The organism is Rhizobium cauense (genome assembly GCF_019511525.1).
Classification (GTDB): domain Bacteria; phylum Pseudomonadota; class Alphaproteobacteria; order Rhizobiales; family Rhizobiaceae; genus Rhizobium; species Rhizobium cauense.
In genome coordinates this window covers 115,343-229,023 of record NZ_JAEUAT010000003.1, presented here as the reverse complement: position 1 = coordinate 229,023, position 113,681 = coordinate 115,343, and the positions used below count along the sequence as shown (strand labels likewise).

Genomic DNA, 113,681 nt, shown 5'->3' with positions numbered 1-113,681 from the left:
ACGATCGCCGATCGCAAGTACAGCGCGATCTGACGCCATGTCGAGGACGTGCCGTACAACATTTGTCTTCGTGACGCCCGTCGCGACGATGTCGACGGAATGACTGGACCTCGTGACGATCGCGTCCCTGCATCCCGTCCTCAGGATGATCTGATGAGTAAGGTCCCAGAGCCTGTTCTCCGCCATATAATGGCGTGGCTCAAGCGTGATCTGATATCGTCTGTTGGTCTGATCGGCGGATCCTGCCAGTTCTTCGCTTTCAGCAAGCGCCGCAGCGAGATCCTTAAGCTCGGGACAGACTTCATCGGTACCGTCCGGCCAGGCGTCATCATCAAGTGACGCTATCATCGAGCCATTATAATAGCCGACGACGACTCGCGACCACAGCCGCTCTGGAAGCACTTTCCGCAGATCTTTCCTGACGGAAACACCACGACCGGTCGCAAACGCGAGAACAGCGTCGCTCTCTGCGACCCGGACCAGTTCCGCCGCCATGTCAGGCCTTGCTGGCTGGAACCTATGGCGCGTGTCGACAACTGTCCCATCGTAATCCAGAATGACTCCGCCGAATGCCGTTGCCTCCAGCCGGTCTGCAAATCGAGAATATGCCTCCTGCCATTGAGTGAGTGTTCCGCGTCGTTCGAGACGCAAGACGCTTTCCCCGGTCTTGCGCTCTATGGCGGAAATCGCTCTCGTGCTCATGTTCTTGGCCGGCCTTAGGCGCGGCCGGACAGGAAGGCTCAGGTGATAGAGCTTCCTCCCGAAATCCGGCACACCCGGTTGCCCGGGATCGATCCCGCGTGCGGACCCTATCCAACCCGTGACATGCAACGCAGCAAGGAGCGACCCAATTTGAGACGTGATCCCACGACCAGGAATCTTCAGTCGAGCCGTCGGCACGCCAGGTGGTATCAACGCGAGCGTGCGGTCAGCAATTGCCTCGTCCTCGTCGCCGACAAGGGCGAGCACGGACGACTCCTCGCCGCGTTTGGCAAGCCAGTGATGCCGTCCGTGGGCAAAATTTCGGTAGTCCGCGATCTGCGCGACACCTAACGCTGCTTCAGTGAACTTCGATTCAATGTCGATCGCACCGACTTTGGTGGACGGCCCGTACAGGACAATCGTTGTCGACCTCGCCCACAGCCCGTTTGTGTCGGCCCTCCATTGCTGGACGGTTTCGGTATCCGCGTTGAGCATCGGCGCAATGCGATCTTGGACATCCGTCCAATCCGCTCGGGGATCGAATATCCCCTGATAGGCCCGGGCAAGAAGCGCGGTGAACGCAAGCAGTGAATTTGTTGCCAGAAAGCCATCCTTGCCCGCCGGCGGTGAGAACATCAGCAAGTCAACAAATGGATGGCGATCACAAAGTTCGGTGACCGGACTTCCCGGTCGACCGCACATGACAGCAACCTGGCGATGCTCCCGTTCAATCAGATACTTTGCCGCAGCGTTGATATCGACATTGCTTCCGCCCGCCGTCAGCAGCCACTGTGCGACGTTCGCGTCAAGGATGGCGTCGACGGCCTCGAGCGGGGTATTCACAACCGCGGGCTTGCCGCCAAAGGATTGATGCAGCCACACGAGGGCGTGCGCTGCAGTCAACGATCCGCCGGAGCCGATAGCGGCCAACGGCGAAAGGCTGGCCGTCTTCACCGCTCTCTTCAATGGGTCGATGTCGACACTGCATGCCCAGTGAAAAGTCTCTTCTAGCCTTTCGAGCTCGTTCGCGTAAGGTTTTGCCATCGAAATCCCCTTGGTTCCTTATGGAACGTAAAGGGAACAGAGTCCTTTTTCCATAGCAAACATCTCGTGATTTAATACGAAAAGCCTTGATGCGGGAGTCCGGCGCTAGCGTGAATTCACATCGAAGCCTAATTTATCAACAGTTGTATTTTCGTCACCTCGTGGGTCACTCATCAGATCACTGGAGTGCGCGCTGTCAGACTGTAAGGGACCCAGTTTGGTTTGTGTCCGGATAAGGCGAAAATGCCTCGGGTTCTTCACCCTTGCTGCCACTGTTAGACCGAAGAGCCGCCACCGGCCGGACCGATTTTTTGCCCGCAGTCAGGTCACTACTGTCCCGGATGGGCTCCCCGGGCTCAAACCACTTCAAGGCGACCGCTCCCTGCGATTCGCCTAGTCGCGTCGCTTTGAGTGTTCTATTCATCAATTTCTTCTTGGGGATCTCTTATCTGTTACCCTGCGCACCTGATGATATTGTCGTGGGATGAAACCGATTCATTTATTCTACTCTTGGCAGAGTGATCGCGACAGCAAGGTGTGTCGGAATTTCGTCCGCCACGCGCTAGAGACAGCCATCGAGAACCTGAAGAATTCCTACGGCATCGAGATGTATCTTGACTCGGATACGGCCGATGTACCGGGCACTCCTCACGTTAGCGAGACGATTCTGCGTAAGATCCGGGAATGTGACATCTTCGTCGCGGATGTCACGTTTGTCGGAAGCACTTCAAATGGGAAGCAACTTCCCAATCCGAATGTGATGATCGAGTTTGGCTATGCACGAGCAATTCTGCCAGATCGGCAGATACTGCTGTCGATGAACACTGCTTTTGGCCAACCTGGGGACCTTCCCTTCGACCTCTCCCATCTTCGCCATCCGACGCAGTATGCCGTACCCGAGGAAATGAGTGATACCCAACGCCGCGACCAACGCGCGAAGCTAAGTGTAACTCTAACATCGCATCTGAAAGCGATCGCCGGCGAAGTCCTTTCGGTGAGGGCATCTCAGAAGCCGAGCGCCGACATAATTGCCCCGGCCCATGCCATTGTGACCAACCTGGTCCAGATGAGCAGCCGTGGAGAGACGCCGGCGATCATCCCAGGGATCGTGTCCACTGTAGTGGTGTAGCTGGACGGCTATGGTCCCATGCTCTCCGGCGTGAGCCGGACTGATCAACGTGCCACTGCCGGCAAGCTGATCATAGGATCATCGCTCATCTGGCCGATAGTTTCTAGGGTCATATAGCGTGCCCGCTGCACGGCCCATTTGATGGCATGGACCGCTCCCTTTTCCTCAGCGAATATGGCGCTGTCTTTTTAGCTCAGAGGAGCCATCCCATGCCTGTTGTTACCATTGGTCTTGATCTTGCAAAGACAGTCTTTCAAGCTCATGGCGTCGATGCTGCCGGCCAAACTGTTCTTCGCCGTCGCCTTGCACGCAATGAACTGTTGGCATTTTTTGCCAAGCTGCCGCCATGTTCGATTGCGATGGAAGCATGCTCAAGCGCTCATCACTGGGCTCGGGAGCTCGTCATTCTAGGTCATGACGTTCGGCTCATTCCGCCGCAATATGTTAAACCCTACGTTAAACGGAACAAGACTGACGCGGCAGACGCTGAGGCGATATGTGAGGCTGCGGGTCGGCCTAACATGCGCTTTGTCCCGATCAAGACTCGAGATCAGCAGGCAGTACTCGTTCTGCATCGGTCTCGTTCCTTGCTGGTGCGCCAACGAACGGCATCGATCAACGCTGTAAGGGGATTGGTTGGTGAGTTTGGGCTTATCGCATCGAAAGGCCGCTACCGCATGTCAGAATTGCGGCAGCGCATGAATGCAATGACGCCAGAGCAGCTGCCATCGGTCGCCTGCCAAGCTATCAATACCCTGTTTGATCATATCGATGTACTTGAAGACCAAATTGCTGCTGTCGAACGGCAAATTGTCGAGTGGCATAAAAGCAACGAAGACAGCCTGCGGCTGGCGACCGCGCCGGGCATTGGCCCTATCACGGCGAGCGCGATCGTTGCAGCTGTGGGGAATGGTCGTCAGTTCCAGTCGGCGCGGCATTTTGCGGCCTGGCTCGGATTGACACCAAGGATGCATGCAAGCGGGAAGAAAGAGCGGATCGGAAGGATCAGTAAAGGAGGGGACCGATATCTGCGGGCGCTTCTAATCCATGGCGCGAGAGCGATCGTCGGCACGTTGTTCCGCAAAAACGTAACGCCTCGACCTTGGCTGCTTGCACTGGCGGCACGCAGACCGACCAACGTCACAGCTGTCGCCGTCGCCCACAAAACAGCGCGTGCGTTGTGGGCAATGCTGACACGTGAAGAAAAGTACCGCAAACCAATTGCCGCAGCACCGTCTGTAGCATAATAGCTCCAGCACTGTTCCCACGACCAGTGCTGGCTTGCGAGGGTAAGCGAATGTGATGGCAAACCGGTATGATCCGGGTTCGGCAAAGGCCCATGAAATGATGCGAGCCATATGAGCTCGTCCATTTGTCTGGCCGCCGATCCGCGAATACCATCAAGGCCAGCGGCCGAGCGGCTCGCACAGATAGGCCGGATACACGACCGCAAGCACCGTGTCTGCCGTGACGTTCAAATTATCCTTGCAAACCGGGAGCGGTCCATACACGTCATTCTGTTCGAGCAGCAACGCGCCGACGAGTCTGACGATAGCCTCATCGTTGGGGAAGATGCCGACGACCTCTGTGCGTCGCTTGATTTCGCCGTTGAGCCTCTCAAGGGAATTGATCGAATGGAGCTTGACGCGATGCTCTTTGGGAAAGCTCATATAGGCGAGGACGTCGTGTTCGGCCTCATCCATGATGGCGGCGAGCTTTGGTACCTTCGGACGGATCTGGTCAGCGACGGCGCGCCACTGCAGGCTTGCAGCCTCTGCCGTCTCCTGGGCGAAGGCAGTGGCGATGAATGCCGACACGACCCGGCGGCCACTCTTTCCGGCATGCGCCAGCACGTTACGGGCAAAATGAACCCTGCAGCGCTGCCAGGTCGCGCTGAGAACCTTCGAGGTTGCCGCCTTGATCCCTTCGTGTGCATCGGAGACGACGAGCCTGACGCCGCGCAGGCCGCGCCGGGTCAGTTTGCGTAGGAACTCCGTCCAGATTGGCTCCGCTTCGGAGGTGCCGACCTCCATGCCCAGAACCTCGCGCCGACCATCGGTGTTGACGCCGACGGCGATGATGACGGCAACGGATACGATCCGGCCGCCACGACGCACCTTGAGGTAAGTCGCGTCGACCCAGAGGTATGGCCAGTCGCCTTCGATCGGTCGATCGAGGAAGGCCTTCACTTTGCCGTCGATCTCCTCGCAGAGCCGACTGACCTGGCTCTTGGAGACACCACTCATCCCCATTGCCTTCACCAGGTCGTCGACCGAGCGGGTCGAGATGCCCTGGATGTAAGCCTCCTGAATGACGGCTGTCAGCGCCTTCTCGGCCATGCGCCGTGGCTCAAGGAACGACGGGTAGTAGGTGCCCTTCCTGAGCTTGGGGATACGCAGCTCGACGGTGCCGGCGCGCGTCTCCCAGTCCCGGTCGCGATAGCCGTTGCGCTGAGCCATGCGCAACGGGTTCTTCTCGCCATACGCGGCACCGGTGGAGGCCCCAACCTCCATCTCCATTAGGCGTTCAGCGGCAAAACCGATCATCTCACGCAAAATATCGGCGTCGGGGGTCTTCTCTACGAGCGTGCGCAGGTTCATCATGACATCGGTCATCGGTGGTTCCTTCCAATCAGGTTGGTGTGAGCAACCCGACTTTACCGGAGAACTTCGATGACCGCCGCTTCGCCGCTCGCTCGCTACGGCGCGATTGAGAACGCGCTCACGAGCGGCTTCGCTACCGCCGACCTACACCACTCGGCGGGACACGACCATCCCAGGCCCACGCTTGGTTATGAAGCTCGTTACCGCAGAGGCTGCGACTGTGGGATCGGTAGTTCCCAGTCGCATCAATTCAATCCGCCCCAGATTTATTCCGACTGCTTACCGAGAGAGCGTCGCGGAGACCAACACGACGGAGTGGTCTGAATTCGATCCGCCGCGCGTCATTCAAGGCCGGCCTAATCCGGAGTCGCGATGGTATTTTCGCGTTTTGCGTTCTGGTGCGATTGATGCTGCAATTATGGTCGGGGCCCGCATCGATGACGACAGAGACATTTTGGTCGATATCGAACCACTCGAAGCGCGAATTGTCGAGATGGCCGAGCGAATGGGGGAGATAGCCTCTAAAATCGGGTCTGGAGGCCCGTTGGTCATCCATGCTGGCCTTGAGGGATTGGACGACGTGCGTTTGGTCGGTCGACATAAGGCCAAGCGATTGCTCGCGCCTTACGTGCATCTCGGCACGATCGACCTGGCGTCAACGGCAGCAATATCGATCGAAAGTCTACAACAGATGCTTGATGCCGTATGGCTTGCAGCTGGCTTTTCCGATGGATCACCGCTCTTTGCCGACGGTCTGATCGGCGAAGAGCGCAGGACAATGCTTGCCGCACCAGAGGCGATCAGCGGTAGAGCTTGACGCTGACGCTAGCTACATGCATTGCAGAGATCAAGTTAGAAATCTGGCACTCCAAAATGCCCGGTATCTTTGGAGGACATAGCTTCATCAGTAACGGTAAATATAACCTGTTGATGTGACCGACGGCACGTTGTCCGTTGCGTCGAACAAACGCTAGTTTCTGCAACATGACGCATGTACCGATCGACCGACGTTTATCCGTCTCCCTCCACGGCGAAACCGTGGTCCTGCCCCTGAGCCAACTCCGGGACAGGCCCTTCGTCGTGCTTCTGGGCGAGCCCGGGATCGGCAAGACGACGGCACTGAAATACGAGGCGGCGCAAGAAGGCGGGCTGGTCGAAACCTGTCGCGAGGTAATGGCCGGAACGAGCAAAATTGTCGGCCAAACGGCATATCTGGACGCGCTCGACGAATTCCGATCCGGTGAAGACGGCAGAAACAAGCTGCTTCAGCTGGCGAAGTCGATCACCGAGGCCTCGATTTCCCGTTGGCGGCTGACCTGCAGGGCCGAAGACTGGCGCGATGTCGCCGATCTGAAAGCCATGCGGAGTGCAGCCGCAGATCACCCTATAACCGTTGCCAACCTCCTGCCTCTCGATACAGACGAAGCGATTGAGATCCTCGTGGGGCTTGGGGCAGATGATCCGGCAGAGATCGTTCGGGAGGCAAACGCCAAGGGTGCGACGGCTTTTCTTGAAAGTCCATTGAGCGTTCGGCTCCTGTATTCAGCGCTGCAGTCGAGTGGAGGTTGGCCGGAGACCCGATATGACCTGTTCGATCAAGCGACCCTTCAGCTGGCCTGGGAGCATGATGACGAAAGGGTCATCGACGATCGTCCTAGTGCCGACGACATCATTTTATCGGCTGAGGAAATGTGCTTCTACCAACTCGCAACGGGAGCAAAAGCGATCTGGCGGGCTAACTCGCTCCCGCCGGGCGGCAGTGTGAACGACTACGTCCCCGTCCAGGGGCTATCCTTCGATCATGCCGTGGCACGTTTTACGCTCGACACGGCTCTGTTTCGCGGAGAGGGGCATGCTTTCGAGCCATTCCACAAGACGATCGCCGAATATCTGGGCGGCCGCTACCTTGCCCGCAGAGTTACCGGAAAGATTGATGGACACCGGTTTCCGCTTCAACGCGCAACAGCCTTGATTTCCAGTCATGACGGCAAGGCTGCGAGCGAAATGCGCGGACTGTTCGCATGGTTCACGGCCCACCTGTCCCGACTTGGCGATCACGGCGGTGCTCTTGCACTCATCGAGCTCGATGCCGCAACCGTGCTCGCCTACGGCGATGCTGCCGTGTTCCGCACTGATGAACGCCGCACCATCCTTCACAACCTCGATCGCGAGGATCCATATTTCCTGTCTTCACGCAACGGATCGACGGTTCTGGGCGGGCTGGCCGGAGAGGATCTCATCCAGGACTTCGTCGAGATACTGGATGCCAACAAGAGTTCCCACCTTCAGATAACCGTCCTTGAAGCGCTTCGCGACGGTACACCCCTGCCTGCCATGCAGACAAAGCTACGCGAGATTATACTCGACGACCGCCGTCCGACCTGGCAACGGGATCGCGCAAGTGATGCCTGGGTGAAGCTGGCTCCCGATCGGTCCGAGCGTCGGCTACAGCTATGTCACGACCTCGAAGCGACCCCCGTTTCTTACGATCAGATCCAGCTGCGGGCTGGTTTGTTAGCGGACCTCTCGACGACTGTCGTCGGCCCAGACACGATCCGCCAGCTTTTGACCGACCTCAACAATCTTCCCGCCAAAGAGAGCGAGACCCATCACATGGGGGCATTGCTCGCCCTTTTGACGGAACTGAAGAAGCGCCCACGAGCGAATTATTTCGACGAGCCGAGCATAGCGCCACCCGGCAAAGACAGGGGCTTAAAGAGTGAGGTGCGCCATTTCCTGCAGCGCACGCTCGCCTCGGCAATTCTGTCCTCCCTGGATATCAGCGCAGAACGCTTGTGGGGATGGCTCCGCGCTATCCGGGAATACGAGTGGGACCGACTTGACGACGACCTCGCGGGTGCGGTCGCCGCCTGGATCGAGAAGGATCCCGATCGGCGTGAACTGGAGCTCTTCGACGCGATTGCGGACAAGGTCGATCCAAGGGACGGTGCCTGGGTCATCAGCAATCATTACATTCCGACCGCGCGCCGTGCCCCATCGCAGAGCCTTCTCGAGGCCCTTTTCAGGCGCGCTCGGTCTGAGCCGGATGAGGCAACGCGGCGGCGGCGTCTTGAGATCGCCGCTTGGGCCGTACGAACCGAGAGCCTCTGGCCAGTTTGGAAAGACAGGATCATCGCGGCGCTGGACGCCGAGGGTGGTATGGAGGAGCTCTCTGCGGCCTTGCTGTCAGACCCCAACGCGAAATGGAAAGAAGACGAACGGCTCCGGAAGGAAGCAGAAGAAGCCGAGGTCGAGGCGACCCGAGTAAACAATGTCAAGGAATTGAGCTCCAAGGTGAACGGCATCGCCGCAGCCAATGCGAGTGAGCACGACATTCTAGGGTGGGCCGCCGTCCATTATCGAGACACCGCCATCTCAGACCGAAAGGCGCCGCTGGCGACAGTCGAAAAATACACCAACGCACAGATCGCCTCGGCGATTGCCGAGGGTTTTGTCCAGTACGCCATCCACGTCGACACGGGATTCACTGTGGCAGATCTTGGCGAGATGGAAGCCAAGAACTCCAGTTACAGGAAGGAATATGTCGTCGCCTCCGGCGTTCACCAGATCATCATGCAAGATCGCGCAAGCGAACTGAATGCATGCCCGTTGGTTACCCCGATCATCGCTCTCCGCCACCGGTATTACGGCGGCCCCGATGACAAAGCGATGGAATCTTGGGCCATGGAGCGGCTCGGCGACGATCCGGCCCGCGGTGCTGAAGCCCTGGTCGCGTTCTGGCTGGCCACGATCGATGCAGGCGGTGCGAGTCTTGACTTCCTCCACTTCCTGCAGGCATCCCCCGACCTCGCATCAAGGGCCGTGAGCGGCCTTCTGCAGGTACGGCCAGACCTGGAAGACCGGCCGCTCGAACGCGCTTTGTCTGTCGCAGCCGCCGTCATGTCCGGTTCGGAGTTGAAGCCCATTGTTGAAAGAGCCCTCGCCTGCGAACTTAGCGAAAAGGCGCGCGCGATCTGGAGCTTTGTCCGGCTGGCATTGAAGCCGGAGGCATTCGAGGCCAGCGACACGGCTGAAGCGCTGGAAGCGACCTTGCTTGCCCCGGATGGCGAGCTTGTTGAGCGGCTCCAGGCACTGTCCGATGCACCGGTGGTGCTGGACGGTCTTCGAATCAGGGTGCTCGGACGGTCTCATCCGGCACACGAGGACGACTGGAACGAGCGCGGCAGTCCGAGCCGCATCGTCAGGGCAGCAATCCAGCGGCTCCAGGTGTCCCTTGACCCAAGGGCCGGTGCATTCTTCAAGGAGCTGCCAACGATTATCGATCCGAGTTGGGCGCCAATCATCGCTCACGCGGCCGCCGAACGGGGACGGCTCCTGCGCGACAAACTCTATGTCGCTCCATCTCTTTCCAAGCTGAAGCAAGCTCTGGCGGGCGGCCCGCCCGCCAATCCGGCCGATCTCGTCGCGATCGTTCGCGAGGAGCTTGATCGATACAAACGGACACTTCGCACAGGAAGCGAGACACCTTGGAAGCGATACTGGAACGCGGACGAAAACGGCGCTGCGACCAAGCCACAGATAGAAAATGAGTGCCGCGACCGCCTGCTGGAACTCTTGCGACCACAATTCGAGCGATACGGGATCGTAGCAAGCGCCCCGGAAGCCAGAATGGGAGAGAACACCAGGGTCGACATTCTCCTATTGTCCTATGCGGGCAAAACGGTTCCGATTGAGGCAAAACGGCACTACAATAAAGAGATCTGGACAGCGCCGGTCGAGCAGCTCGCGGGCTACGCCCAGACCGAAGCTGCGAGTGGCTACGGCGTCTACCTCGTCTTCTGGTTCGGAACCGAGTTCGCTCTGCCGCCTCGGCTGGATGGAACAGAGCGGCCCACGACGGCACTCGCGTTGGAGAAGCAGCTGACCGCGGACTTGCCCGCCACTTTGAAGGACATGTTCACGGTGATCGTGCTGGATGTCTCTCGGCCGGAAGCGATGATCAATGCTACCGCCAAACCGAAAAAGTCCAAGCACAAGCCGAAAGCTGATGGCAATAAAATGTGAATCCTGCCGACTTGGACTTCTTCATTAACGAAGAGCATCTTTCTCATGGCGCGACAGCGAGATTTGAAAACCAAGCTGCTCCTGACAATTCCGGATCTGATTGTTGTGAACCATCCGCTCCCTATTCAATTGCGACGCCTGACTGTCTGTCACACTGACCATCTGGACGATAAGCGTCCACTTTACGACCCTGGATATCAGCGATAGGAGGCTCGTATTTCATCATCAAAGATAGACGAGTGCTAGAGTCCCCAAGCCCGAAACCTCCCCCTCCCCGTCATCTCCCTCAAGCCTAACTCACCAAGGCTACGCCGCGCCGCCTGCGGCGTGACGTTCAGCGTCTCAGCGACCATGCCGGCCGACACCAGCGGTTTTGCGATAACTAACTCGACCAGTTCCGGCAGTTTTGACGAGGCGCGGCGCCCCTCCAGTTTTCGATCCATCATCGTTTTCGCGAGCGCCAGCCGGTCATGCTCCTTTATACCGATCTCGGAGGCCGCCATCAGCCCTTGGGCAACGGCGAGCAGCCGGGTCACGCGATCGCGATGCCGGCGCCGGTCCACGGGAATGGTTTTAAGGCCGAGATTGATGGCAGCGAGATGCGCCGCGGTGGTGATACCGGCCTGGCGGAGGACCGATGCCGCGAGTGGCCGGCCGAGCCAGGGCGCGTGCTGCAGCACCGACAATTCGTTCCAGGCATCGAGGGCGACGATGGCCTGCAGCACCGCCGGCAAGTCTTGCGTCTGTCGCAGCACGCCCTGCCATTCCTCGAGCCGCTCGTCCTCGTCCCAGTCGAGATCGTAAACCAGCGGATCCTTTTCCCTGGCCCGAGCCGGGCCGGGCTTCTTTGCTTGTTCGATGGCAGCCTCCGATCGGGCCAGCACCGCATCGATGGCAGCGAATTCTTCCGCAAGCGGGCCGGTATCATCGTCCTCCTCCCCCTCCCCTTCTCCGACCGTGCCAACATCCGGCGCGACGGCGTCGATCGCGACAGCACCGTCGGCGCCATGCGACGCTGCAGGCGGTGCCTGCCCACGGAGGCTGCGGAGGCCTTCGGGGCTGAGCGCCCAACCGGGTGGCTGCGCCGCCATGCGCCGGCGGGTTTTCAAAACGTCGCGGGCGATGGTCAATTCATGGGTCGGGGTGCGGACATCCTTTGTAGCGTCGTGGAGGACGAGGTCCTCGAGGTGCACGAGCTCGCCGTCGATCCACAGCGAGGCGCAGGCATCTGCGAAATGGGATCGTTCTATCCAGCCCTGCCCGACCGGCGAGCGGGCGATGCGCTCGTCGAGACGCGCCAAAGCGATGCCCGCCCGAAACGCTGGCTCCATCAGGCTGGTCATCGGCAATCTCGCTAGATCGTAAGACATTGAAATCGTGGTAAATGATTTGTTAAACGAACTCTATCTAAATATTAGGGTTCGCCACATCGTATAATTGTGGGTTGGCGTGCTAACCATCGATAATGATCGGTTATCGATGGTCGAGCGAAAATGCCAATCAAGACCGTGGACTTAGCGCGCAATCCCCATAAGCCGCGCTCGATCCGCAAAGCATCGGATAGATCCTTCGATCCGTACCATTCCCTGACGGGTAGCCATGGTTGTCTGCCCCCACCATTTTCGGATGAGTTCAAAGAGCAGAGCGGACCAAACAGATAGCGCCCGCGGGCGATCCAATTCACAGTTCCGATATCGCAGAGGTAAATGACCTACCGGCCGGCTGTGACGGTCGGAGAGGCTTTGTCCGCTACTGCGCGCCCCGGCCTTGCCAATGACCTCGCGATATCAACAATGTCATCGCGCGAGGCAGTTGGATCTTCCTTGTTCCAGGCGACACCTAGCCCGATCCGGAAGTCGATCCCCCTCACCTTCTTCAGTTCGAACGCACGGTTCGGCAGCTCAAGCGTCCATTCCGGCGCAAAGCCGATGCCAAGACCGGCCGAGACCAGTGATACCAGCGACCAGGTGTCATCGCAGGAGTAGGCGATGTTCTTGGTCAGGTCGTATTCCTCGAACTTCTCATTGAAGTACCGTTCCGTGAACGACAGGTTCTGCCGGTTGAAGGCGATGATCTTCTGGTCGCGCAGATCATCGATCGAAATGTCATCGCGCTTTGCCAGCGGATTGGAATGGCCAACGGCCAGATAGTAGCGCTCATGGGCAATCGAAAAGAAGCGCAGCGAGCCGATGTTTTCCACCGGGCGGATGAAGCCGAGATTGATCTGGCCACTCTCCAAATTACGGATGATGTCGCCGGTATTGCCCGACGAGATATGGATGCGGACATCGGGGAACTTGCGGGCGATCTTCGACAGGAATGTCGGCAGCATGCCGATGGTGGCGGGATAGACGGTGCCGATCCTGATCTGGCGGATGCGGCTGCCGCCGGCGGCCCGTGTCAGCTCGGTGCCGAGCTCGACCTCGCTGAGGATGCGGACACAGCGATCGTAGAACGTCTCCCCTGCCCTGGTCAGTTCGACCCGCCTGGTCGAGCGGATGAACAGGGCACAGCCAAGCTCGCGTTCCAGCGACATGACATGATTGCTCAGCGCTGGCTGGGCAATCCGCATCTTGGCTGCCGCCCTGCCGAAATGCAGTTCCTCGGCTACTGCCTTGAAATAGGAAAGTTGGCGTAATTCCATGTAAAACCCTTTATTTGGGAAAAGGACTACAAACGTCACCTCGCTGTTTGCCATTGCTGTAATCGTTGACTATCCTGACACGCGAACGTGCCTTAATAAGACAAGAGTCGTGAGCGGTACGCGCTGCCGGTGTTGTCTTATCGTGTAAATTCCAATGTCCTTTCACAGCGACTTTTAAATGCGGATACCTCGGTTCCATCGATTGATTATGACGCACGGTGCGTCATCCGTACGAGTAGCACACCGTGCGTCATTCGCACAAGCAAAAAATGCGTGATCCGCTATGAGTAGAAACGATCCTCATTTCAGGTTGCGCATACCCGAAAACTTGAAGCGCGAAATTGAAGCTTCCGCGCATGCAAACTCGCGATCTATCACAGCTGAGATAGTTACAAGATTGGAGACATCGCTTGGGATGAGCGGTTCGCATACAACAAGTCTCGTTGCCGAAATTGAACACCTTCGTACGCGGCTTGCTCAACTTCAAAGGGCAATCGTTGAGAAAGACTTGGATCCCACCTGAGATTGAAGAGGCTTGGCTATTCGGGTCCCATCCAAGTCTTGTACCAAATGCACTAAGCTGAGTAGGCAATAGTCGGACCCGATGTACGGCGTGCTATGCAAGCAAAACGAGTAGTGCTGCAGCCTGCTAGAGTTGACGGCGCCGTTACGCCAATGGGCCGTGCGCTAGACAACATTGGCTTCTGACAGTCGAAATGAAACCTGCCTGCTTGTGAAGTGCAATCGCCACCGCCCCCTAGGTACTCCAGGGGAGATGCCGGAGACGCCACACGAGAAATCTAGTAACTGCAGGGCCGGTCGTTGCCAAAGCCACCGGCGCAGGCTGGACGCAATGCAAAGTCAGCGTTGTTACGGCCATAACCGACCGAACCCGTTGTTCGAGGATCAACTGAGCTGGTTGAACACGCCGTTGCGACGCCGGTGACTGCTACGAGCACGCCGACGCACACGATTTTCCGAAGCATTTCCATTTCATCCTCCCAACATCGCCTACCGCAATTGCGACGGAAACTAGTTCTCGGCGCGATTGTGAAAACGGCTGGTGCGATCACTACTTCGTCATCGATGGCAAAAGCTCGCCGTTTCTACTGCCGGGGTGACGTTGGTCGTCTCAGCGCCGGGCTTCCGCCCGTTTGGCACAAAGAATGCATGGTGGTTATCAGGGTTCCTTTTGCTTGGAGGGAAGAATGACCGCTTTGGTTACCGATATCGTCAGCGCCACTGGACAGCTCGAAGCAGCCATCCTCGATGTTACTGCTGCCGTCCCCACTGTCTTCATTAGCTCTAAATCAATGAAAGAAAAAGCAAAATTGCTTCCGCAGGCGTTGGTAGAGCAATATCCGGAGCTTTCCTCGATCGAGCGGGAACTGCGCGGCGTATTCGAAGCCTGCTCGCACGCCATTGATCGCAAATCAGTCAATCCGGTGGTTGCAAAAGCGGCAATCGCTATCGCTGAAGAGTACCGGCAGGTCATTGGAGAGCTGAAACGCAAAAACTAGACGTCAACGTCGGTTCTGCTGACTGCCTAAAGTCGTGTCCAGATCAGCGAAACGCAGATTACCTTCATGGTGCAGCCGCGCATGTGTACCGTGTCGCCACTAACCGTTAGAACACCTCTGAACGTCTTTTTGCTCTCCGGCTCGACGATCGTTCCCGTGAAATTGCCGTTGCGTCCCTGGAACGAGCCAATACGTTTGCCCGCATTGTTGCCCGTCTTCATCGTGATGCAGTAGCCTTGCGCGCACTCGTCAATGGCGGCCGTTGTGCCAACCTGTGTCTTCCAGAACCCGACGACAGGCTCTTGAGCCATAACTCCGAATGCCACGAGCGCCATCGACGCTGTGGTCAACACCAGTCGTTTCATGGCTTTCGCTCCCCTATTTCAAGAGACAGGGTGGCCGCTGGCACGACCTAAAGCGTTTTAGTATACGCCCCGAAAGCGTCCTCCTCCAGCTTTCGTTGCCGAAAGGCGGATGATGAACCCGGGGCTTGCAACCGCAGCCCCGGGGTCTCGAAGCTACCGCGTCAAGCTTCCAGCCACTTTACCTGCTCTGGGGTAAGCTTGATGTCGAGTGCCGAAAGGCTGTCTTCCAGTTCGGCGATCGTGCGCGGCCCGATCAGGGGGATGACCGGGAACGGCTGGGCAATGACGTAAGCGAGCGCGATATGTATCGGGCTGCGGCCGAGCTTGTTTGCAAGCTCGATCGCCCTGTCCCGGCGCTCGAAATTTCGATCCGAATACCAACAACGGACGATTTCTTCGTCGTCATGCTTGTCGCGCCCGGCACGGTCGGTAAAGAAGCCGCGCCCCTGGCTAGACCATGCGAAGTTCGGGACCTGCTTTGCATTCAACCATGTCTTCCAGTCATCGTTGGACGCTGCCACGCATCCAGCCCAGATCGGATCGAGCATCTCGGCGAGCGAGAAGTTGTTGGAAAGCGCTGCCGGTGCGGTCTTGCCGTTTTTCGCGGCGTAGGCAGCGGCTTCGTCCATGCGTTCGCGCGTCCAGTTCGATCCACCGAAGATGCCACGGATGCGACCACGCTTGACCTCGGCGTCCATCGCGTCAACGAACTCGCCAACGGGGATATCAGTGTTGTCCCGGTGCATGAAGTAGATGTCGACGTAGTCGGTCTTCAGCCGGTTCAGCGATTGATCGAGCTGCTTTGCGATGACATCAGGATAGCAAAGCGGCGAATGAACACCCTTGCCGATCAGCACGATCTCTTCTCGGGGCACGTTGCGGCTGGTATGCCAGTCCCCGAATATGCTCTCGGTCTTGCCGCCGCCGTAGACAAAGGCGGTATCGAAGACATTGCCGCCAGCCTCGTAGAAGGCGTCAAGCGTGAGTGATGCGGCAGCAAAGCTCGGGAAGAATTCGAAGCCAAGCGTGACAACCGAAGCAGGTTTGGAGATGCCGGGGATCTGACGTTGCGGAATGCTGTTGCCACGCTTGACGACAGCACCTGCAAGGTTCGTCGTGCGCTTCTGAGCCTTCTCGACTCCATATTCGAGGCCAATCGCGGCACGCCACTGATCGAGAACGCGAAGGTTTCCGATCGAGTCGGCCCAGCTCATGCCGGGCGCGCGGAATTCCTTTTCGCCGGCGCGGATTGCATCTCCGGCAGCATCCACCTCGAAGGAATAGAGCCAGCGGTCTTCCTTGACCTCGATCGTCTGCTGCTCGTTGCCCTTGAATATCTCGATCTTGCCGATACCACCCTTGTGGCCCGACGCGAACCAGAAATCCTTGACCTCCAGGCGCCCTTCGGAACCAATGATGCGCAGCGTATTGTCCTGCTGCGCCATGATCGAGCAAGACACTTCGGCGATGATGCCGTTCGGGAACTTCAGGACGGCGGACGCCCATTCATCGACGCCGGACTGTCCAAGGTGTCCGACACCGGAGACCTTTTCGGGCTCGATGAATGGCTTGCCCTCGGTTGCCCCCGCAATCAATCGCGCCATAGAGACCGGGTAGCCGCCGACATCGAGGATACCGCCACCGGCTGTCTCGTTGGCGAACAGGCGATGGTCGGGCCTGAATGTCCCCATGTTGAAGCCGAAGCTCGAGCGAATGATCCGGACCGTGCCAATGACACCGCTCTTGACCAGTTCGATGATCTTGGCAGTCTGCGGGTGGACGCGATACATGAAGGCTTCGCCTGCGAAGACGCCGGCCTTCTTGGCCTCGTGATAGATTGCGTCGGCGTCAAACGCGGAAAGCGCGATCGGCTTTTCGACGAGGACGTGCTTGCCAGCGCGGATCGCCTTGATCGCCCATTCTGCATGGCCAGTGTGGGGTGTCGCGATATAGATGGCGTCGATCTCTGGATCCGTCAGCAGCGCATCATATCCCTTGACGATGCGGGCGCCAGGAAAGCCCTCGGCAAGCCCTGGCTTTTCGGGGTTGCGCGTGGCAATTGCGACCAGCTTTCCTGTGCGCGAATGCGCAATGCCGTCCGCGAATGTGCGTGCGATGGTGCCTGGGCCAATGATGCCCCAGCGGATCGGTTGGTCTGTGCTCATAAGAATTCCTCTTTCATTGCAAGTCTTGGGAGAAGGTTCTCGGTCAGCGGAGGCGGTTGCCGGCGCTGTCGAACAGGAAGCTGCGATCGGCGCTAAGGCCGACAGTCAGCGTCTCGCGATTGCCGGCCGCGCGAGATTCAGGGCGCTCGATGATGATTTGTTCGCCAGCGACCGTGGTCGCGTAGATATAGCTGGTGTTGCCAAGGTGTTCGGCGACGTCGATCGTGACGGTCAGGTCCGTGCCGCCCTGCCCCGCATCGACGAAGTGCTCCGGGCGCACCCCAAGTGTCACCGACGCACCGGGGTCGAGTGAACCTGTTACCGGCATGGTCAGGCGGACATTCCTGTCGCCTGCAAGCGCAATTGTCACACCAGCAGCGTTTCGCTCCACGACCTCAGCCTTCAGGAAGTTCATTTTCGGGGAGCCGACGAAACCTGCGACGAACTGGTTGGCCGGATCATCATAGAGGTCAAGCGGAGCGCCCACCTGCTCGATGTTGCCTGCCCTTAGAACCACGATCTTGTCGGCGAGCGTCATCGCCTCCGTCTGGTCGTGGGTGACATAGATCATCGTCGTGCCGAGCTGCTTGTGAAGGCGGGAGATCTCGACACGCATTTGGACGCGCAATTCGGCATCGAGGTTCGACAACGGTTCGTCGAAGAGAAAGACCTGTGGCTCGCGTACGATCGCGCGGCCGATCGCGACGCGTTGGCGCTGGCCGCCAGACAGCTGTTTCGGGCGGCGCTGCATCAGTTCGTTGATCTGAAGGATGTTGGCGGCATGCTTGACCCGCTTTTCAGTATCCTCCTTTGGGTTGCCGTTCATGCGCAGACCAAAGCTCAGGTTCTGCTCAACCGTCATGTGCGGATAGAGCGCATAGGACTGGAACACCATCGCAATGCCGCGGTCGGCCGGCTCCACGTCATTGACGACCTTGCCGCCAATGTTGATCTCGCCACCCGTGATATCTTCAAGGCCTGCGATCATGCGAAGCAGTGTCGACTTCCCGCAACCCGACGGGCCGACGAAAACGACAAACTCGCCGTCCTTTACCTCAAGATCCGCGCCATGGATGATTTCCAGCGCGCCGAAGCGCTTGACGACATTTTTCAATGAAAGTTCTGACATCAGGCGTTTCCCAATTATTTGACTGCGCCGGCCGAGATGCCGGCGATGAAGTGGCGCTGAAGGAACACGAAGACGACCAGGATCGGTGCCGTCAGCATCATGGCACCGGCCATAATCCCTCCCCAGGACACCTTGGTCAGGCCGATCAGAGTTCCAAGCGCCACCGGTGCCGTCATCATTCCAGGCCTGGAGTTGATGAGGAGCGGCCAGAGATAGTTGTTCCAGGAATGCAGGAACAGGATGATGGCGAGTGCTGCCATCGTCGGCCTTGCAAGCGGCAAGGCGATGCGAAGGAAAATCTGCCACTCCTTGACGCCCTCGACACGCGCCGCGTCGAAGAGTTCGCCAGGCATCATCGAGAATGCCTGTCGCATGAACAACACGCCGAGCGAGTTGAAGAGCGGTGGAACAATGAGCGCGATCCAGGTGTTCGCGAGCTTGAACTCACGTGCCACCATGATGAACTGCGGAATGACGACGACCGCAAAGGGCAGCGTGATCGTGCCTAGAATGATCCCGATGACAACAGAACGGCCGACGAAGCGATAGCGGGCAAGCGCCCACCCTGCCATCGAGGTCAGTAGCACCGACAGGACGGTATAGATCGCCGCAACGCCAATCGAGATGAACATTGCACGGATGAAGTCGGTATCAGCCTGCAGGTTCTTGAAATTCTCGATGAAGTTCGTCGACGGCCAGAGCACGATTTCGGGGCTGAAGATCCCGAAGTCGGACATCGTGGAAAAGACGAACATCATCCAGAGCGGAAACAGCCAGATAATGGCAAGCGGCGTCAGGACGGCGTGTAGAGCGATCTGCCGTAAGAGCAGCGATTGAGATTTCGATCTCATTTGGGCTCCCTTCCGATCCAGAGGTTAAGGAGCGATATGGCGACCGCAAGCGCTGCCATCGTGTAGGCGACGGCCGAAGCGTACCCGAAATTGAGGGAGCGGAAGCCTTCGCGATAGAGAAGAAGGCCAAGCGTTTCAGTTCCACCGCCCGGACCGCCGCGATTGGTAATCAGGAACGGCTCGGTGAAGAGCTGCATCGTGCCAATAACCGACAAGATGACGCAGAAAAGGATGATCGGCTTCAAGAGCGGCAGAGTAATATGGAAGAACTGCTGTGTCTTGCTGACCTTGTCGAGCGTAGCCGCCTCGTAGACGTCGTCAGGAATAGACTGCAGACCAGCGAGAATGATGATCGCGTTGTAGCCTGCCCAGCGCCATGTCACAGCGATAATGATCAACGTCATCGCAGCATTGGCGTTGTCGAACCAGGACACGGCTGGAAGGCCGACGAAGGTGATGATCTTGTTGACGATCCCGAAATCGAAACTGAACATCAGCCGGAAGACCGCGGAATAAGCGACCTCGCCGACGACGACGGGTGCGAAGAAGGCAAAGCGGTAAAGCGGTCGCGCCTTCAGCAGCGGCGAGTTCAAGAGCACTGCCATTACAGTCGCGAGCGCGATCATGACCGGCACCTGGATGACCAGGATGATCAGCGTGTTGTAGAGCGCGTTGTAAAAGGCCGGATCACCAATGAGGCGACCCCAGTTGATGGAAAGACTGAACTTCCATGGGTTGACGCGGGTGTTCTGAAACGATGTCAGAAACGAACTGATGATTGGCCATATCCAGAAGGTCGCAAAGATCAAGAGATAGGGCGCAAGAAAGGCGTAAGCGTTCCGGTTCCGGATCGGCATTCTATTCTCCTCACAGACGAGACGAGCCACCCCTTGGGATGGGAGTCGGGCGCCGTCTGGCGCCCGACGCTGTTACTCATTTCGCAATGGGAAGACCGGTCGCCGTAGCGATCTGGTTTGCCGCGTCATCAAGCGCAGCCTTCGCGTCCGGATAACCGCCGGCGAAGTATTTGGTCTGGGCAGCGCGGTAGATCGAGTCGGCATCGGTCTGGAATGCCGTGCCGCGGCTCGGTACAATCTTCGGCAGGGTCGAAAGGATATCGGCCCAGACTTTCTGGTCGTGCCAATAGGGCAGCGGCTCGTTGACGAATGGATCCTGCACGGCCGTCAAGAGCGACGGTACAAGGCCGAAGGACTTCAGCATTGTCACCTGGCCCTCATTGGTGCCGAGCGCATAATTGACAAAGGTCCAGGCTGCTTCCTTGTTTTCCGAGTTGGCAGCGATCGCAAGCGACGAGCCACCGAGGTTTGCCGCGTGCGGCCCATCGGCGGTCAGGCTTGGCATCATGTAGACGCCCCACTTGCCCGAAAGGTCGGGCGAGCCGGACCGGATCGTGCCTTCGTACCAGCCACCATACATCTGGCTGGCAACCTTGCCTGCCGTGTTGGCCTGGATCTTTTCGTCCCAGATGGCGGCAGTCAGCGTGCCGGCATCCTTCATCTGCTTGACCTTTTCAAGGGTCGCGACGCAGGCAGGCTGATTGATGGTAATGTTCTGGCCGTCCGTCGAGAAGTAGCCGCAGCCCTGCTCGTTCGAAATCATGCGGAACCATTCGCTATCGCCGTTGAAGTCGGCTTGCGCCATGACGACGCCAGGATTGGCTTCCGAAATCTTCTTGCCGGCAGCGATGAAGTCGTCCCATGTCTTGATGGTCGACGGATCAACGCCTGCCTTTTCGTAGAAGTCGCGGCGATAGAAGACTGCAACCGGACCAGAATCCCACGGCATTGCATAGGCAACATCGCCAACTTCAAGCTCCGTGCGCTTGAATTCCGGGAATTTTGCCTGGATTTCCGGCGTGTAGCCCAAATCCTTCAGGTTTGCGAAGCAGTCGGGAAAACGGCTCCAGAAGATTTCTGCTTCGAAGTTCTCGACGCTGACGATGTCCGGCAGTCCTTCGCCGCCTGCAGCGCAGGCTGCCAGCATCTTGTCGAAGACCTGCTGGTTGCCGAGATCCTCGACCGTAACCTTGATATCGGGGTGTTGCTTGTTGAAACCTTCAAGGGTGGACTTCAGTGCCGATGCGGCAATGTTCCAGCTCCAGATGGTGAGATTGCCCGACTCCTGCGCGAACGCAGAACCTGATGCAAGCAGTGCAACCGCAGCGGTCGCGCTGATAAGTTTGAAGCGCATTGAAAATCCTCCCTTTTCAATTGCCGTCCCTTAGCGAACGCGGCTAGACTATCTGGAAGGGAGCCGCTGTCTCCTAAAAAGGGAACATGGAATTGGCGGAAAGTAAGATCGTAAAGCGGGCTGTCTACCAACCGGGAGCGAGCAGTATCGAAGGGTTGCCGACGGCCCTTCAGATGTTTCACAACCATCCGCCTGTCATGCTGATGCCGCATTGGCATGTGCAGGTTGAAGTCAACTACATCATGCAGGGCAGCGTCCACTATCGTGTGAATGGCTGCGAAATCACCATGCAGTCGGGCGATATGTGCCTGTTTTGGGGTGGGCAGCCGCACCAGATGGTGGATCGGTCAGACGATGCCATCTATGCCGGTGGACACCTTCCGCTTGTCCACTTCTTCCGGATGCGGTTGCCGATCAGCATCTCCAGCCGCCTGATGAACGGCGAGATTCTTTTTACCTCGGCAACCGACGCTGCTGACCGTGAGAATTTTCCACGGTGGGTGCGTTATGCCAAGTCTGGTGATCCGGCCAAGGCCCAGCACGCTGTCGACGAGATGCTGCTGAGGGTGGAGCGAATCGCACTTGAGCCGTATTCGCTGTTGCCGACGCTTGGGCCGACGGATGCTGATGACATCGAGCAATGCTATCCGCAATCATCGCGCAGCGTAGCGCGGATGTGCGACTTCATCGCGGCCAACTTCCTGCAGGAAATTGATTCGGTTGATATTGCTCGCGCAGCCGACCTTCATCCGAAGTACGCCATGAACCTTTTCAAGAAGACGACCGGCATGACGCTCAACAAGTACGTCAACCTGCTGCGACTGTCCCGTGCGCAGGCGATGCTGATGAATGACGAGGCAAATGTGCTGCAGGTCGCCATGGATAGCGGCTTCGGCTCAATCAGTGCCTTCAACAAGTCATTTCGCCATATCGCGGGGATGTCGCCTTCCGATTTCCGCCGAGATGCTCGTATGGTCACGCAATATGCACCCTGAGGCGTTCGAAGGCTGCTCTCGTTACGGACTGCGGGTGGTGGCAAATACGTTATAGAGAAGCTCTGCCGAAGCCGACAGCTCGCGGTCCTTGAGTTTGACGAGGCCGAAGCCCGGAACGGAGATGTCGCCCTCGATTTGCAGCGCCTTGACGAGACCGTGCCGCTGGAGGAGAGCCGCCACCGGTTCAGCAAAGATGCCGAGCCGCTGGCTCTGCAGCATCAGGAGCATCGTGAGCAGGGCATCGGACGTCGATACGACACTCGCCGGTACGATGCCATGCCGCCTTATGAAATCGTCGACCACTTGGCGAAGGAACGATCCATGTGGCTGCAGCACCCAGCTCTGATGCCTCAAGTCATCCTCGGTGACGAGAGGCTTTGTGGACAGGGGGTGATCGGTCGCGACAATGACGCGCAATGTCTCCTGGCCGACCGGCAGGTAGTCGAACCAGAGCGGGTTCATGCCACTGGGGATGCGGCATACGGCAAAGTCGAGCCTCCGGCTCAAAACGTCTTCCAGCAGAACATCGCTGCTGCCAACTGAAATGCTGATGTCGATCGTTGGGTGTGTTTCGAAGATCCTTTTGAGCGCGGGGGCGACATAATCGGCTGCCGGTGTCATGATCGTACCGAATGCAACACTGCCGCCCTGCCCGGCTGCGGCGACCACCATTTCGTATTCTGCGCGTTGCGCTTCTGATATCAGCATCTTTGCATGGCGAACAATGACCTCGCCTTGCGGGGTCGGCGCGAGGCCGCGATTGTGGCGCTCGAAGAGCTGGTGCCCGGACATCTGCTCCAGCTCATTCAGAGTTCTGGAAAGCGCCGGTTGCGAGACGCCAAACATTTCCGCAACCACGCCGAGCTTTCCGTGCTCGCTGAGCGCCACGAGCATCTTCAAGTGTCGCAGCCTGAAACCGTCCAATCCCATAATGCCTCACTCGATATAAGAGATTTGCATATCAAAATGCGAAAGACTGATTATACATTCCTGTATCGATCAGCTAAGTGCATGACAACAACCGCGTCAACGCAAGGAAATCAACCGTGGCAGAGAAGACACCTTCCCCGAATCAGAGCGTAGTTCAAGAGCAGGACGGATCCCGTCAGCTTCGCTCCAAGGCGTGGTTTGACAATCTCGCGAACCCTGACATGACCGCGCTCTACCTCGAGCGGTACATGAACTTTGGTCTCAGCCAGGAAGAACTTCAGTCGGGACGGCCGATCATCGGCATTGCACAGACTGGCTCCGACCTGTCGCCATGCAACCGTCACCATATCGAGCTTGCCAAGCGTGTCCGCGAAGGCATCCGTGACGCCGGCGGTATCGCAATTGAATTCCCCGTCCACCCGATTCAGGAGACCGGCAAGCGCCCGACCGCAGGTCTCGACCGCAACCTGTCGTATCTCGGTCTCGTCGAGGTTCTCTATGGCTATCCGCTGGACGGTGTCGTTCTGACCATCGGTTGCGACAAGACGACGCCAGCCTGTCTGATGGCCGCGGCCACCGTCAACATTCCGGCGATCGCGCTTTCGGTCGGCCCGATGCTGAACGGCTGGTTCCGCGGCGAGCGTACGGGCTCCGGCACGATCGTCTGGAAGGCTCGCGAGATGATGGCCCGCGGCGAAATTGATTATCAGGGCTTCGTGAAGCTCGTCGCCTCTTCCGCTCCGTCGACTGGCTACTGCAACACCATGGGTACGGCCACCACCATGAATTCGCTGGCAGAAGCGCTCGGCATGCAGCTGCCTGGTAGTGCGGCGATTCCGGCACCTTACCGCGACCGTCAGGAAGTTTCCTATGAAACCGGCCTGCGCATCGTCGAGATGGTGCGCGAAGACCTGAAGCCTTCGGACATCCTGACAAAGGAAGCGTTCATCAATGCGATCAAGGTCAACTCCGCGATTGGTGGATCCACCAACGCTCCGATCCATCTCAATGCTCTCGCACGCCATGTCGGCGTCGAGCTGACAGTTGACGACTGGCAGACGTATGGCGAGGAAATCCCGCTGCTCGTCAACCTGCAGCCGGCCGGTGAATACCTCGGCGAGGACTACTACCATGCTGGTGGTGTTCCTGCGGTCATGGGCGAACTGATCAAGCACAACCAGCTCAATACCGGGGCTATGACCGTCAACGGCAAGACCGTCGGCGAGAACTACACCACCGCGACGATCGAGGACGACAAGGTCATCCGCCCATTCGAGCGTCCGCTCAAGGAGCGCGCAGGCTTCCGCGTGCTGCGCGGCAACCTCTTCTCGTCAGCAATCATGAAGACGAGCGTGATCTCGCCAGAATTCCGTCAGCGCTACCTGTCGAACCCGAACGATCCGGAAGCCTTCGTCGGTCGCGCCGTCGTGTTCGATGGCCCGGAAGATTACCATCACCGCATCGACGACCCGTCGCTGGCAATTGACGCTTCGACAGTTCTCTTCATGCGTGGCGCCGGTCCGATCGGCTATCCGGGCGCTGCCGAAGTCGTCAACATGCGCGCGCCTGACTACCTTCTAAAGCAGGGCATCAGCTCGCTTCCCTGCATCGGTGATGGCCGTCAGTCCGGCACGTCGGGCTCGCCGTCGATCCTGAATGCTTCGCCGGAAGCCGCCGCTGGCGGTGGCCTCGCGCTTCTGAAGACCGGTGACCAGGTTCGGGTTGACCTGAAGAAGGGGACTGCCGATATCCTCATCAGCGACGAAGAACTTGCCGAACGCCGCAAGGCGCTGGAGGCAGCCGGTGGTTACGTCTATCCGGAGAGCCAGACGCCCTGGCAGGAAATCCAGCGTACTTACGTTGGCCAGATGGAGACCGGGGCCGTGCTGGAGCCCGCCGTCAAGTATCAGCGCATCGCTCAGACCAAGGGTATTCCGCGCGATAACCACTAAGCGCTTGCGAGCTTGCTTGCTCTGACATCAGGCCCAATGTCCTCTGGCATTGGGCCTGTTCTTTTTTGACAGGACGAGGACTGGATTTCTTCAGGTTCGACCTTGCCGTCCGGCATCTATTGTGATCGATTTTCGCGGCCGCTGGGTTGGAGGGCGGCCGGTTCGTTTTTCATCTTGAGCGCGTCCATCGCTCGCGTGACGGAACATGTCGATGTCTTACACTCTTCTGGATTCTGCCGCCAAGGGCGGTTTGTTTGTCGGTCGCGCCTGGAACCCCGATGTCCAGGGCCCTGCCGTCGTTGTGGTGCGCGATGGCCAGTTGGTCGACATCACATCGAAAGCGGTGCCGACGATGAGCGCGCTTCTTGATGAGGCTGACCCGGCCCTCCTCGCACGCTCTGCGCGCGGTTCCGTGCTTGGCGCGTTGGAGGACGTTGTTGCAGCCGGAATTGGCACACCAGACATGTCGCGTGTACATCTTCTTGCCCCGGCCGACCTTCAGGCCATCAAGGCATGCGGCGTGACCTTTGCACAGTCGATGATCGAGCGGGTGATCGAGGAGAAGGCAGCAGGCAATCCGGATCGGGCTGCGGCAATCCGCGAGCGCGTCAGCACACTGATCGGTGGCAGTCTCAACAATCTGAAGGCAGGCTCGCCGGAGGCCGCAAAGGTCAAGCAGGCCCTCATCGAGGAGGGTATCTGGTCCCAATATCTGGAAGTGGGGATTGGACCTGACGCAGAGGTGTTCACCAAGGCCCCGGTCCTTTCGTCCGTTGGTTGGGGCGCAGACGTCGGCCTGCACCCGATCTCGACTTGGAATAACCCGGAGCCAGAAATTGTCCTCGCGGTCAACAGCCGCGGAGAGATCAAGGGCGCAACGCTTGGCAATGACGTCAATCTGCGCGATGTCGAAGGACGCTCGGCGCTCCTGCTTGGCAAGGCGAAGGACAACAACGCATCCTGCTCGATCGGTCCATTCATTCGCCTGTTCGATGAGAGCTACAGTCTGGATGACGTGCGCCAGGCCGAGCTTGATCTGAAGGTAACGGGCGCGGATGGCTTTGTCCTTCACGGCAAGAGTTCGATGTCGAAGATCAGCCGCGATCCAACGGATCTGGTGCGGCAGACCTGCGGTGCCCATCACCAGTACCCTGACGGTTTCATGCTGTTTCTCGGGACACTCTTTGCTCCCACGCAGGATCGCGACGCGCCGAACCAGGGGTTCAGCCATAAGATCGGCGACGTCGTGGAAATCTCGTCGGCAGGGCTGGGAACACTGGTCAACACCGTTCGCCTCTCAACGGAATGCTCTCCCTGGGTTTTCGGGATCAGAGCTTTGATCGCCAATCTCGCCAAACGGGATTTGGTGTAGCTTTCAGGCCAATCATGCGTGGCGGTCGAGGAAATCTGCCGCCAGCAAATTGACCCACCTGTACTCGTGCCGTCGGTCGCATATATCCATGGATAGCAAAGCCGAGGGCCCGAGTACGCGATGAATAAGGTGGCTGTCGTATTGATCTGTGCACTTGCTCTATTCGGGTGCACCACAAAGGATTTCTCCTCGCCGGGCCTGGATCCTATCCCCGGCAGCATCACCTATGGTGGCCAGCCGCGTACGAAACTGGCAAAGTCGCCACCGGGGTCGACCTTCCCTCACAACTTTATTGACCAATGGGGACACCAGGTCGAGGAGACCTACATGATACAGCCCGACAAGTCCTTGAAGATTGTTCATCGCGAAATCCGGCCCATCCGCTTCAACCGCTAGTTTGCGTCGTCCAATGATGGACGGCCCGTGGTTAAGTGCTGCCTGATGGCGACCTGTTCAGGTTGAAGTCACGTTCTTGTCAGAAAATATTATCTTGCTATGAGGAACTACCAATTGAATTCGGTCGGTAGCTAATACACATTTAAGGGGTGCGATACCGGTAGTTCGGCGAAGTCGCCGCTGGCCAGCACATGGAAACGCTTAAGATGAATGCAAAGACTCCGAATGCCATCGATACCTACGTCGGATCTCGTGTAAGGATGCGTAGGCAGCTCTTAGGTCTCAGCCAGGAACGATTGGCCGATCAGATAGGTGTTACATTCCAGCAGGTTCAAAAATACGAAAAGGGCCTTAACCGGATTGGCGCCAGTCGATTGCAACGCATTGCCGAAGTGCTGAGCACTTCTCCAAGTTTCTTCTTCCAGCAGAATGACTCCGATACACTCCCGCCCGCGATCCTCGATGTTGCCGCGACTGCGGATCCCGTTGCAGAATTCCTGCATTCCAAGGAAGGCCTGGCGCTCAATCGTGCCTTCTTGAAGATCACCGATACGCAACTGCGCGAGAAGATCGTGGCCCTGGTCAAGGCCATGGCACAAGCGCAGGAAGGTCGTGACATAGCAGTTGAGTCCCTCAAACCGGGCGAAACCTTCGTCTGAGCGGCAAGGTCGGAGCTGATCCGCTGGCTGTTGTGCGCCCCTTACGCTCTCTCAGCCCACACTTTTGAGAGCTCTACCAGGGTAGCGACCGCCTTTTCCATGTCCTGACGGCTGATCCATTCGCGAGGCGAGTGGAATGCGTGGCCCCCGGCAAAGATGTTCGGGCATGGCAGCCCCATGAAGGAGAGCCGCGAGCCGTCAGTGCCGCCGCGTATGCTACCGCGGACCGGTGACATTCCGGCGCGACGGATAGCCTCGACTGCGTACTCGACGATCTCCGGATGACGGTCCAGAACGACTTTCATATTGCGGTATTGCTGCTTGACCTTGAATGCGTAGGTGGAGCCTGGATATTCCTTCATCACCTCTTTCACGATCCCTTCAAGGAGCTTCTCCTTGTCGACAAGGCCTGCCTCGTCGAAATCGCGAACTATAAAGCTCAGCGACGCCTTTTCCATCGAACCGGTCAGGTCAGTCGGGTGGAGAAAGCCCTGCCGCCCCTCCGTCGTCTCTGGTGCGAGATCCTTTGGCAGACGGTCGATGATCGTTCCGGCAATCTTGATGGCATTTTCCATCTTGCCCTTGGCAAATCCCGGATGGATGGCAACGCCCTTGATTTGGATCTCCACGCCGTCGGCGGAGAATGTCTCGTCCTCGATGTGGCCGGCAGTCTCACCGTCCATCGTATAGGCAAACTGTGCCCCGAGCTTTTTGAGATCGACCTTGTCGACGCCCCGACCGATCTCCTCGTCCGGCGTGAAAAGCAGCTTGATCGTGCCGTGCTTGATATTTGCGTCCTGCATCAGGATCTGTGCCGCACTCATGATCTCGGCGATACCGGCCTTGTCGTCGGCGCCAAGCAACGTTGTGCCGTCGGTCGTGACAATGTCGTTTCCGATCTGATCGGCGAGCGCGGGGTTTTCGCTGGCTCGAATGACCTGTTTCTTGTCTCCGGTCAGTTGAATGTCACCGCCCTGGTAGTTGCGTACGATCTGTGGCCGAACGTTCGTCCCGGTGAAATCAGGCGCGGTATCCATATGCGAGCAGAAGCAGATGACCGGAACGTCCTTCTCGACGTTCGAGGGAACTGTCGCATAGACGTACCCGTGTTCGTCCAGGTGGGCATCCGAGATACCGATCGCAAGCAATTCCTCGACCAGCACCCGGCCGAGATCCTTCTGCTTCACCGTTGAGGGCTGGGTTGGCGACGCCGGATCCGACTGGGTGTCGATCACGACGTAGCGAAGAAAGCGATCAAGGACGGTATCGGTCATGGCGGTTCCAGTTCGCGGCTCACGTCGCCTTGATACAGATTTTGTTGCCAGGCGTGAATAGTCAGCCTGCGGGTTGAGAACGGTATACGCGTGCTCCGGCGTTTTCGCGTCTCATGAGATCATACCTACGCGCGGTGTGCTAACGATCCAATGTCCGGCGCCCCGATGCGACCTGGTCAGAGGGGCCGTGCTTTTCCTGCACGGATCCTTGTGCGTCCTATATAGGCCAGTGCCACATCGGATATGTCGCTTCGAAATGCAGTTGCCGCGGGTTCGAGGGACAACCGGAGGGTGGAACAAAGATGGAAATCATTCATTTCCCTCCCATCAGAGAGGAGAAAGTGACATGACATACGACCCGAATGACCCCAATCGCGTCCCCAACCTGGACCGTGACCTGAGCACGAAGAACCTGGATCGTGATATGACCACCAGGCCTCTGACGCGCGGTTCGAACGCCTGGATCGGGTGGGTTGCTGCGATTGCAGTAATGCTTGTCGCCGCTTTTGCGATCACCGAATGGTTTGACCGTCCGGGCACCGACCCGAACCCGACAGCCTCCACGACGCAAACTGAACCGATGAAGCCTCCGGTAGAACCAGTCGCTCCGTCGGTAGAGCCGGCAGCGCCAGCACCAGCACCGGCTGCTCCGTCGACCGGTACTACGCCGGCACAGTAAGTGTACCGATGTGAGCTCCCGGCGCTAACATTGCGCCGGTCGCTTAACTCGATCACAGCGCCCTAAGAAGTCAATTTCCGGGTGGTGCGTTTGCACCGCCCGGAAATTCGTTTGTTCCTCAGTCGCTGACAAACCAAACCGTCTCATACGCTGCTCTTGACGAAATGCGATGATTTCAGTTCGATGTCGCCGTCATTGGCGAGAACCTATCATGATGGCACTGGCAACTGGGGGGCTCATCGCAGTGTTGCTGGCATGCGCCACTCTGGTTGGCGTGTGGATCAGCCGGCGTCTTCCAGAACATCACCTTTCCGAGGACTCGAAGGACGCCATCAAGCTCGCGACTGCGGTCGTTGGGACTCTTTCGGCGCTGGCCATCGGCTTCCTTGTTGCATCTGCCAAGACAACTTTTGATGAGGCGGAAACCGAACTCAAGACGTCGGCCGCCCGACTTGTGCTCCTTGACCGTGTGTTGGCCCAGTATGGTCCTGAGACAGCGGATGTGCGAGACCGGCTTGTCAGACTGGTCGGAGGCCGTATCGACCAGGGTTGGAGTGGAGCGACCGGCGATGTCCTTGCGGCCGAGGCGTCAGAGGATGTGGGCGTCGAATCCGTCCAGAGGGTCCTCAGAGCGCTTGTTCCAGTAAGCGAGGTACAAGGCCTCCTCAAGGCGCGCGCATTGGAAGTCAGCGGAGCAATCGCCGAGGCGCATTGGCTGGTCCTCGAAACCGGAAACGAGGGATTGCCGACCGCATTCCTGGTCGTGCTCTCGTCATGGCTCGTCCTGATCTTTTTGACGTTCGGACTGCTATCGCCCTACAACGCCACGGTGATCTCGATCGTCATCGTGTGCGCGCTTTCCGTCGGAGGCGCGGTCTTCATCATCAACGATATGGCCTATCCCTATGGGGGCCTGATCTACGTATCAGACGAACCGCTTCGGATCGCGCTCGCGCGCATGGGGCACGGTTGACCTCCCCTTTGCGGCGGTGGGCGTTGATCAATGCGTCGCTGCGCGCTTCCTTGAGGCCGCGAGAATGTAGTCATCGGCAATATCTGCGATTGCCATTGCGATCTCAGTCGGCGAGAAGTCAGGCAGATTTTCGGCATGAATGATCTGGTATACGGCTTCCTCGATCTTTTCACGGCAGGCGGAAAGTCGGTCGGCGTGACTGATTTCTATCGAACGTAGTTCCATGGCCCTTGTCTCCGGTCGTGCGGCACATAAAGTGCTGAAATGTTGATGTTATTGAGCAAGTGCACGTTTTGGTGACAACCGAGACGTTATCGACCGAAGCCCTACGTATTGCTCAGTCCAACTAAAAAATCCCTGCTCCAACGGCGTTCGCGTGGAACTCGTCGGCGTCAAGGTTCAACATAGCCGTGAAAAGACGATAGGCTCAAAAGTCTGGATGTGCGTGTGAAATCAACGTGACACAACGAAGAGTTGGTTTCACGCGCTGTGCCGCTATCTTTAAGTAGTAGATGTGCCTGATATATAGCGGCAGGATACTTTGAAGAATCGCAACAGATGAGCAATTAGCTTCTTGAAATAATTTACTCTCGGTTGTATTTTGGACCGACGTCGCAATAATACCAGTCTGACACGAGAAAACGGGGCTGCTATGAAAGCCAAAACGCCGAGCGCCATTGATGCCTATGTGGGCGAACGTGTCAGGGTCAGACGGAAGTTACTTGGCATGAGTCAGGTAAGCCTGTCGCAATGTTTGGGCATAACCTTTCAGCAACTCCAGAAGTACGAGAAAGGTGTAAACCGCATCGGCGCTGGCCGGCTACAGCGGATTGCCGAAGTGCTCGGAGTTCCCGTGGGCTTTTTTTTCGATGACGAGCAGCCGCACACGGCGGGCCTGCGTCTAAGCGCCGACACAGATGAAGTCGCGCATTTCATAGCGTCGAAGGAAGGGTTGGCATTGACCCGGGCCTTCATTGCGATCGAAGATCCGAATATCCGCCGAAAGCTGCTCGCACTTGCAAGAAGCCTCGGCAACAATCAATCGGGCACGGATGCACATGAGGGTTGGGAGCATGGGGACGATACACGGGGGTAGGCAAATGCTTCGTCTCGTGGTGTCTAGGCAGGGATGTCTGCCCCCAACCGGACCCGTGCTATGGTCTGAGACGCGGCGTTGAGCAATCTGCGACCTGTTTCAAATTCCGATCGTTTGGTCTCGTCGTCAGAGACCCTGGCTCGCGTTGCACCCGTCCTGGCTGATTTCGGAATAACCCGCGTGGCACGCCACACTGGCCTCGACAGTATCGGCGTCCCCGTATGGTGTGCCTATGTCCCGAACGGGCGATCGATTGCAATTGCCCAGGGTAAGGGTTTGACGGACGACGATGCGCGGGCCTCTGCTGTTATGGAAGCCTTGGAGAGGGTCGTCGCCAGTTGTCCGGCGGTTCGCAAGGTTAGAACGACCGCTCACGAACTGCGGGAACGGGGCCTTCTATTCGACAGGCTTGATTGTCTTGTCGGGCGCGGCGAAATGGATGTTGCCATCGAGGAAGAGATCGACTGGGTGCTTGGGACGGATCTGCTAACAGAGCGAGAAATCTATGTACCCTTCGAAGCGGTACTTCTCGATCGAACGGCCCGTAACCGTTTTTGGATGTCTTCGGACGGCCTTGCCTCCGGCAACACACAGCAGGAAGCCATCCTGCACGCCGTGCTTGAACGTATCGAACGCGATGCATATTGCCTCTGGCAAATTGGCCCTGAGGAGGACCGGCTTGCGCGCTGTGTCGATCCAGTGGCCTTCGGGAGCCCTGAATTGGACGAACTCGTCCGCAAAGTTGAACTGGCCGGACTTGCTATTCGCCTGTTTGACATGACCAGCGACATAGCTGTCCCCTGCATCACCGCGGTACTCGGACCTCGAAAACCGCGCAATGATGGCATCCGCTTCGTAGAGGTGACAGGTGGTAGTGGGGCGCATCTTTCGCCTGTTCGTGCAGCTATCCGCGCCATCACCGAAGCGATCCAGTCCCGGATCACATACATTAGCGGTGCCCGCGACGATCTCACGCCCGAGGCGTTCGACAGACCGGTTCCTGCTTCGACATTGCGTGCGCTTGATGCAGTTCATGTCGTTCGCGACGAGATCCCCGGTGTACCGGAGCACCCTATCAGGGAGCAAATTAATCTGGTTCTTGACGCGCTGCGTCTGCGGCAGATCGCTCCTGTGATTGCCCTACCGCTCAGTGCGCGCGATCTTCCGTTCCAGGTGGTGAAGGTCTTCATTCCTGATCTGGAAAACCCCGAAGGCGCGCGAGCGCGGAGTTTCGGTCCCCGGGCGGTGACAAGGGCGATCTTCTCGTGAAAGTCGTTTTTGTCGGACCAAGCCTCCCCGATGCGAAACACCTGGTCAGTGATGAAATCACGATATACCCGCCTGCGGTGCAAGGGGATGTCTTGACGGCTGTGCAGGCAGGCGCGCGTGTGATCGGCATCGTTGATGGTGGTTTCGAATATACCGCGCCCGTCTGGCACAAGGAAATTCTCTATGCCTTGTCACGGCCCGTTCGTGTGTTCGGCGCAGCAAGCATGGGTGCACTGCGCGCGGCCGAATGCGGCGTTTACGGCATGGTTGGCGTAGGGCGGATCTACGCAGAGTATGCTGCGGGGACAACTGTTGACGACGCAGACGTGGCGCTCCTCCATGCGCCTCAAGAGTTGGGGTACAAGGCGTTGACTGTTCCCCTCGTCAACGTTCGATCAACCCTCGACAAGCTGGAGGCTCGTGGTGAACTGTCAGCTCCGGTCCGGCTGGCACTCGAAAGCACCGCAGGAAAGCAGTTCTTCAAGGGACGAACCTGGCCAACGATCGTTGCGCATACTGATCTCCCAGGCATTGATAGGCAGGAATTGCTGCAGTTTTTGCGGAAAAACGAGGTTGATCAAAAGCGAGAGGATGCCCTCGCCCTCATTGAGGCCGTGCGGGCAGCTGAGGACGCTCCTGAGGGCGATCTCAGTTGGCAATTCAATGAGACCTTTGTCCGGTCTGCGTGACAGAAAGCCGGACGGCACTGCCTGAAATGCAACAATAGAGTGTGTCACGGGCATTTCACGGGCATTTCTCGCGCCTGCTTAATATTATTCCCCTGTTCGAGGGAGAATAGAGATGAGTGCAGCGTCGGCCAACAGCCCGATTGATCTAGGCAGCAGCGAGCGGTCTTCTGACGAGATGGATGAACTCGTCGCACTGGCGCGCATGATCGCATACGCAAAACATGCGGCTGAAGATGTCGAGCTGGTGGGGGCGATGCACTGGCTCGGTTTGGCGCTCAATGAAGTCTTGCGTGAAATTGGCGACGGTCCGCATGAGGGCTTGGCGGATGTCCTGGCTGCCAAAAGGGCGCTTTGCTTGAACTGAGATGGCCGCAGAAGCGGGGCCGGCACGATGTGCCGGCCTATCTCAATTGCTTTGAATATACACAGAGCTTTTCTGAGTGGCTGTAGTGGTTGCTCCTGTAGTATTCGGCCACGCCGCCACTACTGCGGGAGACAAGCCATACATGGACATAGCCCATGGCTCTTGCCTCTCCCTCCAGTTGCTGTAGCAGCCGCGAGCCAATTCCGCACCGCTGATGCTCGGGCCGTATGGCTATTTCCGCGACGTGGATACCGCGGCCCACGACCGAGGTGTGCGGCAGACCAAACGCAAACCCTACCGTCTGTTTTCCGTCGCAAGCAGCCACAGCAAGGCACATCGGTGTCGTTGTGAGTTCGTCGATACGGGAAATTGCATTCGGCAGGCACCACTCCTCGTGCCAGGGCGCTCGGGCGTAAGCCTGAACGATAATATCAGCGCTCTCCAGCGCCTCGTCCCTGCTCATTCGTCTATAAATAATCGGCATTCACTTCACTTGTCGTCATGGACACGCACTACGTTTCATGACGCCTCCTGTTCACTCAGCCCCTTCGACGTTAAAGCACAGGCTTTGTGGGTTGTGTTGTGACTTCATCGTGACACGCGTTTTTCGCGAGAGGACACGCTGGAATTAAAGGCCTTTTCGCTCCGAGAATGCGACAATACACGCTAGCGTTTATATAGGCGTCACGCTTTTTTCTCCAGTGGTGACGAGGGTTTTTGTCGGGGCAAGGCATCCCGGCGGACGGCCGCGCCAAGTTGATGGAAATGTCCGTGTCGCAATATTGCGACAGTTGTGGCCCCCCAATGCTATTCGGCGGGACACGTGTTCCCGCGCCTCGAATTGCCAAAGGCGCTCCGTTGGGCCAAGGTGCACCAAGAATTGGTTGGAGGAGCCAATGCGTGAACTCGCTGCCCATGCGGAGCATGTCTATACGTGCGCCCAGAGAGATTCGGCCGCTGCAAACTCATCCATCGTTGCATCATGGCGGCGATGCATCTCCATGCATAGGCTAGCGCCCGAGCAAATGCGCCAGCCACTTCGCGTTTCCGACCAGGAGTGGAGGAAAGCACGGGAGGCGAGCGAGCATCTCATCGCCGACGCTTCGGTCGAACTCGACCGTTTGTTTGCAACAGTGGGCAGGAGCGGCTGTTGTCTGATCCTGACCGATCACAATGGCATAGCGCTTGAACGTCGCGGTGCTGCCGGCGATGACAAGCATTTTCGTGAATTAGGTCTTTGGACAGGTTCGGTCTGGACCGAGGCCAGCATTGGTACCAACGGCATCGGAACGGCAATCGCCGACGAACGATCGGTGACGATCCTTCGTGATCAGCATTTCTTTTGCTCGAATATCAGCCTGGGGTGCACAACGGCTCCAATCCGCGACCACCGCGGTCAGCTGGCCGCAGCCCTCGACATATCAACCTGCCGCGACGACGTGAGCGACGTGACGCTCGGAATTTTAGGGCAGATGGTCCGCGACGCGGCTTTGCGGATCGAAGTCAATCTGTTCAAGAGTGCCTTCCCAGGTGCGCGCTTCCTCATGGTCGCGGGCGCCAACAACCCGACGGCGGCCCTGCTTGCTGTCGACCGCCATGATCTCGTCCTCGGCGCCACTCGCGCCGCACGCCTGGCGCTGAAACTCGACGACCGGCGCATCTCGGCAGGACTGCCCGCGGCCGATGCGCTCCAGGAACAGACCATGTCCGCCGACGAAGACCTTGTCGAGGCCGAACGGGCGGCACTACTGAGGGCCTTGTCGCGCTCGAGCGGAAACGTTTCGCAAGCGGCCGTTGCGCTCGGCATGAGCAGGGCAACGCTGCACAGGAAAATGAAGCGGCTCAATCTGCATTGACAGCGCCAGCCCGTGTCGCAGTGTTGCGACACTGTGCACTGCGGTATCGAGCGCTGTAACTTCCTGCTCCCGCAAAACTCGCGCACACTTTCCTCCTGCCGGTTCTTTCCCGGATCCGGACCATTCAAGGGAGGAATACATGCTGCATCAAAAGATCGTCGAGTCACCGTTCAAGACCAGGTATGGCAACTTCATCGGCGGTGAATGGCGCGAACCGATCGAGGGGCGTTACTTCGACAACATCACCCCTGTTACCGGTGGCAAGCTGTGCGAGGTGGCCCGGTCGAGCGAACTGGATGTCAATGCGGCTCTCGACGCCGCGCACGCGGCAAGTGAAAAATGGGGCAGGACCTCGGCCGCAGAGCGGTCCAACATTCTCATGAAAATTGCAGAGCGCATGGAGGAGAAGCTCGAACTTCTGGCGCAGGCCGAAACATGGGACAATGGCAAGCCCATTCGCGAAACAATGGCCGCCGACATACCGCTGGCAATCGACCATTTCCGGTATTTCGCCTCCTGCATTCGCGCACAGGAAGGTTCGATCGGCGAGATCGACCACGACACAGTGGCATATCACTTCCACGAACCGCTTGGTGTCGTTGGCCAGATCATTCCCTGGAACTTCCCGATCCTGATGGCGGCATGGAAACTCGCCCCTGCACTTGCCGCTGGGAATTGCGTTGTTATCAAGCCAGCGGAACAGACGCCTGCGTCATTGCTTGTCTGGGCAGAGCTTGTCGGCGATCTCCTGCCGCCTGGTGTGCTCAACATCGTCAACGGTTTTGGCCTTGAAGCTGGCAAACCGCTGGCGTCCAGCCCTCGCATCGCCAAGATTGCCTTTACGGGTGAGACCACAACCGGCCGGCTGATCATGCAGTATGCAAGTCAGAACCTCATTCCGGTCACTCTCGAACTCGGTGGCAAGTCACCGAACATCTTCTTTGCCGACGTCATGGCCGAAGACGATGATTTCCTGGATAAGGCCCTGGAGGGCTTTGCGATGTTTGCGTTGAACCAGGGCGAGGTATGCACCTGCCCTAGCCGCGCGCTGATCCAGGAATCGATCTATGAACGCTTCATGGAAAAGGCGGTCCGTCGTGTTGAAGCCATCAAGCAGGGCAACCCCCTCGATACGGCAACAATGATCGGGGCACAGGCTTCGAACGAGCAGTTGGAGAAGATCCTTGCCTACCTCGATATCGGTAAGCAGGAAGGTGCCGAGGTTCTAACAGGCGGATCGCGCAACGATCTGGCCGGCGAACTTGCCGGGGGCTATTACGTTAAGCCAACGATCTTCAAGGGCCACAACAAGATGCGTGTCTTCCAGGAGGAGATCTTCGGACCGGTCGTGTCGGTAACCACGTTCAAGGACGAAAAGGAAGCGCTCGAGATTGCCAACGACACACTCTACGGATTGGGTGCCGGCGTTTGGAGTCGCGATGCCAACCGTTGCTATCGCTTCGGCCGGGAGATCCAGGCTGGTCGCGTGTGGACGAATTGCTACCACGCATATCCCGCGCATGCGGCCTTTGGTGGTTACAAGCAATCGGGTATCGGACGCGAGACGCACAAGATGATGCTCGACCACTATCAACAGACGAAAAACATGCTCGTCAGCTACAGTGAAAAGGCGCTCGGCTTCTTCTGAGGCTTAGTTGCTTAGACCCGCTAAGAGGGGCCCGCCCATTACGGTGCGGGCCCATTTGGGAGAGATGACGATGGATGACAGGGCCGTTGAGGAGCCTCGCGTGACAGCGACCGATAGCGCAATCGCGCTGATCGACGAGATCAGAAGAGATCATCCTTCCATTCTTTTCCACCAGTCGGGTGGATGTTGCGATGGCTCGTCGCCGATGTGCTATCCCGCGGATGACTTCATTGTCGGCGATCACGACATCAAGCTCGGCGAAATCGCCGGCGTGCCTGTCTATATCAGCGCCTCTCAGTTCGAGGTCTGGAAACACACGCAACTGATCATCGATGTTGTACCCGGTCGGGGTGGCATGTTCTCGCTCGACAACGGGCGAGAAAAGCGCTTCCTCACGCGCTCCCGCATGCTCAGGCGGGAGCCAGGTTGACCGACGCTGTCTCCACGACCCCACTAAAAAAATTGGTTCGTTGACTTGAAACTTTCTGACCGCGGTTCCATCTACGGGGCATCACCTGTATCGATAGCCTGCAGACGTGTCCGTTGGGCGTGTCGCGTTCGCTGTCCAGGAAAGAAAAGGCGCTCCCCGAAAGGGTCGAGCGCCTTTTTCTTTTTGACATCCGCTCCCGCGCGCCCGAAACAACGTATGATGTGGCACGAGGGAGAAGATTCCAGATGAACGATAACGTCATTCAATTCCGACGTCCGAAACCACCGAGACCTCCTCGTCCGGGACTTCGCAAGCTCGCCATAGCAGCCGGTGTCCTTGCGCTGTTGATCGCGGCGTGGAGCTATTTCACCTGGTTTGGAACACCGACCTGACGCAGGGCGAGGAGAAAGCGCCAAGCCCGCCGCTTTGCACGCAAATTGCCTCCATCTTCTTCATCGCATCAGCTCCCTGCTGACGAAACAATTCATAGGGACTTGCGTTTACCGATCAGTTTCAATCGAAATGGCATAGCTCAAGAAACATACATATCGCGGAATGTGAGATTGCGATGAAATCTCCCGAAATCGACAATGTCGACCGAAAGATCCTCCGGCTACTTCAGAGCGAGGGCAATCTCAGCCATGCAGCATTGGCAGAGCGGGTCGGCGCGTCTAGCGCCTCGTGCTGGCGCCGCATCAAGGCCCTCGAGGCATCCGGTATGCTCGGCCCGACAGTCCGGCTCGTCAGTCCTGAGGCCGTCGGTCGTGGGCTCACCGTTTTCTGTCAGGTCAGAATGAAAGCACATGATGCTGCAGCAAGAGGTGATTTCGAGCGTTTCGTCGAAAGTCACGAGGAAGTCCTCGAATGCTATTCGATGTCAGGTGACTGGGATTATCTCCTGCGCGTGGCAGTCGCCGATGTTCAGGACTATGAGCGCCTGCTCATGCAAGGCGTTCTTACCCACCATGCCGTTGCAACCTCTTCGTCGCATTTTGCCCTGAAGCGCGTGAAGTACTCCACTTCGGTTCCGGTCTGAGCCCATTGCTTCCGCGTTCACTTCATGACCCAGGAACTGCCAGCGGCGTGATGGCTGGATCTTGTCGTTTCCATGGGGGCCACTATTCATCAATTTCAATCGCCTCCCCCTTCTCGGTCTGACGGTGGATGATCTGGTGTAGTCGTTGGCGGTGACTGGCGGCGAATTTGCCCACTAGCCAATTCGACCAATTCCCCTGATGGCGGTGTTAAAGGCGAACCCAATCACCGCGCCCAGGAATGCTCCAACCGCTTTAACGAAGGCGTCGGCCAGGTGTGGATGTCTGCTCGCTGAAAGATATTGCAGCGCCTCGATTGCGAAAGCGCCCGCGATACAGGCGATACCCACGATCAACCAGTGTTTCGGATACCCAACGACAAATGCGCCGGCCAGCAGCAAGAAAGCCAACGCCCTGTCCACTTGAACTGGGAGCACCACGTCACTCGGTCGCATTTCGATCGGTGAGACGGTCGAGAAGATGATAAAAGCCAACAAGAGCCAAGCGCAAATCGCCGAGAATCTTGAAATAGACATGCCGCCTCTTTTGGTTCGATTGACGGGCTGGCCGGGCTCGGTGTTGGCCGAGGCAAGATGATTGCATCCCTGAGTTCTGCTGATCAGCGATACACGATGGCCGCCGCGCGGTCGACGGTGCGCGGGCCGATATTGCTGTCAGTGCCTCTACATCATTCAGGGGCTCGAAGACCCTACTGACTACCGCCAAAGTCGTACGTGCCAAGTTTGCACCTTGCCTTTTCGCAAATGCGCACATGTGTATACGTCTATTAGCAAGAGCGAAGATTGCAGTGCTGATCCATCCAAGACGTGCGGAGGATTTTTCAATGCCCTTCTATGAAGAGACAAGGCGATTTCAATGTGCGGGTCGCGCTGGGAGGCTACACACGGTCATCGAGCAGATCAGAACCGACCCCACGAAATTTGCCGACCTGAAAGCGGGCAAGATCGACTACCTGACGGAAAACGGTGACGTCGTTCAACGTTTGGACGATGAACACTTTCTCATCCTGATCAGCGAAGAAGAACTCAAGGTGCAGCAGTAAGATCGGCCTTTTGTGTCGGCTTGAGATTTGGCTGCCCCAATTGAAGCAACCCCAAACTAGAGGGTGATTTTGTATGCGTACTTACGAACCGTCTGAGTTTATTTCACAGTTGGGTGCCAACCAGCTTGTCGAGCCATTAGACTTAACGCTGATTGGGATGGTCAAGGTCGATGAAAACGACAGCTCTGTTTTGAGTTTTTCATCTTCGCTCTGGTGCGAGCAATGGATATCCATTCCCGTCTCCTTGATCTCGTCGGTGTCACATATCCGGAATGTGAAATGCAAAGATCACCAGCATCCACTTGCAAAGATTGTGCTCGCTGAACCTGACAAAGATAATGCGCAGGCGGTCCTTTTCATGCAGCTATTCGCCCCAGGCCAAAGCGAACGCACCCGCCAAACGAATGGGAAAGGCGAGTGCAATGATGACGCGGCAGGGGTGCGAAATCCTCGAATTCGACGACGTGCCGTATCTCTGCTGTGACGGACAATGTTGGATAATGCTATAGAAGGAACTGACCTGGGCGCGCCTCTATCCGCCCCACCTCATGTTACAGCCAGAAACGCAGTTTGAGGCGACATCACTCCCGAAATGTATATAGCCTCCTATCCGTCAAGGAGGGACTGCGATGTTCTCGGAAACAACGAAGGTGGATTGGCATGGCGCCGCCATGGTTCTGGTAATGCCGCTGGCCATAGCTGCGGTATCCTTTGGGTGCCAGTTCTTTCTCTAGGTTTACAGGCCATAAGGGTCGGGCAGCTGCCGCAAGGAAGGCGTCGATCGACCCTTTGGTGAAGCCCAAGCGGTGAAGCCCGCGTCCCTCATCGGTTCGGCGAGACCGAAGGTGTCAGAATATCAGTAGGCAGCCTTAACCGCCTTGGCGGTCCACGCATCCACATCGTCTAAAAGGGCCTGCCGCGCCACTGGTCGGCATGGACGGCTTGGCAAGAAGCGCATCCAGCTCCTCCTGAGCAACTCGCCGTCGTCGTCCGACCAGCGAACGATGGCGCCATCTTCCTCTGCTACAAAGGACATGGATGAAAATCCGGTTTAGCCCGAAGGCTCCCGAGCCGCCGCAAGAATAAACGTCCGTGTTTGAGCCAGCGGGCACAAGAAGACTTGGACCCGAAGCGTCTGGTCAGATCGGTCGCGACTTTACCGCGTGCAGAACGTCCACCTCCCCACCTTTTCCTGTGGAGGGTGACAGGGCAAGTGCGGTCAAAGCAGAGTTCTTAGTATCATGATCGAGCGCCTTGCGCGCAGACGCGTGCATGTGGAGCATCCGCTAAGGGTTTGCCGAATCTCGCGAATCAAGATAGCTCTGTAACTACGCAAAATTAGCGAACTATCGCATTAAAGCGAAACAATGGATGCGGTAGCTGTTCATCAACGATGTTGGTGCTTAAGCTTTTGAAGCGAACTGAGGAAAGAATTGTGAATCGGCACCTAAGCAGCCTCGACTTCATGCAGAGCTTCTCCACGAAACTGGAAGTGGCGCTGCAAAACCTTTCGATGGCGCAATATCCACCTGATGCACGCCGCGAGATGCGGAAATTCTCTTCGTCGGAAGTTGCGGCACTGCTTGACGTGTCGGAGGCGTATATCCGGCAAATTGTCCTGAAGGACAAAGGACCCTCGCCGGAGACCACCTCGAATGGTCGCCGCATGTACACGCTGGAGCAGATACTCGAGCTGCGTCTCTTGCTGGCCGCGAAGGGTCGAAAGAAGTGGATGAACCCTCGCCGTATTGATGGTGAGGAGTGCCAGATCATTGCAGTGACAAACTTCAAGGGTGGCTCCAGCAAGACCTCCACAACCATTCACCTTGGCCATTACCTGGCGCTCAAGGGCTACAGGGTTCTGGCCGTCGATCTTGACCCTCAGGCATCACTTACAAGCCTGCATGGTACGCTTCCAGATTTCGATCCTCGTGAAGACGAAACGCTCTATGCAGCGATCCGATTCCAGGATCCGAAGCCGACGCGGTCACTGATTCATAACACTCATATTGCTGGTTTCGATGTCATCTGCGCTGGTCTCGACCTGACGGAGTTCGAAACGGCCGTTGCACTGGAAATGAGGAAGAATGGCGGGACAAGCTTCCTTCTGCGGGTGTCGCAGGCACTTGAGCAGGTTGCCGGTGACTACGATGTCATCCTCATGGATTCCGCACCTTCACTCAACTTCCTGACGCTGTCATCGCTGACGGCGGCCACCGGTGTCGTTATCCCCGTTCCGGCTCACATGCTTGACGTCGACTCGACAGGAAAATTCCTCGAGCTTGCCTCGTCCTACATGCAGATTTTGAGCGAAATGGGGACGTCGGCTCAGTGGGACTTTGCGAAGTTTCTTGTCACAAAATTCGAAGCGAACGATCACCCTCAGGCCAATATGACCGCCCTCATGCGGCAGGTCTTCGGAGAAGACCTTTTGCTGAACATGGTAACGAAGTCGACAGCCGTCGCCGACGCACTGACGTGGAAGCAGAGCCTTTACGAGGTTCAGCGTTCACGCTTCTCGGCGCCGAAGACCTATGATCGCGCTATGGAATCGATCAATGCCGCCAACGCGGAGATCGAGCAGTTGCTCTGGTCAGCATGGGGGCGCGAATGAGCCGGAAAGATTCCCGTGGCATGTTTGCCAACGTGCTCGGTCAGCTGGATCAGCCGACCACGGCTCCCGTTGCAAAGCCGACAACATCGCCGCATCTCCTCAAGGTGGCTGCCGGCGTCAAGCAGATCCAGGAGAAGGGCGAAGTTCTCGACAGGCTCCTCAAGGACGGCGACCACGTTGTTGAGGTCGACCCCAGCGAGGTCGCCCCTTCGTCGATTCCCGATCGCTTCGATGGCGCCTATGACGACGCTGCGATCGACGAGATCGCGTCCTCAATCCGGGAGCGCGGACAGATCGTCCCTGGCCTGATCAGGCCGCACAAGGGCGGCGGGCTGCCATATCAGATCGTGTTCGGTCGTCGGCGATTGGCGGCGGCCAAGCGGCTCGGCCTGAAATTTCGTGCCATCGTGCGCGAACTCAGCGACGAGGAAGCGATCGTCTTTCAGGGTGAGGAAAACGCAAACCGCAACGATTTGTCGTTTATCGAAAAGTGTGCGTTCGCTCTGTCGCAGGAGCAGGCCGGATATCGCCGCGACGTGATTTGCGCATCGCTTGCGACGGGCAAGTCACACGTGTCGGAGATGTTGCGGATCGCGACCTCTATCCCCCGGGATGTCCTGCTTCAAATCGGTCCATCTCCGGAGATCGGTCGGCGCCGATGGGTCGACTTTGCTGAGGCATTTGCAAAGCACCAGGACGGAGCTGAGCACGTCAAGCGTTCACTCGGACAGAACGAGGGCGCAGCTGAGAAGGATCGGTTTGGGGTTGCTCTTGCCGCGCTGAAGTCCGAGCCGGCTACACCGGTAGCGCAGTCGGCCGTTACAGAAATCAGGGCAAATGGCTTTCTGCTCGCAACGGTCAGCTACGCAAAGACTGGCCCGAAGATTAGCTTCACGAAGGCTGTTCCAGAAAGCTTCGTGGACTTCTTGAATGACCGCATGGAGGCGCTTCACAGCGAATTCGTGCAGTCGACCCAACGTAGAAGCAAAGGATAACGCCGCAAAAGAAAAAGCTCCCGCACGTCGCCGTCACGGAAGCCTTCTCATAGGTTAGCAGCTAGAGAATCGCATTTCCGGGAATCCCTGTCAAGAGTTGGCGCCAGTTTGGTGGGTGGATTTCTTTTGCCTTCGGTAAGGTGAAGGTGATGGAAACAGGAAGTGTGACGACGCCCTTCGGGCAGCGTCCGATGACGCTTGGCATGCTCGCCAGCCAGAAGGCTGCGGGCGAAATCCGGGCTGATCAGTCGGTCGACAAGTGGAAGATCTACAGGGCATTGTGCGAGGCAAGGCCCTTGCTTGGCGTTACCGATCGGGCGCTCGCCGTGCTGAACGGATTGCTGAGTTTCCATCCGAAAAATGTTCTGTCGGAGGAAACCGGCCTCGTAGTATTTCCGTCAAATAATCAGCTTTCCCTGCGCTCGCACGGTATGGCGGAACAGACGATACGGCGCCACCTGGCAGCGCTTGTCGAGGCCGGCCTGATTATTCGCAAGGATAGTCCGAACGGAAAGCGCTACGCACGCAGGGGCACGGAAGGGGAGATCGGCGAGGCCTTCGGCTTCTCGCTCGCGCCGCTCGTTGTCCGAGCCGAGGAAATTGAGAGCCTGGCTGCCGAAGTCGTGGCAGAGCGACTTCATATGCAGCGATTGCGCGAGCAGCTCAGCCTTTGCCGCAGGGATGTTGCCAAACTGATCGAGACCGCGATGGAAGAAGATCTCGCCGGCGACTGGGAAGCTGTGTTCACCTACTTCAGGGGGTTGGTCGACAGCCTCCCACGCACAGCAACAGCCGAGCAGATCACCAAGACGACCGAAGAAATGCAGACATTGCGCGAAGATATTACCAACAAGCTGGAAACGTTGCTTAATTCGAAAAATTCAAGCGGCAATGACCTCCATACTGAGCGGCACATACATAATTCAAACCCCGACTCTATTTCTGAACTTGAACCAGCTTTTGATAGAAAGCAGGGGACAAGGTCGGCGGGTCCTATTGAACGTGAGGAGGTGGGGCCCGAGGTACGCAAGCCGCAATTCGATCGGGACACCGGGAAGACGGCCGGCCGGATCGACGGTAACGGTCCCGGCCTGAAATCGTTCCCGCTTGGCCTCGTCTTGCAGGCCTGCCCCGAAATTGTGAGCTACGGGCCTGGCGGGGCAATCTCCAATTGGCGTGATATGATGGCAGCCGCTATTGTCGTCCGGGGTATGCTGGGCGTCAGTGCCTCAGCTTATGAGGACGCTTCGGCAATCATGGGACCAGAGAACGCAGCCACGATGATGGCCTGCATCCTTGAGCGCGGCGGGCATATCAATTCGGCTGGCGCCTATCTCAGAGATCTGACGCGTCGCGCGGAGAAAGGCGAATTCTCGGTTGGGCCGATGCTGATGTCGTTGGCTCGTGCGCGAGGCGCCGGAACACGAAGAGCGAGCTAGCGGAGGGCATGTGTGATGATGCCGTATGCGAGCAGTTTGACAACATCAGCCTACGGCGCAAGACGCATCGGATCACCCGGCCGGCGGCGCAAGCAGGACATCGTCAGCTTCTTCGCGGCTCATGCCGAGCACGGTCTTTCCAATCTCGAAGCTGAAACCGTTTCGCGCAAATGCAGCCATCTCCTTGGCAAAGCGTTCGCGATCGACATCGCCACGGCGAAATGGTCCGAAGGCACGCTTGCGGGCGAAAACGACCGCGGCAAGGAAGTCATCCGCCCCATCGAGCGCAATCGTGATTACCTCTCTGTCGACGCCCTTTTGTGAAAGCTTCTGAGCGATCCGTCGCTTCGAGCGACCACTGCGAATACCGGAGCGCGCACTGACTTCGGCATAGTTGGTGTCGTTCAAGCCGCCATGGTCGTAAGCGAATTTAACGGCCCAGTCCCCAACCGCCCGGAGTTGAGCCTCGTTGATCTCTTCGAACTTTTGTCGCGCCTTCCTGACGATTGCATCGAACAATTGCTTTTCGGTCATCATCCGACGCTCAAGCCGATAAATGGTCGAGTTTTTGGCCCAGCTCAGCATGCGCGCGGTCGGAGTGTCGGACGGTGTTTCCTCTTCGCTCACGATCCTGTCACGTCCTTGCCGCTAACCTGGGAAAGCAGCCAGTTCGTGAATGCGAGGCCAAGTGGATGCTCTCGCTTACCGTCGGGCATGACGACATAATAGCTGTTCTCGGTCGACATCGGCTGGTCGATGACGATCTGCAGTTTGCCTGTCCGCAGCTCTTGCTCGATCAGGTAAAGTGGTAGCAGCGCAAACCCCATCGACATTATCGCCGCTTCAATGATCATCGAAAACTGGTCGAACCGGTTGCCGCGGTATGAGAGATCAGACTCGACCCCGCAATGCTCGAACCACTGGCGCCAGAGCCGCGGCCGTGTCGCCAGATGCAACAGAGGCTTATGCAGAAGTTCAGCCGGTTCGGTTACCGGATCGGATTGCAAAAGGGTCGGGCTCGCAACGGGAACAACATTCTCGTCGCACAGAAAAGTACAGGTTGCCCGCGCCCATATCGGCTGCCCGTAATGAATGGCGAGATCAAAGCTCTCCTGTTCGAAATCAAATGTCTCGGAGCGGGAGCCAATATCCACGAGCGTGCCGGGATGAGCCGCCAGGAAATTTGGAAGCCGGGGCGTGAGCCACCGACTGCCGAAAGTTGGCAAGGTTGCGATCGAAAGGGTCGCGGTCGCATCGGCGCCGGATGCCGCCCGGATCATCATCTCTTCCGTCTGATGAAGGAGACGCCTCGCCTCGGGCAGCAGACGCTTGCCGGCTTCCGACAGAATAGCTCTTTGTCGAACGCGCTCGAAGAGAAGGACACCAAGCTGGGCTTCAAGTTCCTTGATCTGCCGGCTGATGGCACTTTGCGTCAGGTTCAGTTCGAGCGCCGCTCGGGTGAAATTGCCGTGACGTGCTGCCGATTCAAATGATTGCAGTGTGGTCAGGTCAGGGGTCAGCTTCCGAGGTAAAGTCATTCCGGAACCGCATCATCTCAGCTTCATTTGTCGTTATCCATCTACGCGACGCGCGATATGATCGCAATCCTGAATGAAGTGTCCCCTTTGGCGTCTGTGAGAAAGATATGTCGACCAGAAGTTTCGTCTCCTCCTGCAGCATCCGTTCCGCATTCTCAGCGGCAATGTCGGCCATGTATCGAACCGAGGTCCCCGCGTATGGCACGCTCATGGACATCGTCGCAAAGGTGAATGCAGCCACGCTTGCGGCCGATCCGGATCTGAAAAGACGCCTGGATGAAACCGACTCCCTGGGGCGAGTGTCCGAAGAGCGCCACGGCGCCATCCGCCTCGGAACCGCTGCTGAGCTTGCCATGATGAGGCGCGTCTTCGCGGTGATGGGAATGTTCCCGGTTGGCTACTACGACCTGAGCGAAGCAGGCGTGCCGGTTCATTCCACTGCCTTCCGGCCGGTTGGCGACGAGGCACTGAAGCGCAATCCTTTCCGCGTCTTCACCTCGTTGCTGCGGCTCGACCTCATTGCCGACGAGGTACTGCGCGCTGAAGCCGAGCGGATCCTGGATAAGCGCCAGATCTTTACCGCGGGCGCCATAGAACTGACGGAAAAGGCTGAGCGTCAGGGTGGTCTCGATGATGGCGATGCGAAGCTGTTTGTGGGTGAGGTTCTTGAGACATTCCGCTGGCACGACCAGGCCAATGTTGACCTCGCCATGTATGGGCGCCTGCACGACGCACATCGCCTAATCGCCGACGTCGTGTCGTTTAAAGGGCCGCATATCAATCATCTGACGCCCCGGACCCTCGATATTGATGAAGTGCAGCGCCTGATGCCGGAGTACGGCATTGCCCCGAAGGCCGTCGTCGAAGGTCCCCCGAGCCGTCGCTGTGCGATCTTGCTCCGGCAGACATCGTTCAAGGCGCTTGAGGAAGCGGTCTCGTTCATTGATGCGGCCGGCACCTGGCAGGAGGGTACACATACGGCGCGTTTCGGGGAAATTGAAAGTCGCGGCATAGCACTCACTCCCAAGGGTCGCGCGCTTTACGACAAGCTACTGACGGACTCGCGCAAGACCGTGCGTCCTGCAGCCGACGGTTCTAATGCGGCAGCCTATGACAAAGCGCTCGCCGAGGCCTTCATACCCTTTCCCGACAGCTGGGCTGAGATCCGCGACCAGGGCCTTGGCTACTTCCGTTACTCGATGACACCGAAGGGCCTGAACGCGTCGAAACCAATCGATACCAGTATCGAAGAGCTGGTGGCCGACGGGCTCGTCTACTTTGATCCGATCGTCTACGAAGATTTCCTTCCGGTCAGTGCGGCAGGCATCTTCCAGTCGAACCTCGGCGATGAGACAGCGCAGGAGTTTGCCGCAAGCCCCAATCAGCAGCGCTTCGAACGCGATCTCGGAACGTCGGTTCTCAATGAGTTCGACCATTATGCGGGTATCGAGGCGCATTCGATCGCTGAATGCCGGGCGCGCCTCGCCGCCGTCCAGGCAGCCGAGTAAACAGCACCAACCAACACGATTAAAACACCAGAAGCAGAGGGTCGCACATGACCGTAGCAGCAAGAACAGTCAATGTATCGCAGGAAGCCGCAGCGCTTCTCGACAAGATCGGCGTCGATAAGGCGCTCTACACGGGTGGCGAAATGGCCTCCTATAGCCCGGTGACCGGCGAGCAACTGGCGGCACTTCCGGTCGATAGTCGGGAGACTGCAGCAGCCAAGATCGACAAGGCCTCGGAGGCATTTCAGGCGTGGCGTCTTGTTCCTGCGCCGAAGCGCGGCGAGCTTGTCCGCCTGCTTGGCGAAGAATTGCGTGCGGTCAAGACCGAGCTTGGCCGTCTCGTGTCGATCGAAGCCGGGAAGATCCCGTCAGAGGGTCTCGGAGAAGTGCAGGAAATGATCGACATCTGCGACTTCGCGGTCGGTCTGTCCCGCCAGCTGTACGGTCTCACGATCGCGACGGAACGTCCAGGTCACCGGATGATGGAAACCTGGCACCCGCTCGGTGTCGTCGGCGTCATCTCCGCCTTTAATTTCCCGGTTGCGGTCTGGGCCTGGAATGCCGCTCTTGCACTGGTCTGCGGCAACGCCGTTGTTTGGAAACCGTCCGAGAAGACGCCTTTGACTGCACTTGCGTCGCAGGCGATCTTGACGCGCGCGATCGCCCGCTTTGGCGATGCACCGGAAGGTCTGAGTGAGGTGCTGATCGGTGATCGCGCCATCGGCGAAGTCCTCGTTGATCATGCCAAGGTGCCGGTTGTTTCGGCGACCGGTTCGACACGAATGGGCCGTGAGGTTGGTCCACGCCTCGCCGGCCGCTTTGCGCGTGCAATCCTCGAACTCGGCGGCAACAATGCCGGTATCGTTTGCCCCTCGGCCGATCTCGACATGGCCCTGCGTGCTATTGCCTTTGGTGCAATGGGTACGGCTGGCCAGCGTTGCACCACACTGCGCCGTCTCTTCGTTCACGAGAGCGTCTACGATCAACTCGTTCCACGTCTGCAGAAGGCCTATGCCAATGTCTCCGTCGGCAATCCGCTGGAGAGCACGGCGCTGGTCGGGCCGCTGATCGACAAGCTCGCCTTCGACAACATGCAAAAAGCGCTCAGTGAGGCGAAGGCTCATGGTGGCCACGTCAACGGTGGCGATCGCGTCGCCCTGCCCCACGACAACGCTTACTATGTAAAGCCGGCGCTGGTGGAGATGCCGTCGCAGGCTGGCCCGGTGCTTGAAGAGACCTTCGCGCCAATCCTCTACGTCATGAAATACACCGACTTCGACAAGGTCATCGAAGACCACAACGCCGTTGGCGCCGGGCTTTCCTCGTCGATCTTTACGCTGGACCTCAGGGAAGCTGAGCGCTTCCTTTCTGCTGACGGATCCGATTGCGGTATCGCCAACGTCAATATCGGGACGTCGGGCGCCGAGATCGGCGGGGCGTTCGGTGGAGAAAAGGAAACAGGTGGTGGTCGTGAATCCGGTTCAGACGCGTGGAAGGCGTACATGCGCCGGGCCACGAACACGATCAACTATTCCAGAGCTCTTCCGCTGGCTCAGGGCGTCTCCTTCGAAATCGAGTAGGATCGACGATGACAATTGATTGCAAGGTTGAGGAGGCGGGCTTCAGGCCCGCCTCAAGGATATCGGCTATCGGGGTTTCCGAAATTCTGCAGATTGGTGCTCGCGCCGCGGCCATGAAGCGGGACGGCAAACCGGTGATCATTCTCGGCGCCGGCGAACCGGATTTTGAAACCCCAGATCACATCAAGCAGGCAGCCTGGGATTCCATGCAGCGCGGGGATACCAAATATACCGCGCTTGATGGAACACCGGCGCTGAAGGAAGCCATTCGCGGCAAGTTCAAGCGCGAGAATGGCGTTTCTTTCGAGCCCGGCGAGATCACCGTTGCGACCGGCGCCAAGCAGATCCTCTTCAACGCGATGATGGCGACCGTCGGCGCCGGCGATGAGGTCATCATTCCCACGCCCTACTGGACGTCCTATTCCGACATTGTTGAGATCTGCCAGGGCAAGCCCGTGCTCGTACCCTGCGATGCGGAGAGTGGCTTTCGTCTGACTGCCGAAAAGCTCGAGGCGGCGATTACGCCGCAGACGCGCTGGCTGTTGTTGAATTCGCCATCCAATCCCTCCGGCGCCGCCTATAGTTCAGATGACTATCGGCCCTTGCTTGAGGTCCTCATCAGGCATCCGCATGTGTGGCTGATGGTCGACGACATGTACGAGCACATCGTCTACGACGATTTTCGTTTTGTGACGCCGCTGCAGCTTGAACCGCGCCTTCGTAATCGAACACTTACCATTAACGGTGTGTCGAAGGCCTATGCGATGACCGGTTGGCGTATCGGCTATGCCGGCGGTCCGGAGGCTCTCATCAAGGCGATGGCCGTGGTGCAGAGCCAGGCAACCTCCTGCCCTTCCTCCATCAGCCAGGCAGCAGCAGTCGCAGCACTCAATGGACCGCAGGATTTTCTTGCCGAGCGGACTGAGAGCTTCAAACGGCGGCGCGACCTCGTCGTTTCCGGTCTGAACGCGATCGAGGGTCTTGATTGCCGCACGCCCGAAGGCGCTTTTTATACCTTCTCCGGATGCGGCGGAATTCTCGGGCGAACTGCGCCGGATGGCCTGAAGATAACCACGGATCGTGAGTTCTGCGCCTATCTTCTCGACGAGGCGAATGTAGCCGTCGTGCCGGGTTCGGCTTTCGGCCTTTCGCCATACTTCAGGATCTCCTACGCGTCGGCAGAAAGAGATCTTAAGGAAGCGCTCGAGCGGATTGCCGCTGCGTGCCGTCGACTTGCCTAAACCGACGGAGACACCGATGATCGTTGTCTCTGCCTCATCTTGATCGGTCTTTTATTGCAAATGGAAAACGCCCGGAGGTCATCCGGGCGTTTTTCACATTGAGGATCTTTCTGGAAGCGTTTAGCCGGCGAGCTTTTCGCCGTAGGCCTTCTGCGCATAGTGATGACCGAAGCGGCTGTTCAGGAATGCGTCGAGGCCGATGTCCTCCTGTCGGATAAAGCCCTTTGCGGGCAGGTCACCCTTGGCCAGCATGTCAAGCACGGCGCAGATGCTGCATGCCGTGGTGATCTGGATCGCGCTCATCATGCGACCCGCGACAACTGCGCTGTAGACCTTGTTGGCATAGGTTTCCTGTACCAGACGACCGTTCTTCCAGCCGGACACGGTCACGAAAACAATGACCACATCCTGCATCGTGGACGGCAGGGCATGCTCGAGGATGTCCTTGAGAACGTCGCGTCGATGGCGCAGGCCAAGATCGCTAAGCAGTGCCTTCATGATGGCGGCGTGACCCGGATAGCGGATCGTGCGGTAGTTCAGGGTCTTGACCTTGCCCTTCAGCGTCTCGCAGAGCGTGCCAAGACCGCCCGAGGTGTTGAAGGCCTCATAGGTGACGCCATCGAGTGAGAACTCTTCGCGTTCCTCCAGTGCCGGTACCTCGATCAACTCACCGTCGACGATCGCCTCGCACGGCTCGATGTATTCGTTGATGACGCCGTCAGTGCTCCAGGTGAGATTGTAGTTCAGGGCGTTCGACGGATACTGCGGCAAAGCGCCGACGCGCATGCGCACGCTGTCGAGCTTGTCGAAACGGCTGGCGAGATCGTTGGCAACGATCGAGATGAAGCCCGGTGCAAGCCCGCATTGCGGAATGAAGGCGGTCGATGCGTCGGCCGCGATCTCCTTGACCCTGCGGGTCGATTCAACGTCCTCTGTCAGGTCGAGGTAGTGCACACCTGCTTCAGCCGCCGCCTCGGCGATCGCGATGGTCAGGTGAAACGGAGCGGCACTCAGGACAGCGAACTTTCCGGAGAGGAGTTTAACCAATGCGGCGTGATCAGCAATGTCGATTTCCGCCAGGCTGAGAGCAGGGTTGGCTTCCATGTGGTCGAGCTGCTGTTTGCTGCGGTCGGCCAGCGTGACATGGTAGTCGCCGGAATGGATGAGAAGGCGGGCAATCGTCGAGCCGATCTTGCCGGCGCCGATGACGACGATGTTTTTCATATATGTTCCCCTCTATTGGTTCGAGAAATCTTTATGCCTTCTTTATTCCCGTCGGTCTGGTTGATTCACAGCGCCATAATGATAAAAATGACGGGAATAATTTGGCATATCGCCGGACTGGATGGTCATTATGACGTTGAGTGACAAGGACCGGCAGCTGTTGTCTATTCTCAGCGAGAACGCCCGCATGCCGACGGCCATGCTGGCTCGCCGGCTTGGCTTGTCGCGCACGACGGTGCAGGCGAAGATCGAGCGCTTGGAGCGTGACGGTGTTATTGCCGGGTATGGGGTGCGGCTATCGGACGACTTCGAAAGCGGTCAGATAAAGGCGCATGTGCTGATCACTTTGGCGGCCAAGGCCCTCGGGCGCGTTACCCAGGAGTTGCAGGCGATCTCGCATGTCCGATCTGTCCATTCGGTGAGCGGCAGCTTCGACATGATCGCGATCGTTGCGGCGGCATCGATCAGCGAACTCGACATGGTCATCGACAAGATTGGCGATATCGATGGCGTCGAGAAGACGCTGTCCTCGATTATCCTGTCGACCCGGATCAACCGCTAGAACTGTCGTTTGTAACGATCAGGCACGGTAGACCACGGCGGCGCCGGTCAGGCCGGCCCCTGCCGCGGCTAAAAGCAGAGTTTCTCCACACTGCAGAGGCCGTTCGGCCGCATCAAGCGAGAGGGAGAGCGGGATTGTCGCCGCCGAGGAGTTTCCGAACCGGTCCAGCGAGCAGACGGTTCGCTCGGCTTCAATCCCCAGATCAGCTGCCACTGCCTGAAATATCCGGATATTTGCCTGATGCGGCACGAAACGATTGATCTCGCTTGCGCTGACGGCGGCTCTATCGAGCGCCCTTTGCGAGGCCGTGCTCATCATCTCGACGGCGCGCGAAAACACTTCGCGGCCGTCGCGCATCGTCATGAGAAACTCAGAAGCTGCGAGGCCGGGCGCAAAGGGCTTGTTGCTGCCGCCGGCCGCAATCGAGATCAGGTCATAACCACTCCCATCCGAGCACAGGTCAGCGCCCAGAATACCGCCGGCGGGATCGCTTGCAGGCGTCAACACGACTGCTGCCGCGGCATCGGCAAACAACACACAACTCGCCCGTTCAGCAGGGTTGATCCTTCGGCTGAGGATGTTGGCCGCGATCACAAGAACGGCCTTGCCCTGAGCACGCACGAAGCCATCTGCGAGCGTCAGCGCATAGAGGAAGCCGGAGCAGGCGCCCGCAAGATCGATTGCTCCTGAATTCTGAAGGTCGAGCTGGTGCGCCACGAGTGGTGCTGTCGGCGGCAGGAGATGATCTGGTGTCGAGGTCGCCAGCAGCACCATAGCGATTTCAGACCGAGGGATCGTTGAGTGATCGAGCGCCATGGAGCCCGCCTTGACGGCAAGTCCGCTCAGTGTGTCGCCCTCCCGTGCCCAGTAGCGGGTGCGGATGCCGGTGCGGCGCTCGATCCACCCGGCTTCGAGCCCGAGGGATTGTTCGATCTCGTGGTTTTCGACGCAGCGCCCCGGGACGCTGTGACCGAAGCCTGCGATACGGGCTGAGCGGACGATCATCATGCTGCCTTTTCCAAACACATGCTCGCTGCCTCGTCGATCGTGTCATAGAGACGATCAATCTCGGTTTCCGTCACGCAATAGGGCGGCATCAGGTAGATGATGTTTCCGAGCGGCCGGATAAGAAGGTTCCGCTCACGAAAGAAAGCGCGCAACGACGGTCCTATGTCGGCTAAATACCCATCTGAGGGAACGGCAAGGTCTAGCGCGGCGATCGTGCCTGACTGGCGGATGTTCCTGAAGCGGCGATCGCCAGCAAAGCGGGAAAGTCCCTGCCGTTGCAGAGCAGCGAGACGATCAATGCGTGCCTGAACGGGCTCCTCCATCCAAATCTTCAGGTTCGCGACCGCCGCTGCGCAGGCAATCGGATTGGCTGTGTATGAACTCGAATGGAAGAATGTATTTCGGCGGTCGGTTGAAAGATGCGCATCGAAGATCTGGCGGGTACAAAGGGTTGCTGCAAGCGGCAGCGACCCACCGGTCAGTCCCTTTGACGTGCAGAGGATGTCTGGCGAGATGCCCGCCTGAGCACATGCGAAAAGCGTGCCGGTCCTTCCCCAGCCAGTCATCACCTCATCGGCAATGAGGAGTACACCGTGGTGTTCGGCGATTTTCTTGAGTTCGCTGAGCAGGGCGGAGCCGAACATCTTCATTCCGCCGGCGCCAAGGACCAGCGGCTCAATCAGGAGCGCAGCTATCCTGCCCGAACGGCAGGAGGCGTCGAACGTATCAAGGGTATTCTGCTCTTCGCCCGGCGTGGGAAAAGGGATTGTATCGACCCCAAAGAGCAGCGGCTCGTAGGCTGCGTTGAATACGCCTCTTTCCCCCACCGACATGGTACCGATCGTGTCGCCATGATAGCTGTGCTCCATCACGACGATCCTGTCGCGGTGTTTTCCGGTGTTGTGGAAGAAGCCAAGCGCCATCTTCAGGGCGACCTCGACGGCGGTCGAGCCACTGTCGGAATAAAAGACATGGTCGAGCCCGGCGGGGCTCAGGTCGATCAATCCGCGCGCGAGTTCCTCGGCGGGTGCGTGGGTGTACTCGGCAAAGATGATTTGATCGTAGCTTTGCGCCGCCTGACGGATGGCCTCAACAATTGTCGGATGACGATGCCCGTGGGTGATCACCCACCATGAGGAAATCGCGTCGAGAACGCGGTTGCCAGCTTCGTCGACAAGGTAGGCCCCCTTGGTTTCGACGACCCTTTTCATGGGCGGTTCGAGCGCATGCTGGGTGAAGGGATGCCATACCGGTGACTGGGTCATGGTGTTAGACTCCGAGGGTCGAAATGTCGAAACCACGATGAAAGGCTGCCATCAGGGTATCGTGTGCCAGTGGATCGATCCGATCCAACCGTCCGAGTGCCTGGACACCGCTCATGTGGGCTATGATCCGCTCAGTCTCAGTGTTCTCCCCACCAATAAACGCTACTCCGAGGATGGGTACGGACCGCATCCGTAGCGCCTCGACGGACATCAGCGTGTGATTGATGGTACCGAGCGACGTCCTTGCGCAGAGGATGACCGGTACCTGCCAGCGGGCGAAAACATCGGCAAACAGGGTCTCTGACGTCAGAGGCACGAGGACGCCACCGGCACCCTCAATCACCAGAGAGCCCGGTCCGTTCGGCAAGGCAAGCGCCTCTTTGTCGACGACGACACCATCGAGCGCAGCCGCGTAGTGAGGCGATGCGGGCGTTCTTAGTCGGTAGGCTTCCGGAATGATCCGTGAGGTTGGAACCTTGCCCAGTCGAGCGACCGTCTCGGCATCCGTTTCCTCGTCCAGTCCAGCCTGGACGGGTTTCCAGTAATTTGAGCCGAGTGCGGCCGTTAAGGCGGCGGCAAAGACTGTCTTGCCGATGCCTGTGTCGGTGCCTGTGACAACGAAGCGCGACGTCATCGGTGCTCCTCCCTGAGGATAGCGGCGAGCCGCTCGAACAACCGGGAAATGGCCACCTCATCGACATTAAGCGTGATGGAGATGCGAAGTCGTGCCGTGCCTTCGGGCACGGTCGGGGGGCGGATGGCTCTCACGTCGAAACCTTCCTTGCGCAGGCGTTCGGCGATCGCGACCGCGCGGGCGTTATCGCCGATCAACAAGGGAATGATCTGCGAGCTGCTGGCGTGGGTCCCTGTTGTCTCTGCCATCTCGCGGTTGGCAAAGGACACAAGTCCGGAGAGCTTGGCGCGGCGTTCCGGCTCGTCGGCCAGGATCCTCAACGATTCGCGCAGTGTTGCCGCCACCAACGGGGACGGTGCGGTCGAGTAGATGAAATTTCGGGCTCGGTTGATGAGGAAGTCGCAGATGATTGCAGGGCCGAGGACGAGTGCACCTGAGGCTCCGAGTGCCTTGCCGCAGGTATGCAGTGTTATGCAGTTTTCGGGATGACCCAGGCAATGCGCCAAACCGCGTCCGCCTTGCCCAAACACGCCCGTCGCATGTGCCTCGTCGATCAGGAGGAAACCTTCTGACCGTGTGGCGAGCTCTTTAAGCTCGCGAAGCGGTGCGAGATCTCCATCCATGGAATAGAGGCTTTCGACGGCGATCCAGGGTCGGCCTCTACCGCCTGCGCGCCGCCACCCATTGATGGCATCGGCGACCGCGTTGACGTCGTTGTGCCTGACGGCAACAGAAGGCGCTCGGCTTGCCGATATCCCCTCATGGGCGCTGGCATGGATGAGTGCATCATGGATGATGAGGTCGTCACGCTGCGGCAAGGTCGAGAACAGAGCGACATTGGCGGCGTAGCCACTCCCGAAGTAGAGGGCTTGCTCGGCTCCAAAATATGCCCCGGCCTCGTGTTCCAGCGCCTGGTGTTCGGGGTGATTGCCACGAAGCAGGCGAGAGCCGCCTGCTCCGACCGGAACGTGGTTGTCCAGCGCCCGCCGGACAGCGTCCTTGAGACGCTGTGAATTTGCGAGGCCCAGATAGTCGTTTGAGGTGAAATCGACGCCCGATGGCGCCATGAGGGTTCGGCTCCTGCTCTTGCGGCCGAGGGAGGCAAGCTTGCGCGCATAGGGCGCGAGGCCGGCGATAGTCATTCGGCCGGCTCCAGCTGCTCCGCCTTCAGTCCAAGTCGACGGAAGAGCGCGGTGTCTTGATCCTCGTCAGGATTGTCGGCGGTCAAAAGTGTGTCGCCGACGAAAATGGAATTGGCACCAGCAAAAAAACAGAGTGCCTGGGTCTCGTCCGACATGTCTGTTCGTCCCGCTGACAATCGCACATGAGAGGTCGGCATCAGGATGCGGGCCAATGCCACGGTACGGACAAAGTCAATCGGATCGAGGGACCCGGCATCAGCTAGCTTCGATCCGGGGATGGGGATCAGCATGTTGATCGGAACGCTCTCGGGCGGCGTCGGGAGATTGGCCAGTGTGACCAGCATCGAGATGCGGTCGTCGGTCGTCTCCCCCATGCCGAGGATGCCGCCCGCGCAAACCTTGATCCCGGCCTCCCGGACATTGGCGAGCGTCTCCAGGCGATCAGCAAAGGTGCGGGTGGTGATGATCTCGCTGTAGAAGCGCTCCGAGGTGTCGATGTTATGGTTGTAGTAGTCAAGGCCGGCGTCTTTGAGCCTTGAGGACTGTTGGGGCGTCAGCATACCGAGTGTCATGCAGGTCTCCATGCCAAGGGCCTTCACGCCTTCGACCATGGCAACAATCGCATCCATGTCGCGATCCTTCGGACTGCGCCAGGCAGCGCCCATGCAATATCTTGTCGCCCCGCCGTCCCTTGCCTTGCTCGCCTCGGCTAGCACGCGCTTCACCTCCATGAGCTTCGAAGCTTTGAGCCCAGTCGGATAATGTGCCGATTGGCTGCAGTAGCCGCAGTCTTCTGCGCAACCGCCCGTCTTGACGGACAGGAGACGGCTCATTTGTACCGTGTTGGGTTCGAAATTGGCGCGGTGAACGCCGTGAGCACGGAAGAGAAGATCGTTGAAAGGCAAATTATAGATAATTGTAGCTTCGCCTTGCGTTACGTGATCACGTTGTAGATTCGCAGACGCGATTCTTGAGGCTGAATTCCCGGTATTCGGCAGCATTTGGCCCGATTCCTTCCGTCAGAGATCGATGAGTCGGAGATAGTTTGCAAAAATATCTATAAAAAGCTATCCCGAATTTGAGCAATTTGAGCGTCCGGTGAGCGAGGTGGAGGAGATGCAGTGTTCGGCTGAGAAGCGCGGCTAGCATCGTCGTATTTGTGTAGAACACTGCGACACGAGCAACCAAAGGAACTTGATGCGAGACGAAGCCGGCAGGCAGTAGGCCTTCAGGCGCGGCCTGGATGCGGCTCGCACGAATGCGCAAAGGGTATCGGGTGCGGTTTTTCGGGCTGGACGGCGACTGCAGAGCGCTTACGCGCTGCTCGTTGAATTCGCTGCCATGGTCGACCGATCCGCTCCAGCGCAGTCGTCGCCTTCTCGAACGGTCGGCGCGGATGACTGCACAAAACGTGCGATGATCCTGGCCGAGGCGAGCCACGTGGCCGGTCAGCCATGTGGCGAACACAGAAACCGGGCGATAGCGGCATAGAGGTCATCAAGGGTGGATAGCAGGCGCGGCATGTTCGCAGATTCGACAATGCTCTTCCGAGCCTGTGGTCGGCCTCTTCCGAGATGGTGACATCGCGGACGCTGTCACCATCGATCGTTGCCCGGTCAGCCACGCCAGTAAGCGTGGTCGATGCGAGACGCGATCAGGTGTTTTGCTTCAGTGACGCAGGCACCGGCTATCGACGCTGTTGTGGCAAACGAAGCGCGTCGAGGGCCAGCGCGAATTGATCCCAGGCGAAGCGGGCGGCTCGTGCGCTATGTGGCGGCGGTCGGACGCTGCTTGCGGGAATGGGCATAGGGATACTGGGTTCGTTTTTGGGCTAGCCGACGATCGCAAAACGTTCGCGGGTAGTACGTTGCACTCGCCGGGATGGTCCGCCGATCCACTGCACATGCCTTTCCAGGGCAGTCACAGCATTCTCGACCTTGCCGGCGCGCAGGAACGCGAGAATGGTGCGATGATCCTGATCGATGCGAGGCTCCCATTCGGTCAGCCAGGTGGCGAACAGAAACCGGGCGCTGGCGGCATGCAGGTCATCAATGGCGGAGAGCAGGCGCGGCATGTTGCAAGGTTCAAGGATCAGTTTGTGAAACCTGCGATTGGCCTCTTCCCAGGTGCGGACATCGCGCGCGTTATCGCCATCGATCGTTGCCTGTTCAGCCTCGTCGAGACGGGATGGGGTGAGGTGTTCGGCCGAGTGGCGCAGCGCCAGCCCCTCAAGTGCTGCGCGCATCTTGGCGACTTCCTGCACTTCCTTCAGATCAAAGGTAGCGACGCGAACGCCGCGGCGTGGTTCGCTGACGGCGAGACCCTGCGCTTCGAGGCGGCGCAATGCCTCGCGTACGGGGACGTGCGACGACCCGAATTCTTCTGCGATGTGGTCCTGCTTAAGCTTTGAGCCGGGCGCCAGGGATCCGGTCACAATGCGCTCGGCGAGCGCGCGACTGATGCGACCGGCTATGGTGTCGTCGTTATGGATACTCATGGTTTTAGAGATAATTCCTGTGCACGACCGTGTCGAGGTGCGTGCAATGCATGGCTGTGGATTTGTCTCAGGCGTAGTCGAAGAGTGAGGCACGACATCAAATGCAAGAACCCGTGTGAGGAGCACGCAGGCGACACCGCAACCGGTCAGGCCGACCTGGATATGGGTTCTGTTGAAGAAAGACGCGTGAGCTATTCGCCGCGCGCCCCGGGATGCCTGATGGTGCGCATCCTCGCGGTCGTCTCGTTTTGATCATCAGCTGTGATCGGAGGGACAAGGAAAATTGAGCTGAGGTTCAAGGGTCTAGGGGTTAGACAACGGGCGGGGGCAATACAGGTGTGGCGGACTGGCCGGCTACGAGTTCGGCGCGCGGAACTGCCATGGTGTCAGCCTGCGGGAACGGGGTGTCCGGTCGTGTGTTCGCAGGAAGGTGCTTAGGGTTGAGGAGATCGGAACCTAGAGATGTCGGGAGAGCGGCACGTGTTGAGGGGCGCTTCGGCCGTTGGGAACTTGCTGTCATGCCGCGGCCGCGCTCGCTCGCATGGCGAGGAGGATCGACGCGAAAGGTGGGTAACGACCGAGTTCCCCGCGGGGAACAATCCGGCGGGCGGGGTCACTGTTGCTCAATGAGGGATCGAACTGCAGCCGCGTGGTCGGACATATCAGGCGGCTTAGGGGCATGTAGGGTCCGGCGAAGGAGTTCGTTTGGCGCGAAATGCCCGCCAATTTGACCGTCGCCTTGGCGGGTTCTATGGACCCGGTTTCAGTGCAACAAAGCGTGGTTCCCCGCGGGGAACTTTTGGAAACGGGTGCCGTCGTTGCGTTTGTCAGCGGCTACAGACCCAACTGGTCGAAGACATATAAGCCGCTGATTTCCGCTTTTGCCTTGAAGGTGCTGTTGACAAATCACCCCGAAATCCGGGATTCTTTGTACAGTGACAGCCCCTGAATACGCGCTGCTTGCGCCGGCAAAACCGGCATTTCGCGTGGGGTAAGCAATTCCGGGCCACTCTGCAGGCTTCCGGTTGGTTTACGAGGGAATACGCGTGGCGGAAGCGAACCGTGAATTGGCTGCCGTTAGCGAAAATATCTATGGTTAACCAACAATTTAGGTGCGCCTGGAAAGACGCTCAGCAAACGGTATTAAACCGGTCCACGCAGGTCGAAAGGACCTTCTCCCCTGGGCGTTTCCACCAGTTCCCTGCCGAGAAGATCTCGACCTCCTGAGGTCCGTTATAGCCTGCAGCCTCAATTGTCCGGCGGATCCCCGGCAAATCTATGACGCCGTCCCCCATCATCCCTCGGTCAAGGAGGAGATCGGTGGTTGGCACCAGCCAGTCGCAGATATGATGTGCCAGAATGCGACCGGAAGCGCCGGCCCGGGCGATCTGCTGTTCGAGCTTCGGATCCCACCAGACATGATAGACGTCGATGGCAACGCCAACGCCCTCTCCGAGGAGATCACATATGTCGAGCGCCTGTTCGAGGGTGTTCACGCACGCGCGGTCGGCTGCATACATTGGATGCAGCGGTTCTATCGCGAGCGGTATGCCGGCTGCCCGCGCATGCGGCAGGATTGCTGCAATGCCGTCTGCGACCATCTCGCGTGCTGAGGCGATATTTTTCGATCCGGTTGGAAGGCCACCAACCACCAGGACGAGGCAATCGGCATTGAGTGCGGCTGCCTCATCGATCGCTTTCTTGTTGTCGTCGTTGGCGGCGGCGCGTCCGGCGGGATCCGCAGCCGGAAACATGCCGCCACGGCAAAGCCCGGTTACCCTGAGCTTGTTGTCGCTGACGATACGGGCAGCTTCTGCAAGGCCGATCGCATGCACCTGATCGCGCCACGGGGCAATCGCCACGATATCCTGTTTGAGGCAGGCTTCGACAGCCTGCCTCATGTTGTACTGTTCCCGCACGGTCGCGAGATTGATGGAAAGGCCGTCGACTGCCATGCGTGTTCCTCCTTCACCTCGCGGTCGCGAGGCGCCATGTGGCGTCAGATACCTGCGGTCGCCAGGATGGTTTTCATACGATGGGTGGCGATGTCAGGGTCGCGCAGCACGCGAGCCTTGTCAGCGAGACGGAACAACTCCGCCAGGTGCACGATTGAGCGTGCGCTCTGCTGACCGCCCAGCATCTGGAAATGATCCTGAAAGCCGTTCAGGTAAGCGAGGAAGACAACACCGGTCTTATAAAAGCGGGTCGGTGCCTTGAAGATGTGCCGGGACAACGGCACGGTTGGGGCGAGGATCTCGTGGAATGCGGCGAGGTCATCGTTGGCGAGCTTCTGGAGTGCGGCACTCGCAGCAGGCGCGATCGCGTCAAAGATACCGAGGAGGGCATGTGAATACCCCTGCTCGTCACCCGCGATAAGCTCCGCGTAATTGAAGTCGTCGCCGGTGTACATCTTGACCGCAGGGTCAAGACGGCGCCGCATGACGATTTCCTTCTCTGCAGAAAGCAGAGAGATTTTCACGCCATCGACCTTGCTCGCGTTCTCATTGATGATGGCAACGGCTGTCTCCATGGTCTGTCTGAAGTCGTTCGAGCCCCAGTAGCCGGCAAGCGCCGGGTCGAACATGTCACCCAACCAGTGGATGATGACAGGCTGTTGCACCTGCCGCAGGATACGACCATAGACACGGACGTAGTCTTCCGGGCCCTTGGCAGCCTGAGCAAGCGCGCGGCTTGCCGTGAGGATGATCCGCCCCCCCTGCCCTTCGACGTAGGAAACCTGCTCTTCGTAGGCACGAATGACGTCGTCGACGGTAACGTCAGGGCCAGGTGGCAGATGGTCGGTGCCCGCGCCGTAGGCGATCAACGCGTCCGGGCGTTTGCGGGCAGCCGATTGCACATTGGCAATCACTTCCTTGGCGCCAGCCCAGTCGAGCCCCATCCCGCGCTGGGCGGTATCCATTGCCTCGGCTACACCGAGACCAAGGTCCCACAGGTACTCACGGAACGCGACGGTTCGTTCCCAGTCGATATTGCGGTCGAGCCAGGGGTCGTTGTCGGCGAGCGGATCAACGACGATGTGCGCCGCCGCATAAGCGACGCGGTTGAAGGCATGCCCGCCCGCCGGACGTTCCGGCGCGGCAAGCGGAGAGTTGGCGACGAGGTAGTCCTCTATCGTGCCGCCAGAGGTTGGGAGACGAAGTGTCGTTGCCATGATCGTCACGCCACCTTGCGAACGGACGTGTCTGCAAGCGAGGGAACGTCCACCCACCGGCGTTCCTTCCAGCTCTTGTGTGCGAGTTCGGCGAGCTGGACACCCTTGGCGCCTTCGCGCAGCGTGAACTTCCACGGCGCGTCCTCGACGACATAGCGAAGGTAGTCCTCCCACTGTGCCTTGAAACCGTTGTCGAATGTCTGCGTTTCCGGAACTTCGTCCCAGGTCTTGTAGAAGTCGATCGTTTGCGGCTGGTCAGGGTTCCAGACGGGCTTCGGCGTGTTGACACGATGTTGCGTCCAGCACTTGGTGAGGCCGCAAACGGCCGAACCATGGGTGCCGTCGACCTGGAATGTGACGAGGTCGTCGCGGCGCACCCGAACCGCCCAGGATGAATTTATGTGGGCAACGATACCGCCTTCAAGCTCGAAGGTGGAATAGGCGGCGTCATCGGCGTCGGCCCGGTAGGTCTTTCCATTCTCATCCACGCGACTAGGGATGTGGGTGGACGCGTAGCAACTGACGGCCTTCACCTCGCCAAACAGATTGTCGAGCACGTAACGCCAATGCGGCAACATATCGAGGATCATCCCGCCGCCGTCTGCTGCGCGATAGTTCCAGGACGGGCGCTGAGCCTTCACCCCCCAGTCTCCCTCGAACACCCAGTAACCAAATTCGCCACGAACAGAGAGGATTTTGCCGAAGAAGCCGCTGTCCTTCAGCAATGCGATCTTGCGCAAGCCAGGCAGATAGAGCTTGTCCTGAACAACGCCGTTTTTGACACCGCGCTCCTCGGCGAGCGCAGCAACCGAAAGCGCCTCCTCAAGCGTTTCCGAGATTGGCTTTTCACAATAGACGTGCTTGCCGGCCTCGATCGCCTTTTTCAGGAGCGCCACGCGCATCTGTGTCGAACCGGCGTCAAAGAAGATCTTGTTGTGCGGATCGGCGAGCGCACTGTCGATGTCGGTGGTCGTGCGTGTCAGGCCATGCCTGCGCGCGATCGCCTCGATCTTGTCGGCGTTTCGTCCAACCAGGATCGGATCTGGCATCAGGCGGTCGCCGTTGGAAAGCTCGAGCCCCCCCTGCTCGCGAATTGCCAGAATCGAGCGCACCAGATGCTGGTTGTAGCCCATGCGGCCTGTGATCCCATGCATAATCATGCCAAGCGATATCGTCGCCATCTGCCTCTTCCTCCCAAGTAAATAACTATTTAGTTACATAAGTGACATGCGCACTCGAGACTGTCAACCCGGTGCGAACGCGGTAACGTCATCGAGAACGCTCAATCATCGCGCTGAACCAGCAATCGGGACGGTGGGATGTCGCAAAGGCCCAGTGAAGCATCTACACGGAAAGGCTAGCCTTCTAACAAGAGCGGTTCGCCTCACTGGGAAATATTGTTAGCTTCGTGATACATAAAGGCAATTTATGTAGCGCGAAGGTCCCATTTCGACGTCGCGAAAGCTGAGCGCGAACCGACAATAGGGCCATACCGCATGGGCAATGATCTCGGCGGGAAGCGGTGGCGTTTATAGCGGGTGGGTGAGGCTTCACTCATGCCGTCAGATTATCGTGCCGATCCGAACAAATCGCTTAAGGCGATGCCACCATCGGGACCCCAATCACCCGATGCTTGACCGCCCAGTGTGCATTCTGCTGGATATCGGTCCCCAAACGCCGTATGCCCTTAGCTAAGTGTTTGGTCGCAACTTCCGCTCTTCGTACGCATGAAATCCATTTCAGGCACCAATCTCGAGCAGGCAAAATCGCACAACCGACGCGTCGTGATCGAGGCGATCCGGACGCGCGGACCCCTCTCGCGTGCTGCCCTCGTGAGATTGACGGCGCTGAGCACTCAAACGATTTCAAATATCGTCGAAGAGCTTGTGGCGTCCGAACTCCTGAAGGCGGAAGCCCTTCAAAAGATAGCCCGGGGCCAGCCGATCACGCCCTACTCGATCAATCCGAACGGCGCCTATTCCATCGGCTTGGAACTTGAGCGCGACCGTGCCATCGGGGTCCTGACGGATCTTTCCGGCAAGGTTCGGGCCAGGGTCGAAAAGACCGCCAACAGGCCGGCACCCGCAGAAGCGCTGCCCCTTCTCGCCAGCATAGCCGATGAACTGTATCAGGGCTTCCGTTTCGACCGCACGCGTCTCCTCGGTGTCGGCATTGCCATGCCTGGACGCTACGCCACCGAAGGCGTCACATCCCTAAGCCCGGTGACGTTGCCTGGCTGGCAGGACTTTCCCGTGGCGCGTGAGCTTGCTGGTCTTGTCGGTGTGCCTGTTCTCGTCGAGAACGATGCAACGGCGGCTGCGATCGGAGAACGGCTCCACGGTGTTGCGCGCGCCCTGAGCAGCTTTGTCTATCTGTTTCTCGGCGGTGGAATTGGTGCCGGCATGTTCCTCGACGGCCATGTCTACCGAGGTAGCCGTCATAACGCCGGCGAAATCGGTCATGTGATCGTTGTTCCAGGGGGCCTGCCCTGTTCATGCGGCAAGCGTGGTTGCCTGGACCGCTATGTTTCGCTTGGCTCCTTATACGAGCATTTGCGCGTCAAGGATCCTGGCGAGTATTCCCCTGACACACTTGAAGCCATGCTCGACGCCAATTCCGAAGCGATCGATGCCTGGGCGGCCGCTGCCGCCGAACCGTTGCGTCAGATGATCGACTTTCTTGAGCTTTCATTTGACCCGCAGACTATTGTGCTCGGCGGCTCCATGCCTCCGTCGTTATTGCAGCGCCTGGCCCAGCATGTTGAGCCTCTTTACAAGCCGGTCAATCCGGGTATCGAACGAAGCCTGCCTCGCATCATCATCGGGGCAACCGGCCGTGACACGGCGCTTCTGGGCGCTGCGGCACTGCCGATCTTTTCCGAGACGAACCCGCAATTCGACGTCTTGCAAAAACCTGTCGGCCGATAGCCTCAGGGATAGGCGTAGAGGACGGGCATCAGCCCGGCAACTGCCTTGAAACGATCCCAGGATTTGTCGGCCGGTTTCGTCCAGGCGCTTTCGGCAAGTGCGGAGATGCGCGGAAACACCAGGCGATCGAAGACGGCGCGGTCGGTCATTGGCTCAGACCAGATGCAGGCCTGGATACCCCGCAGCTTTTTCTTCTGCTCGTCGCTCCACCCTTGCACCGGATCGAAATTGTAGAGCTTTTCCGGTTCCGACCACCCGGCCCAGCTGGCGCCAGGTTCGTCCCAGTCCGGGCTGTTTGCCATGTCGAGATAGTAGACCTGCCCCGGGCAGACCACCATTTCGTAGCCTTGACCGGCGAGCGCAGCCGAGACCTCGACGCTGCGCCAGCCGCACAGATAGCTCTTTGTCTTGTCAATGACGTTGCCGTGTGCGGCTTCTTCCCACCCGCCGGTGATGCAGCCTTGCTCGGCAAGGAATTTCTGGATCCGCGCAAGGAAGACCGACTGCAGGACCGCTGCGCCAGATCCGTCGATATCGTCGGCGCCGTGGGTATTGGTAATGACGTTGAGGCGCTTGGCGTGCGCTTCGGCCACGCCATCGCCGCCAATCTCGCGCAGTCGCGCCAGCGCTTCGGGCGAGCCGGACCACGCACCGAGCGGTACCTCATCGGCACCAATATGGATGGTCTTGAACGGAAAGAGCTCAATCAGCTCTTTGAAAATTGTTTCCAGAACTTCATAGGTCTTTTCGCGCGCCGGGTTCACGCAGTTGTCGGGGAAGCCCTGGACGGAATAATAGCTGCCCGCCTCCTCGGGGTCGCGAAGTTCAGGGATCGCCTGCTGCATGGCGAAACAATGCCCCGGCACATCGATCTCCGGCACCACCTCGATGCCGAGTTGCCCGGCATGGGCCACGATGTCGCGAACCGCAGCTTTGGTGTAGTAGCCCCCGGTCCGTACCGCGCCCGAGCCGAGCAGCGGCGGAATTGGAAGACCATGACCGCGCCAAGCCCCGACCTGCGTTAGCGCGGGATAGGCGTCGATCTCGACGCGCCAGGCTTCATCATCCGAGAGGTGCCAGTGGAAGCGGTTGACCTTGTTCCAGGCAAGAATGCTGAGCAGCTTCTTGATCTCGGCGGTCGTGTAGAACTGCCGCGCGACGTCGAGATGCAGGCCACGCCATCCCATGGACGGTTCGTCGCGGATCTCGCCTTCGGCAGGGAAGCGAAATGCGTGTGGATAAAGATGTGCGCCACGCCAGGTCTGACCGAGCGTGATCAGACCGTAGACAAGACCGGTTTGCGTGGTGGCGGAGATGGAAATTGTGTCGCTCGCAAACGTCACGCTGTACGCCTCCGGTGCAAAGCCGTCGACGATCCGAAGCATGACAGGCATTCCGCCTTCGCAGGCAGGACGAACAATACCCTCGACAGAAAAGAGCTGTTCGACAAGGTCGGTAAAGGCTGTTGCCGCGGCTATCGCCTGTGGAGCGTCAGCGTTGAGGGAAAAGCCCGGGGGCAGTGAACGCTTGCCCGACACTGAAACCTCGTTCGGCCAGGGGACGATTGCGACCGGCACGGGCGGATTGACCGGCACGGGATAGATTTCTGCTCCGCGCTTTAAAGGCGCATTGTTGGCGAGCGAGCGGGTGGGCTCGACTGAAAGCGACAGAGTACTGCCGTCGGCGAAAGCCACATAGGCGCCGGTCGCACCATCCGTCCAATGCTGGAATGGCCAACTCAAAGCTGTGATCGCCAGCGTCCAGGTCTTGCCTGCCTCAAGCTCGAAATTTTCAGGGGGCAGGAACTCCGTGAAGTTCGACAATCGCCGGCCAACTGAGCCCCCCTCGATCTGAACGGCCGGGTCGACGCGACCCGGACCGCTGATGCAAAGGGTGAAATTGGAGATCGGCTTTGATGAAAGGTTCTTGAGAGTGAGAGTGTAGGCCTGAGCCCGTTCTGCCGAAGCGGGTAGCCACGACGTTTCGAGCCGCAAGGCGGGCTGGTGCTTTGTCGACATGAGCATCTCTTGATTGCCTTTCGGGACCTGAATCTTTCAATGTCGCGGTGCGCGACGAGACGGCACACTTTGATCAATCAATTTGATTTAATCAACCGCTCTTGGCCCCCGTCAGTCAAGATGGATGTCCGGCAAGCCCGCCGGCCGCCACGCAAACGGCGTGCGTGACAGGCCCTGCACATCGGCCGAGTAATCATGATCCGCTAAGCGGATAGCCTTCGAAGTTCTTCAAAGTATTGAGAACGATAGATGTTTTGACGTGTTGGACCGAATCGTGCGGGAGAAGGACATCGTTGACGAATCTCGAAAGTCCGGACAAGCCGCGTGTTGCGACCTTGAGGTGATAATCCATTTCACCGGTCAGCGCATAGGCTTCCAGAACCTCTGGAAGACCGTTGACCAATTGCGCAAAGCGGCGGGCGTTGTCACGGTTGTGGGTCGCCAATGTCACCGAAATGACCACCAGCAGGTTGAGCCCCAACTTGTCGGGATCGAGGTTTGCCTGGTAGCCGCGAATGAAGCCTTCTGCTTCCAGTCGCGTTCGCCGCCTCGAACATTGAGATGGAGAAAGCGCGATGCGCTCGGCCAGTTCGATGTTGGTCAATCGGCCATCGGCCTGAAGCTCAGAGAGGATTTTCAGGTCAAATCCATCCAGATGCTCCGACATTGTATATTTTCCCTATAATGTGCACGTTCCGTGCGGAACTTTCGCTTAATGCGCTCACAATGCAAGCACATTGCACTGACTTCGGTCCATAATTTGCGCAAAGCCTCAGGAGGAGCAAATGGGCCCATATCCACACGACGCACCGCCGTCTCAAATCACCACGGATAATCCCGCAGGCACAGATGGGTTTGAGTTCGTTGAATTTGCGCATCCCGAACCGGAGAAGCTGGCGGAACTGTTCACCCGCATGGGGTATCGGCCCGTCGCAAAACACAAGAGCAAGGATATCACCGTCTGGCGCCAGGGTGACATCAACTACATCGTCAACGCCGAACCAGGCAGCCATGCAATGCGCTTTGTGGATGACCATGGCCCCTGTGCTTCCTCGATGGCCTGGCGTGTGGTCGATGCCAAGCATGCTTTTGAGCACGCAGTTGCCAAGGGTGCGACCCCATACGAAGGCAATGACAAGGTCCTTGATGTTCCGGCGATCGTGGGGATTGGGGGATCGCTTCTATACTTCGTGGAGCGCTACGGTTCGAAAGGCTCCGCTTACGATCTCGAGTTTGACTGGCTGGACGAGCGCGATCCACGACCAACTGGTGTCGGCTTCTTCTATCTCGATCACCTGACCCACAATGTCTACCGCGGCAACATGGACAAGTGGTGGGATTTTTATCGCGAACTCTTCAATTTCAAGCAGATACATTTCTTCAACATCGATGGCAAAATCACCGGCCTGATGAGCCGTGCAATCACCTCGCCGTGCGGCAAAATCCGCATTCCGCTGAATGAATCGAAGGACGAGACCAGCCAGATCGAGGAGTACCTGAAGAAATACCGCGGGGAAGGGATTCAGCACATTGCCGTTGGAACTGACGCCATCTACGAGGCGACGGACAGCCTCGCAGAAAATGGGCTTCGCTTCATGCCAGGTCCACCTGAAACCTACTACGACATGTCAGTCGATCGTGTTGCCGGGCACGATGAACCGATCCACAGGATGCGCAGGCACGGCATCCTCATCGATGGCGAAGGCGTCCTCGATGGCGGCACCACCAAGATACTGCTGCAAATTTTCTCGAAGACCGTGATCGGCCCGATTTTCTTCGAGTTCATCCAGCGCAAAGGCGACGAAGGTTTTGGCGAGGGCAATTTCCGCGCACTCTTTGAATCCATCGAAGCCGACCAGATCCGCCGCGGCGTGATCAAGCCTGCTGCCGCATAACGGTCGAAGGAACGGACAACTCAGTGGCCGTCGCGGGCGACAGCCTCCGGCGGCAACGTCTCCAGCAGGTTCTTGCGGTGGAAGATGAACAGTCCCGCCACCACAATGATCGTACCGCCGACGATCACATAGAGATCAGGAACGTCGCCGAAGAAGAGATAGCCGAGAGCAATCGCCCAGATCAGCAGGCTGTACTGCAGTGGCGCCAGCAGGGATGCGGGTGCCAGCTTCAGCGAGCGCGTGATCAAAAGGTGAGCGCAGGAAGCAACGACGCCAAGCGCAAGCATGGAACCGAATTCGACAGGTGTCGTCGGCTGCCAGGCCCCGATTGAAAGCACCGCTCCGACGATGAGCGCACCGATCATCTGCCAGGTGACGAGTGTTGTGTCACTGGTGTTTCGAAGGTGGCGGTTCAGCACCAGTGCCATGGAGAAGGACAGGCTGCCGACAATTCCGAATAAGGATGGCAACGACAGCATCGCTGATGATGGACGCAGTGCGATCACGACACCGCAGAAGCCGACAAAAACCGCCAGCCAGCGGCGCCAGCCAATTCTTTCATTGAGAAAGAAGTGCGACAGGGCCGCGACATAGATCGGTCCGGCCATATAGAAGGTCATCACGTCAGCTAGAGGCAGGTAGGCGACGGCAGCGTAAAACAGGCCAACATCCAGTGTTGCAAAGAGGACCCGCAGGAATTGCAAGCCCTTCCGCTCCACCCTGATGAGCTCGGCCGGGCCTTGCCTGAGAATAAGCGGTCCCAGGATGATGAAACATCCGAGCGAGCGGATGAGCAGCACCTGCCCGACCGAGAAGTTCGTCACCAGCCACTTACCCATTGCATCATTGAGTGCGAAGAGAAAGTCCCCGAGGAGCATCAGAACGATGCCGACGAGGACCAAATTCTTAAGGCCTGTCGCGCTGGGGTGGGCTTGCATGCTGGGGTTCCTGTCACTGGTCGCCGGCTTACTGCGGCAGGCGGGCCGTCGCGCATATCGACCGGAGTGTCAAGTCGCGCAACTGCCTATTCTGTCTTGCCCCGGAGCATTTCGATGATCGCCGAGAAGTCGCGCCCACCGTTCCCCTGTTTCTCAAAAAGCGCGTAGAGCTGCGACGCTTCGGCTCCAAGCGGCGTGGAGGCCCCGGTCGACAGCGCAGCTTCCTGCGAGAGCCGCAGATCTTTCAACATCAGCGCCGCCGCAAAACCCGGTTTGTAATCGTTGTTGGCTGGCGATGTCGGAACCGGTCCCGGGACAGGGCAGTATGTGCTGATCGACCAGCATTGTCCCGATGAGGTCGAGGCAACATCGAACAAGGCTTGATGCGACAGGCCGAGCTTTTCGCCAAGCGCAAAGGCCTCGCAGACGCCGATCATCGATATCCCGAGGATCATGTTGTTGCAGATCTTGGCCGCCTGCCCCGAGCCCGCCTCTCCGCAATAAACGATCTTCTTGCCCATCGCTTCCAGGATGGGCTTGGCCTTTGCGAAGGCTTCATCGGACCCACCGGTCATGAATGTCAGCGTGCCCGCCGCAGCCCCTCCAGTACCACCCGAGACAGGGGCGTCGAGGGACAGGCAACCGGCATTGCTCGCGATTTCGTGCGCCTTGCGGGCGCTTTCGACGTCGATGGTCGAGCTGTCGATGACAAGTGTACCTGCGGGGATAGAACGCAGAATATCGGTCCAGGCGCTGAGCACATGTTTGCCCTGCGGCAGCATGGTCACGACGATTTCTGCGTCTGTGACCGCCTGGCTGATGTGGCTCGCCGCGGTTACGCCGTGTGCTTCGGCCGCTTTGAGGATCGGTGCTGCCAGATCGAAGCCGGTCACCTGATGACCCGCCTTGACGAGATTGGCGGCCATCGGGCCCCCCATGTTGCCAAGTCCGATAAATGCGATCTTTGCCATGCCGTCCTCCTATCTGTTGTCCGACAGGATCATGGACGCTGCCTTTTCGGCAATCATGATCGTCGGCGAATTGGTGTTGCCCGACGTGATGGTGGGCATCACGGAGGCGTCTGCTATGCGAAGCTTCGCCAACCCCCGGAACTGGAGGCGGGGATCGACGACGCTCTCGCGATCGGAACCCATCCGGCATGTTCCAACAGGGTGGAAGATCGTTGTGCCAATATCGCCGGCCGCCTTTGCGAGCTCAGCCTCAGTGCGGTAATCCGGACCGGGTTTGAACTCTTCCGGCCGAAACCGGGCAAATGACGGCTGCGCCACGATTTTCCGCGTCAGGCGTATCGAGCGAATAGCTATGTCGCGATCATGCCCGGTCGAGAGATATCTGGGGCTGATCGTCGGCTGCACGGCAAAATCCGGGCTTGCCACATGAACTGAACCGCGGCTTTGTGGCCTGAGGTTGCAGACACTCGCCGTAATTGCCGGAAACGTATGCACCGGGTCCCCGAACTTGTCGAGCGAGACCGGCTGAACATGGTACTGGAGGTCGGGCGTTTCCTTGTCAGGACCAGAGCGGGTAAAAATCCCAAGCTGGCTTGGCGCCATCGCCATGGGTCCCGAGCGCCTGATCAGATACTCGAGGCCAATGACAGCCTTGCCGATGAGCTTTGTTGCCTTCTCGTTCAGCGTCGGAACGCCGGTGACTTTGTAAGCGAGCCTCAGTTGCAAGTGGTCCTGCAGGTTCTCCCCGACCCCTTTGACCTCCTTCAAGACCTCCAGGCCGGCGTTCTTCAACACATCGCCACGCCCAAGACCCGACAATTCAAGGATGTGTGGCGAACCGATGGCACCAGCGGCAAGGATCGTCTCCCGTGCCGCATAGGCGCGCTTCATCGTGCCACCATGTTGATACTCCACGCCTGCAACCGCGCCTTCCTCGACAACAAGCCGACGCACCTGGGCTTTCGTCAAAACCATGAGATTGCTTCGTCGCATGGCTGGACGCAGGAACGCCTTGGTGGTGTTCCAGCGAACGCCCGATCGTTGGTTGACGTCGAAATAGCCGGAGCCTTCATTGTTACCAGTATTGAAATCAGGGCTCTCAGGAATGCCGGCCTCCCTGGCCGCAGCCTGGAACGCATCGAGCACTGCCCAGCGTACGCGGGCCTTCTCCACGCGCCACTCGCCGCCGGCACCATGCAGATCACTCTCGCCGCGATGATAGTCCTCCGACTTGCGAAAGAATGGGAGTACGTCGTCCCAGCTCCAGCCGATGCATCCCATCTGTCGCCACAGGTCGTAGTCGCGCGCCTGGCCGCGCATGTAGATCATGCCGTTGATTGAGGAGCATCCACCGAGCACCTTTCCCCGCGGATAGCTTAGCGCACGCCCGTTCAATCCCTCCTGCGGCGCGGTCGTGAAACACCAATCCGTGCGCGGGTTGTTGATACAATAGAGATACCCGACCGGGATATGGATCCAGTGATAGTTGTCGTTGCCGCCCGCCTCGAGCAGCAGCACACGGGTGTTTGCGTCCGCCGAAAGCCGGTTGGCGAGCACGCAGCCGGCGCTGCCGGCGCCTATGATGATGTAGTCGAAACGATCCATGCAAATGCCACCCGCGGGCTAGCGGCGGTAGACGAAGCCAAGTCTGCGGCCAAGACGCGAAGCGTAGAACTCACCAATGATGCCACGGCGAAAGATCAGCACGCAAATCATGAACACCACGCCTGTTATGATCGTGACGGGAAATTCCGACGTTGCCAGGTAGTTTTGGAGAACGACGACAAGTCCGGCGCCGAAGATAGGCCCGATCAAGGTGCCGATCCCACCGAGAAGCGACATCAGGATCACCTCACCTGACATCTGCCAGGCGACATCAGTCAGCGTAGCAAACTGGAAAACCAGCGACTTCAATGCCCCCGCAAGACCGGCGAGTGCGGCCGACATCACGAACGCCCCGAGCTTGTAGCGGGCAACCGAGTAGCCGAGCGAGATCGCCCGCTGTTCGTTCTCGCGGATCGATTTCAGGATCATGCCGAATGGCGAATTGATGAAACGCCAGATGACCAGGAGGCCAGCCACGAAGACCGCGAGCACGAAGTAATACATGGTCGTTGCATCATTGAGGTCGAGAAGGCCAAACAGGTGTCCGCGTGGCACGGACTGGATCCCGTCTTCGCCGTGCGTGAATTCCGCTTGCAGGCAGAAGAAGAAGAACATCTGCGACAAGGCGAGCGTGATCATCGCAAAATAGATACCTTGGCGCCGGATGGCGACAAAACCCATGACGAGACCAAGTACGGCAGCTCCTGCCACGCCGACCAGGATGCCGAGTTCGGGTGACAATCCCCATTCCTTTACGGCATGGGCCGTGAAATAGGCAGCCCCTCCGAAGAAAGTGGCATGACCGAAGGATAAAAGACCGGTGTAGCCGAGGAGGAGATTGAAGGCGCAGGCAAACAGGGCGAAGCACAAAAGCTTCATCAGGAAAATTGGGTAGAAGAAGAACGGCGCCAGCAACAGGAGCAACAGCCCGATGATGAGGAAGGCCGCCTGGACTGAGAGGGCGGTGCGGCTCTTTTCCGTTCTCATGGTCTCGGTGATCTCTGTCATCATCATGCGTCCCGGCCAAAGAGGCCCGCGGGCCTGATGAGAAGTACAATCGCCATGATGACGAAGATCACGATGTTGGAGGCTTCGGGATAGAAGACCTTTGTGAGACCTTCGGCAATGCCGAGCACATAACCGGTAATGATCGCGCCCATGATCGACCCCATGCCGCCGACGACGACGACAGCGAAGACGACAATGATCATGCTGGATCCCATCAACGGCGAGACCTGGTAGATCGGTGCGGCAAGCACGCCCGCAAAGGCTGCAAGCCCGGCACCAAGCGCGTATGTGAGCGTCAGGAGGACCGGCACGTTGACACCGAATGCCTGCACGAGTGTCGCATTCTCGGTGGCGGCCCTGAGATAGGCGCCGAGCTTCGTCTTCTCGATCAGGAGCCAGGTTCCAAGGCACACCACCAGTGATACGATAACCACCCAACCGCGATAGATCGGCAGGAACATGAAGCCGAGGTTGACTGCACCGGAAAGAGCGGCGGGTTGCGCATAGGGCTGGCCAGAGGAGCCGTAGAGGTATCGGAAGGTGCCTTCGACCGCCAACGCGAGACCGAAGGTGAAGAGCAGGCCGTAGAGCGGATCGAGATCATAAAGTCGGCGAAGAAACAGTCGTTCGACCACCGCGCCGGCCAGGCCGACGATGACAGGTGCCAGGATCAGTGATGGCCAGTAGCCGATGCCTGCGTAGGCAAGCAGAAGATAGGCGGCAAAGGCGCCGAGCATGTACTGAGCGCCGTGCGCGAAATTGATGACACGCAGCAGGCCGAAGATAATTGCGAGCCCTAGGCTCAGAAGAGCATAGAACGAGCCATTGATCAGGCCGATCAGCAACTGGCCCATGAATGCCTGTAGGGGAATGCCGAAGATCATCGTCATCAGATCACACTCCCAGAACCTTGTGCAGCGTATCCATCCGCTCGGGCAATTCGATGACCGGGAACTCCGAAACCATCTGCCCGTGGTCCATAAGATAGAAGCGATCGGCGATCCGGCTAGCAAACCGGAAATTCTGTTCGACGAGCAGGATCGTCATGCCGCGCTCCTTCAGTTGCTTCAGCACCTCGCCGATGCGCTGGACGATAACCGGCGCCAGACCCTCGGTCGGTTCATCGAGCAGCAGCATGCGCACACCGGTTCTGAGAATGCGGGCGATCGCCAGCATCTGCTGTTCGCCACCCGAAAGCTTCGTCCCGGCGCTGTTGCGTCGCTCGTAGAGGTTGGGAAACAGCTCGTAGATTTCGTCCAGCGTCATGCCGCCGGAGGCAACGACTGGAGGAAGCATCAGATTTTCTGAGACCGTGAGCGTCGAGAATATGCCGCGTTCTTCCGGCACGAAGCCGATGCCTTTATGCGCCGTCTTGTGCAACGGCACCTGCATCATGTCCTCGCCGGCAAAGGTCAGTTTGCCCTTGCGGGCGCGCACAATGCCGGTGATGGTGCGCAGCGTCGTTGTCTTTCCCACACCGTTGCGGCCGAGAATGGTGATCGTTTCGCCTTCGCCAATGCGCATGTCGACGCCATGCAGAATATGGCTTTCGCCGTACCAGGCATTGAGACCCTGGACCTCCAGAAGCGTCGTCATCAACCCTCCTCCGAGCCCATGTAAGCCTGGCGCACCCGCTCGTCAGCGCTGACTGTCGCGTAATCGCCTTCGGCGAGGATCTCCCCGCGTTGCAGCACCGTCACGTGCTGGCAGATGTTGGCGACGACAGAAAGATTATGTTCCACCATCAGGACGGCACGGTCGCGTGCCACTTCCCTGATCAGCGCAGAGACAACGCCGACATCTTCGTGGCCCATCCCGGCCATAGGTTCGTCAAGCAAAAGCACTCTCGGATCGAGCGCGAGCGTGGTCGCAATCTCGAGTACGCGTTTGCGACCGTACGAAAGATCGGCGGCGATCGCGTCACGTTCCTTGGATAGGCCGACCTTCGCAAGCAGCTGTTCGGCGCGATCATTCAATTCGTCGAGCGCTGAAAGCGGACGCCAGAATTGTGTCGAGAGATTATTTGGGCGTTGCAGGGCGACGCGGACATTGTCGAGAACGCTTAAGTGCGGGAACACGGCCGAAATCTGGAACGAGCGCACCAGACCCATGCGCGCCACCTTGTCGGGCGCTGTCTTGGTGATATCGGTCCCCATAAAGGTGATGGTGCCTGATGTCGGCTGCAGGAACTTGGTCAGCAGATTGAAGACCGTCGTCTTGCCGGCTCCGTTGGGGCCGATCAGGGCGTGCACGCTTGCGTCGTGCACATCGAGATCGACATTCTTGACGGCGGTAAAGCCGCCGAAATCTCGGCGAAGACCGCGGGCGGAGAGAACCACCCGCGGTGTTTCACTTGACTGGGCTGCGGAGACCGCCATCGGCTCAATTTACCAGCGCGCAGCCGCTCTTGGCGGGATCAATGTAGGCATCCTTGCCCGGGATGGTCGCGAGAACGTTGAAGTAGTCCCACGGCTCCTTGCTGTCAGCCGGCTTCTTCACCTGCAACAGGTACATGTCATGGATCATGCGACCGTTCGGGCCAACGGTGCCGCCGCGGCCGAAGACGTCATCAACGGGCATCTCATGCAACTGCTTGGAAACGGCCTCGGTTTCGTCGGTACCAGCCTTGTCGATCGCCTTCAGGTACTGAAGAACGGCCGAGTAGGTGCCGGCATGGACCATGTTCGGCATCTTGCCGGTGCGGGCGAAGAATTTCTTGCCGAATTCGCGGCTCTTGTCGTCAAGATTCCAGTAGTAGCCTTCTGTCAGCGTCAGTCCCTGCGCCGCTTCAAGACCCAGGCCATGCACTTCGGCAAGCGTGAAGAGAAGAGCTGCGAGATGCTGGCCGCCCTGGGTGATGCCGAACTCAGCCGCCTGCTTGATGGCGTTTGCAGTATCCAGGCCAGCGTTGGCAAGACCGATCACCTTGGCGCCTGAGGATTGCGCCTGCAGCAGGAAGGACGAGAAGTCCTGGCTCGACAGCGGATGGCGGACCGAGCCGGCAATGGTGCCGCCGTTCGCCTTGACGAACTCGCTCGTCTGCTGCTCAAGCGAATATCCGAATGCATAGTCGGCCGTCAGGAAGAACCAGCTGTCACCGCCCTGCTTGACGAGTGCGCCGCCCGTGCCGACTGCAAGAGCATGCGTGTCATAGGCCCAGTGGAAGCCGTAAGGCGAGCACGCCTTGCCGGTCAGGTCCGTCGTGGCCGCACCGGTGACGATGTCGATCTTCTTCTTTTCCTTTGCCAATGCCTGGACGGCCAGTGCGACCGACGACGTGGTCAACTCCATGATCGCGTCGACCTGTTCCGTGTCGTACCACTGGCGGGCAATGTTCGAGGCGATGTCAGCCTTGTTCTGGTGGTCTGCATCGACGATCTCAATCGGTGCACCGAGCACCTTGCCGCCGAAATCCTCGACCGCCATCTTGGCCGCCTCGACGGAAGACTTGCCGCCGAAATCGGCGTAGACGCCGGACTGATCGTTCAGGATTCCGATCTTCACCTTGCCGTCGGATGCACCATCGGCGAGTACGGCGGTGCTGCTTGCAAGCAGAAATGCCAGCGACGCAATGAGTGACTTTCGCATATGTCTCTCCTCCCAAAGATTGGCCAGAATGCGGATCTGTTCAAATTTGGCTAGGCCGCTCTCCTCAAAGCCGCCTGCTCCTGCCTCACGATCATGGAATTGTACCAATCAGGCAAGGCCGCTTTACAACTAATTCCAAACAGTATCTGTTCGTTTTTGAACAGAACTGTTGCTTCAGCTCGGCACCGACCCAATGAATGCAGATCGTTACGGCGCTTTCGTTGGAACCTAGGGCGGGTCGCAGTGAGGTGGAGGCTGTGCCGCATTAGACGAAAGACCAATGCGAGCGGCTGAATGATGCAAGCGCCAATCGGGGAGTGAATGAACAATCCGCCGCAATTTACCTGGGACGACCTGCAATTCTTTCTGGCGGTTGCCCGTACCGGACAGCTGTCGACCGCCGCCCGGCAATTGCGCACCAGTCATGCCACGGTCTCGCGCCGCATCGACCGCCTGGAGTTCGCTCTCAAGGTCAAGCTCTTCGAGCGCAATCCGCGCGGCTACGTAATGACCGCGATGGGGGCGCGCTTCGTTGAAACCGCGGAGAAAATGGAGCAGGAGACCGAGCGGCTGCGAGCCGACCTCACCGACGGCGCGACAACGCAGCGTGGCGTGGTGCGCCTCAGTGCACCGGAGGGTTTCTCGAACTTCTTCTTCGCCCGCGTGTTGCCGCAGTTCGTCGCCCGCCACCCGCATCTGTCGCTGGAGCTGGTTACGATCCAGCAGATCATGTCGCTGTCGCGCAAGGAAGCCGACATCACCGTCGTTCTCGATGAGCCAAAGGGCGGACCCTATTTCTCCGAGAAGCTCACCGACTACCATCTTCAGGTCTACGGCTCGCGGGACTATCTGCAACGCAATGCACCGATCACCTGTCGCGACGACCTCCTGGAACATCCATTCATCAGCTACATCGAGGAAATGATCTTCGCACCTGGTCTGGATTATCTTGGAGACGTGCATCCGCGCATCAAGCCGCAGTTCCAGAGCTCCAGCATCTTTGCGCAGCTGACGGCGACCAGAAATGGCCTTGGGCTTTGCGTGCTTCCCTATTTCTTTGCGAGCCGTTACCCTGAACTCGAACGAGTACTGCCTGAGGAGGTGGATCTCCGGCGGCACTACTGGCTCACCTGCCATCGCGATCTTCGCCAGTCCCCGAGAGTGCGGGCCGTCATCGATTTCCTGCGCGAAGCGGTCATCGGCGAGGATGTCCGGTTCATCCCACCCTGGGCGAGGCGCTAGATTGACGCCCGCGTTCCTCCGGCGAGTTGACCCTTTAAAGCCACAGGTCTATGCCCAAGGATGTTTGCACCGGCAGGTGGATGAGGAGGAAAATTACCATGCAGCATACCCGCGAGATCTTCGACTGGGCCGATCCGTTCCGGCTGGCGGAGCAGCTGACGGATGAGGAGCGCATGGTGCAGGAGACGGCGCAGTCTTATGCGCAGGACAAGCTGGTGCCGCGTGTGCTCGAGGCCTTCCGGAATGAAAAGACGGACCCTCGTATTTTCCGTGAAATGGGCGAGCTCGGGCTGCTCGGACCGACTATTGGCCCGGAATATGGTGGTGCTGGCCTCGGCTACGTCGCCTACGGCCTGATCGCCCGCGAGGTCGAACGCGTCGATAGCGGTTACCGCTCGATGATGAGCGTGCAGTCCTCCCTCGTCATGGTGCCGATCGATGCCTTTGGATCAGAAGCGCAGAAGCAGAAGTACCTGCCAAAGCTGGCAACCGGCGAGTGGATCGGCTGCTTCGGACTTACCGAGCCCAACCACGGCTCGGATCCAGGCTCGATGGTGACGCGGGCAAGGAAGGTCACTGGCGGCTACAGCCTGACCGGCGCCAAGACCTGGATTTCCAACGCCCCGATCGCCGATGTCTTCGTCGTATGGGCCAAGACCGAAGACGACGTCATCCGTGGCTTTATCCTGGAGAAGGGGTGGAAGGGCCTCTCGGCGCCGGCGATCCACGGCAAGGTTGGCCTGCGCGCTTCGATCACCGGCGAAGTGGTCATGGACGAGGTCTTCGTGCCGGACGAAAACCTGCTGCCTGATGTCACCGGTCTAAAGGGTCCGTTCACCTGCCTGAACTCGGCCCGGTTCGGCATTGCCTGGGGCGCGCTTGGCGCTGCCGAGGACTGCTATGCCAAGGCCCGCCAGTATGTGCTGGACCGCAAGCAGTTCGGCCGGCCGTTGGCTGCCAACCAGCTGATCCAGAAAAAGCTTGCCGATATGATCACCGAAATCTCACTCGGCCTGCAGGGCTGCATCAGGCTCGGTCGCATGAAGGAGAATGGGCATCCGCCAGTGGAGCTGACCTCGATCGTCAAGCGCAATTCCTGCGGCAAGGCGCTTGATATCGCGCGGCTAGCCCGCGACATGCTCGGCGGTAACGGCATCTCCGACGAGTTTGGTATCGCCCGCCATCTCGTCAATCTCGAGGTGGTCAACACCTATGAGGGGACGCATGACGTCCATGCGCTGATCCTTGGCCGTGCTGTCACGGGCATTGCCGCCTTCGCCAATTGATTGAACGATACCATCGCGCAAATTGAAACCTGCGCAACAATATGCAAGCCTCCCGTGACCGCGATTGAATTGCGCGCGGCATGGGGGATTGCACATGCTTTTGTTTCTTGCATTTCTGATTGGAATTATCGCAGGTCTCAGGGCCATGACGGCGCCAGCCGCCGTTGCCTGGGGGGCTGCTCTCGGATGGTTTGACGTCTCGCAGACGCAGCTTGCCTTCATGGGATATCGCTGGACGCCCTGGGTGCTCACGCTGCTTGCCGCAGTCGAGTTGATTACCGACCAGTTGCCTTCGACGCCGTCCCGCAAGGTTCCTGTTCAGTTTGCTGCCCGTCTCATCATGGGAGCGCTGACAGGTGCCACCATTGGTGCCTCTGGTGGCTCCCTTGTCGGCGGCCTGATTGCAGGGATTGTTGGTGCCGTCGTCGGCACATTGGGCGGTGCGGCAGTGCGCAGCAGGCTTGCCGCCGCCTTCGGTAAGGATACACCGGCAGCGCTGATCGAGGATGCGGTTGCGATCATCGGCGCGCTCATCATCGTGGGAGCTGTGTGATGTCAAGTTTCGACGCCATTGTCATCGGGGCCGGCCAGTCCGGTCCCTTCCTCGCCGCCCGCATGGTCGCCAAGGGCATGAAGGTGGCGTTGATCGAACGGAAGTACCTCGGCGGCACCTGTGTCAACGCCGGCTGCATGCCGACGAAGACGCTGGTGGCAAGCGCGCGCGCTGCTCATATGGCGCGGCGCGGTGCCGACTACGGGGTGTTGATCCCCGGCACTGTTGGCATTGACATGACGGTGGTGAGAAAGCGGGCCGAAACCGTGACGATGAACGCCCGCAACGGCCTGATAAACTGGTTTGCCGGCATGGACGGCATGACAGTCATCTACGGCCACGCACGTTTCGAGGACGCCCATACCGTGACCGTCAACGGGGAGAGGCTGACCGCACCGAGGATATTCCTGAACGTCGGCGCGCGACCGTCCATTCCGGATATGCCCGGGATTGGCGATATCGACTACCTGACGAGCACATCGATCATCCATCTCGACCGGCTTCCAAAGCATTTGGCCGTCATCGGTGGCAGCTACATAGGTCTTGAGTTCGCGCAGATGTATCGTCGCTTCGGTGCCGAGGTGACGGTGATCGAGCGCGGCCCCAAGCTTGCCTCGCGCGAGGATGCCGATATCTCGGACGCGATCGCCGACATCTTGCGCTCGGAAGGCATTACCGTGCATACGGATGCGGACGGAATAGGATTCTTAAAGACGGCCGATGGGGTCGAGGTCAGTATCGGCAATGGTCAGCCGGCCATTCAGGCGAGCCACGTGCTGGTTGCCATCGGACGCACGCCGAACACCGACGATCTCGGGCTCGACAAGGCCGGCATCATCACCGACAAGCGTGGCTACATTACCGTCGACGACAAGCTTGCAACCAATGTCGAGGGGATCTGGGCGCTCGGCGACTGCAATGGCCACGGGGCCTTCACGCATACGTCCTACAACGACTTCGAGATCGCTGCCGCCAACCTGCTTGACGGCGAGGACCGAAAGCTCAGTGACCGCATCCTTGCCTATGCGCTCTACATCGACCCGCCGCTTGGCCGTGTCGGCATGAGCGAGAGTCAAGCGCGCGCCACCGGCCGCAAGATCTTGATCTCGACCCGCCCGATGACAAGGGTTGGCCGCGCCAATGAGCGAGCCGAGACCAAGGGCTTCATGAAGGTGATTGCCGATGCCGAAACGCAGCAGATCCTGGGCGCTGCGATCCTCGGGATTGAGGGTGACGAGGCGATCCACGGCTTCATCGATGCAATGAACGCCAAAGCCCCCTACCCGGTGTTGAAATGGGCGGTGCCCATCCATCCGACCGTGTCCGAGCTGATACCGACGCTGCTTGGGGATTTGAAGGCGGTGTAACTGTCGACGATCGACTTACGTCTCGCGACGGGGCGGCTCAACATCTGAGCCATCGCCGCCCCGTTGACGAATGCTGGTCCAATGTTTGATGCCGCGGTGGAAGCCCGAGCGATCGATCCTCACCCCGAGGCTTAATCAGCGCTTGCGGCAGGCAGATCGCCATCGAGCGTCGCCAATATCCTGTAGGCTGCCTTTACGCGCTCGCTGTTTGGATAATTCTTGTTCGCAAGAAGCACGATGCCGATGCGCTTGGAAGGCACGAAGGCGACATAGGCGCCGAAGCCGTTGGTTGATCCGGTCTTGTTGACAAGGATATCCTTCACAGGCGGCCGTGGCGGCGACAGTTTCTCGATCGCGTTGGCCTTGAGGGTCATGTCAGCCGAGTTCCCCGCCAGAAGTTGGTCGAGGGTTGTGGGGTATTGGTACATTTCCCAACCGAGGCCCTGGGTCATACCACCGACCTTGTAGTAGCCCGTCTGGGTCGCGGCGATCGCCGATTGCATGGTTTTGTCGAGATTAGAACCATCCATGTTGGCTTCGACAAAGCGTAGCATGTCGCTTGCCGACATCTTCACCCCGTAGGCTTCAGAGTCGAGGACGCCAGGCGAAACGCGGATGGCCTTGCCAGCTCTTGAATAGCCATAGGCGTAGTTCTCGCTTTCGCCCTTCGGAACCGTGATGAAGGTATGGCTGAGGCCTAGTGCCGGAAACAGCTTCTGCTGCATCAGATCATCGAATGGCCAGCCCATCGCCTTTGCCGCGGCATAGCCGAAGAGGCCGATACTCGGGTTGGAATAAACGCGACGGGTGCCGGGAGCATAGGCCGGATTCCAGGTCTTGTAGTAACCGACCATCGCCTTGTGATCGGTCACCTTGTCGGGGAATTGCAACGGTAGACCTCCCGCCGTGTAGGTTCCGAGGTCAAGCATCGTCGCTCCGGCAAGTTGGCTGCCGGCGAATTCGGGAAGATATCTGGCCGGGCTGTCAGCAAACGAAACGTCGCCGCTTGCCCGGGCGTAGCCTGCAAGCGTTGCTGTGAAGGTCTTGCTGACCGAGCCGATTTCAAACAGCGTTGCGTCGGTAACCTTCCCTCCGCTTGCCTTGGACGCCAGGCCGTAGTTGTAGATGTATCGCTCGCCCCCGGCCGTGATGGCAATGGCCATGCCAGGAATATTGTTTTTCGCCATCAAAGGGACGGCAACGTCGTTGACGACGCGGGCAAGCTCACTCTGGCGGTCTGCCGCATGAGCGCCGGCGCCGATAACCATTGACGCAGCGGCGACAATAGCAAGTGTGGAAAGCGAAATATTTCTCATAACAGACATGGTGCCTCGAGGTTCGTGGAGCCGCTGCGATCGCGTCGCAGCTGAGGGGTGTTAAGTGCAAGACGCCTTGAAATGCCGGAGATCCGGTGGTTTTTGCGAAAGCGGACTGGACTAGGCGGGATTGGTATACGGACCCTAGGCAGCGGCCTCAAACGACGATATCTAGCAGGAGGCATTAGAAAAATTTGGAGCTTCGATGGTTCGTCCGCATCTGCCGCTTAATGCGCTCAGAGCTTTTGAGGCGTCTGCCCGGCACCTGAGCTTCACCAAGGCGGCGATCGAGCTCTGCGTAACGCAGGCTGCCGTCAGCCATCAGGTCAAGAGCCTGGAAACGAGGCTGAACGTGACGCTGTTTGAACGGTTGCCTCGCGGGCTGATGCTGACGAGTGAAGGCGAGACCTTGCTGCCGGCGCTGCGTGACGCATTCGACCGAATTGCGGGGACGCTCGAGCAGTTCGAGGGCGGACACTATCGCGAGGTGCTGCGCGTGGGAGCTGTAGGCACCTTCGCCGTCGGCTGGCTCCTGCCGAGGCTTCGGGCGTTTCAATCACAACACCCCTTCATCGATTTGCGGCTCTCGACCAACAATAACCGCGTCGATGTCGCCGCCGAAGGCCTTGATTATGCCATCCGGTTTGGTTCGGGCGCCTGGCATGGGATCGAGGCGCTGCGTCTTCTGGAGGCTCCGCTATCGCCCCTTTGCGTTCCCGATATCGCCACGCAACTCAACGTGCCCGCCGACCTTTTGAAGCAGACTTTGCTTCGCTCGTATCGAGCCGATGAGTGGTCGCAATGGTTTGCGGCCGCAGGACTGGAGGCCAACCTTCTGCCGTTGAAGAGTATCATCTTCGATTCCTCGCTCGCCATGATGGAGGCTGCGCTGCAGGGCGTCGGCGTTGCGCTGGCGCCGCCTTTGATGTTCTCCAGGCATCTGCTAGCCGAGGGCATTCGCCAGCCATTCGACATCACGGTCACCATGGGCAGCTACTGGCTGACCCGCCTGCAGTCTCGCCCCGAAACGCCGGCGATGTCGGCATTCCGACAATGGCTGTGCGAGGCAGCAGGCACATCATCTGGCTGACAGCGCGCCACCCCTCTTGTGGACCTCAAAGGGCCAACGGCGTAGGATACTGCCAATGCTGAGGGGCTCTCCGAAGGATGCACGCACGTGGCTATCTTCATGGACCGGCATGATCTTGCGGCGACGACCGCGGAAGACATTGCCGAAGCGCATCGCAAGGATCTGGCTGTCGAACGTCGGTATGGGGTGAGGTTCCTCACTTACTGGTACGATCAACATCGCGGGACCGCCTTCTGTCTGATCGACGCGCCCGACGCGGAAACGGCTCAATGCGTGCATCGCGAGGCTCATGGTTTTGTCGCGGGTGAAGTGGTCGAAGTTGCACTGTCGGCGGTAGAGGCTTTCCTTGGGAGGATAACCGAACCAGAACAGAAGGCGGGCCAGACCAGCGTCGAACGGGATGCGGGCCACAGGGCGATCATGTTTACCGATATCGTCAGCTCAACGGAGATGACGTCGCGGCTCGGCGACCGCATGGCTGCGGAGCTCATCCGTGCGCATGATGCGATCGTGCGTCGCTGCCTGGAGCAATGCGAAGGCAGGGAGGTCAAGCACACCGGTGACGGCATTATGGCTTCGTTTGTCTCGACGCGTGCTGCCGTCGGCTGCGCCATGAGCATCCAGCGTGAATTCAGGATCTTTAATGCCGGCACGCCGGAACCTATCCATGTCAGGATCGGGCTTGATTGTGGCGAGCCGATCGAGGACAGCCGGGACCTTTTTGGCTCGACCGTGCAGCTGGCCGCGCGGCTCTGTGCGGCAGCCGACAGCGATCAGATCCTCGTATCGGAGAACATCTTTCGGGAGCACGGCGCGTCCGAACTCTTTGCCAATGCGACGCGCCGGGACCTGAAGGGCTTTTCCAAGCCCGTTCTGGCATTTGAGTGCGAGTGGACCGAGACCGAACCGAGGTAGGTGTCCCGGCCGGCGTCGTACTACTCCATCACGATCTGCAGCTTCACATCGCTCGGACGTGCCTCGACGGCGCGATCAAAGGCCGTGATGGCATCCTCAAAGGCGAACGTCTCCGAAATCAGCGGTTTCAGATCAACGCGGCCCGAGCCGAGAAGCGCGATCGAGCGCTCGTACTGATGAGCGTAGCGGAACACGGTCTCGATACGGATTTCCTTGGTCGATGCAGTCGAAACATCAAAGCCAATCGGATTGACCGGCAGACCGACGGCAACGATGACGCCTCCCGGTCGTGCCAGTTCCATGATGGTTTCCCAGGCTTTGGGTGAGCCAGAGCATTCGAAGATTACATCAGCGCCCCAGCCGTCGGTCAGATTTGCTACTTCTTCGACGAGGTTCTTCTCGCGGATATTGATCGGGATGACGCCCTGATACTGTGCTGCAATATCAAGTTTCGGCTGGGCAAGGTCGGCGACGATTGCGCGTGCACAGCCGCCGGCGAGAGCAGCGATCGCCACCATCGTGCCGATCGGGCCGGCGCCGAGGATGACGGCCGTGTCGCCGGGAGTGATCTTCGCCTTCGTTGCCGCCTGCATGCCGACCGCGAAGGGCTCTACCATCGCGCCTTCGGCGAAGCTCACATTGTCTGGAAGCTTGTAGGTATAATTTGCGGGATGGACGACCTCTGATGTCAGGACACCATGGATCGGCGGCGTCGCCCAGAAGGTAACAGCCGGATCGACATTATACATGCCGAGCCGGCTCGCCTTGGAATTGGGATCTGGGATGCCCGGCTCCATGCAGACGCGATCACCGACCTTCAGGTGGGTCACGCCGGCGCCAACTTCGACGATGGTACCGGCTGCCTCGTGGCCGAGTACCATCGGCTCGTTAACAACGAACGGACCAATCCTGCCATGCGTGTAATAGTGAACATCGGAGCCGCAGACGCCGACCGTGTGGATCTTGATCTTGACCTGGCCCGGGCCGGTGTCCATCGGCAGGTCGATATCGCGAAGTGCGAGTTCATGCTGGCGCTCGAGCACCAGCGCGCGGACGTTAGCCATTCTTCTGTTTCCTTCCCGGTTGCCTCCCCGCACCGTCTCAAAACCGGCGCAGCTCGGGACGGACTATAAGGCGTGAGACCTGCGCAATTCAATTGGTCGATAATGGCTTTTGCTCAAGAAGTGATGAAATGCTCATCGCCACCAGGCAAAAGCTTGCTCGCCATAAATCGCGAGTTGCCGGAATAATCGTCAAGCAAGCATTGCAGACGTGGGAAAATTTTATGTCCTCCTTATATCTGCTGGCGCCGATCCGTCTCGAACCTTTATCTCGTCCGGGAATATGAACACGCAACGAAAACGGCCAGCGACGTCAACTTGCAGCAAATCGATGTGTGTATCGTGGGCACCCGAGTTTGACCCCGTGTGAACGAGAAGAGACACTTCATGGACCTTTCGATGATTATTCGCCCTGAACACACGTTCATCGGCGTTTCGGTCACAACGAAGTGGCGGGCTCTGCAGAATATTGCAGGAAAGGCGGCCGAGGCCTTTGGCATCGAAGAGAAGAAAATACTTCAGGCACTTGAGAGCCGCGAGAGCCTTGGCTCGACGGGTATTGGCAGTGGAATTGCCGTACCTCATGCCGTGGTCGAGGGAATGACGCATCCCCGGGGGATGCTTATCCGCTTCGCACGGCCGGTCGATTTCGAGGCAGTTGACGACGTGTCCACAGATATTGCCTTTGTGCTCCTGTTTGGAGAGGCGAACCGCGGCGAGTACCTGAACGTGCTGGCCGCAATCGCGCGCCAGCTTCAAACGCCGGGCATTCTGGCCTCCATGCGCAAGGCAAGAACTGCTGAAGAGCTTTATTCGGATTTTCTGGCGGACTCGCGTCCCTAACCCACCGTGCTTGCGGTCTAAAGCAGGTCTCCCGAAAGTGGTCACCGGTTTCGGGATAAAGACATGCGACAAAACGATGAGCTGAAGCGCACGAGCGAACCTGAAAGATCGCGACGCGCTTTGGCGATCAGAAGTCGAGCTGGAACCGGAGGAAGCCTTCCACCTGGTCTACGCCTTCCTCTTCGTCATTGTACTGAAGACTGAGGCGTGTCCTCAGGTTCTCGACGACCATGTAGTTGACCGTGATGCCTGCTGTCCAAGCATTGCCTCCGGAAAAGCCGTCGCCGTCGGCATCAAGCGCGACGTTCTCGAAGTACTGCGCGCCAGGGATCAGCATGAGTTTGTCGGTCACCTTGTATTCGTACTGGGCGCCGACAGTCCATTCCGATTCCTCATAATAGTAGTTGGCGCCGCTTGCCCAGACGCCATAGAGGCCGAGCTGCCCTGGTCCGAGATCGGCATAGAAAATCGCGCGGATCGCACCCTCGTCGGTGTCGGTGTCATAGCTGCCGAGCAGATAGCCGGAATAGGCGCCCGTCTTGAAAGACACCTGGCCGGCAATGCCCAGGGTGTTTGGCCCCTCGCCAGGCTTGGTTTCGTATGCGTCTTCCAGCTCGTCCAGGGCAATCCCTGCCGTGATGACTTCGCCCTCATATTGATAGCGGATCGAGACGTGATTGGTTTCGTTGCTGGCAACAACATCGGTCTCGCCGCTCGGATCGTCATCCCACCAGCTGTAGAGCATGCCCACTCTGAAGCCCGCGATATCGATATAGCCTTCGTCTAGCGACGGGTCGAAGTCGGTGCCGTTTTCGGCCTCGTTGCGAAACGTGATGACGCCGGTCAGCGTGCCAAATTCCGTCTCGCTCTTCGAGCCGAAGGTGACTTGAGCGCGCGTCCAGGACGACCAGTCAGAGGGTCCCGATTCATCACGTCCAAACCGCTCCTCGATTCGCAAATAGCCCTCGAGCTTGAGGCAGGTTTCTGTCCCGGGAATATAGAAGTAGCCCGTGCCGTAGGCGTCGCAGACACGGACATATTCGACCGTCTCCGGCGCTGCAGCAACAATGGCGTCGGCGGCGTGCGCCGTGGAAATGGCTGAGAAAGCGGCTAGTGAGGCAATAAAGACGGCTTTTGCGAACATTAAAAACCCGGCTAGTGTTCGAGGAACGGCGCCATCCACCCATTGCAACGCAAGCGCATTATTCAAGCATAGGGAAAATTAGATGATTCGGCTCCTGCAAAAAATCGAGGGTAAATGCGCGCAGGTCCCGCCCATCATCAACATTGCGTCCTGGTGAACTCTTCATCAATGTGAGCAAGCCCATTTCGAAAGCGCGCTTCAAATGGGATGCCATTCCAGACTCAGCGGCGGAACCGAAACATTCTTCGTTTCATTATACGACTAACTTGGTAGAGTTTTGGCCGTGAACGAAGGAGGTTTCCATGCAGTCGATAAGGATCACGCGGCTTCTCGCGGCTGTGGCGCTGGCAGGTAGCGTTGCAATCGGTGCTGTCGCTCCCGCTTTTGCGGATCAAACGCTTCTCAACGTATCCTACGATCCGACGAGAGAACTGTATAAGGATTTCAATGCCGCCTTCGCTGCGAAGTGGCAGAAGGACACGGGTGAGGCTGTGACCATCAAGGCTTCGCATGGTGGGTCCGGCGCGCAGGCGCGTTCGGTGATCGACGGCCTTGACGCCGACGTCGTGACGCTTGCTCTGGAAGGTGATATCGACGCGATCGCTGCCAAGACCGGCAAGATCCCGGCCGATTGGAAATCGAAATTCCCGAACAATTCAACGCCTTACACGTCCACGATTGTCTTCCTCGTCCGCAAGGGAAATCCGAAAGGCATCAAGGACTGGGGTGATCTGGTGAAGGATGACGTTCAGGTCATCACTCCCAACCCGAAGACATCAGGTGGCGCGCGCTGGAACTTCCTGGCTGCATGGGCCTGGGCCAAGCAGGCCAATGGCGGCGATGAAGCCAAGGCACAGGAATATGTGACACAGCTCCTGCAGCACGTCCCGGTGCTTGACACCGGCGCGCGCGGCGCGACGACCACCTTCGTCCAGCGTGGACTGGGTGACGTTCTTCTCGCCTGGGAAAACGAAGCCTATCTCTCGCTGGAAGAGCTTGGTCCCGATCAGTTCGAGATCGTAACTCCTACATTCTCGATCCGTGCCGATCCGCCAGTGGCCGTGGTTGACGGCAATGTCGACAAGAAGGGTACCCGCAAAGTCGCGGAAGCCTATTTGAACTATCTGTATTCCGATGAGGGCCAGAAGATTGCCGCAAAGCACTTCTACCGGCCGACCAAGCCGGAGGCCGCAGACAAGGAAGACATCGCACGCTTCCCGAACCTGAAGCTCGCGACGATCGATGATTTCGGCGGCTGGAAGCAAGCGCAGCCGAAATTCTTCGGCGACGGCGGCGTATTTGACCAAATCTACAAGCCGGCACAATAATACGTCGCATGAAAGCATATAGCCCCACACGGTGGCGGTTCAGACGGCCGAGCGTCATTCCAGGCTTTGGAATGGCGCTCGGCCTTACCTTGACCTGGCTCACCCTTTTGATCCTCATCCCGCTTTCCGGCCTTGCCTGGCGGTCGAGCGAACTCGGCTGGGCAAAATTCCTGGCCATCGCGTTCGACCCTCGCACGCTGAGTGCACTGCGCATCAGCTTTGGCGCAGCCTTCGCCGCGGCATGCATCAATGCCGCCTTCGGCGTCGTGCTGGCCTGGGTGCTTGTTCGCTATCGCTTCCCGGGAAAGCGCATCATCGATGCCATGGTGGATTTGCCGTTCGCGTTGCCGACCGCTGTTGCCGGTATTGCGCTCGCAACCCTTTATGCACCGAACGGCTGGATTGGCCAGTTTCTGACACCGCTCGGCATCAAGATCGCGTTTACGCCGCTTGGCATCGTGATTGCCCTCGTCTTCGTCGGCCTGCCCTTCGTTGTGCGCACGGTTCAGCCCGTCATGGAGGAGATCGACAAGGAAGTGGAGGAGGCTGCGGCAACGCTTGGCGCCACGCGTCTTCAGACGATCTTCCGCGTGCTGCTGCCAGGATTGGCTCCGCCCGTTCTGACGGGCTTTGCGCTCGCCTTTGCGCGCGGGGTCGGCGAATATGGTTCGGTGATCTTCATTGCCGGTAACCTTCCCTTCCGGTCGGAGATCGCGCCCCTGCTGATCGTCATCAAGCTCGAAGAATATAACTATGCTGCTGCGACGGGCATTGCGGCCGTGATGCTGGTCATCTCCTTCATCATGTTGTTGATAATCAACCTCATCCAGAGCTGGAGCAGACGGAGGTACGGCTATGGCGCTTGATACGAGTGTTCAGCCGGTAAAGGTGCGTTCTGCGGTCACCGAGCACCGGTTTGCACGTTGGAGCCTGATCCTTACCTCGCTGGTGTTTCTGACGCTGATCCTGCTTTTGCCTTTGACAGCTGTCTTCGTCGAGGCCTTCCGCAAGGGCGCAGGTCCGTTTTTTGAGGCCCTGCAGGACGAGGAGACCGTCTCGGCGATCCGCCTGACCCTCATTGTTGCCGGCGTCAGCGTACCCCTTAACCTGATCTTTGGCGTTGCTGCCGCGTGGGCGATCGCCAAGTTCGAGTTCAAGGGCAAGGCGTTCCTGACGACGTTGATAGACCTCCCCTTCTCGGTCTCTCCGGTTATCTCGGGCCTGGTCTTCGTATTGCTGCTTGGCGCCAACACGTACCTTGGCCAATGGCTGAGCGCCTACAACATCAAGATTCTGTTCGCCGTTCCCGGGCTGATTCTTGCGACAATGTTCGTCACCTTTCCCTTCGTTGCGCGGGAGTTGATCCCCTTGATGCAAGAGCAGGGAACGGGCGATGAAGAGGCGGCCATTTCCCTTGGTGCCAGCGGTTGGCAAACCTTCTGGTACGTGACCTTGCCGAACATCAAGTGGGGCCTGCTTTACGGTGTGCTCTTGTGCAATGCCCGCGCCATGGGCGAGTTTGGGGCCGTGTCGGTGGTCTCCGGTCACATCCGGGGACAGACAAACACCATGCCGCTGCAGGTCGAAATTCTCTATAACGAGTACAATTTCACGGGCGCGTTCGCCGTCGCCACCCTGCTTGCCTTGCTCGCGCTCGTGACCCTTGTTTTAAAGACGCTGCTCGAGATGCGATACAGTGAAGAAATCGCCGCCAGCCGACGGCACTGAGGAATTAGAATGGAAGTTCGCGTACAAAACCTGCGCAAGGAATTCGATCGCTTTCCGGCGCTGCACGACGTCTCTCTCGACATCCGCTCTGGCGAACTGATTGCGCTCTTGGGACCGTCCGGATCTGGCAAGACGACTTTGCTGCGTCTTATTGCCGGTCTCGAGAGTCCCACTGACGGGTTGATCTATTTCGGCGACGAGGATGCGTCGAAGAAGACCGTTCAACAGCGCAATATCGGCTTTGTGTTCCAGCATTATGCCTTGTTCCGGCATATGACTGTGCTCGACAACGTCTCCTTCGGATTGAAGGTGCGCGATGGCGCGCGGCGCCCGCCCAAGGCGGAGATCCGAAGACGGGCTCTGGAGCTTCTTGACCTCGTTCAGCTGTCGGGCCTTGAGAAGCGTTATCCGGCGCAGCTATCCGGCGGCCAGCGTCAGCGTGTTGCGCTTGCGCGCGCAATGGCAGTCGAACCGAACGTGCTGCTGCTCGACGAGCCCTTCGGCGCCCTGGACGCACAGGTGCGCAAGGACCTGCGCAAATGGCTACGCGAAATCCATGATCGTACCGGTCATACAACTGTCTTCGTCACACATGACCAGGACGAGGCGATGGAGCTTGCCGACCGTGTGGTCGTCATGAGCCAGGGCGCGATCGAGCAGGTCGGAACGCCCGATGAAGTTTATGACAGCCCGAACTCGCCCTTTGTCTTTGGTTTTGTCGGTCAGTCGAACTGTCTCGACGTGCGGGTCAACGGCGGCGAAATCTGGTTCGAGGACCGGCCGCTCGGCCTTAAGGTCGATGGCGAAGCGGATGGGGATGCCCAGCTCTACTTCCGGCCGCACGACATCGAATTGCGCGACGGCTGTGGCGGTTGTATCGCCGGTCTCTTGACGACCAGCCGACGTGTCGCCGGTACGCGCCATATCGAGGTCGACATTGGCAAGGGCCATCCCCCGATTGAACTCGAACTGTCGCCGACGCAGGCTGGGGCTCTCGATCGTAGCCGGATTGCGTTCAGACCGACACGCTGGAAACTTTTTCGGACGGCGCAATAGCCGTCGGAATCAACTTGTGAACGTCGAATCAGTTTTGCGATCACGCAGTGATTTCGAGCGTATGACCATGTTGACCCGTTGTTTGCACTGGCAAAAATCGGTGCGTCGAGGATAGCTCCGACGCACCGAATCGCCCTGTGAATGCGGGCGAAAAGCCGCCAAATCAAATTGTGATACTAATTAAGTTTGAAATTTACCCAAAACGCGGGTAAAAAAGCGACCACTTAATCGAGAAGGGCTTACTACTCCAAATAGGGGGCACCTGACATTGAGGGCGCACATAGAGTTGGGAAAATCTCTCGCCGGGATTTTGTTTGCGAGCGTGGCGGCGGTTGGCTGTACGACTGCACAGCAACCGGCTCCGAAGGTGGTAAGCGACGCCACCAAACCCAAGAATGCGGCCCAAGTGGCCCAGGCAAGCAAAGTTACCTTCAATTACACGGCCAAGGATCGCGACTGCCTGAAGCGGGCGATGTACTTCGAGTCCGAGCATGCTGACCGCGACGGCTACATGGCGGTTGGCACCGTGGTGATGAACAGGCTGACGTCAGGCGCATATCCCGATTCAATCTGTGGTGTTGTCGCCCAGCAACGGCAGTTCGCTCCTGGTGTGATGACACGGGTCGTCGAGCCGACGGCGGAAATCGAACTGACTGATGCTGCCGACGCAATTCTCCGCGGTGAGCGGCACCGAGGTGTCAAGGACGCTATGTTCTTCCACACCGACGGTCTGAAGTTCCCCTATCGCAACATGCATTACGTGGCGATTGCGGGGGGCAATGCCTTCTACGAGAAGCGTGGTCGCGACGGTGAACTGCAGACCCCGGCACCCCTGCCCTCATATGAAGTCGCAATGAATTATGTGCCCGGTCAGAGCCTGATGCCGCCACAGTTCCTGGCGCTTGTTCCCACAACCGTCCCCGTACCAATCCCGATGCCGGAGCCGGTCGCGACATTGGGGGCGCAGCCCTCGATGCCAGCGCCACCAATGGAAGCGGTATCGCCTGCTGCGATGGACGTAGTGACGCCGGTCGCGGTGCCGATACCGAGACCAGCCGTCAATGATGCCGTGCTGCGCGGCAGCCTTGCGCACGGCTGAGGCTGCGCTTCCTACTTCGCCCTGTTCCCGTCCGCGTCGAAGACGTGCAGATGCGGTGCGGGGAACGACACGTTGATTGTCGGACCCGCTGTGAGCGCGGCCCGGTCGAGCGTGAAGATCTTGAACGGCAATCCGTGCAGTGACAAATGCAGGATGATGCCGAACCCTGTGGGCTCAACCAGTTCGACGGTCGCGTTCAGACCGCCTTGATCCGCAATCACTACATGCTCTGGCCGGATCCCCAGCGTAACCTTGGCGCCGTTTGCAAGTGACAGCGGCGCGGCCAGCGGTACGACCGTGCCGTCCTTCAGGCGGACACCGCCGTCTGCATAGGTCGCTTCAAGGAAATTCATGCCAGGCGAACCGATGAAGCCGGCGACGAAGAGGTTGGCAGGGCGATCATAAAGTTCGAGCGGGCTGCCTACCTGCTGCACGACGCCGCCATGCATCGCAACAATCCTGTCAGCCAAGGTCATAGCCTCGATCTGGTCGTGGGTGACATAGATCGATGTTGCCTTCAGGTCGCCGTGCAGTTTTTTAATTTCGGCACGCATCTGCTCGCGCAGACGTGCGTCGAGGTTCGACAAAGGTTCGTCGAAGAGGAAGGCCTTCGGTTGGCGCACGATGGCGCGGCCCATGGCAACGCGTTGGCGCTGGCCGCCGGAAAGCGCCTTCGGACGGCGTTCAAGCAGCGGATCGAGGCCGAGCTTTGACGCGGCCCCGGCAACGGCACTGGCAATCTTTTCCTTTGCCGTCTTCCGGAGCTTCAGGCTGTAGCTCATGTTTCCCGCGACGTTCATGTGCGGGTAAAGCGCATAGGACTGGAACACCATGGCGATGTCGCGGTCTTTCGGGTGCAGTTCGTTGACGCGGTTGCCGGCGATGCGGATCTCGCCACCGGTGACGTCTTCCAGGCCTGCGATCATGCGCAGCAGAGTGGATTTGCCGCAGCCGGACGGGCCGACCAACACGACGAACTCTCCATCCTTGATCCTGAGGTCGACGTCGTGCAGCACCTTGACGGGGCCGTATGCCTTCTTGACGTTCTGGATATCGATCGATGCCATTTTGATTAACCCTTGACCGCGCCGGCCGTCAGGCCCTGGACGAGATAACGCTGGATGAGCAGGAAGAAGAGACCGGCCGGGATGAGCGCGAGCACGCCCGCAGCCATCATTTGCCCGAAATCCACGGAGAACTTGGAAACGAAAGTCAAAAGCCCGACCGGGAAGGTTGCCGCGTCGTTGCCGTTGATGAGCATGAGGGCAAAGAGCAGTTCGCTCCACGCGGCGGTGAAGACGAAGCCAAGCGTTGCCGCGATGCCCGGAAGTGTCAGCGGCAGGATGATCTGCCGGAAGGCGGTGAACTGTGTTGCGCCGTCAATCATGGCTGCCTCCTCGAGATCCTTAGGGATTCCGTCGAAGAACGACTGCATGAGGAAGGTGGCGAAGGGCACATTGAAGGCGGTGTAGACAACGACGAGGCCGGTGAGGCTGTTCGTCAGATGCAGTGGCGTCAGGATCTTGAAGATCGGCGCAACCAGCATGACAAGCGGGAACATCTGCGTCAGCAGCATCAGCGCGACAATCCAGTACTTGGCCCGGAAATTGAAGCGTGACAGGGCGTAGCCTGACAGAGAGGCGCAGATCGTGACCACGATTGCGGTCGAGGCCGATACGATCAGGCTGTTCTTGAAGAAGGTCGGAAAGGCGCTGTGCTGGATGACGAAGGAGTAGTGCTCCCACGTTGTCCGCGACGGCCACATCCGGACGCCCTCGGTATAGAGGAGATCGTTTGGCGTCACCGACACCTTGAGCAGCCAGAACAGCGGAAACAGCGCAAAGACGATGTAGCAGAGAATGGCCAGGCGATGCGCGACGGTCGGAAGAATGGATCGCTTCATGACATCAATCCTTGTTCAGCAGGGTCTGCCGCAGCAGGATGATCAGCATTGAATAGGCAAGCAGCAGCACCAGCAGCACCAGCGCGATTGCCGAGGCATAGCCGAAGTCCAGGCGCCTGAAGGCCTGCGTAAAGATGTAGCTCGCGACGATTTGCGTCCGGTCAGCCGGGCCGCCACCAGTCATGACGACGATCAGGTCGGCGAAATTGGAAACCCAGACGGTTCGCAAGAGCACGGTGATTGCAATGGTCGGTGCGAGAAAGGGCAAGGTTATCGAACGAAAACGCTGGAACCAGCCTGCGCCGTCGATGGAGGCCGCCTCGTAAAGGTCGCGCGGAATTGCCTGGAGAGCCGCAAGCAATGTGATCGCGAAGAAGGGAATGCCCCACCAGACATTGGCGATAATCGGTCCCCACATCGCATAGTGCGGATCGGAAAGAACATTTCCCGGCTCGCTCATCAGGCCGAGCGCAAACAACCAATGTGGGATCGGTCCGATGACTGGGTTGAAGAGCCATGCCCAATTCAGGCCGGCAAGGAACGAGGGGACGGCCCAGGGCAGGAAGACCAAAGCCTGTACGACGCCCCTGCCCCAGAACGGCTTGTCGAGCAGAAGCGCCAGAATGAGGCCGAAGATGAATTGCAGCAGGACGGATGCGCCCGTCCACCAGAGGGTGTTCTTCAGGGCGCCATAGAAGGCTGCGTCTTTCGAGAGTGCACGGAAATGGTCGAGCCCGACGAAGCCGCCCGAAAACGGATTGAGAAGCTGGATGTCGCGGAACGCGTAGGATACCCCGATCACCAATGGCACCAGCATCACCGCAATGATCAGGACCAGCGACGGTGCACTGTAAAGATAGGGTTCGGAGGCATCGGCCACGCGCTTCAGCCAGGGGCGCCTGTCCTGGCGCCTTTCCAGCGTATTGGCAGTGAGGGTCATCAGGCAAATCCGTTTCGCGGCGCAATCTGGGCCGTCGCAAGACAGTGAAGGAGGCGGCGGACTAGTCCGCCGCCGGTGGTCCGTTACTTCTTGGCGAGGAACTTCTGCTGCGCCTTGGTCAGATAGTCTGCCCACTGGTCAGCCAGTTCCTTCGGCGTGATGTCGCCGAGAAGCGCCTGCTGCGTCGTCTTGATCGCAAGCGAATCCTTGAAGAAGGCGAACTCTTCGAGGTAGGTCGGCATCACGGTCGGAACGATATTCGGATCAGCCAGTTCTTCGAACCAGCCCTTGAACTGATCGCCCGCATAGAAGGGGTCCTTCTCTGCCGAGGTATGAACCGGAAGGGCACCGGTACGCTTGTTCCACTCGATGTTGCCTTCCGGCGATTCAAGCGTCTCGATCAGCTTCCAGGACAGATCCTTGTTCTGGCTGGTGGTGAACATCGACCAGCCGGCAAAGCCGATCGTGGTGAAGCCCTTGCCGCTCGGGCCGACCGGCATCTTGGTGACGCCGAAATCTTCAGGCTTCATGCGCTGGGCAACGGCGATCAGCGCGTCCGGATCCTGGTCGAGCATCGCGCAGGTGCCGGAGTAGAAGCCGGCAACGGTTTCATTGAAGCCCCAGTTGACGCTGTCCTTCGGGGTCAGGCCCTTCTTGTAGAGGTCGACGACCCATTCCAGACCCTTTGCCCAGCCTTCGCTGTTCATGGTCGAGGTACCGTCCTCGTTGAAGAACTTGTTGGAACCTGCCATCGTCGCGCCGAACATCACCCAGCCGTTCAGGCCACCCGGTCCGCCGCGCAGGCAGTAGCCGGACTTGCCCGGAAGCTTGGAGACCTTCTCGGAGGCGGCAACGAAATCGTCGAGTGTCTTCGGTGGTTCGGCGACGCCTGCTTCCTGGAAGAGCTTCTTGTTGTAGAACAGTGCGCGAAGGTAGAAGCCGTAAGGCAGCATGTAGGCTGTGTTGTTGACGTCGCGGCCGAGTTCAAGCGCGCGCGGCGTCAGGCCCTTGGTGTGCTCCCACTTGGCAAGGTAGGGCTCAAGGCTTTCGAGCATCCCGTTGTTGGCATAGAGCGAAAGCCAGGTGTCGGGCATTTCCATGACATCAGGCGTATCGCCGGCCGAGACCATCGTCGCGAATTTCTGGAAGGCTTCGTTCCAGGGCAGCGAGATGATGTCAACCTTGGTACCGGGATTGGCAGCCTCGAACTTGCCGACGATCGACTTCAGCGTCTCGGTGCGTTCAGGGCTGGTAATGACCTCGACCAGTTTCAGCGTGGTATCGGCGAGCGCCGTACCGGCCATCATCGTGGCGAGAAGAGTGGCGGTGATCAGTCTTTTCATGCTTGCTCCCCCTTTTCAGGTTTTTCAGGTTGTGACTTAAGAGGCGACCGCCAATGCCGCCTCGATGTCCTTCCACAAGGCTTCGGTTCCTTCGAGACCGACGTGGAGGCGTACGGACCGCGCATGGATCCCGAAGGTATGCGCGGAATTCGGTTGCGCCTTCTGCTGAAGGACGACCTCGCCTGGTACGATCAGGCTTTCATGCCCACCCCAGCTCACTCCCAGTTTGAAGAGCTTGAGGTGATCGGCGAAAGCGCGGATATCGACGCCTTCGCGGAATATGAAGGAGAACAGCCCCGACGTGCCGTTGAGGCCCGAGGGCAACCGGTTGGCAAGGCCCGGATGGCAGACCGTTTCCACGACGTCGAGTTCCTGCAGACGCTTGGCGATGGTCATCGCTGCTGCCTCATGCGCTCGCATACGGATCGGCAGCGTGCGCAGGCCACGGATCAGAAGCCATGCGTCAAACGGTGAGAGCTTGCCGCCGAGATAAGGATATGCCTCCGCCTTGATGCGAGCGATCATCTCCTTCGAGCCGGCAACAACACCAGCCACCACGTCGCTATGGCCGCCGAGATACTTCGACGCCGAGTGGATGACGATATCGACGCCGAGCGAGATGGGCTGCTGGAAGTATGGACTTGCCCAGCTGTTGTCGATCATGGTGACGACGCCATGCTTTTTGGCGAGCGCTGCGAGCGCACCGACATCATGAGCCTCCATGACCCAGCTCGTCGGGCTTTCCATGTAGAAGACCTTGGCGCCTGGCAGTGCCTTTGCAACGGCCTCCTCGTCGCGTCCATCGACATAGGTCACTTCGACCTTCATACGCTTCAGGATCGTGCCGAACAGGCGGAAGGCATCGGGATAGACGTGCTTGACCGCGACGATCCTGTCACCCGGCTCGACGAAGGATAGCACTGCCGAGGAGATCGCAGCCATGCCGCTTGCAAAGCCTAGCGCATCTTCAGCACCCTCGAGCTTTGCCAGCATTTCCTCGAACATACGAACGGTCGGATTCAGACCGCGCGTGTAGATCGGGCGCACCTTCTCGCCCCGATAGGAGGAGATCATGTCGTCATAATCGGAGAAGGTGAAAAGCGACGTCTGAAATATCGGTGGCACGACGGCTTCAGCGAAGTTTCCTTCGTCGTGCGCGGTGATGAGCGAGGCAAGATCGAACGCGTCTGCGCCGTTATTCATTTCGACATTTCCTTGATATCTTCCTCGACGACCTCGAGGATTTTTAGTGTCTCTTCCCGCGCGGCCTCGGCATCCCGGGCAGCGATCGCGTTGAAGAGTGTGCGGTGAAAGGGGAATGAGCGGCGGGCGAAATCCTCGCGCTCGAACGGATGCTCCCAGAATTGCCAGAAGGTCTCGCGCATCTGCTCGAGAAGCTGGCGGAAAAGCGGGTTGTGCGTGGCGTCGTAGATCGCCAGATGAAAAGCCAGGTCTTCAGGCCCTGATGTGCCCTTCTCGAGATGAACGCGTTCCATCTCATTGAGGTTCTGCTCGATCAGGACGAGATCCTTGTCGGTTCGCTTGCGCGCGGCCACCATGCAGGCCTCGCACTCGATGCCGCGGCGGACTTCCAGTGTTTGCAGAAGGGCGTCGCGCAGATGACCGGTATCGAGTGACAGCGGCATGTGGATCGTTGCCTTCGAAACCGGCTTCAGCAGGTAAGTCCCGCTACCCTTTCGGGTTTCGATAACACCGAGTGCCTGGAAGTGGCGGATCGCCTCGCGGATGGTAGAACGGCCAACCATCAGCGCCGACATCAGTTCGCGTTCCGCCGGCAGACGATCGCCAGCCTTGAGCTGCGCGCTCTGAACATACTCGGCCACTGCGTCGGTCACCTGACGTGCCCGATCCATTGCCGGAAGCGGCCGGATAATCGGCCTGTCGCTGCGTGGTGCCTTCATGGTTCCCCAGATTTTTATAGGCAGCCAGCCTTTAAAATTGGTCTGACATCTTAGCATTTCGCAAAGCTGCGGAAGCGTCAAGTGCAAGTCAGCAGTTGGAGAGCAGATTTTAATTCTCCGAGAAGAGACCCGGCGACGACGGAGGCGGATGCCGACATGCGCCGGTGATTGTGGCAGGCAGGGTTGGCATTCTGGCCGCCCCAACCTATTTGCCTTGACTGTCGCTCAACCGAGAGGAAGCCGATGAGCCGTATCGCTATTACGGGGTCGACCGATGGCCTGGGGCTCGCTGCAGCGCGCGCCCTCATTGACGACGGGCACGAGCTCGTCCTTCACGCACGCTCGACAGAACGGGCAAAGGCGGTCGCCGATCTTATTCCGCAAACCCTCGGCATTGTCGTCGGTGACCTCTCGAGCGCCAAGGAGACACGACAGGTCGCCGATCAGGTAAACGCACTTGGGCATATGGACGCCGTCATTCACAACGCCGGAATCTACTCGGTGGCGGCGCGGGGTGGTACACCGGAAGGACATCCCGCCATTCTCGCGGTGAATACGCTCGCCCCGTATATACTGACGGCGCTCATCGAGCGGCCAAAGCGTCTTATTTATCTCAGCAGCGGCATGCACCAGAGCGGCGGGGGCCCGGTTGACGACGTCGACTGGAAGCGCCGGGCGTGGAACACCAGCCGTGCTTACTCGGAAAGCAAGCTTCATGTCGCAGCGCTTGCGGCGTGCCTCGCTCGACACTGGCCCGACGTCTTCAGTAACGCCGTCGATCCAGGCTGGGTGCCGACGAAGATGGGCGGCGCGGGAGCCCCAGACGATCTTAAGGAGGGTTATCGTACCCAGGCCTGGCTTGCGACCAGCAACGACGACGAGGCGAGGAGCAGCGGCGGCTACTGGTATCATCGCCGGCGGCGCGAGGCTGCCGCCGAGGTCACCGATCCCGTCTATCAGGAGAGGCTCGTGGAAAGGCTCAGGGTCCTTTCGGGTATCGAACTGTTTTGACAGGCGCGCTCAAAAATTCGGTCACTCAACTCGCCAGGCCGGAGACGACAGGTCGGCTGACGTCGGTTCTGGCCCAGCCTCTCGTCTACCGACCAACAATCAGTTGGCGACAAGCGGTTGTCGGCGAAGCCGAGGGAGCCCGTCTTCTCCGGCCTAATGAAGATACCGCAATGAGCGCAAGGCACGACGGCCGGCCATTTGCGTCTTTTTGAGCGGCTTTGGCGCTGTCATGTTCACTCGCCTCCGCTGGCTATGAGCGTGGCCTGTGCGGCGCGGAATGCATCCTGTAGCGCCTTATGGGTGTTAAGGCCTTCGAGGGCGTAGCTATGGGCGGCCCCTGCGTACGACGGGTTCCACGTCGATCCCGCGATAAAGGTTGGTCCTCATTTCGGGTGCAAAGCTCAGGTTTATTAAATGGCAATTTCACGTAGCAGGGCTTCGCAAACGAGGAAAGATTTAAACCGTCTCTTTGGTTTGAATTTATGCCATTTTGCAAAGTATGGCTGAGCAAAGTTCTGGAAACCTAAACCTGCTTGAACGGACCTGGCGAAGTCAGCGCGGGCAGAATGAAGCCCGGCAGCGCCGCCATAAAATGCAGGGGTTCGATATGGCCCGGAAGGTGAAGGCGCTCGGCGCGGTCGAGGCGCGGGAGCGCAAGGCGCTGGAAGAAAGGCGCGTGCGTGAGCAGTGACAAATCGAGCGGGCGGGCAGCGTCCGTGCGCAAGGCGAAGAACCGAGGTCAGCGAGATGGAGGCGCTGCATGAGGCGATGATGCGGGCGGCGCACGAGCCGGTGGGCGCAGCCAGGAGCGCGCGGATGATCCGTTGTCGCTCAGTGCTTAGGGTATGTTCCTGCATCCGGTTGTCGGCGGCGATCTCGATGAGAGTGTCGATATCCAGGGCCATCAGATCAGGTTTGCGACAGTCGATCTGATGCAGCCGACCTCAGCCATTCTGGCACGGCTTGGAGCATTGATTCAGAAGGCGGAATCGGTCATTTTAGACTAGCTGTCGTCGGCGTTTAATTGTCATTGTTTCAATGAATTAACATAATTTACGCGCAATTGCGCGGCATTAAAAACTTGCAATTATGCGGCATAATTGACTTGTTAGCGATCGGCATTATACACTTGTCATCGCACAACATCAAAAACTTGATATGAAGCCATGGCCACACCGAACGAAAAGCTCGCCGATTCCTTAAGCGCCTTGCAGGAGCTGCAAAGCGGGGGGCAGCGCATATTCAAATCTAGCGGCTTCAGCCGCGTTCATCGTGAACGGCTCTTGCAGCACGGCTTTCTGCGCGATGTCATCAAAGGCTGGCTGATGTCGACCGGGCCGCAGGCCCAACCGGGGGACACCACACCCTGGTATGCGTCCTACTGGGAGTTCTGCGCGCGTTATTGCCGCGACCGGTTCGGGAATGACTGGTTCCTGTCGCCCGAGCAGTCATTGCTGCTGCACTCGGAAGCGACGGCGATCCCGCCGCAGGTCATCGTAAACAGCCCCAAAGGCACCAACAACAATCTGCCACTCCTCTTCGGCACGTCGCTCTATGACCTCAAGGTCAAGGAGACGCCCGCGCCCGAAGACCTGGCCGAGAAAAACGGCCTGCGTGTCTACGCGCCGGATGCCGCCCTCGTCAAAGTGCCGGAAGCCTTCTTCCAGCGCACACCCATTGAGGCGCAGGTGGTGTTGGCTGCTGTGCGTGACGTATCCGGCATTCTGGGCCGGTTGCTTGATGGCGGGCATTCTGCCGTCGCCGGGCGTATAGCCGGGGCGTTTCGCCGCGTAGGACGCACGGGCTTTGCCGATGAGATCGTCAAAACGATGAAAAGCGCGAGCTACGATGTTCGCGAAAGCGATCCCTTTGCCGAGCAGCCTTATGTGCCCGCCATCATCACCGGCGTGCCGCCCATCGTAGCCCGGCTTAACGCTATCTGGGAAAGCCAGCGGGCGCCTGTGATGGAGATATTTCCCAAAGCGCCAGGCCTGCCCTCAGACAAAAGCAGCTACATGAAATTCGTGGAAGACATCTACCAAAGCGATGCCTACCACTCGCTATCGATCGAAGGCTATAGCGTTACGCCCGCACTCATCGACCGCGTGCGGCAGGGCGGATGGAATCCCGAAATCGATGAAAAGGATAGGCAAAGCCGCGATGCGCTCGCCGCGCGCGGCTACTGGCAGGCCTTCCAGAAAGTAAAGGATTCCGTGGCCGCCATTCTCGATGGCGCGCCTGCTGGCGCGCTCGTGCATGACCAACACCGGGAGTGGTACCGTGAACTGTTCGGCCCGTCCGTGGTCGCGGGCATACTCAAGCCGAGCGCCCTTGCCGGATATCGCAATCACCCCGTTTACCTGCGTGGGTCGTGGCATGTGCCGCCGCGTTCAGAAGCGGTGCCCGAGGGCATGGATGCGCTCTTCACCCTGCTCGATAATGAGACCGAACCTGCCGTCCGGGCCGTGCTGGGGCACTGGCTTGTCGGCTACGTCCACCCCTATCCTGATGGCAACGGGCGCATGGCACGATTCCTGATGAATGCGATGCTGGCCTCAGGCGGCTATCCCTGGACGGTCGTGCGGGTGGAGGATCGCGACCGGTATCTGGCCGGTCTTGAACGGGCGAGCGTCGACATGGATGTGCGCCCGTTCGCTGGCTTCCTGGCCGAGCGCGTGCAGTGGTCGACAGGGAAAGTGGCGGAGAAGGTAGAATAATTTACGCAATTATTCTTTTCGTTCCTTTTTTCTCCACAACTCTCTCTGATTTTCTCTATACTCGATCGCCGCTGGCTGAGGGTTCGGGATGAGCGAGATTCTGCCGTTCAGGCAGGGTCTCACGCGCGCTTTTGGCCGCCTGTTACGGACACCTCGGCCGTTTCGAAGAGGCTCGGGCGACGTGGCAAGAGGTGCTGCGCGTCAATCCAGACTACTCCTTGGAATACCGCCGCAAAGTCTTGCCCTTCAAGAACCCCGCCGATTTCGAGCTCGTCCTGGAAGGTCTACGCAGGGCCGGCGTCGTATAGTGATAAATGTCCGATCTTGAACCGGTTCGCCATTGTCGCAGACGATGAGCAATTGCCGATGCCCGCTTAACCACCACCTCCAGCCCAATCGCTAGCAAGGTCTGCTTTGAGGAGCCTGCAAAGCCTCTCTCTATGGCCGGCATGGTGGCGCCAAGCGGATAATTAAGTGTCCGGCCGCTATTGGTTTCGAAACATACCGTCGAGAGCCTGAGGTGAAATAGGAATTACCAACGCCGGTGCGACCTTCCTTTGTAGCTCCGATGCCGTCGATCTCACAGTTCGACAAGTACCGGCGACGTGTGGCTCGATGAGGAACAGCTCGCTTAAACGGCCGCTCCCACCCGAAACACCGGGAGCTCCTGCCGTACACCTCGAAGATGTGCAGTTCTCGGCTCGACCGAAAAAGACGCCAGTCCGTCGCGAACCCCGGTCGCATCGTAAACGTCCTGGCTGACAAAAATCTCGTCGGCATCGGCAAGGCCTTGGATGCGCGCAGCAATGTTTACGGTCTGGCCGAAATAGTCGAGGCGCTCGTTTAGCGTGACAGCAATTGCCGCGCCTTTGTGAACGCCGATCTTGAGGATCAGAGCCTTGTCGGGTTGCCGCTTGTTGAACGAGGCGATTTCGCTGCGCATGTCGAGCGCCGCCCGCACGGCATCGTCAGGTTCCAGGAATGCAGCCATCACCGCATCACCGATCGTCTTGATGATCGCGCCGTTGTGGCGGACAGTCACGCCCTGCAGCCGGTCAAAATGCTGCTGCACAAGTGCAAAAGCATTCAGGTCTCCGATCCGGTCATAAAGTGCAGTCGAGCCCTTCAGGTCGGTGAAAAGGAGAGCGATGTCCTTGACGCCGAGCCCTTCCTGGCTCCCGATCACCTCGGAGCGAAAAAGGTCGCGGAATGTCTGGGTCGTGAGTAACCGCTTACCTGAGAGCAACGGCGCGAAGTGGAGTGGCGGCGGCCTGTCGACGCCGGGCGGCAGTTGAAGTATCCCAAACTCGATGCGTTTGTCCGATACATTGGATATCTCGAAAATCACCTTGCCGGCCGCGATGGTGCCCACGTCCGGCGTGCTAGACTCAAGGTCAAGACGGATTGCGATGCGCTGTTCGCCAGCGGGAAGCGCGGGATCGACAACAAATGTGATACCGGCATCGCTGTCGGAGCTGCTGCCATGTAATATGCCAGCCTCTGCGATTATCTCAAATGCGGTCGTCTCGCCCGGCTCTATATAGGCTAGTCCGCGGCTCAGCATCTCCCTCAGGTGGACGAAAGGCGTTCCGTCCGGGAGCAAGCCCTCATTCGTCGAGCTGTAGCGGTAAAGATAATCCTCCACAGTCAGCGTCTGCGGATCGTGATAGGCGATGCGGCGAATGGCCGGGTTGACCGTGAAGCTTATCGCGATCATGTCATCGAGAGCCGCCACGAAATCCAGATGGCAGTGGGTGCAGCGGCAGTGACTGCCGAGATTCTTGAGCGCGCGAAAGCTATCGATGACGCAGGAGCAGACCGGACAGATCAGAATCCAGGTCATATCGAAGAGACCGAGTGCGGTGGCGTGCAGGAAGAGAGCAATCGTCTCCTCCTCGTTGAGGCTCTTGTCGGCAGCGAATTTGATCGGATTGATGCGGAAGAGCTCGGCGTCACTTGCCGAGCGGATGTTGCTCTCGAGTTTGGACACTAGCCGCGCACTCCAGGTCCGGGCCGACTCTAGCGCCGTCAGCTTCTCTTCGAGGTTCTGCTCGTCAATCGATGCCATGGCGACCTCCTCCCCGCACCACGCTATTGTCAACCGGACGAGTTTGGTTGAACGCACACCGTCAACGGTTCCAAAATTCGCAGCCATGTAGGTCTACCATAGCGAAAGGCCTCATTGTAGTGGTAAGTCCCCGCGATTCCAGGACGTGCAGGAGTTCGCGGCGACCCGCCGACCCACCCATTTGGCGACACCGGGACGGGTTAAGCAGACCGGCAGCATAATCGCCGAGATTTCCCGAATGGCTGAATGGCGGGCGCGAAGCGGAAATAAACCCCACCGAGTTTGGTGAGAGGCAAAGTGATGCATTGTGACTACTGATGCCGAGAGCCGACATTAGTCCGACACTGTCGGTCGACGCCGACCCTCGTCACTTTGGGAAGTGCTCGACGTGGGTCTCTGCCGTGCGGCCGAAATAGACGACGCGCCGGCCCGGGAACGAAACGAGGTATCCTGCGCAGCCCGCGCCTTTGACCTTCTCGCAAAAAGCCACGTAGCTGTAATCGGCCGGGCTCGCCTGGGCCCATCGCACCAGGCGCTCGACTTCGGTGGCATCAAAGGAAGCGGCGACCTTGCCAGTGGAGGATTGCAGGCCTATTGCGATGCTGTCGCCGTCGGGCAGATAGTAGGTTTGGCTGTTGCGGCGATAGTCGACCATGTAGCCCTCGAAACCGGCAGCGATCAGCTTTCCGACGATTTCCGGAAAGCTTAATCTTCCATCGTGAGATGCCTGCAGGCAAGTTTCGGCAATAGAAATCTGTTCCGCGTCCATAGCGGTTTCCTTTCTTTTTGATATTGAGTTTGATCGGCGGCTCAGTCCACCGGAATTGATTTTAGCTGGCGCCGTTCTGCGACAACCCTCAGGATGCGGTCGAGCGTTTCGAGCTCTTCCTTCGTCAAAACGCCGAAGAACTCAGCGTCATTTTGATCGGCAAGTGATCCCAGGACGGGTATCTTGCTCCGGCCCTCTACCGTCAGGGACAGGCTGTGGGCGCGCCTGTCTTCTTGACTTTCCGTCTTCTTAACCAAACCTTTTGCGACCAGCCTTTCTGCAAGTTTGCTAATGGCCCCCTTCGTCATGCCCATATTCTCAGCCAGAACTGAAGGAGGCGTCGGCTCGAGGTCGTAGAGCGTCCGCATGAACGACCATTCCGCCACGGTCACATCTTCGCCCGATACCTTGCGCGCAAACTCCTGTGACACGGCGTTTGATACCAATCGCATCCAGTACCCTGTGTGATCCGTCAACTCCGAGGCAGTGGTCATCATTTACTCCTTGTTGACTAGGAAACTACCTCCATGAAGTTTCCTAGTCAACAACAATATGGCACTAGTTGTTAGCGCGAACAAAGTCCGCTTTCAGGGATAGCAAACGACAGGGTTCATGGCCGACATGCGGGCGCAATGCAGCCGTTCCTCGATGCGAACTTCTATGTCGACTTTCGGCCCCAGTAGCACGTTGGGACCATGCTAACGACCTTAGCAAGTTTGAGCGAACTTGCCGAAAACACCACGTTGGCCCATGGACCCGTGACGTCGCGAAGAGGCCCGTCGAGATGATCCCAATCGAGGTCTTGCCTACCCTTAGACACTTAATACAAGGATGAATGCGCTCCACGGAGGGGATGGTCGAATAACAAGTCAGAAGGTTCATGACGAGCCGCTTATGGGTTTAGTCGTCCGGTGGCGAATGAAATCCTGACGGAAGGACAGATCGGGGATTGGGAGTTTCGTTTTCTTGCGGGGGAGTAGTGGTTGGTCGCCGAACGCTGAACGCGGCGGCAATCGCCCGAAATCCGATCGGGCTGTCGGGCGAAATGAGAAACTGACCCCCTAACGAAGCGAAGAACTGACCCCTCGTGTCAAACGAGGAGAGTTGGATGACGAGCGAGATTTTATTGCATCCTGCATTGTCGCGAACGATGCAGGGCGGGGATATGCTTCAGGCTGATGAGGTGGTGGCAATGTTGCGACTACATGCGCTTGGTTGGGGTGCCAAGCGGCTGTCCAAGGAATTTGGATGCGCGCGCAACACGGTTCGCCGATATTTGCGGGAAGGCGGCGTGTCGCCTTTCAAGAAACCTGCTCGGCGCAGTTCGTTTGACGGGCTGGACGATTGGCTGCGAGAACGTTTTTTCCGTCATGACGGGAATGCGGATGTAATCCGCCAGGAGTTGGCGAGCGAGCACGGAATTGTCATCGGCCTGCGTTCTGTAGAGCTTCGAGTTCGGCAGTGGCGACGGGAGTTGAAGGCACAGAAGCGTGCGACAGTTCGGTTCGAAACTCCACCAGGTCGCCAGTTGCAAATCGACTTTGGCCAGACGCGCGTATGGATCGGCGGTGAACGGCTTCGGGTGTACGTGTTTGTCGCAACGTTGGGTTACTCGAGACGCATACATATCCGAGCCTCGTTGCGAGAGGGGCAAACCGACTGGTTCGAAGGAATGGAAGGTGCGTTCCTTCGATTTGGTGGCGTTCCCAACGAGGTGTTGCTGGATAATGCGAAGCCGCTGGTCGAGCACCACGATGCGGTCAGCCGGGAAGTGCGGTTCAATGCGCGATTGCATGCCTTTGCTCGTTACTGGGGCTTCACCCCACGAGCTTGCGCACCATATCGCGCCCGTACGAAGGGCAAGGACGAGCGCGGAGTCGGTTACGTCAAGAAGAACGCGATCGCCGGTCGCCGGTTCGAGAGCTGGGCGTCGTTCGAGGCGCATCTGGCCCGGTGGATACGCGAGGTTGCCGACCAGCGTGAACATGGCACGACCGGCGTAGCGCCGACGGAGCGCTTTGCTGCGGAGGCGGACGCGCTTCGTCCGCTGGCTGGTCGCGCACCGTTTGGACAATTACGCGATCTCGTGCGCAAAGTTCAGGCCGACTGCGCGATAGACCTCGACACCAACAGCTATTCGGTACCTTGGCGCCTAATCGGCGAGAGCGTTCAAGTCGTTGTGCTGGCAGGCCGTGTGATCATCCGTCACGCGGGCCAGGTAGTGGCCGATCATGCTCTCTGCCAGGGACGGCGACAACGGATCGTGGACCGGTCCCATTTTGTTGGCGTCGCTGGTAGCGAAGGACTGGTGCGCACTCCAGTTGAGATAGCGCCAGCCGCCTTGCTGCGGCCGCTCGCCGAATACGAGGCGGTTGTTGGAGGAGGCTGGTGATGACGAACGTGGATCACGACCTGCTCATCGCAACACTCGATCGACTGAAACTGACGGCGATCCGCGATCAGCTCGACACTCTGCTTGACGAGGCGGCCCGCTCGAAGATGAACTTGCGCGAAGCTCTGGCATTCCTGGTATCGCGAGAGATCGCCCGGCGCGATGAGCGGCGCATCTCCATGTCGAGCAAGCTGGCGCAGTTCCCGTTCGTGCGCGAACTCGACGGCTTTGAGTTCGAGGCGCAGCCGTCGCTTGATCATGGCCAAATCAGGGACCTGGCGACCTGCCGCTGGATCGCTCACGGCGATACGGTGCTATTCCTTGGGCCTCCTGGTACCGGTAAAACCCACCTTGCGGTCAGCCTTGGCCGCGAGGCGATACGTCAGAACTACAACGTGCAGTTCGTGACCGCTGCCACGTTGGTAGCGATGCTGGCCAAAGCACACAACGATGGTTCGCTCGACAAGCAATTGACGATCTTGTCGCGGCCGAAATTGCTGATCATCGACGAGCTCGGCTATCTTCCGTTCGAAGCCAACGCCGCCCACCTGTTCTTCCAATTGGTCTCTCGGCGCTATGAGAAGGGATCAATCCTGATCACCTCCAACCGCTCTGTGGGAGAATGGGGAAGCGTCTTTGGTGACCCCGTGGTCGCCACGGCGATACTGGACCGCCTGCTTCATCATTCGACCGTGATCACCATCCGAGGCGACAGCTACCGGCTTCGCGAAAAGCGCCGCTCCGGCCTTCTGCAGAAGGCCGGAGCGGCGCTTGAACCAAACGAAACGACCAATCAATGAAGGGGGTCAAATCTTCGTTTCGCCCAAGGGGTCGATTCCTCGCTTCGCTTGACAAGGGCGATAGGCAGGATCGTCGCCCGGTCCGGTAGGGTCCCTTGATTTCTGATCTTTCAACGCCCTATTCTCCCGGCCCGCAACGACAAGGCCATACAATACCAGCCCTTCTCTATGCCTGCCACGGAAGAGCTTGCTGAAATCTACATGCGGGTTGGTGCCTCCGTTCGGCAAAGACCGCCTGTTGCCGTTCCGTTGACGAGCACCTGGCCGCGTCAGTTCTATTCAGGATGAGAGTACAAGCTACGCCCGAACGCAATCCAGACCGTTGCATGCGTTGGCGGCGATCTGGTGCTGCTTGGCGATCAGGCGCGCTCATGCGAAGCCGAGACGCGTGGCCCCTTGGTGAAACAGCACCTGGTCAGTGGGCGGCAAATGGAATGCCGACATGAAGTCGTCGAGGCGATAGGCGGGATACCGCTCGTGTATCATGGCGAGGTACGATTGCCCCTCGCTGAGGCGACCTGCGATCGACAGGCAAAGAGCGGCAATTGCCAGAATGTGAGCGTGAGCGTTCGGACGGGCTGCAGCCTTCACTCCCCATTCTGCTGCCTCCTCGAAACTTCCGAGGCGCACGAGAGCCAGGGCGCGGCTTGCGAGCATGCCAAAGAGCAGCGGATCGAAGGGGCTAAGGGCGCGGGAGTGATCGGCCGCCAGGATCGCAGCGTTTGGATCGCCGGACTGCGATTGAACGAAGGCGAGAGAGTAGTGAGCAATCGCGAAGCTCGGACTGAGCTCGACGGCTTGTTGCAGTTCGCTCACGGACTGATCGTGTAGCGCTCTCAACCAAAGCGCGCGACCCATGGCGAGGTGCGCCGTCGGGTCGCGATCGTCTGCCATCATGCTCTGGCTTGCCGCCCGATAGGCCAGCTCAGCTTCGATGTCTCGATCTGCCCAATGCTGGAAGGCACTCTGGAAGTGCGTAAAGGACAGTCCCGCATGGGCCCGCGCAAACGTCGGGTCGAGGCCAATTGCCCTCTCGAAGAAATGCTGGGCTTGCTCATTGTCGCTCTTGGTGAAGCGATACATGTGCCAGAGCCCCCGGTGGTGGGCCTCCCAGGCGTCGAGAGAGCTCGGCGCCTTCATGAGGGCACGGTTGCTCTCGATTGTCTCAACTTCACGCTCGATCGAGACGACGATCCTGCTGCCGATTTCCTCGAGAAGGAGGAATGTCTCGGCAACACGGCGCTCGAAGACTTCCGCCCAGGCGATGCGCGCTGTTCTCGCCTCGGTCAACTCGACACGAACAATGATGCGGTCGCCCATGCGCTGAAAGGATCCGTCGACGACGTAATCGACACCGAGCAGCCTGGCTGTCTCTTCGACTGTGTGATGACGCTCTCTCAGCGCGAACATCGTGCCCTGCGCGATCACATGGAAGGAGCGAAGCTTCGCAAGCCGGGTAATAATGTCGTATGCCAACGCGTCGGAGGGGCCGCCGGGCACAGCCACCGCCGACAGTTCGTTGAATGGCATGATGGCGATCGATGCCCGCCGACGTTCCCCTGGCGAGATTTCGGTGTCGAGCGGAGACGATGCGGGCATTCCGTTGGCACGAGGCTGTTGCCGCCGGAATGCCGCGTCTGTCTGGGCTCGAGCTGTCTGCCAGGCATCGCGCAAGGATCGGTCATCGATTCCTTCGGCGTTAAACAGCTTTGCCGTCGCTTCAAGATGTTCCTCTCCCTCTCGAAAACGACCTACCTTGGCAAGCGAGATCAACAGCAATTCATGAGGGCGCAGGTCGAAGGGAGCGAGCTGGATCCAGCGATCCAGATAGGTTTGCGCTTCTTCAGGTGGGAAACGCTGCACCATATGCTCCAGAAGGGCTGCGTGAATGTCGCGCAGCCGACGACGTTGCGACACCAGCCACGTTTCGAACGCCGGGCTCCGCTCGACGCCTGATCCATCGTGAAAGTCGCCGGCAAACAGGGCCGCCAGGAAACGCAACCGGTCCGGCGTCTGCGTCTTGAAACCATGCTGGTAGGCCGCAGCCGCCTCGACCGCATCGATAAAGCAGTCCGACAGGTCCAGCCAGATGGTGTCGCCTTGGGTCGCGACGCGCTGTTCTCCAATCAGCGACCGGATCTTGCTCAGGCACCACCGCAACTCGCCGCGCGGATCGTCGGGGATGTCCCATAGAAGATCGCAAAGCTGCGCCCTGCCACAGGGCCGCGGTGAAAGCGCAAGGTAGGCCAGAAGAGATCGGACTTTCCGGGACCCAGGGAGTTTCAGGTCGATGCCCTCACGCCGGATGGCCATCGGCCCAAGCAGCCGGATCTCGAGCGACCGCCCCGGTTGATTAGCGTTCCCGCTACCCGATTCCACGCTCATTCCCACGCCAGCTGCCACGCCGAACCCCACTATCCCTGTCTAAGCCAGAGACCGTGGGACGACATGTGCCCAACCACGGTTGCTATAGACGCACCATGAGGCTGATCAATCTGACCCAAGGAGAAAACAATGTCCACATCTGCGGCCGTCGCGCGCGATACTCAGCCCACCGTCGATTTTAGCGCGCTCAAAGCTAGGCAGCAAAGCGCATGGTCCTCGGGTGACTATGCGATCGTTGGGACTACCTTGCAAATTGTTGGTGAAAGCCTGTGCGAAGCTTTGGACCTGCGCGCGGGCTCGAAAGTGCTCGATGTCGCGGCCGGTAATGGTAACGGCGCGCTTGCTGCGGCCCGGCGCTGGTGCGAGGTCACAGCGACCGATTACGTTCCGGCTTTGCTCGAACGCGGCCAGGAACGCGCCAAGGCCGACAGGCTGCCGATCCTATTCCAGGAGGCTGATGCGGAAAATCTGCCGTTTGCCGATCAATCGTTCGACAACGTGCTCTCGATTTTCGGCGTGATGTTCACGCCCGATCAGGAGCGCGCTGCATCCGAACTCCTTCGCGTCTGCAAACGCGGTGGTTCGGTTGGTCTCGCCAACTGGACCCCTGACGGCTTTATCGGGCAGATGTTCAAGACGATCGGCAAGCATGTGCCGCCGCCGGTTGGTGCCCGCTCGCCGGCACTCTGGGGTTCACGTGCACGACTGGACGAATTATTTCCGGAAGCGGTCGCGTCGATCGCGGCGACGCCGCGCCACTTCGTTTTTCGCTACAAGTCGCCCGGCCATTGGCTGGAGATCTTCCGGACCTATTATGGTCCCGTGCTGAAAACATTCGCCGCCCTTGATCCTGCGGCGCAAGATACGCTGACCAACGACCTTTTGATGCTCATGGAACGCTTCAATCGTGCCGACGATGGCACCGTGGTCGTACCAAGCGAATATATGGAGGTCATCGTCACGAGGCTCTGAACATAGGCTTCTGATGCCGGTCGAACATGGGTTTATGAGCCGATGTTCGACCGCCAGGTCAGGCGTATGTTCTCGAGCCAGGCGATGCCGCCCGCTTGGAGTTGGAACGACGCTCTGATCTTGGAAACGAAAGCCAGGCTGCTGGCAGACTGCCCCTGATTGGAGAGGAGACCTCATCAAGATGCGCGTGCGATATCGCGCTTGGGGGCAATATGACACCGCATGAGTTTAGAGCGGCCGTGGAGGTCGCAAGAATGTCGGCAAGCGACATCCAGGAGTTGCTTGGCCTTGACGAAGGAACCAGTCGCCGGTTGGCCACCGGTGAACAACCTGTGCCGCGCTGCGTCGCCTTGTGCTTGTGGCTCATGGCAGCTTATGGCGTTTCCATTCTGGAGGCTCGAGTTCTGGCAGAAGATCCCGGCGCAACCCGGTCGGTCTGAGCTTGGTGGCGAGCATGCCTGATGACAGGCCTTGCTGCACTTGGCATGATGAGGAACAGTCAGGTGGTATCGCGGTATCGGCGATCGGAGATTTGGAACAGGGCATGGCGACGCAATTGGCTAAACACAGTGCGAAGCTCCGCCCCGCCGTTCATGCAGACCTGACTGTGCTTGGAAACTTCGGGGCCCTGCTTTTGGAGCTGCACCATGAGCTCGATGCAAAGCGCTTCATTGAACCCACCACAAACACCCCTGCGAGGTATGCGGGTTTCCTTAATAGCCAACTCTCCCGGGCGGACACGGTACTTCTGGTCGCCGAGGATAACGATGCGATAGTCGGATACGTCTACGCCGCACATGAGGGTTACGATTATATGGCGCTGCGGGGACCTGCCGGTGTCGTTCACGATCTATTTGTCGACCCGGCACGGCGTCGGCAGGGCGTTGGCCGACTGTTGCTCGAGGCGGCCATCGAAAAGCTGAGGCCATGGGGTCTGACCGCTTCGTGCTTTCAACCGCCTACCTGAATGAGGCGGCGCGCGACCTTTTCACCGC

105 protein-coding genes and 3 pseudogenes (1 of these 108 cut by a window edge) are annotated in these 113,681 nt (G+C 58.8%); 54 read left to right on the top strand and 54 right to left on the bottom strand.

From position 1 onward, the window contains the following. Window positions 1–1,746 carry the 5' portion of a sucrose-6-phosphate hydrolase gene (locus tag JNB88_RS07120; protein ID WP_220354836.1) on the bottom strand. It extends 198 nt beyond the left edge of the window, so only the first 1,746 of its 1,944 coding nucleotides appear in the window; its start codon is at window positions 1,744–1,746; its stop codon lies off the left edge, out of view. Window positions 1,747–2,230: 484 nt separating this feature from the next. Here JNB88_RS07120 and JNB88_RS07115 point away from each other — a divergent pair, with 484 nt between their 5' ends. Both JNB88_RS07115 and JNB88_RS07110 read left to right on the top strand, forming a co-directional pair. Continuing rightward, window positions 2,231–2,875 (top strand): hypothetical protein, encoded by a 645-nt coding sequence (locus JNB88_RS07115; protein ID WP_220354835.1) that lies wholly within the window; start codon window positions 2,231–2,233, stop codon window positions 2,873–2,875. A gap of 209 nt (window positions 2,876–3,084) precedes the next feature. Continuing rightward, a complete protein-coding gene (locus JNB88_RS07110) occupies window positions 3,085–4,122 on the top strand; it encodes an IS110 family RNA-guided transposase (RefSeq protein ID WP_220355079.1) in 1,038 nt (345 codons plus the stop codon). A 264-nt stretch (window positions 4,123–4,386) separates the two neighbouring features. On the opposite strand, the pseudogene JNB88_RS07105 reads toward JNB88_RS07110, so the two are convergent. After that, window positions 4,387–5,490: pseudogene (locus JNB88_RS07105) on the bottom strand (IS256 family transposase); the annotation flags it as partial. Between the two features lie 406 nt (window positions 5,491–5,896). On the opposite strand from JNB88_RS07105, the gene JNB88_RS07100 reads away from it, so the two are divergent. Next, the gene (locus tag JNB88_RS07100; RefSeq protein WP_220354833.1) at window positions 5,897–6,295 is read left to right on the top strand and encodes a hypothetical protein; all 399 of its coding nucleotides are present in this window, start codon (window positions 5,897–5,899) and stop codon (window positions 6,293–6,295) included. Between the two features lie 167 nt (window positions 6,296–6,462). Continuing rightward, on the top strand, window positions 6,463–10,503 hold the full coding sequence (locus JNB88_RS07095; RefSeq protein ID WP_220354832.1) for an NACHT domain-containing protein: 4,041 nt from the start codon (window positions 6,463–6,465) through the stop codon (window positions 10,501–10,503). A gap of 242 nt (window positions 10,504–10,745) precedes the next feature. Here the strand turns inward: JNB88_RS07095 and JNB88_RS07090 are convergent, their stop codons facing one another. Together JNB88_RS07090 and JNB88_RS07085 are read right to left on the bottom strand one after the other, a co-directional pair. Then, window positions 10,746–11,846 carry an RHE_PE00001 family protein gene (locus JNB88_RS07090; RefSeq protein ID WP_223217099.1) on the bottom strand — a complete coding sequence of 367 codons (1,101 nt, stop codon included), beginning with the start codon at window positions 11,844–11,846 and terminating at the stop codon, window positions 10,746–10,748. Window positions 11,847–12,214: 368 nt separating this feature from the next. Next, complete coding sequence (locus tag JNB88_RS07085) at window positions 12,215–13,147, bottom strand: LysR family transcriptional regulator (RefSeq protein WP_220354830.1); 933 nt, start codon at window positions 13,145–13,147, stop codon at window positions 12,215–12,217. A gap of 283 nt (window positions 13,148–13,430) precedes the next feature. Here JNB88_RS07085 and JNB88_RS07080 point away from each other — a divergent pair, with 283 nt between their 5' ends. Then, window positions 13,431–13,670: an Arc family DNA-binding protein gene (locus JNB88_RS07080; protein ID WP_220354829.1), complete on the top strand. Its 240-nt coding sequence runs from the start codon at window positions 13,431–13,433 to the stop codon at window positions 13,668–13,670. Between the two features lie 277 nt (window positions 13,671–13,947). Here the strand turns inward: JNB88_RS07080 and JNB88_RS33450 are convergent, their stop codons facing one another. Then, window positions 13,948–14,139, bottom strand: a complete 192-nt coding sequence (locus JNB88_RS33450; RefSeq protein WP_420832169.1) for a hypothetical protein — start codon at window positions 14,137–14,139, stop codon at window positions 13,948–13,950. Between the two features lie 216 nt (window positions 14,140–14,355). Here JNB88_RS33450 and JNB88_RS07075 point away from each other — a divergent pair, with 216 nt between their 5' ends. Beyond that, window positions 14,356–14,667: a hypothetical protein gene (locus JNB88_RS07075; protein WP_220354828.1), complete on the top strand. Its 312-nt coding sequence runs from the start codon at window positions 14,356–14,358 to the stop codon at window positions 14,665–14,667. Window positions 14,668–14,693: 26 nt separating this feature from the next. On the opposite strand, the gene JNB88_RS07070 is transcribed toward JNB88_RS07075, so the two are convergent. The 6 genes from JNB88_RS07070 to JNB88_RS07045 form a co-directional block, all read right to left on the bottom strand. Beyond that, complete coding sequence (locus JNB88_RS07070; protein WP_220354827.1) at window positions 14,694–15,032, bottom strand: DUF2147 domain-containing protein; 339 nt, start codon at window positions 15,030–15,032, stop codon at window positions 14,694–14,696. A 161-nt stretch (window positions 15,033–15,193) separates the two neighbouring features. Then, window positions 15,194–17,197, bottom strand: coding sequence for an aldo/keto reductase (locus JNB88_RS07065; RefSeq protein ID WP_220354826.1), 2,004 nt, complete (start codon window positions 17,195–17,197; stop codon window positions 15,194–15,196). Between the two features lie 43 nt (window positions 17,198–17,240). Beyond that, window positions 17,241–18,326, bottom strand: coding sequence for an ABC transporter ATP-binding protein (locus JNB88_RS07060; protein WP_220354825.1), 1,086 nt, complete (start codon window positions 18,324–18,326; stop codon window positions 17,241–17,243). Window positions 18,327–18,340: 14 nt separating this feature from the next. After that, window positions 18,341–19,177 (bottom strand): carbohydrate ABC transporter permease, encoded by an 837-nt coding sequence (locus JNB88_RS07055; protein ID WP_220354824.1) that lies wholly within the window; start codon window positions 19,175–19,177, stop codon window positions 18,341–18,343. Continuing rightward, entirely contained in the window at window positions 19,174–20,034 is an 861-nt protein-coding gene (locus tag JNB88_RS07050; RefSeq protein WP_037134110.1) for a carbohydrate ABC transporter permease, read from the bottom strand. Before JNB88_RS07050 ends, JNB88_RS07055 begins: the two co-directional genes overlap by 4 nt. A 76-nt stretch (window positions 20,035–20,110) precedes the next feature. Continuing rightward, window positions 20,111–21,388 (bottom strand): ABC transporter substrate-binding protein, encoded by a 1,278-nt coding sequence (locus JNB88_RS07045; protein WP_220354823.1) that lies wholly within the window; start codon window positions 21,386–21,388, stop codon window positions 20,111–20,113. A gap of 86 nt (window positions 21,389–21,474) precedes the next feature. Between JNB88_RS07045 and JNB88_RS07040 the strand changes: the two genes are divergently transcribed. Beyond that, window positions 21,475–22,383, top strand: a complete 909-nt coding sequence (locus tag JNB88_RS07040; RefSeq protein ID WP_037134113.1) for a helix-turn-helix domain-containing protein — start codon at window positions 21,475–21,477, stop codon at window positions 22,381–22,383. A 21-nt stretch (window positions 22,384–22,404) separates the two neighbouring features. On the opposite strand, the gene JNB88_RS07035 is transcribed toward JNB88_RS07040, so the two are convergent. After that, window positions 22,405–23,313, bottom strand: coding sequence for a LysR family transcriptional regulator (locus tag JNB88_RS07035; protein ID WP_220354822.1), 909 nt, complete (start codon window positions 23,311–23,313; stop codon window positions 22,405–22,407). A gap of 116 nt (window positions 23,314–23,429) precedes the next feature. On the opposite strand from JNB88_RS07035, the gene JNB88_RS07030 reads away from it, so the two are divergent. The 4 genes from JNB88_RS07030 to JNB88_RS07015 all read left to right on the top strand — a co-directional run bounded on the left by JNB88_RS07030 (window position 23,430) and on the right by JNB88_RS07015 (window position 27,692). After that, the gene (locus JNB88_RS07030) at window positions 23,430–25,265 is read left to right on the top strand and encodes an IlvD/Edd family dehydratase (protein WP_220354821.1); all 1,836 of its coding nucleotides are present in this window, start codon (window positions 23,430–23,432) and stop codon (window positions 25,263–25,265) included. A 211-nt stretch (window positions 25,266–25,476) separates the two neighbouring features. After that, complete coding sequence (locus tag JNB88_RS07025; RefSeq protein WP_220354820.1) at window positions 25,477–26,637, top strand: fumarylacetoacetate hydrolase family protein; 1,161 nt, start codon at window positions 25,477–25,479, stop codon at window positions 26,635–26,637. 120 nt (window positions 26,638–26,757) lie between these two features. Further along, a complete protein-coding gene (locus JNB88_RS07020; protein WP_037134119.1) occupies window positions 26,758–27,033 on the top strand; it encodes a hypothetical protein in 276 nt (91 codons plus the stop codon). Between the two features lie 206 nt (window positions 27,034–27,239). Continuing rightward, entirely contained in the window at window positions 27,240–27,692 is a 453-nt protein-coding gene (locus JNB88_RS07015; RefSeq protein WP_220354819.1) for a helix-turn-helix domain-containing protein, read from the top strand. A 41-nt stretch (window positions 27,693–27,733) separates the two neighbouring features. Here the strand turns inward: JNB88_RS07015 and pepT are convergent, their stop codons facing one another. Then, window positions 27,734–28,966, bottom strand: coding sequence for a peptidase T (gene pepT / locus JNB88_RS07010; protein WP_220354818.1), 1,233 nt, complete (start codon window positions 28,964–28,966; stop codon window positions 27,734–27,736). Between the two features lie 346 nt (window positions 28,967–29,312). On the opposite strand from pepT, the gene JNB88_RS07005 reads away from it, so the two are divergent. Both JNB88_RS07005 and JNB88_RS07000 read left to right on the top strand, forming a co-directional pair. Beyond that, window positions 29,313–29,645 carry a hypothetical protein gene (locus JNB88_RS07005; RefSeq protein WP_220354817.1) on the top strand — a complete coding sequence of 111 codons (333 nt, stop codon included), beginning with the start codon at window positions 29,313–29,315 and terminating at the stop codon, window positions 29,643–29,645. Window positions 29,646–29,856: 211 nt separating this feature from the next. Continuing rightward, entirely contained in the window at window positions 29,857–30,618 is a 762-nt protein-coding gene (locus tag JNB88_RS07000) for a bestrophin-like domain (protein WP_220354816.1), read from the top strand. Window positions 30,619–30,645: 27 nt separating this feature from the next. On the opposite strand, the gene JNB88_RS06995 is transcribed toward JNB88_RS07000, so the two are convergent. Beyond that, window positions 30,646–30,843 carry a hypothetical protein gene (locus JNB88_RS06995; protein ID WP_037134125.1) on the bottom strand — a complete coding sequence of 66 codons (198 nt, stop codon included), beginning with the start codon at window positions 30,841–30,843 and terminating at the stop codon, window positions 30,646–30,648. Window positions 30,844–31,270: 427 nt separating this feature from the next. Here JNB88_RS06995 and JNB88_RS06990 point away from each other — a divergent pair, with 427 nt between their 5' ends. The 4 genes from JNB88_RS06990 (at window position 31,271) to JNB88_RS06975 (ending at window position 34,036) form a co-directional block, all read left to right on the top strand. Next, a complete protein-coding gene (locus JNB88_RS06990; protein ID WP_037134127.1) occupies window positions 31,271–31,714 on the top strand; it encodes a helix-turn-helix domain-containing protein in 444 nt (147 codons plus the stop codon). 114 nt (window positions 31,715–31,828) lie between these two features. Then, window positions 31,829–32,983, top strand: coding sequence for a YcaO-like family protein (locus JNB88_RS06985; protein ID WP_420832175.1), 1,155 nt, complete (start codon window positions 31,829–31,831; stop codon window positions 32,981–32,983). Next, complete coding sequence (locus JNB88_RS06980; protein ID WP_220354815.1) at window positions 32,980–33,672, top strand: TfuA-like protein; 693 nt, start codon at window positions 32,980–32,982, stop codon at window positions 33,670–33,672. Before JNB88_RS06985 ends, JNB88_RS06980 begins: the two co-directional genes overlap by 4 nt. Before the next feature lie 112 nt (window positions 33,673–33,784). Next, complete coding sequence (locus JNB88_RS06975; protein WP_220354814.1) at window positions 33,785–34,036, top strand: hypothetical protein; 252 nt, start codon at window positions 33,785–33,787, stop codon at window positions 34,034–34,036. 37 nt (window positions 34,037–34,073) lie between these two features. Here JNB88_RS06975 and JNB88_RS06970 read toward each other — a convergent pair whose 3' ends face one another. Continuing rightward, on the bottom strand, window positions 34,074–34,520 hold the full coding sequence (locus JNB88_RS06970; protein ID WP_220354813.1) for a GNAT family N-acetyltransferase: 447 nt from the start codon (window positions 34,518–34,520) through the stop codon (window positions 34,074–34,076). Between the two features lie 412 nt (window positions 34,521–34,932). On the opposite strand from JNB88_RS06970, the gene JNB88_RS06965 reads away from it, so the two are divergent. From JNB88_RS06965 to JNB88_RS06945, 5 genes are all read left to right on the top strand, one after another. After that, window positions 34,933–35,892, top strand: a complete 960-nt coding sequence (locus tag JNB88_RS06965) for a helix-turn-helix domain-containing protein (RefSeq protein WP_220354812.1) — start codon at window positions 34,933–34,935, stop codon at window positions 35,890–35,892. A gap of 139 nt (window positions 35,893–36,031) precedes the next feature. Continuing rightward, window positions 36,032–37,540 (top strand): aldehyde dehydrogenase, encoded by a 1,509-nt coding sequence (gene adh, locus JNB88_RS06960; RefSeq protein WP_220354811.1) that lies wholly within the window; start codon window positions 36,032–36,034, stop codon window positions 37,538–37,540. 70 nt (window positions 37,541–37,610) lie between these two features. Then, entirely contained in the window at window positions 37,611–37,970 is a 360-nt protein-coding gene (locus JNB88_RS06955; RefSeq protein ID WP_420832168.1) for a DUF779 domain-containing protein, read from the top strand. Between the two features lie 245 nt (window positions 37,971–38,215). After that, entirely contained in the window at window positions 38,216–38,362 is a 147-nt protein-coding gene (locus JNB88_RS06950; RefSeq protein ID WP_197066659.1) for a hypothetical protein, read from the top strand. Window positions 38,363–38,538: 176 nt separating this feature from the next. Further along, window positions 38,539–39,006: an Lrp/AsnC family transcriptional regulator gene (locus tag JNB88_RS06945; protein WP_220354809.1), complete on the top strand. Its 468-nt coding sequence runs from the start codon at window positions 38,539–38,541 to the stop codon at window positions 39,004–39,006. Window positions 39,007–39,180: 174 nt separating this feature from the next. Here the strand turns inward: JNB88_RS06945 and JNB88_RS06940 are convergent, their stop codons facing one another. Further along, the gene (locus JNB88_RS06940; RefSeq protein WP_220354808.1) at window positions 39,181–39,540 is read right to left on the bottom strand and encodes a VanZ family protein; all 360 of its coding nucleotides are present in this window, start codon (window positions 39,538–39,540) and stop codon (window positions 39,181–39,183) included. Window positions 39,541–39,848: 308 nt separating this feature from the next. Here JNB88_RS06940 and JNB88_RS06935 point away from each other — a divergent pair, with 308 nt between their 5' ends. Together JNB88_RS06935 and JNB88_RS06930 are read left to right on the top strand one after the other, a co-directional pair. Beyond that, on the top strand, window positions 39,849–40,067 hold the full coding sequence (locus JNB88_RS06935) for a hypothetical protein (protein ID WP_037134138.1): 219 nt from the start codon (window positions 39,849–39,851) through the stop codon (window positions 40,065–40,067). 73 nt (window positions 40,068–40,140) lie between these two features. Continuing rightward, a complete protein-coding gene (locus JNB88_RS06930; protein WP_223217098.1) occupies window positions 40,141–40,551 on the top strand; it encodes a hypothetical protein in 411 nt (136 codons plus the stop codon). A 372-nt stretch (window positions 40,552–40,923) separates the two neighbouring features. Here JNB88_RS06930 and JNB88_RS06925 read toward each other — a convergent pair whose 3' ends face one another. After that, a complete protein-coding gene (locus JNB88_RS06925; protein ID WP_220354807.1) occupies window positions 40,924–41,103 on the bottom strand; it encodes a hypothetical protein in 180 nt (59 codons plus the stop codon). Between the two features lie 399 nt (window positions 41,104–41,502). Here JNB88_RS06925 and repA point away from each other — a divergent pair, with 399 nt between their 5' ends. From repA to repC, 3 genes are all read left to right on the top strand, one after another. Beyond that, window positions 41,503–42,681, top strand: a complete 1,179-nt coding sequence (repA, locus tag JNB88_RS06920; protein ID WP_220354806.1) for a plasmid partitioning protein RepA — start codon at window positions 41,503–41,505, stop codon at window positions 42,679–42,681. Further along, window positions 42,678–43,676, top strand: a complete 999-nt coding sequence (repB, locus tag JNB88_RS06915; protein ID WP_220354805.1) for a plasmid partitioning protein RepB — start codon at window positions 42,678–42,680, stop codon at window positions 43,674–43,676. Before repA ends, repB begins: the two co-directional genes overlap by 4 nt. Window positions 43,677–43,825: 149 nt before the next feature. Then, window positions 43,826–45,115 carry a plasmid replication protein RepC gene (gene repC / locus JNB88_RS06910; RefSeq protein WP_220354804.1) on the top strand — a complete coding sequence of 430 codons (1,290 nt, stop codon included), beginning with the start codon at window positions 43,826–43,828 and terminating at the stop codon, window positions 45,113–45,115. Between the two features lie 72 nt (window positions 45,116–45,187). Here the strand turns inward: repC and recX are convergent, their stop codons facing one another. Continuing rightward, window positions 45,188–45,742, bottom strand: coding sequence for a recombination regulator RecX (gene recX / locus JNB88_RS06905; RefSeq protein WP_220354803.1), 555 nt, complete (start codon window positions 45,740–45,742; stop codon window positions 45,188–45,190). After that, complete coding sequence (locus JNB88_RS06900) at window positions 45,739–46,653, bottom strand: LysR family transcriptional regulator (protein ID WP_220354802.1); 915 nt, start codon at window positions 46,651–46,653, stop codon at window positions 45,739–45,741. Before JNB88_RS06900 ends, recX begins: the two co-directional genes overlap by 4 nt. A gap of 107 nt (window positions 46,654–46,760) precedes the next feature. Between JNB88_RS06900 and hglS the strand changes: the two genes are divergently transcribed. The 3 genes from hglS to JNB88_RS06885 are packed head-to-tail and all read left to right on the top strand — an operon-like array spanning window position 46,761 to window position 50,982. After that, on the top strand, window positions 46,761–48,161 hold the full coding sequence (gene hglS, locus JNB88_RS06895; RefSeq protein ID WP_220354801.1) for a 2-oxoadipate dioxygenase/decarboxylase HglS: 1,401 nt from the start codon (window positions 46,761–46,763) through the stop codon (window positions 48,159–48,161). Between the two features lie 47 nt (window positions 48,162–48,208). Beyond that, window positions 48,209–49,741, top strand: coding sequence for an L-piperidine-6-carboxylate dehydrogenase (gene amaB / locus JNB88_RS06890; RefSeq protein WP_220354800.1), 1,533 nt, complete (start codon window positions 48,209–48,211; stop codon window positions 49,739–49,741). A gap of 8 nt (window positions 49,742–49,749) precedes the next feature. Then, on the top strand, window positions 49,750–50,982 hold the full coding sequence (locus JNB88_RS06885; protein WP_220354799.1) for a pyridoxal phosphate-dependent aminotransferase: 1,233 nt from the start codon (window positions 49,750–49,752) through the stop codon (window positions 50,980–50,982). Window positions 50,983–51,102: 120 nt separating this feature from the next. Here JNB88_RS06885 and JNB88_RS06880 read toward each other — a convergent pair whose 3' ends face one another. Beyond that, a complete protein-coding gene (locus JNB88_RS06880) occupies window positions 51,103–52,206 on the bottom strand; it encodes a saccharopine dehydrogenase family protein (protein ID WP_220354798.1) in 1,104 nt (367 codons plus the stop codon). 130 nt (window positions 52,207–52,336) lie between these two features. Between JNB88_RS06880 and JNB88_RS06875 the strand changes: the two genes are divergently transcribed. Then, window positions 52,337–52,768 (top strand): Lrp/AsnC family transcriptional regulator, encoded by a 432-nt coding sequence (locus JNB88_RS06875; RefSeq protein WP_220354797.1) that lies wholly within the window; start codon window positions 52,337–52,339, stop codon window positions 52,766–52,768. 18 nt (window positions 52,769–52,786) lie between these two features. Here JNB88_RS06875 and JNB88_RS06870 read toward each other — a convergent pair whose 3' ends face one another. From JNB88_RS06870 to JNB88_RS33445, 10 genes and pseudogenes are all read right to left on the bottom strand, one after another. Further along, window positions 52,787–53,773, bottom strand: a complete 987-nt coding sequence (locus tag JNB88_RS06870) for a beta-ketoacyl-ACP synthase III (RefSeq protein WP_220355077.1) — start codon at window positions 53,771–53,773, stop codon at window positions 52,787–52,789. Further along, window positions 53,773–55,041, bottom strand: a complete 1,269-nt coding sequence (locus JNB88_RS06865; RefSeq protein ID WP_220354796.1) for an adenosylmethionine--8-amino-7-oxononanoate transaminase — start codon at window positions 55,039–55,041, stop codon at window positions 53,773–53,775. Before JNB88_RS06865 ends, JNB88_RS06870 begins: the two co-directional genes overlap by 1 nt. 4 nt (window positions 55,042–55,045) lie before the next feature. Then, window positions 55,046–55,675, bottom strand: coding sequence for a dethiobiotin synthase (gene bioD, locus JNB88_RS06860; protein WP_220354795.1), 630 nt, complete (start codon window positions 55,673–55,675; stop codon window positions 55,046–55,048). Next, window positions 55,672–56,817, bottom strand: a complete 1,146-nt coding sequence (locus tag JNB88_RS06855) for an 8-amino-7-oxononanoate synthase (RefSeq protein WP_220354794.1) — start codon at window positions 56,815–56,817, stop codon at window positions 55,672–55,674. Before JNB88_RS06855 ends, bioD begins: the two co-directional genes overlap by 4 nt. Then, a complete protein-coding gene (bioB, locus tag JNB88_RS06850) occupies window positions 56,814–57,818 on the bottom strand; it encodes a biotin synthase BioB (protein ID WP_220354793.1) in 1,005 nt (334 codons plus the stop codon). The genes JNB88_RS06855 and bioB overlap by 4 nt, the downstream gene beginning before the upstream one ends. An 830-nt stretch (window positions 57,819–58,648) precedes the next feature. Further along, window positions 58,649–59,314, bottom strand: a complete 666-nt coding sequence (locus tag JNB88_RS06845) for a GntR family transcriptional regulator (RefSeq protein WP_220354792.1) — start codon at window positions 59,312–59,314, stop codon at window positions 58,649–58,651. 1,130 nt (window positions 59,315–60,444) lie between these two features. Continuing rightward, a complete protein-coding gene (locus JNB88_RS06840; protein WP_220354791.1) occupies window positions 60,445–61,269 on the bottom strand; it encodes a sugar phosphate isomerase/epimerase family protein in 825 nt (274 codons plus the stop codon). 44 nt (window positions 61,270–61,313) lie between these two features. Next, on the bottom strand, window positions 61,314–62,486 hold the full coding sequence (locus JNB88_RS06835) for a dihydrodipicolinate synthase family protein (RefSeq protein WP_220354790.1): 1,173 nt from the start codon (window positions 62,484–62,486) through the stop codon (window positions 61,314–61,316). A gap of 5 nt (window positions 62,487–62,491) precedes the next feature. Continuing rightward, window positions 62,492–63,667: a Gfo/Idh/MocA family protein gene (locus JNB88_RS06830; protein ID WP_220354789.1), complete on the bottom strand. Its 1,176-nt coding sequence runs from the start codon at window positions 63,665–63,667 to the stop codon at window positions 62,492–62,494. Between the two features lie 267 nt (window positions 63,668–63,934). After that, window positions 63,935–64,044: pseudogene (locus JNB88_RS33445) on the bottom strand (IS6 family transposase); the annotation flags it as partial. A 169-nt stretch (window positions 64,045–64,213) separates the two neighbouring features. Here JNB88_RS33445 and JNB88_RS06825 point away from each other — a divergent pair. After that, window positions 64,214–65,413, top strand: a complete 1,200-nt coding sequence (locus JNB88_RS06825) for an ROK family protein (protein WP_220354788.1) — start codon at window positions 64,214–64,216, stop codon at window positions 65,411–65,413. A 2-nt stretch (window positions 65,414–65,415) separates the two neighbouring features. Here the strand turns inward: JNB88_RS06825 and JNB88_RS06820 are convergent, their stop codons facing one another. Both JNB88_RS06820 and JNB88_RS06815 read right to left on the bottom strand, forming a co-directional pair. Then, window positions 65,416–67,431, bottom strand: a complete 2,016-nt coding sequence (locus tag JNB88_RS06820) for a beta-N-acetylhexosaminidase (protein WP_420832167.1) — start codon at window positions 67,429–67,431, stop codon at window positions 65,416–65,418. A 193-nt stretch (window positions 67,432–67,624) separates the two neighbouring features. Further along, complete coding sequence (locus tag JNB88_RS06815) at window positions 67,625–68,098, bottom strand: Lrp/AsnC family transcriptional regulator (RefSeq protein WP_220354786.1); 474 nt, start codon at window positions 68,096–68,098, stop codon at window positions 67,625–67,627. A 118-nt stretch (window positions 68,099–68,216) separates the two neighbouring features. Here JNB88_RS06815 and hppD point away from each other — a divergent pair, with 118 nt between their 5' ends. Beyond that, complete coding sequence (hppD, locus tag JNB88_RS06810) at window positions 68,217–69,326, top strand: 4-hydroxyphenylpyruvate dioxygenase (RefSeq protein WP_220354785.1); 1,110 nt, start codon at window positions 68,217–68,219, stop codon at window positions 69,324–69,326. A gap of 20 nt (window positions 69,327–69,346) precedes the next feature. On the opposite strand, the gene JNB88_RS06805 is transcribed toward hppD, so the two are convergent. The 8 genes from JNB88_RS06805 to JNB88_RS06770 form a co-directional block, all read right to left on the bottom strand. After that, window positions 69,347–70,264 carry a DMT family transporter gene (locus tag JNB88_RS06805; protein ID WP_220354784.1) on the bottom strand — a complete coding sequence of 306 codons (918 nt, stop codon included), beginning with the start codon at window positions 70,262–70,264 and terminating at the stop codon, window positions 69,347–69,349. Window positions 70,265–70,350: 86 nt separating this feature from the next. Further along, window positions 70,351–71,235 carry a 3-hydroxyisobutyrate dehydrogenase gene (gene mmsB, locus JNB88_RS06800; protein ID WP_220354783.1) on the bottom strand — a complete coding sequence of 295 codons (885 nt, stop codon included), beginning with the start codon at window positions 71,233–71,235 and terminating at the stop codon, window positions 70,351–70,353. A 9-nt stretch (window positions 71,236–71,244) separates the two neighbouring features. Continuing rightward, window positions 71,245–72,840 (bottom strand): GMC family oxidoreductase, encoded by a 1,596-nt coding sequence (locus JNB88_RS06795; RefSeq protein WP_220354782.1) that lies wholly within the window; start codon window positions 72,838–72,840, stop codon window positions 71,245–71,247. An 18-nt stretch (window positions 72,841–72,858) separates the two neighbouring features. Continuing rightward, the gene (locus tag JNB88_RS06790; RefSeq protein WP_220354781.1) at window positions 72,859–73,848 is read right to left on the bottom strand and encodes a branched-chain amino acid ABC transporter permease; all 990 of its coding nucleotides are present in this window, start codon (window positions 73,846–73,848) and stop codon (window positions 72,859–72,861) included. A 2-nt stretch (window positions 73,849–73,850) separates the two neighbouring features. Next, the gene (locus JNB88_RS06785) at window positions 73,851–74,738 is read right to left on the bottom strand and encodes a branched-chain amino acid ABC transporter permease (protein WP_037134172.1); all 888 of its coding nucleotides are present in this window, start codon (window positions 74,736–74,738) and stop codon (window positions 73,851–73,853) included. 4 nt (window positions 74,739–74,742) lie between these two features. After that, window positions 74,743–75,444: an ABC transporter ATP-binding protein gene (locus JNB88_RS06780; RefSeq protein WP_220354780.1), complete on the bottom strand. Its 702-nt coding sequence runs from the start codon at window positions 75,442–75,444 to the stop codon at window positions 74,743–74,745. Then, the gene (locus tag JNB88_RS06775; RefSeq protein ID WP_037134174.1) at window positions 75,444–76,226 is read right to left on the bottom strand and encodes an ABC transporter ATP-binding protein; all 783 of its coding nucleotides are present in this window, start codon (window positions 76,224–76,226) and stop codon (window positions 75,444–75,446) included. The genes JNB88_RS06780 and JNB88_RS06775 overlap by 1 nt, the downstream gene beginning before the upstream one ends. A gap of 4 nt (window positions 76,227–76,230) precedes the next feature. Continuing rightward, window positions 76,231–77,436 (bottom strand): ABC transporter substrate-binding protein, encoded by a 1,206-nt coding sequence (locus JNB88_RS06770; protein WP_220354779.1) that lies wholly within the window; start codon window positions 77,434–77,436, stop codon window positions 76,231–76,233. 321 nt (window positions 77,437–77,757) lie between these two features. Between JNB88_RS06770 and JNB88_RS06765 the strand changes: the two genes are divergently transcribed. From JNB88_RS06765 to JNB88_RS06750, 4 genes are all read left to right on the top strand, one after another. After that, on the top strand, window positions 77,758–78,678 hold the full coding sequence (locus JNB88_RS06765; RefSeq protein ID WP_037134176.1) for a LysR family transcriptional regulator: 921 nt from the start codon (window positions 77,758–77,760) through the stop codon (window positions 78,676–78,678). A gap of 98 nt (window positions 78,679–78,776) precedes the next feature. Continuing rightward, window positions 78,777–79,964: an acyl-CoA dehydrogenase gene (locus JNB88_RS06760; RefSeq protein ID WP_220354778.1), complete on the top strand. Its 1,188-nt coding sequence runs from the start codon at window positions 78,777–78,779 to the stop codon at window positions 79,962–79,964. 94 nt (window positions 79,965–80,058) lie between these two features. Further along, window positions 80,059–80,517 carry a DUF4126 family protein gene (locus JNB88_RS06755; RefSeq protein WP_220354777.1) on the top strand — a complete coding sequence of 153 codons (459 nt, stop codon included), beginning with the start codon at window positions 80,059–80,061 and terminating at the stop codon, window positions 80,515–80,517. Continuing rightward, the gene (locus JNB88_RS06750; RefSeq protein ID WP_220354776.1) at window positions 80,517–81,884 is read left to right on the top strand and encodes an FAD-containing oxidoreductase; all 1,368 of its coding nucleotides are present in this window, start codon (window positions 80,517–80,519) and stop codon (window positions 81,882–81,884) included. Before JNB88_RS06755 ends, JNB88_RS06750 begins: the two co-directional genes overlap by 1 nt. A 131-nt stretch (window positions 81,885–82,015) precedes the next feature. Here the strand turns inward: JNB88_RS06750 and ampC are convergent, their stop codons facing one another. Next, window positions 82,016–83,200 carry a class C beta-lactamase gene (gene ampC / locus JNB88_RS06745; protein WP_220355076.1) on the bottom strand — a complete coding sequence of 395 codons (1,185 nt, stop codon included), beginning with the start codon at window positions 83,198–83,200 and terminating at the stop codon, window positions 82,016–82,018. Between the two features lie 205 nt (window positions 83,201–83,405). Between ampC and JNB88_RS06740 the strand changes: the two genes are divergently transcribed. After that, window positions 83,406–84,290, top strand: coding sequence for a LysR family transcriptional regulator (locus tag JNB88_RS06740; RefSeq protein WP_037134180.1), 885 nt, complete (start codon window positions 83,406–83,408; stop codon window positions 84,288–84,290). Window positions 84,291–84,377: 87 nt separating this feature from the next. Next, on the top strand, window positions 84,378–85,205 hold the full coding sequence (locus JNB88_RS06735; protein ID WP_037134181.1) for a nickel-binding protein: 828 nt from the start codon (window positions 84,378–84,380) through the stop codon (window positions 85,203–85,205). 20 nt (window positions 85,206–85,225) lie between these two features. Here JNB88_RS06735 and JNB88_RS06730 read toward each other — a convergent pair whose 3' ends face one another. Then, the gene (locus JNB88_RS06730; RefSeq protein WP_220354775.1) at window positions 85,226–86,269 is read right to left on the bottom strand and encodes an NAD(P)-dependent alcohol dehydrogenase; all 1,044 of its coding nucleotides are present in this window, start codon (window positions 86,267–86,269) and stop codon (window positions 85,226–85,228) included. 384 nt (window positions 86,270–86,653) lie between these two features. Here JNB88_RS06730 and JNB88_RS06725 point away from each other — a divergent pair, with 384 nt between their 5' ends. Continuing rightward, the gene (locus JNB88_RS06725) at window positions 86,654–87,109 is read left to right on the top strand and encodes a PTS sugar transporter subunit IIA (RefSeq protein WP_220354774.1); all 456 of its coding nucleotides are present in this window, start codon (window positions 86,654–86,656) and stop codon (window positions 87,107–87,109) included. A 127-nt stretch (window positions 87,110–87,236) separates the two neighbouring features. Here JNB88_RS06725 and JNB88_RS06720 read toward each other — a convergent pair whose 3' ends face one another. Next, complete coding sequence (locus JNB88_RS06720; protein WP_220354773.1) at window positions 87,237–88,253, bottom strand: porin; 1,017 nt, start codon at window positions 88,251–88,253, stop codon at window positions 87,237–87,239. A 302-nt stretch (window positions 88,254–88,555) separates the two neighbouring features. Between JNB88_RS06720 and JNB88_RS06715 the strand changes: the two genes are divergently transcribed. The 5 genes from JNB88_RS06715 (at window position 88,556) to JNB88_RS06695 (ending at window position 93,464) form a co-directional block, all read left to right on the top strand. Then, window positions 88,556–89,581, top strand: a complete 1,026-nt coding sequence (locus tag JNB88_RS06715) for a sulfate ABC transporter substrate-binding protein (protein WP_220354772.1) — start codon at window positions 88,556–88,558, stop codon at window positions 89,579–89,581. An 8-nt stretch (window positions 89,582–89,589) separates the two neighbouring features. Further along, window positions 89,590–90,447, top strand: coding sequence for a sulfate ABC transporter permease subunit CysT (gene cysT, locus JNB88_RS06710; protein WP_037134186.1), 858 nt, complete (start codon window positions 89,590–89,592; stop codon window positions 90,445–90,447). After that, complete coding sequence (gene cysW / locus JNB88_RS06705; RefSeq protein ID WP_220354771.1) at window positions 90,437–91,309, top strand: sulfate ABC transporter permease subunit CysW; 873 nt, start codon at window positions 90,437–90,439, stop codon at window positions 91,307–91,309. Before cysT ends, cysW begins: the two co-directional genes overlap by 11 nt. A 9-nt stretch (window positions 91,310–91,318) precedes the next feature. Beyond that, window positions 91,319–92,365: a sulfate/molybdate ABC transporter ATP-binding protein gene (locus tag JNB88_RS06700; protein ID WP_220354770.1), complete on the top strand. Its 1,047-nt coding sequence runs from the start codon at window positions 91,319–91,321 to the stop codon at window positions 92,363–92,365. A 268-nt stretch (window positions 92,366–92,633) separates the two neighbouring features. Then, complete coding sequence (locus JNB88_RS06695; RefSeq protein WP_220354769.1) at window positions 92,634–93,464, top strand: cell wall hydrolase; 831 nt, start codon at window positions 92,634–92,636, stop codon at window positions 93,462–93,464. Window positions 93,465–93,475: 11 nt separating this feature from the next. Here the strand turns inward: JNB88_RS06695 and JNB88_RS06690 are convergent, their stop codons facing one another. The 6 genes from JNB88_RS06690 to JNB88_RS06665 all read right to left on the bottom strand — a co-directional run bounded on the left by JNB88_RS06690 (window position 93,476) and on the right by JNB88_RS06665 (window position 99,572). Continuing rightward, the gene (locus JNB88_RS06690) at window positions 93,476–94,531 is read right to left on the bottom strand and encodes an ABC transporter ATP-binding protein (RefSeq protein ID WP_220354768.1); all 1,056 of its coding nucleotides are present in this window, start codon (window positions 94,529–94,531) and stop codon (window positions 93,476–93,478) included. A gap of 5 nt (window positions 94,532–94,536) precedes the next feature. Beyond that, window positions 94,537–95,367, bottom strand: coding sequence for a carbohydrate ABC transporter permease (locus JNB88_RS06685; RefSeq protein ID WP_220354767.1), 831 nt, complete (start codon window positions 95,365–95,367; stop codon window positions 94,537–94,539). A 4-nt stretch (window positions 95,368–95,371) separates the two neighbouring features. Next, complete coding sequence (locus JNB88_RS06680; protein WP_037134192.1) at window positions 95,372–96,307, bottom strand: carbohydrate ABC transporter permease; 936 nt, start codon at window positions 96,305–96,307, stop codon at window positions 95,372–95,374. Between the two features lie 83 nt (window positions 96,308–96,390). Continuing rightward, entirely contained in the window at window positions 96,391–97,650 is a 1,260-nt protein-coding gene (locus JNB88_RS06675) for an ABC transporter substrate-binding protein (protein WP_037134193.1), read from the bottom strand. Window positions 97,651–97,686: 36 nt separating this feature from the next. After that, window positions 97,687–98,853, bottom strand: coding sequence for a PLP-dependent transferase (locus JNB88_RS06670; protein ID WP_220354766.1), 1,167 nt, complete (start codon window positions 98,851–98,853; stop codon window positions 97,687–97,689). Then, the gene (locus JNB88_RS06665) at window positions 98,850–99,572 is read right to left on the bottom strand and encodes a FadR/GntR family transcriptional regulator (protein ID WP_220354765.1); all 723 of its coding nucleotides are present in this window, start codon (window positions 99,570–99,572) and stop codon (window positions 98,850–98,852) included. The genes JNB88_RS06670 and JNB88_RS06665 overlap by 4 nt, the downstream gene beginning before the upstream one ends. 243 nt (window positions 99,573–99,815) lie before the next feature. Between JNB88_RS06665 and JNB88_RS06660 the strand changes: the two genes are divergently transcribed. Next, window positions 99,816–100,583, top strand: coding sequence for an SDR family NAD(P)-dependent oxidoreductase (locus tag JNB88_RS06660; RefSeq protein WP_220354764.1), 768 nt, complete (start codon window positions 99,816–99,818; stop codon window positions 100,581–100,583). A 523-nt stretch (window positions 100,584–101,106) separates the two neighbouring features. Here JNB88_RS06660 and JNB88_RS06655 read toward each other — a convergent pair. Beyond that, a complete protein-coding gene (locus JNB88_RS06655) occupies window positions 101,107–101,307 on the bottom strand; it encodes a hypothetical protein (RefSeq protein WP_220354763.1) in 201 nt (66 codons plus the stop codon). A 121-nt stretch (window positions 101,308–101,428) separates the two neighbouring features. Here JNB88_RS06655 and JNB88_RS06650 point away from each other — a divergent pair, with 121 nt between their 5' ends. The 3 genes and pseudogenes from JNB88_RS06650 to JNB88_RS06640 form a co-directional block, all read left to right on the top strand. Next, complete coding sequence (locus tag JNB88_RS06650; RefSeq protein WP_220354762.1) at window positions 101,429–101,590, top strand: hypothetical protein; 162 nt, start codon at window positions 101,429–101,431, stop codon at window positions 101,588–101,590. Between the two features lie 159 nt (window positions 101,591–101,749). Continuing rightward, window positions 101,750–103,300, top strand: a complete 1,551-nt coding sequence (locus JNB88_RS06645) for a Fic family protein (RefSeq protein WP_220354761.1) — start codon at window positions 101,750–101,752, stop codon at window positions 103,298–103,300. Between the two features lie 116 nt (window positions 103,301–103,416). Then, window positions 103,417–103,608 (top strand): annotated as a pseudogene (locus JNB88_RS06640) (tetratricopeptide repeat protein); the annotation flags it as partial. 323 nt (window positions 103,609–103,931) lie between these two features. Here the strand turns inward: JNB88_RS06640 and JNB88_RS06635 are convergent. From JNB88_RS06635 to JNB88_RS06625, 3 genes are all read right to left on the bottom strand, one after another. Continuing rightward, a complete protein-coding gene (locus JNB88_RS06635) occupies window positions 103,932–105,368 on the bottom strand; it encodes an adenylate/guanylate cyclase domain-containing protein (RefSeq protein ID WP_223217097.1) in 1,437 nt (478 codons plus the stop codon). Window positions 105,369–105,735: 367 nt separating this feature from the next. Further along, window positions 105,736–106,137, bottom strand: a complete 402-nt coding sequence (locus JNB88_RS06630; protein WP_220354759.1) for a DUF1398 domain-containing protein — start codon at window positions 106,135–106,137, stop codon at window positions 105,736–105,738. 41 nt (window positions 106,138–106,178) lie between these two features. After that, complete coding sequence (locus JNB88_RS06625; protein ID WP_220354758.1) at window positions 106,179–106,631, bottom strand: MarR family winged helix-turn-helix transcriptional regulator; 453 nt, start codon at window positions 106,629–106,631, stop codon at window positions 106,179–106,181. A gap of 614 nt (window positions 106,632–107,245) precedes the next feature. Between JNB88_RS06625 and istA the strand changes: the two genes are divergently transcribed. Both istA and istB read left to right on the top strand, forming a co-directional pair. Further along, a complete protein-coding gene (gene istA, locus JNB88_RS06620) occupies window positions 107,246–108,529 on the top strand; it encodes an IS21 family transposase (RefSeq protein WP_220354757.1) in 1,284 nt (427 codons plus the stop codon). Next, complete coding sequence (gene istB, locus JNB88_RS06615; RefSeq protein ID WP_220354756.1) at window positions 108,529–109,329, top strand: IS21-like element ISSme2 family helper ATPase IstB; 801 nt, start codon at window positions 108,529–108,531, stop codon at window positions 109,327–109,329. The genes istA and istB overlap by 1 nt, the downstream gene beginning before the upstream one ends. 369 nt (window positions 109,330–109,698) lie before the next feature. Here istB and JNB88_RS06610 read toward each other — a convergent pair whose 3' ends face one another. Continuing rightward, on the bottom strand, window positions 109,699–111,714 hold the full coding sequence (locus JNB88_RS06610) for a transcriptional regulator (protein ID WP_220354755.1): 2,016 nt from the start codon (window positions 111,712–111,714) through the stop codon (window positions 109,699–109,701). A gap of 129 nt (window positions 111,715–111,843) precedes the next feature. On the opposite strand from JNB88_RS06610, the gene JNB88_RS06605 reads away from it, so the two are divergent. The 3 genes from JNB88_RS06605 to JNB88_RS06595 all read left to right on the top strand — a co-directional run bounded on the left by JNB88_RS06605 (window position 111,844) and on the right by JNB88_RS06595 (window position 113,653). Beyond that, window positions 111,844–112,686 carry a class I SAM-dependent methyltransferase gene (locus JNB88_RS06605; RefSeq protein WP_220354754.1) on the top strand — a complete coding sequence of 281 codons (843 nt, stop codon included), beginning with the start codon at window positions 111,844–111,846 and terminating at the stop codon, window positions 112,684–112,686. A gap of 254 nt (window positions 112,687–112,940) precedes the next feature. Then, the gene (locus JNB88_RS06600) at window positions 112,941–113,126 is read left to right on the top strand and encodes a hypothetical protein (protein ID WP_081930918.1); all 186 of its coding nucleotides are present in this window, start codon (window positions 112,941–112,943) and stop codon (window positions 113,124–113,126) included. 104 nt (window positions 113,127–113,230) lie between these two features. Then, entirely contained in the window at window positions 113,231–113,653 is a 423-nt protein-coding gene (locus JNB88_RS06595) for a GNAT family N-acetyltransferase (RefSeq protein ID WP_223217096.1), read from the top strand. Window positions 113,654–113,681 lie beyond the last annotated feature (28 nt).

Excerpts from the sequence above, each read along its gene's own strand:
- JNB88_RS07025 (WP_220354820.1), top strand. The coding sequence starts at position 25,477 with ATGTCTTACACTCTTCTGGATTCTGCCGCCAAGGGCGGTTTGTTTGTC.
- JNB88_RS06790 (WP_220354781.1), bottom strand. The coding sequence starts at position 73,848 with ATGACAGAGATCACCGAGACCATGAGAACGGAAAAGAGCCGCACCGCC.
- JNB88_RS07015 (WP_220354819.1), top strand. The coding sequence starts at position 27,240 with ATGAATGCAAAGACTCCGAATGCCATCGATACCTACGTCGGATCTCGT.
- JNB88_RS06865 (WP_220354796.1), bottom strand. The coding sequence starts at position 55,041 with ATGACCCAGTCACCGGTATGGCATCCCTTCACCCAGCATGCGCTCGAA.
- JNB88_RS06950 (WP_197066659.1), top strand. The coding sequence starts at position 38,216 with ATGAACGATAACGTCATTCAATTCCGACGTCCGAAACCACCGAGACCT.
- JNB88_RS06770 (WP_220354779.1), bottom strand. The coding sequence starts at position 77,436 with ATGCGAAAGTCACTCATTGCGTCGCTGGCATTTCTGCTTGCAAGCAGC.
- repB (WP_220354805.1), top strand. The coding sequence starts at position 42,678 with ATGAGCCGGAAAGATTCCCGTGGCATGTTTGCCAACGTGCTCGGTCAG.
- JNB88_RS07115 (WP_220354835.1), top strand. The coding sequence starts at position 2,231 with ATGAAACCGATTCATTTATTCTACTCTTGGCAGAGTGATCGCGACAGC.
- hglS (WP_220354801.1), top strand. The coding sequence starts at position 46,761 with ATGTCGACCAGAAGTTTCGTCTCCTCCTGCAGCATCCGTTCCGCATTC.
- JNB88_RS06605 (WP_220354754.1), top strand. The coding sequence starts at position 111,844 with ATGTCCACATCTGCGGCCGTCGCGCGCGATACTCAGCCCACCGTCGAT.
- JNB88_RS06600 (WP_081930918.1), top strand. The coding sequence starts at position 112,941 with ATGTCGGCAAGCGACATCCAGGAGTTGCTTGGCCTTGACGAAGGAACC.
- JNB88_RS07100 (WP_220354833.1), top strand. The coding sequence starts at position 5,897 with ATGGTCGGGGCCCGCATCGATGACGACAGAGACATTTTGGTCGATATC.
- JNB88_RS07050 (WP_037134110.1), bottom strand. The coding sequence starts at position 20,034 with ATGCCGATCCGGAACCGGAACGCTTACGCCTTTCTTGCGCCCTATCTC.
- JNB88_RS06940 (WP_220354808.1), bottom strand. The coding sequence starts at position 39,540 with ATGTCTATTTCAAGATTCTCGGCGATTTGCGCTTGGCTCTTGTTGGCT.
- pepT (WP_220354818.1), bottom strand. The coding sequence starts at position 28,966 with ATGACCGATACCGTCCTTGATCGCTTTCTTCGCTACGTCGTGATCGAC.
- JNB88_RS06830 (WP_220354789.1), bottom strand. The coding sequence starts at position 63,667 with ATGGCGACGATATCGCTTGGCATGATTATGCATGGGATCACAGGCCGC.
- JNB88_RS06630 (WP_220354759.1), bottom strand. The coding sequence starts at position 106,137 with ATGGACGCGGAACAGATTTCTATTGCCGAAACTTGCCTGCAGGCATCT.
- JNB88_RS06945 (WP_220354809.1), top strand. The coding sequence starts at position 38,539 with ATGAAATCTCCCGAAATCGACAATGTCGACCGAAAGATCCTCCGGCTA.
- JNB88_RS06875 (WP_220354797.1), top strand. The coding sequence starts at position 52,337 with ATGACGTTGAGTGACAAGGACCGGCAGCTGTTGTCTATTCTCAGCGAG.
- JNB88_RS06650 (WP_220354762.1), top strand. The coding sequence starts at position 101,429 with ATGTTCCTGCATCCGGTTGTCGGCGGCGATCTCGATGAGAGTGTCGAT.
- JNB88_RS07040 (WP_037134113.1), top strand. The coding sequence starts at position 21,475 with ATGGAATTGGCGGAAAGTAAGATCGTAAAGCGGGCTGTCTACCAACCG.
- JNB88_RS07085 (WP_220354830.1), bottom strand. The coding sequence starts at position 13,147 with ATGGAATTACGCCAACTTTCCTATTTCAAGGCAGTAGCCGAGGAACTG.
- JNB88_RS06990 (WP_037134127.1), top strand. The coding sequence starts at position 31,271 with ATGAAAGCCAAAACGCCGAGCGCCATTGATGCCTATGTGGGCGAACGT.
- JNB88_RS06825 (WP_220354788.1), top strand. The coding sequence starts at position 64,214 with ATGAAATCCATTTCAGGCACCAATCTCGAGCAGGCAAAATCGCACAAC.
- JNB88_RS06645 (WP_220354761.1), top strand. The coding sequence starts at position 101,750 with ATGGCCACACCGAACGAAAAGCTCGCCGATTCCTTAAGCGCCTTGCAG.
- JNB88_RS06685 (WP_220354767.1), bottom strand. The coding sequence starts at position 95,367 with ATGAAGCGATCCATTCTTCCGACCGTCGCGCATCGCCTGGCCATTCTC.
- JNB88_RS07060 (WP_220354825.1), bottom strand. The coding sequence starts at position 18,326 with ATGTCAGAACTTTCATTGAAAAATGTCGTCAAGCGCTTCGGCGCGCTG.
- JNB88_RS06665 (WP_220354765.1), bottom strand. The coding sequence starts at position 99,572 with ATGAAGGCACCACGCAGCGACAGGCCGATTATCCGGCCGCTTCCGGCA.
- JNB88_RS07020 (WP_037134119.1), top strand. The coding sequence starts at position 26,758 with ATGAATAAGGTGGCTGTCGTATTGATCTGTGCACTTGCTCTATTCGGG.
- JNB88_RS06815 (WP_220354786.1), bottom strand. The coding sequence starts at position 68,098 with ATGTCGGAGCATCTGGATGGATTTGACCTGAAAATCCTCTCTGAGCTT.
- JNB88_RS06755 (WP_220354777.1), top strand. The coding sequence starts at position 80,059 with ATGCTTTTGTTTCTTGCATTTCTGATTGGAATTATCGCAGGTCTCAGG.
- JNB88_RS06680 (WP_037134192.1), bottom strand. The coding sequence starts at position 96,307 with ATGACCCTCACTGCCAATACGCTGGAAAGGCGCCAGGACAGGCGCCCC.
- JNB88_RS07035 (WP_220354822.1), bottom strand. The coding sequence starts at position 23,313 with ATGGGATTGGACGGTTTCAGGCTGCGACACTTGAAGATGCTCGTGGCG.
- JNB88_RS07070 (WP_220354827.1), bottom strand. The coding sequence starts at position 15,032 with ATGAAACGACTGGTGTTGACCACAGCGTCGATGGCGCTCGTGGCATTC.
- JNB88_RS06780 (WP_220354780.1), bottom strand. The coding sequence starts at position 75,444 with ATGACGACGCTTCTGGAGGTCCAGGGTCTCAATGCCTGGTACGGCGAA.
- bioB (WP_220354793.1), bottom strand. The coding sequence starts at position 57,818 with ATGCTGCCGAATACCGGGAATTCAGCCTCAAGAATCGCGTCTGCGAAT.
- JNB88_RS06820 (WP_420832167.1), bottom strand. The coding sequence starts at position 67,431 with ATGTCGACAAAGCACCAGCCCGCCTTGCGGCTCGAAACGTCGTGGCTA.
- JNB88_RS06775 (WP_037134174.1), bottom strand. The coding sequence starts at position 76,226 with ATGGCGGTCTCCGCAGCCCAGTCAAGTGAAACACCGCGGGTGGTTCTC.
- JNB88_RS06625 (WP_220354758.1), bottom strand. The coding sequence starts at position 106,631 with ATGACCACTGCCTCGGAGTTGACGGATCACACAGGGTACTGGATGCGA.
- JNB88_RS07095 (WP_220354832.1), top strand. The coding sequence starts at position 6,463 with ATGACGCATGTACCGATCGACCGACGTTTATCCGTCTCCCTCCACGGC.
- JNB88_RS06635 (WP_223217097.1), bottom strand. The coding sequence starts at position 105,368 with ATGGCATCGATTGACGAGCAGAACCTCGAAGAGAAGCTGACGGCGCTA.
- JNB88_RS06760 (WP_220354778.1), top strand. The coding sequence starts at position 78,777 with ATGCAGCATACCCGCGAGATCTTCGACTGGGCCGATCCGTTCCGGCTG.
- JNB88_RS06610 (WP_220354755.1), bottom strand. The coding sequence starts at position 111,714 with ATGAGCGTGGAATCGGGTAGCGGGAACGCTAATCAACCGGGGCGGTCG.
- JNB88_RS06725 (WP_220354774.1), top strand. The coding sequence starts at position 86,654 with ATGGACCTTTCGATGATTATTCGCCCTGAACACACGTTCATCGGCGTT.
- mmsB (WP_220354783.1), bottom strand. The coding sequence starts at position 71,235 with ATGGCAAAGATCGCATTTATCGGACTTGGCAACATGGGGGGCCCGATG.
- JNB88_RS06720 (WP_220354773.1), bottom strand. The coding sequence starts at position 88,253 with ATGTTCGCAAAAGCCGTCTTTATTGCCTCACTAGCCGCTTTCTCAGCC.
- JNB88_RS06840 (WP_220354791.1), bottom strand. The coding sequence starts at position 61,269 with ATGGCAGTCGACGGCCTTTCCATCAATCTCGCGACCGTGCGGGAACAG.
- JNB88_RS06595 (WP_223217096.1), top strand. The coding sequence starts at position 113,231 with ATGGCGACGCAATTGGCTAAACACAGTGCGAAGCTCCGCCCCGCCGTT.
- JNB88_RS06995 (WP_037134125.1), bottom strand. The coding sequence starts at position 30,843 with ATGGAACTACGTTCGATAGAAATCAGTCACGCCGACCGACTTTCCGCC.
- JNB88_RS06700 (WP_220354770.1), top strand. The coding sequence starts at position 91,319 with ATGGAAGTTCGCGTACAAAACCTGCGCAAGGAATTCGATCGCTTTCCG.
- JNB88_RS06740 (WP_037134180.1), top strand. The coding sequence starts at position 83,406 with ATGGTTCGTCCGCATCTGCCGCTTAATGCGCTCAGAGCTTTTGAGGCG.
- JNB88_RS07080 (WP_220354829.1), top strand. The coding sequence starts at position 13,431 with ATGAGTAGAAACGATCCTCATTTCAGGTTGCGCATACCCGAAAACTTG.
- JNB88_RS06855 (WP_220354794.1), bottom strand. The coding sequence starts at position 56,817 with ATGACTATCGCCGGCCTCGCGCCCTATGCGCGCAAGCTTGCCTCCCTC.
- JNB88_RS06930 (WP_223217098.1), top strand. The coding sequence starts at position 40,141 with ATGCGTACTTACGAACCGTCTGAGTTTATTTCACAGTTGGGTGCCAAC.
- JNB88_RS06750 (WP_220354776.1), top strand. The coding sequence starts at position 80,517 with ATGTCAAGTTTCGACGCCATTGTCATCGGGGCCGGCCAGTCCGGTCCC.
- cysW (WP_220354771.1), top strand. The coding sequence starts at position 90,437 with ATGGCGCTTGATACGAGTGTTCAGCCGGTAAAGGTGCGTTCTGCGGTC.
- JNB88_RS06935 (WP_037134138.1), top strand. The coding sequence starts at position 39,849 with ATGCCCTTCTATGAAGAGACAAGGCGATTTCAATGTGCGGGTCGCGCT.
- JNB88_RS06900 (WP_220354802.1), bottom strand. The coding sequence starts at position 46,653 with ATGACTTTACCTCGGAAGCTGACCCCTGACCTGACCACACTGCAATCA.
- JNB88_RS07110 (WP_220355079.1), top strand. The coding sequence starts at position 3,085 with ATGCCTGTTGTTACCATTGGTCTTGATCTTGCAAAGACAGTCTTTCAA.
- JNB88_RS06965 (WP_220354812.1), top strand. The coding sequence starts at position 34,933 with ATGCGTGAACTCGCTGCCCATGCGGAGCATGTCTATACGTGCGCCCAG.
- repC (WP_220354804.1), top strand. The coding sequence starts at position 43,826 with ATGGAAACAGGAAGTGTGACGACGCCCTTCGGGCAGCGTCCGATGACG.
- JNB88_RS06845 (WP_220354792.1), bottom strand. The coding sequence starts at position 59,314 with ATGAGTATCCATAACGACGACACCATAGCCGGTCGCATCAGTCGCGCG.
- JNB88_RS06925 (WP_220354807.1), bottom strand. The coding sequence starts at position 41,103 with ATGTCCTTTGTAGCAGAGGAAGATGGCGCCATCGTTCGCTGGTCGGAC.
- JNB88_RS07045 (WP_220354823.1), bottom strand. The coding sequence starts at position 21,388 with ATGCGCTTCAAACTTATCAGCGCGACCGCTGCGGTTGCACTGCTTGCA.
- bioD (WP_220354795.1), bottom strand. The coding sequence starts at position 55,675 with ATGACGTCGCGCTTCGTTGTCACAGGCACCGACACAGGCATCGGCAAG.
- JNB88_RS06730 (WP_220354775.1), bottom strand. The coding sequence starts at position 86,269 with ATGGCTAACGTCCGCGCGCTGGTGCTCGAGCGCCAGCATGAACTCGCA.
- JNB88_RS06785 (WP_037134172.1), bottom strand. The coding sequence starts at position 74,738 with ATGACGATGATCTTCGGCATTCCCCTACAGGCATTCATGGGCCAGTTG.
- JNB88_RS07075 (WP_220354828.1), top strand. The coding sequence starts at position 14,356 with ATGACCGCTTTGGTTACCGATATCGTCAGCGCCACTGGACAGCTCGAA.
- JNB88_RS07090 (WP_223217099.1), bottom strand. The coding sequence starts at position 11,846 with ATGACCAGCCTGATGGAGCCAGCGTTTCGGGCGGGCATCGCTTTGGCG.
- adh (WP_220354811.1), top strand. The coding sequence starts at position 36,032 with ATGCTGCATCAAAAGATCGTCGAGTCACCGTTCAAGACCAGGTATGGC.
- JNB88_RS06805 (WP_220354784.1), bottom strand. The coding sequence starts at position 70,264 with ATGCAAGCCCACCCCAGCGCGACAGGCCTTAAGAATTTGGTCCTCGTC.
- JNB88_RS06715 (WP_220354772.1), top strand. The coding sequence starts at position 88,556 with ATGCAGTCGATAAGGATCACGCGGCTTCTCGCGGCTGTGGCGCTGGCA.
- istA (WP_220354757.1), top strand. The coding sequence starts at position 107,246 with ATGACGAGCGAGATTTTATTGCATCCTGCATTGTCGCGAACGATGCAG.
- JNB88_RS06835 (WP_220354790.1), bottom strand. The coding sequence starts at position 62,486 with ATGGCAACGACACTTCGTCTCCCAACCTCTGGCGGCACGATAGAGGAC.
- cysT (WP_037134186.1), top strand. The coding sequence starts at position 89,590 with ATGAAAGCATATAGCCCCACACGGTGGCGGTTCAGACGGCCGAGCGTC.
- JNB88_RS07000 (WP_220354816.1), top strand. The coding sequence starts at position 29,857 with ATGATGGCACTGGCAACTGGGGGGCTCATCGCAGTGTTGCTGGCATGC.
- JNB88_RS06880 (WP_220354798.1), bottom strand. The coding sequence starts at position 52,206 with ATGAAAAACATCGTCGTCATCGGCGCCGGCAAGATCGGCTCGACGATT.
- hppD (WP_220354785.1), top strand. The coding sequence starts at position 68,217 with ATGGGCCCATATCCACACGACGCACCGCCGTCTCAAATCACCACGGAT.
- JNB88_RS07065 (WP_220354826.1), bottom strand. The coding sequence starts at position 17,197 with ATGAGCACAGACCAACCGATCCGCTGGGGCATCATTGGCCCAGGCACC.
- JNB88_RS06660 (WP_220354764.1), top strand. The coding sequence starts at position 99,816 with ATGAGCCGTATCGCTATTACGGGGTCGACCGATGGCCTGGGGCTCGCT.
- JNB88_RS07005 (WP_220354817.1), top strand. The coding sequence starts at position 29,313 with ATGACATACGACCCGAATGACCCCAATCGCGTCCCCAACCTGGACCGT.
- JNB88_RS06870 (WP_220355077.1), bottom strand. The coding sequence starts at position 53,773 with ATGATCGTCCGCTCAGCCCGTATCGCAGGCTTCGGTCACAGCGTCCCG.
- istB (WP_220354756.1), top strand. The coding sequence starts at position 108,529 with ATGACGAACGTGGATCACGACCTGCTCATCGCAACACTCGATCGACTG.
- JNB88_RS06765 (WP_037134176.1), top strand. The coding sequence starts at position 77,758 with ATGAACAATCCGCCGCAATTTACCTGGGACGACCTGCAATTCTTTCTG.
- JNB88_RS06675 (WP_037134193.1), bottom strand. The coding sequence starts at position 97,650 with ATGAAAAGACTGATCACCGCCACTCTTCTCGCCACGATGATGGCCGGT.
- JNB88_RS33450 (WP_420832169.1), bottom strand. The coding sequence starts at position 14,139 with ATGGAAATGCTTCGGAAAATCGTGTGCGTCGGCGTGCTCGTAGCAGTC.
- JNB88_RS06795 (WP_220354782.1), bottom strand. The coding sequence starts at position 72,840 with ATGGATCGTTTCGACTACATCATCATAGGCGCCGGCAGCGCCGGCTGC.
- JNB88_RS07055 (WP_220354824.1), bottom strand. The coding sequence starts at position 19,177 with ATGAGATCGAAATCTCAATCGCTGCTCTTACGGCAGATCGCTCTACAC.
- JNB88_RS06975 (WP_220354814.1), top strand. The coding sequence starts at position 33,785 with ATGAGTGCAGCGTCGGCCAACAGCCCGATTGATCTAGGCAGCAGCGAG.
- JNB88_RS06670 (WP_220354766.1), bottom strand. The coding sequence starts at position 98,853 with ATGAATAACGGCGCAGACGCGTTCGATCTTGCCTCGCTCATCACCGCG.
- JNB88_RS06955 (WP_420832168.1), top strand. The coding sequence starts at position 37,611 with ATGGATGACAGGGCCGTTGAGGAGCCTCGCGTGACAGCGACCGATAGC.
- JNB88_RS06885 (WP_220354799.1), top strand. The coding sequence starts at position 49,750 with ATGACAATTGATTGCAAGGTTGAGGAGGCGGGCTTCAGGCCCGCCTCA.
- JNB88_RS06690 (WP_220354768.1), bottom strand. The coding sequence starts at position 94,531 with ATGGCATCGATCGATATCCAGAACGTCAAGAAGGCATACGGCCCCGTC.
- amaB (WP_220354800.1), top strand. The coding sequence starts at position 48,209 with ATGACCGTAGCAGCAAGAACAGTCAATGTATCGCAGGAAGCCGCAGCG.
- ampC (WP_220355076.1), bottom strand. The coding sequence starts at position 83,200 with ATGAGAAATATTTCGCTTTCCACACTTGCTATTGTCGCCGCTGCGTCA.
- JNB88_RS06970 (WP_220354813.1), bottom strand. The coding sequence starts at position 34,520 with ATGCCGATTATTTATAGACGAATGAGCAGGGACGAGGCGCTGGAGAGC.